Annotated in this window: 100 protein-coding genes, 2 pseudogenes and 1 riboswitch (2 of these 103 running past the window's edge); of the genes and pseudogenes, 72 read left to right on the top strand and 30 right to left on the bottom strand. The window is 71.2% G+C overall.

Annotated features, from left to right (window positions below):
• From ACIQAC_RS29100 to mutM, 5 genes are all read left to right on the top strand, one after another.
• Positions 1-248, top strand: partial view of a cell division initiation protein gene (locus tag ACIQAC_RS29100; RefSeq protein WP_402195917.1) — the final stretch only. The gene continues 853 nt to the left of window position 1, outside the view; 248 of the gene's 1,101 nt are visible here — the last part of the coding sequence; its start codon lies off the left edge, out of view; its stop codon occupies positions 246-248.
• A 128-nt stretch (positions 249-376) separates the two neighbouring features.
• Positions 377-1,030, top strand: coding sequence for a YceD family protein (locus ACIQAC_RS29105; protein WP_402195920.1), 654 nt, complete (start codon positions 377-379; stop codon positions 1,028-1,030).
• A gap of 2 nt (positions 1,031-1,032) precedes the next feature.
• A complete protein-coding gene (rpmF, locus tag ACIQAC_RS29110; RefSeq protein WP_103781676.1) occupies positions 1,033-1,206 on the top strand; it encodes a 50S ribosomal protein L32 in 174 nt (57 codons plus the stop codon).
• A 7-nt stretch (positions 1,207-1,213) separates the two neighbouring features.
• The gene (gene rnc / locus ACIQAC_RS29115) at positions 1,214-2,062 is read left to right on the top strand and encodes a ribonuclease III (RefSeq protein WP_402195923.1); all 849 of its coding nucleotides are present in this window, start codon (positions 1,214-1,216) and stop codon (positions 2,060-2,062) included.
• Between the two features lie 102 nt (positions 2,063-2,164).
• Complete coding sequence (gene mutM / locus ACIQAC_RS29120; RefSeq protein ID WP_402195926.1) at positions 2,165-3,025, top strand: bifunctional DNA-formamidopyrimidine glycosylase/DNA-(apurinic or apyrimidinic site) lyase; 861 nt, start codon at positions 2,165-2,167, stop codon at positions 3,023-3,025.
• Here the strand turns inward: mutM and ACIQAC_RS29125 are convergent.
• Both ACIQAC_RS29125 and ACIQAC_RS29130 read right to left on the bottom strand, forming a co-directional pair.
• Entirely contained in the window at positions 3,015-3,422 is a 408-nt protein-coding gene (locus ACIQAC_RS29125; RefSeq protein WP_402195929.1) for a winged helix-turn-helix transcriptional regulator, read from the bottom strand. The genes mutM and ACIQAC_RS29125 overlap by 11 nt on opposite strands.
• Before the next feature lie 87 nt (positions 3,423-3,509).
• Positions 3,510-4,664 (bottom strand): CAP domain-containing protein, encoded by a 1,155-nt coding sequence (locus ACIQAC_RS29130; protein ID WP_402195931.1) that lies wholly within the window; start codon positions 4,662-4,664, stop codon positions 3,510-3,512.
• A 160-nt stretch (positions 4,665-4,824) separates the two neighbouring features.
• On the opposite strand from ACIQAC_RS29130, the gene ACIQAC_RS29135 reads away from it, so the two are divergent.
• From ACIQAC_RS29135 to ACIQAC_RS29150, 4 genes are all read left to right on the top strand, one after another.
• A complete protein-coding gene (locus tag ACIQAC_RS29135; protein WP_402195934.1) occupies positions 4,825-5,106 on the top strand; it encodes an acylphosphatase in 282 nt (93 codons plus the stop codon).
• Positions 5,107-5,483: 377 nt separating this feature from the next.
• Positions 5,484-5,690 (top strand): hypothetical protein, encoded by a 207-nt coding sequence (locus ACIQAC_RS29140; RefSeq protein WP_402195936.1) that lies wholly within the window; start codon positions 5,484-5,486, stop codon positions 5,688-5,690.
• A gap of 250 nt (positions 5,691-5,940) precedes the next feature.
• Positions 5,941-9,654, top strand: a complete 3,714-nt coding sequence (locus ACIQAC_RS29145) for an AAA family ATPase (protein WP_402195938.1) — start codon at positions 5,941-5,943, stop codon at positions 9,652-9,654.
• A 257-nt stretch (positions 9,655-9,911) separates the two neighbouring features.
• Positions 9,912-11,324 carry a sugar porter family MFS transporter gene (locus tag ACIQAC_RS29150; protein WP_402195940.1) on the top strand — a complete coding sequence of 471 codons (1,413 nt, stop codon included), beginning with the start codon at positions 9,912-9,914 and terminating at the stop codon, positions 11,322-11,324.
• Between the two features lie 38 nt (positions 11,325-11,362).
• Here the strand turns inward: ACIQAC_RS29150 and ACIQAC_RS29155 are convergent, their stop codons facing one another.
• Together ACIQAC_RS29155 and ACIQAC_RS29160 are read right to left on the bottom strand one after the other, a co-directional pair.
• Positions 11,363-12,334: an LLM class flavin-dependent oxidoreductase gene (locus tag ACIQAC_RS29155; RefSeq protein ID WP_402195943.1), complete on the bottom strand. Its 972-nt coding sequence runs from the start codon at positions 12,332-12,334 to the stop codon at positions 11,363-11,365.
• 61 nt (positions 12,335-12,395) lie between these two features.
• Positions 12,396-13,895: a cytosine permease gene (locus tag ACIQAC_RS29160; protein WP_402195945.1), complete on the bottom strand. Its 1,500-nt coding sequence runs from the start codon at positions 13,893-13,895 to the stop codon at positions 12,396-12,398.
• Between the two features lie 109 nt (positions 13,896-14,004).
• On the opposite strand from ACIQAC_RS29160, the gene ftsY reads away from it, so the two are divergent.
• Positions 14,005-15,213 carry a signal recognition particle-docking protein FtsY gene (gene ftsY, locus ACIQAC_RS29165; RefSeq protein WP_402195948.1) on the top strand — a complete coding sequence of 403 codons (1,209 nt, stop codon included), beginning with the start codon at positions 14,005-14,007 and terminating at the stop codon, positions 15,211-15,213.
• A gap of 110 nt (positions 15,214-15,323) precedes the next feature.
• On the opposite strand, the gene ACIQAC_RS29170 is transcribed toward ftsY, so the two are convergent.
• Entirely contained in the window at positions 15,324-15,986 is a 663-nt protein-coding gene (locus ACIQAC_RS29170) for a bifunctional DNA primase/polymerase (protein ID WP_402195950.1), read from the bottom strand.
• 448 nt (positions 15,987-16,434) lie between these two features.
• Between ACIQAC_RS29170 and ACIQAC_RS29175 the strand changes: the two genes are divergently transcribed.
• The 6 genes from ACIQAC_RS29175 (at position 16,435) to ftsH (ending at position 26,250) form a co-directional block, all read left to right on the top strand.
• On the top strand, positions 16,435-17,910 hold the full coding sequence (locus ACIQAC_RS29175) for a hypothetical protein (RefSeq protein ID WP_402195953.1): 1,476 nt from the start codon (positions 16,435-16,437) through the stop codon (positions 17,908-17,910).
• 346 nt (positions 17,911-18,256) lie between these two features.
• Positions 18,257-19,594 carry an ammonium transporter gene (locus ACIQAC_RS29180; RefSeq protein WP_402195956.1) on the top strand — a complete coding sequence of 446 codons (1,338 nt, stop codon included), beginning with the start codon at positions 18,257-18,259 and terminating at the stop codon, positions 19,592-19,594.
• Positions 19,591-19,929: a P-II family nitrogen regulator gene (locus tag ACIQAC_RS29185; RefSeq protein ID WP_003997576.1), complete on the top strand. Its 339-nt coding sequence runs from the start codon at positions 19,591-19,593 to the stop codon at positions 19,927-19,929. Before ACIQAC_RS29180 ends, ACIQAC_RS29185 begins: the two co-directional genes overlap by 4 nt.
• Before the next feature lie 22 nt (positions 19,930-19,951).
• Positions 19,952-22,408: a [protein-PII] uridylyltransferase gene (locus ACIQAC_RS29190; protein WP_402195958.1), complete on the top strand. Its 2,457-nt coding sequence runs from the start codon at positions 19,952-19,954 to the stop codon at positions 22,406-22,408.
• Positions 22,409-22,688: 280 nt separating this feature from the next.
• A complete protein-coding gene (ffh, locus tag ACIQAC_RS29195; RefSeq protein ID WP_402195960.1) occupies positions 22,689-24,242 on the top strand; it encodes a signal recognition particle protein in 1,554 nt (517 codons plus the stop codon).
• Between the two features lie 64 nt (positions 24,243-24,306).
• On the top strand, positions 24,307-26,250 hold the full coding sequence (gene ftsH / locus ACIQAC_RS29200) for an ATP-dependent zinc metalloprotease FtsH (RefSeq protein WP_402195963.1): 1,944 nt from the start codon (positions 24,307-24,309) through the stop codon (positions 26,248-26,250).
• Between the two features lie 50 nt (positions 26,251-26,300).
• On the opposite strand, the gene ACIQAC_RS29205 is transcribed toward ftsH, so the two are convergent.
• Positions 26,301-27,158, bottom strand: coding sequence for an SAM-dependent methyltransferase (locus ACIQAC_RS29205; protein WP_402195965.1), 858 nt, complete (start codon positions 27,156-27,158; stop codon positions 26,301-26,303).
• Positions 27,159-27,862: 704 nt separating this feature from the next.
• On the opposite strand from ACIQAC_RS29205, the gene ACIQAC_RS29210 reads away from it, so the two are divergent.
• From ACIQAC_RS29210 to ACIQAC_RS29290, 17 genes are all read left to right on the top strand, one after another.
• Positions 27,863-28,462, top strand: coding sequence for a hypothetical protein (locus ACIQAC_RS29210; RefSeq protein WP_402195968.1), 600 nt, complete (start codon positions 27,863-27,865; stop codon positions 28,460-28,462).
• Positions 28,463-28,838: 376 nt separating this feature from the next.
• Complete coding sequence (rpsP, locus tag ACIQAC_RS29215; RefSeq protein WP_402195971.1) at positions 28,839-29,267, top strand: 30S ribosomal protein S16; 429 nt, start codon at positions 28,839-28,841, stop codon at positions 29,265-29,267.
• Positions 29,268-29,269: 2 nt separating this feature from the next.
• On the top strand, positions 29,270-29,509 hold the full coding sequence (locus tag ACIQAC_RS29220; protein WP_003973401.1) for an RNA-binding protein: 240 nt from the start codon (positions 29,270-29,272) through the stop codon (positions 29,507-29,509).
• A gap of 132 nt (positions 29,510-29,641) precedes the next feature.
• Positions 29,642-30,214 (top strand): ribosome maturation factor RimM, encoded by a 573-nt coding sequence (gene rimM / locus ACIQAC_RS29225; RefSeq protein ID WP_402195973.1) that lies wholly within the window; start codon positions 29,642-29,644, stop codon positions 30,212-30,214.
• Complete coding sequence (gene trmD, locus ACIQAC_RS29230) at positions 30,214-31,047, top strand: tRNA (guanosine(37)-N1)-methyltransferase TrmD (protein ID WP_402196230.1); 834 nt, start codon at positions 30,214-30,216, stop codon at positions 31,045-31,047. Before rimM ends, trmD begins: the two co-directional genes overlap by 1 nt.
• Before the next feature lie 135 nt (positions 31,048-31,182).
• On the top strand, positions 31,183-31,533 hold the full coding sequence (rplS, locus tag ACIQAC_RS29235; RefSeq protein WP_402195975.1) for a 50S ribosomal protein L19: 351 nt from the start codon (positions 31,183-31,185) through the stop codon (positions 31,531-31,533).
• Between the two features lie 45 nt (positions 31,534-31,578).
• Positions 31,579-32,295: a signal peptidase I gene (gene lepB, locus ACIQAC_RS29240; RefSeq protein ID WP_402195978.1), complete on the top strand. Its 717-nt coding sequence runs from the start codon at positions 31,579-31,581 to the stop codon at positions 32,293-32,295.
• Positions 32,288-33,412, top strand: coding sequence for a signal peptidase I (gene lepB / locus ACIQAC_RS29245; protein ID WP_402195980.1), 1,125 nt, complete (start codon positions 32,288-32,290; stop codon positions 33,410-33,412). The genes lepB (ACIQAC_RS29240) and lepB (ACIQAC_RS29245) overlap by 8 nt, the downstream gene beginning before the upstream one ends.
• The gene (gene lepB / locus ACIQAC_RS29250) at positions 33,294-34,325 is read left to right on the top strand and encodes a signal peptidase I (RefSeq protein ID WP_402195982.1); all 1,032 of its coding nucleotides are present in this window, start codon (positions 33,294-33,296) and stop codon (positions 34,323-34,325) included. Before lepB (ACIQAC_RS29245) ends, lepB (ACIQAC_RS29250) begins: the two co-directional genes overlap by 119 nt.
• Before the next feature lie 257 nt (positions 34,326-34,582).
• Positions 34,583-35,356, top strand: coding sequence for a signal peptidase I (gene lepB / locus ACIQAC_RS29255; RefSeq protein WP_402195983.1), 774 nt, complete (start codon positions 34,583-34,585; stop codon positions 35,354-35,356).
• Positions 35,346-35,864, top strand: coding sequence for an NUDIX hydrolase (locus ACIQAC_RS29260; protein ID WP_402195985.1), 519 nt, complete (start codon positions 35,346-35,348; stop codon positions 35,862-35,864). Before lepB (ACIQAC_RS29255) ends, ACIQAC_RS29260 begins: the two co-directional genes overlap by 11 nt.
• A 56-nt stretch (positions 35,865-35,920) precedes the next feature.
• Positions 35,921-36,229: a DUF2469 domain-containing protein gene (locus tag ACIQAC_RS29265; protein WP_003965949.1), complete on the top strand. Its 309-nt coding sequence runs from the start codon at positions 35,921-35,923 to the stop codon at positions 36,227-36,229.
• 118 nt (positions 36,230-36,347) lie between these two features.
• Complete coding sequence (locus ACIQAC_RS29270) at positions 36,348-36,710, top strand: YraN family protein (protein WP_402195987.1); 363 nt, start codon at positions 36,348-36,350, stop codon at positions 36,708-36,710.
• Between the two features lies 1 nt (position 36,711).
• Complete coding sequence (locus tag ACIQAC_RS29275; protein ID WP_402195990.1) at positions 36,712-38,337, top strand: YifB family Mg chelatase-like AAA ATPase; 1,626 nt, start codon at positions 36,712-36,714, stop codon at positions 38,335-38,337.
• A 338-nt stretch (positions 38,338-38,675) separates the two neighbouring features.
• Positions 38,676-39,854: a DNA-processing protein DprA gene (gene dprA / locus ACIQAC_RS29280; protein ID WP_402196231.1), complete on the top strand. Its 1,179-nt coding sequence runs from the start codon at positions 38,676-38,678 to the stop codon at positions 39,852-39,854.
• Between the two features lie 314 nt (positions 39,855-40,168).
• A complete protein-coding gene (gene whiG, locus ACIQAC_RS29285) occupies positions 40,169-41,014 on the top strand; it encodes an RNA polymerase sigma factor WhiG (protein ID WP_402195993.1) in 846 nt (281 codons plus the stop codon).
• A gap of 121 nt (positions 41,015-41,135) precedes the next feature.
• Positions 41,136-41,693: a TetR/AcrR family transcriptional regulator gene (locus ACIQAC_RS29290; RefSeq protein ID WP_402196233.1), complete on the top strand. Its 558-nt coding sequence runs from the start codon at positions 41,136-41,138 to the stop codon at positions 41,691-41,693.
• Here ACIQAC_RS29290 and ACIQAC_RS29295 read toward each other — a convergent pair.
• Complete coding sequence (locus tag ACIQAC_RS29295; RefSeq protein WP_402195996.1) at positions 41,647-42,396, bottom strand: murein hydrolase activator EnvC family protein; 750 nt, start codon at positions 42,394-42,396, stop codon at positions 41,647-41,649. The genes ACIQAC_RS29290 and ACIQAC_RS29295 overlap by 47 nt on opposite strands.
• 269 nt (positions 42,397-42,665) lie before the next feature.
• On the opposite strand from ACIQAC_RS29295, the gene rpsB reads away from it, so the two are divergent.
• From rpsB to ACIQAC_RS29320, 5 genes are all read left to right on the top strand, one after another.
• A complete protein-coding gene (rpsB, locus tag ACIQAC_RS29300) occupies positions 42,666-43,613 on the top strand; it encodes a 30S ribosomal protein S2 (RefSeq protein WP_402195999.1) in 948 nt (315 codons plus the stop codon).
• Between the two features lie 291 nt (positions 43,614-43,904).
• Entirely contained in the window at positions 43,905-44,741 is an 837-nt protein-coding gene (tsf, locus tag ACIQAC_RS29305) for a translation elongation factor Ts (protein WP_402196002.1), read from the top strand.
• Between the two features lie 209 nt (positions 44,742-44,950).
• A complete protein-coding gene (gene pyrH, locus ACIQAC_RS29310; RefSeq protein WP_402196005.1) occupies positions 44,951-45,709 on the top strand; it encodes a UMP kinase in 759 nt (252 codons plus the stop codon).
• A 121-nt stretch (positions 45,710-45,830) separates the two neighbouring features.
• Entirely contained in the window at positions 45,831-46,388 is a 558-nt protein-coding gene (frr, locus tag ACIQAC_RS29315) for a ribosome recycling factor (protein WP_402196007.1), read from the top strand.
• Positions 46,388-47,548: a phosphatidate cytidylyltransferase gene (locus tag ACIQAC_RS29320; RefSeq protein WP_402196009.1), complete on the top strand. Its 1,161-nt coding sequence runs from the start codon at positions 46,388-46,390 to the stop codon at positions 47,546-47,548. Before frr ends, ACIQAC_RS29320 begins: the two co-directional genes overlap by 1 nt.
• Before the next feature lie 66 nt (positions 47,549-47,614).
• On the opposite strand, the gene ACIQAC_RS29325 is transcribed toward ACIQAC_RS29320, so the two are convergent.
• Together ACIQAC_RS29325 and ACIQAC_RS29330 are read right to left on the bottom strand one after the other, a co-directional pair.
• The gene (locus ACIQAC_RS29325) at positions 47,615-48,382 is read right to left on the bottom strand and encodes a hypothetical protein (RefSeq protein WP_402196011.1); all 768 of its coding nucleotides are present in this window, start codon (positions 48,380-48,382) and stop codon (positions 47,615-47,617) included.
• 121 nt (positions 48,383-48,503) lie between these two features.
• Positions 48,504-49,322 carry a hypothetical protein gene (locus ACIQAC_RS29330; RefSeq protein ID WP_402196013.1) on the bottom strand — a complete coding sequence of 273 codons (819 nt, stop codon included), beginning with the start codon at positions 49,320-49,322 and terminating at the stop codon, positions 48,504-48,506.
• 227 nt (positions 49,323-49,549) lie between these two features.
• On the opposite strand from ACIQAC_RS29330, the gene rlmN reads away from it, so the two are divergent.
• From rlmN to ACIQAC_RS29355, 5 genes are all read left to right on the top strand, one after another.
• Positions 49,550-50,656 (top strand): 23S rRNA (adenine(2503)-C(2))-methyltransferase RlmN, encoded by a 1,107-nt coding sequence (gene rlmN / locus ACIQAC_RS29335; protein WP_402196015.1) that lies wholly within the window; start codon positions 49,550-49,552, stop codon positions 50,654-50,656.
• 45 nt (positions 50,657-50,701) lie between these two features.
• Positions 50,702-50,820: riboswitch (TPP riboswitch) on the top strand.
• On the top strand, positions 50,817-51,896 hold the full coding sequence (locus ACIQAC_RS29340) for a thiamine ABC transporter substrate binding subunit (protein ID WP_402196018.1): 1,080 nt from the start codon (positions 50,817-50,819) through the stop codon (positions 51,894-51,896). Its footprint overlaps the riboswitch before it by 4 nt.
• Before the next feature lie 35 nt (positions 51,897-51,931).
• Entirely contained in the window at positions 51,932-53,533 is a 1,602-nt protein-coding gene (locus ACIQAC_RS29345; RefSeq protein WP_402196020.1) for an ABC transporter permease, read from the top strand.
• 2 nt (positions 53,534-53,535) lie between these two features.
• The gene (locus ACIQAC_RS29350; protein ID WP_402196023.1) at positions 53,536-54,555 is read left to right on the top strand and encodes an ABC transporter ATP-binding protein; all 1,020 of its coding nucleotides are present in this window, start codon (positions 53,536-53,538) and stop codon (positions 54,553-54,555) included.
• A 24-nt stretch (positions 54,556-54,579) separates the two neighbouring features.
• A complete protein-coding gene (locus tag ACIQAC_RS29355; RefSeq protein WP_402196025.1) occupies positions 54,580-55,365 on the top strand; it encodes a maleylpyruvate isomerase family mycothiol-dependent enzyme in 786 nt (261 codons plus the stop codon).
• Between the two features lie 315 nt (positions 55,366-55,680).
• Here the strand turns inward: ACIQAC_RS29355 and ACIQAC_RS29360 are convergent, their stop codons facing one another.
• The 7 genes from ACIQAC_RS29360 to ACIQAC_RS29390 all read right to left on the bottom strand — a co-directional run bounded on the left by ACIQAC_RS29360 (position 55,681) and on the right by ACIQAC_RS29390 (position 62,887).
• On the bottom strand, positions 55,681-56,379 hold the full coding sequence (locus ACIQAC_RS29360) for an LAETG motif-containing sortase-dependent surface protein (RefSeq protein WP_402196028.1): 699 nt from the start codon (positions 56,377-56,379) through the stop codon (positions 55,681-55,683).
• A 226-nt stretch (positions 56,380-56,605) separates the two neighbouring features.
• Positions 56,606-57,760 carry an LOG family protein gene (locus tag ACIQAC_RS29365; protein ID WP_402196235.1) on the bottom strand — a complete coding sequence of 385 codons (1,155 nt, stop codon included), beginning with the start codon at positions 57,758-57,760 and terminating at the stop codon, positions 56,606-56,608.
• 68 nt (positions 57,761-57,828) lie between these two features.
• On the bottom strand, positions 57,829-58,236 hold the full coding sequence (locus ACIQAC_RS29370; RefSeq protein ID WP_402196030.1) for a VOC family protein: 408 nt from the start codon (positions 58,234-58,236) through the stop codon (positions 57,829-57,831).
• A gap of 193 nt (positions 58,237-58,429) precedes the next feature.
• Positions 58,430-60,028, bottom strand: coding sequence for a hypothetical protein (locus tag ACIQAC_RS29375; RefSeq protein ID WP_402196032.1), 1,599 nt, complete (start codon positions 60,026-60,028; stop codon positions 58,430-58,432).
• Complete coding sequence (locus tag ACIQAC_RS29380; protein WP_402196034.1) at positions 60,010-60,750, bottom strand: ABC transporter ATP-binding protein; 741 nt, start codon at positions 60,748-60,750, stop codon at positions 60,010-60,012. Before ACIQAC_RS29380 ends, ACIQAC_RS29375 begins: the two co-directional genes overlap by 19 nt.
• A 230-nt stretch (positions 60,751-60,980) precedes the next feature.
• Positions 60,981-62,345 carry an aspartate aminotransferase family protein gene (locus ACIQAC_RS29385; RefSeq protein ID WP_402196036.1) on the bottom strand — a complete coding sequence of 455 codons (1,365 nt, stop codon included), beginning with the start codon at positions 62,343-62,345 and terminating at the stop codon, positions 60,981-60,983.
• A gap of 20 nt (positions 62,346-62,365) precedes the next feature.
• Positions 62,366-62,887 (bottom strand): Lrp/AsnC family transcriptional regulator, encoded by a 522-nt coding sequence (locus tag ACIQAC_RS29390; RefSeq protein WP_402196037.1) that lies wholly within the window; start codon positions 62,885-62,887, stop codon positions 62,366-62,368.
• A 165-nt stretch (positions 62,888-63,052) separates the two neighbouring features.
• Here ACIQAC_RS29390 and ACIQAC_RS29395 point away from each other — a divergent pair, with 165 nt between their 5' ends.
• A complete protein-coding gene (locus ACIQAC_RS29395; RefSeq protein ID WP_402196039.1) occupies positions 63,053-64,489 on the top strand; it encodes a gamma-aminobutyraldehyde dehydrogenase in 1,437 nt (478 codons plus the stop codon).
• A 124-nt stretch (positions 64,490-64,613) separates the two neighbouring features.
• Positions 64,614-65,774 (top strand): spermidine/putrescine ABC transporter substrate-binding protein, encoded by a 1,161-nt coding sequence (locus ACIQAC_RS29400; RefSeq protein WP_402196042.1) that lies wholly within the window; start codon positions 64,614-64,616, stop codon positions 65,772-65,774.
• A gap of 8 nt (positions 65,775-65,782) precedes the next feature.
• Here ACIQAC_RS29400 and ACIQAC_RS29405 read toward each other — a convergent pair whose 3' ends face one another.
• Both ACIQAC_RS29405 and ACIQAC_RS29410 read right to left on the bottom strand, forming a co-directional pair.
• Positions 65,783-66,634 (bottom strand): class I SAM-dependent methyltransferase, encoded by an 852-nt coding sequence (locus ACIQAC_RS29405; RefSeq protein WP_402196044.1) that lies wholly within the window; start codon positions 66,632-66,634, stop codon positions 65,783-65,785.
• A gap of 74 nt (positions 66,635-66,708) precedes the next feature.
• A pseudogene (locus ACIQAC_RS29410) lies at positions 66,709-68,166 on the bottom strand (dihydrolipoyl dehydrogenase family protein).
• A gap of 159 nt (positions 68,167-68,325) precedes the next feature.
• On the opposite strand from ACIQAC_RS29410, the gene ACIQAC_RS29415 reads away from it, so the two are divergent.
• Positions 68,326-68,943, top strand: coding sequence for a CGNR zinc finger domain-containing protein (locus ACIQAC_RS29415; protein ID WP_402196047.1), 618 nt, complete (start codon positions 68,326-68,328; stop codon positions 68,941-68,943).
• Positions 68,944-68,962: 19 nt separating this feature from the next.
• On the opposite strand, the gene ACIQAC_RS29420 is transcribed toward ACIQAC_RS29415, so the two are convergent.
• Positions 68,963-69,931 (bottom strand): hypothetical protein, encoded by a 969-nt coding sequence (locus ACIQAC_RS29420; protein ID WP_402196049.1) that lies wholly within the window; start codon positions 69,929-69,931, stop codon positions 68,963-68,965.
• Positions 69,932-70,101: 170 nt separating this feature from the next.
• On the opposite strand from ACIQAC_RS29420, the gene ACIQAC_RS29425 reads away from it, so the two are divergent.
• From ACIQAC_RS29425 to ACIQAC_RS29435, 3 genes are all read left to right on the top strand, one after another.
• Positions 70,102-72,522 carry a heavy metal translocating P-type ATPase gene (locus ACIQAC_RS29425; RefSeq protein ID WP_402196052.1) on the top strand — a complete coding sequence of 807 codons (2,421 nt, stop codon included), beginning with the start codon at positions 70,102-70,104 and terminating at the stop codon, positions 72,520-72,522.
• 60 nt (positions 72,523-72,582) lie between these two features.
• Positions 72,583-73,119: an HXXEE domain-containing protein gene (locus ACIQAC_RS29430; RefSeq protein WP_402196054.1), complete on the top strand. Its 537-nt coding sequence runs from the start codon at positions 72,583-72,585 to the stop codon at positions 73,117-73,119.
• Positions 73,120-73,217: 98 nt separating this feature from the next.
• Entirely contained in the window at positions 73,218-73,751 is a 534-nt protein-coding gene (locus ACIQAC_RS29435) for a hypothetical protein (protein ID WP_402196056.1), read from the top strand.
• Here ACIQAC_RS29435 and ACIQAC_RS29440 read toward each other — a convergent pair.
• The 3 genes and pseudogenes from ACIQAC_RS29440 to ACIQAC_RS29450 all read right to left on the bottom strand — a co-directional run.
• Complete coding sequence (locus ACIQAC_RS29440; protein WP_402196058.1) at positions 73,741-74,883, bottom strand: serine hydrolase domain-containing protein; 1,143 nt, start codon at positions 74,881-74,883, stop codon at positions 73,741-73,743. The genes ACIQAC_RS29435 and ACIQAC_RS29440 overlap by 11 nt on opposite strands.
• A 145-nt stretch (positions 74,884-75,028) precedes the next feature.
• A complete protein-coding gene (locus ACIQAC_RS29445; protein ID WP_402196061.1) occupies positions 75,029-75,748 on the bottom strand; it encodes a glycerophosphodiester phosphodiesterase in 720 nt (239 codons plus the stop codon).
• Positions 75,749-75,771: 23 nt separating this feature from the next.
• Positions 75,772-76,918, bottom strand: a pseudogene (locus tag ACIQAC_RS29450) (adenosine deaminase); the annotation flags it as partial.
• Between the two features lie 143 nt (positions 76,919-77,061).
• On the opposite strand from ACIQAC_RS29450, the gene ACIQAC_RS29455 reads away from it, so the two are divergent.
• On the top strand, positions 77,062-77,808 hold the full coding sequence (locus tag ACIQAC_RS29455; protein WP_402196063.1) for a DUF4190 domain-containing protein: 747 nt from the start codon (positions 77,062-77,064) through the stop codon (positions 77,806-77,808).
• A gap of 287 nt (positions 77,809-78,095) precedes the next feature.
• Positions 78,096-78,536: a DUF4190 domain-containing protein gene (locus tag ACIQAC_RS29460; RefSeq protein WP_402196065.1), complete on the top strand. Its 441-nt coding sequence runs from the start codon at positions 78,096-78,098 to the stop codon at positions 78,534-78,536.
• Between the two features lie 111 nt (positions 78,537-78,647).
• Here ACIQAC_RS29460 and ACIQAC_RS29465 read toward each other — a convergent pair whose 3' ends face one another.
• Positions 78,648-79,226: an NADAR family protein gene (locus ACIQAC_RS29465; RefSeq protein ID WP_402196068.1), complete on the bottom strand. Its 579-nt coding sequence runs from the start codon at positions 79,224-79,226 to the stop codon at positions 78,648-78,650.
• Between the two features lie 212 nt (positions 79,227-79,438).
• Between ACIQAC_RS29465 and ACIQAC_RS29470 the strand changes: the two genes are divergently transcribed.
• From ACIQAC_RS29470 to ACIQAC_RS29505, 8 genes are all read left to right on the top strand, one after another.
• Entirely contained in the window at positions 79,439-80,974 is a 1,536-nt protein-coding gene (locus ACIQAC_RS29470; RefSeq protein ID WP_402196070.1) for a gamma-aminobutyraldehyde dehydrogenase, read from the top strand.
• A gap of 51 nt (positions 80,975-81,025) precedes the next feature.
• Positions 81,026-82,270: a PotD/PotF family extracellular solute-binding protein gene (locus ACIQAC_RS29475; RefSeq protein WP_402196072.1), complete on the top strand. Its 1,245-nt coding sequence runs from the start codon at positions 81,026-81,028 to the stop codon at positions 82,268-82,270.
• A 5-nt stretch (positions 82,271-82,275) separates the two neighbouring features.
• Positions 82,276-83,442, top strand: a complete 1,167-nt coding sequence (locus ACIQAC_RS29480; protein ID WP_402196075.1) for an ABC transporter ATP-binding protein — start codon at positions 82,276-82,278, stop codon at positions 83,440-83,442.
• The gene (locus ACIQAC_RS29485; RefSeq protein WP_402196077.1) at positions 83,442-84,371 is read left to right on the top strand and encodes an ABC transporter permease; all 930 of its coding nucleotides are present in this window, start codon (positions 83,442-83,444) and stop codon (positions 84,369-84,371) included. The genes ACIQAC_RS29480 and ACIQAC_RS29485 overlap by 1 nt, the downstream gene beginning before the upstream one ends.
• Positions 84,372-85,169, top strand: a complete 798-nt coding sequence (locus ACIQAC_RS29490; protein WP_402196080.1) for an ABC transporter permease — start codon at positions 84,372-84,374, stop codon at positions 85,167-85,169.
• Positions 85,170-85,198: 29 nt separating this feature from the next.
• On the top strand, positions 85,199-86,626 hold the full coding sequence (locus ACIQAC_RS29495; RefSeq protein ID WP_402196083.1) for an NAD(P)/FAD-dependent oxidoreductase: 1,428 nt from the start codon (positions 85,199-85,201) through the stop codon (positions 86,624-86,626).
• A 143-nt stretch (positions 86,627-86,769) separates the two neighbouring features.
• Complete coding sequence (locus ACIQAC_RS29500) at positions 86,770-87,222, top strand: hypothetical protein (RefSeq protein WP_402196085.1); 453 nt, start codon at positions 86,770-86,772, stop codon at positions 87,220-87,222.
• Between the two features lie 102 nt (positions 87,223-87,324).
• The gene (locus tag ACIQAC_RS29505) at positions 87,325-89,136 is read left to right on the top strand and encodes a chitinase (RefSeq protein ID WP_402196088.1); all 1,812 of its coding nucleotides are present in this window, start codon (positions 87,325-87,327) and stop codon (positions 89,134-89,136) included.
• Here the strand turns inward: ACIQAC_RS29505 and ACIQAC_RS29510 are convergent.
• From ACIQAC_RS29510 to gabT, 3 genes are all read right to left on the bottom strand, one after another.
• Positions 89,075-89,728, bottom strand: a complete 654-nt coding sequence (locus ACIQAC_RS29510; protein WP_402196236.1) for a phosphatase PAP2 family protein — start codon at positions 89,726-89,728, stop codon at positions 89,075-89,077. The two genes, ACIQAC_RS29505 and ACIQAC_RS29510, sit on opposite strands and share 62 nt — an antisense overlap.
• Before the next feature lie 54 nt (positions 89,729-89,782).
• Positions 89,783-90,694 (bottom strand): hypothetical protein, encoded by a 912-nt coding sequence (locus ACIQAC_RS29515; protein WP_402196091.1) that lies wholly within the window; start codon positions 90,692-90,694, stop codon positions 89,783-89,785.
• 553 nt (positions 90,695-91,247) lie between these two features.
• Positions 91,248-92,582 (bottom strand): 4-aminobutyrate--2-oxoglutarate transaminase, encoded by a 1,335-nt coding sequence (gabT, locus tag ACIQAC_RS29520; protein ID WP_402196093.1) that lies wholly within the window; start codon positions 92,580-92,582, stop codon positions 91,248-91,250.
• A 268-nt stretch (positions 92,583-92,850) separates the two neighbouring features.
• Here gabT and ACIQAC_RS29525 point away from each other — a divergent pair, with 268 nt between their 5' ends.
• From ACIQAC_RS29525 to ACIQAC_RS29540, 4 genes are all read left to right on the top strand, one after another.
• Positions 92,851-95,361 carry an ATP/GTP-binding protein gene (locus tag ACIQAC_RS29525; protein WP_402196094.1) on the top strand — a complete coding sequence of 837 codons (2,511 nt, stop codon included), beginning with the start codon at positions 92,851-92,853 and terminating at the stop codon, positions 95,359-95,361.
• 201 nt (positions 95,362-95,562) lie between these two features.
• Positions 95,563-97,089: a PucR family transcriptional regulator gene (locus ACIQAC_RS29530; protein ID WP_402196097.1), complete on the top strand. Its 1,527-nt coding sequence runs from the start codon at positions 95,563-95,565 to the stop codon at positions 97,087-97,089.
• A 348-nt stretch (positions 97,090-97,437) separates the two neighbouring features.
• Positions 97,438-98,886 carry an aldehyde dehydrogenase family protein gene (locus ACIQAC_RS29535; RefSeq protein WP_402196098.1) on the top strand — a complete coding sequence of 483 codons (1,449 nt, stop codon included), beginning with the start codon at positions 97,438-97,440 and terminating at the stop codon, positions 98,884-98,886.
• Between the two features lie 235 nt (positions 98,887-99,121).
• Complete coding sequence (locus ACIQAC_RS29540) at positions 99,122-101,053, top strand: acyl-CoA dehydrogenase family protein (protein ID WP_402196101.1); 1,932 nt, start codon at positions 99,122-99,124, stop codon at positions 101,051-101,053.
• Between the two features lie 63 nt (positions 101,054-101,116).
• On the opposite strand, the gene ACIQAC_RS29545 is transcribed toward ACIQAC_RS29540, so the two are convergent.
• Positions 101,117-101,584 carry a lamin tail domain-containing protein gene (locus ACIQAC_RS29545; RefSeq protein ID WP_402196104.1) on the bottom strand — a complete coding sequence of 156 codons (468 nt, stop codon included), beginning with the start codon at positions 101,582-101,584 and terminating at the stop codon, positions 101,117-101,119.
• A 200-nt stretch (positions 101,585-101,784) separates the two neighbouring features.
• Here ACIQAC_RS29545 and dxr point away from each other — a divergent pair, with 200 nt between their 5' ends.
• From dxr to ACIQAC_RS29575, 6 genes are all read left to right on the top strand, one after another.
• Complete coding sequence (gene dxr, locus ACIQAC_RS29550) at positions 101,785-103,101, top strand: 1-deoxy-D-xylulose-5-phosphate reductoisomerase (protein WP_402196106.1); 1,317 nt, start codon at positions 101,785-101,787, stop codon at positions 103,099-103,101.
• Positions 103,102-103,109: 8 nt separating this feature from the next.
• The gene (locus tag ACIQAC_RS29555) at positions 103,110-104,402 is read left to right on the top strand and encodes a M50 family metallopeptidase (protein WP_402196238.1); all 1,293 of its coding nucleotides are present in this window, start codon (positions 103,110-103,112) and stop codon (positions 104,400-104,402) included.
• Between the two features lie 170 nt (positions 104,403-104,572).
• A complete protein-coding gene (ispG, locus tag ACIQAC_RS29560) occupies positions 104,573-105,730 on the top strand; it encodes a flavodoxin-dependent (E)-4-hydroxy-3-methylbut-2-enyl-diphosphate synthase (RefSeq protein WP_402196108.1) in 1,158 nt (385 codons plus the stop codon).
• Between the two features lie 532 nt (positions 105,731-106,262).
• Positions 106,263-107,111, top strand: a complete 849-nt coding sequence (locus ACIQAC_RS29565) for a GNAT family N-acetyltransferase (protein ID WP_402196110.1) — start codon at positions 106,263-106,265, stop codon at positions 107,109-107,111.
• Positions 107,112-107,150: 39 nt separating this feature from the next.
• Entirely contained in the window at positions 107,151-107,684 is a 534-nt protein-coding gene (locus ACIQAC_RS29570; RefSeq protein WP_402196112.1) for a GNAT family N-acetyltransferase, read from the top strand.
• A gap of 73 nt (positions 107,685-107,757) precedes the next feature.
• Positions 107,758-109,458 carry a proline--tRNA ligase gene (locus ACIQAC_RS29575; RefSeq protein ID WP_402196115.1) on the top strand — a complete coding sequence of 567 codons (1,701 nt, stop codon included), beginning with the start codon at positions 107,758-107,760 and terminating at the stop codon, positions 109,456-109,458.
• A gap of 145 nt (positions 109,459-109,603) precedes the next feature.
• Here ACIQAC_RS29575 and ACIQAC_RS29580 read toward each other — a convergent pair whose 3' ends face one another.
• From ACIQAC_RS29580 to ACIQAC_RS29590, 3 genes are read right to left on the bottom strand one after another with little or no spacing between them, the layout of a single operon-like run.
• Complete coding sequence (locus tag ACIQAC_RS29580) at positions 109,604-110,503, bottom strand: aminoglycoside phosphotransferase family protein (RefSeq protein WP_402196117.1); 900 nt, start codon at positions 110,501-110,503, stop codon at positions 109,604-109,606.
• A 43-nt stretch (positions 110,504-110,546) separates the two neighbouring features.
• Positions 110,547-111,023, bottom strand: coding sequence for a ferritin-like domain-containing protein (locus tag ACIQAC_RS29585; protein WP_402196120.1), 477 nt, complete (start codon positions 111,021-111,023; stop codon positions 110,547-110,549).
• Entirely contained in the window at positions 111,020-111,550 is a 531-nt protein-coding gene (locus tag ACIQAC_RS29590; protein ID WP_402196123.1) for a hypothetical protein, read from the bottom strand. Before ACIQAC_RS29590 ends, ACIQAC_RS29585 begins: the two co-directional genes overlap by 4 nt.
• Before the next feature lie 224 nt (positions 111,551-111,774).
• Here ACIQAC_RS29590 and rimP point away from each other — a divergent pair, with 224 nt between their 5' ends.
• The 3 genes from rimP to ACIQAC_RS29605 form a co-directional block, all read left to right on the top strand.
• Positions 111,775-112,293, top strand: a complete 519-nt coding sequence (gene rimP / locus ACIQAC_RS29595; RefSeq protein WP_402196125.1) for a ribosome maturation factor RimP — start codon at positions 111,775-111,777, stop codon at positions 112,291-112,293.
• 2 nt (positions 112,294-112,295) lie between these two features.
• Entirely contained in the window at positions 112,296-113,306 is a 1,011-nt protein-coding gene (gene nusA, locus ACIQAC_RS29600) for a transcription termination factor NusA (RefSeq protein WP_402196127.1), read from the top strand.
• Between the two features lie 90 nt (positions 113,307-113,396).
• A protein-coding gene (locus ACIQAC_RS29605; protein ID WP_402196129.1) for a YlxR family protein crosses the window boundary here: on the top strand, positions 113,397-113,574 show its 5' portion. 104 nt of this gene lie beyond the right edge of the window; only the first 178 of its 282 coding nucleotides appear in the window; it begins with the start codon at positions 113,397-113,399; the stop codon falls past the right edge of the window.

Genomic DNA, 113,574 nt, shown 5'->3' on the forward strand with positions numbered 1-113,574 from the left:
ACCCGCAGCAGCAGGACCCGTACGGCTACCAGCAGCAGGCCGATCCGTACGCGACCTATCAGGGCTACGACCCGCAGCAGCCCGCCTACGACCCGAACCAGGCGGCCTACGACCCCCAGCAGGCACAGCAGCAGCCCCAGCGGCCTCAACAGCACGCGCAGCAGGGGTACGCCCTGGACGAGACCAGCCTGTTCGACACGGGCATGATCAGCGCGGAGCAGCTGAGGGCCTACGAACAGGGCCGCTGACTGCGGATTGGGCCGACAGCGAAAGGTCCAGTACCCTGGTTCTTCGGTCGTGTGTATGCCCGCGACCTGCGCTGCCCGCAGACACCGACGGGCAGCGTCCCTCTGAGCTCGGAAGATCGAAAGCAGGAATGGCTCCTAACGCCCGCCTCGACCACCGCAACCCCCTCGTGTTCGACACGCACGAGCTGGGTCGGCGTCCTGGTGCGCTCCAGCGCCTGACCCGCACGGTCGACGCCCCGAAGGACCTCGGTCTCAAGGACGTCATCGGAGTGCCGGAAGGCGCCCCGGTGGAGCTCGAACTCCGTCTGGAGTCGGTCATGGAAGGGGTGCTTGTCACAGGCACCGCCCGTGCACTGGCCAAGGGGGAGTGCGTAAGGTGTCTGGAGCCGGTCGAGCAGGAGCTCGAAGCGGACTTCCAGGAGATGTTCTCGTACCCTGACGCCGATGACCGGGGCCGTGTGATCACGGAACCGGGCGACGACGCCGAGGACGACGAGGGCACGCTCTCCCTCGAGGACGGCATGTTCGACCTCGAACCCGTGCTGCGGGACGCGGTGGTGCTCGCACTGCCGATGCAGCCGGTGTGCCGGGAAGACTGCCCGGGTCTGTGCTCCGAGTGCGGAGCGCGGCTCGCGGACGACCCGGACCACCACCACGACGCCCTCGACATCCGTTGGGCGGCGTTGCAGGGACTCGCCGGTTCACTCGAAGACGGCGAGAAGGACGAGATGAGTGGCGAGGCGCCCGGTTCGGCGCACGCCAACGAGAAGCAGGAGAAGTAGCCGTGGCTGTTCCGAAGCGGAAGATGTCGCGCAGCAACACGCGCCACCGCCGGTCGCAGTGGAAGGCTGCGGTCCCCACCCTGGTTGCGTGTGAGCGCTGCCACGAGCCCAAGCAGCAGCACATCGCGTGCCCGTCTTGCGGCACTTACAACAAGCGCCAGGTCATCGAGGTCTGAGCGGCTGGTGAGAGGCACTGTGTCCACGCCAAAGAAGGCGGTTGACGCCAAGGCGGATCCAACCGCCGGGAACCCGGCGGACCACGAAGCCTCGTCCCACGCACTTCTGGAAGGGCGGCTCGGCTACCAGGTCGAGTCCGCCCTTCTGGTGCGTGCACTGACCCACCGTTCCTACGCGTACGAGAACGGCGGTCTGCCGACGAACGAGCGGCTGGAGTTCCTCGGGGACTCCGTCCTGGGTCTCGTCGTGACGGACACGCTGTACACCACCCACCCCGACCTGCCCGAAGGCCAGCTGGCCAAGTTGCGGGCCGCGGTGGTCAACTCGCGTGCGCTGGCGGGGGTCGGCCGCGGCCTCGACCTGGGTTCCTTCATCCGGCTCGGCCGTGGTGAAGAGGGCACGGGCGGCCGGGACAAGGCGTCCATCCTCGCCGACACCCTCGAAGCGGTGATCGGCGCGGTCTATCTCGACCAGGGCCTCGGCGCGGCGTCCGAACTGGTGCACCGCCTGTTCGACCCGCTGATCGAGAAGTCCTCCAACCTCGGAGCCGGCCTGGACTGGAAGACCAGCCTCCAGGAGCTCACCGCGACCGAGGGGCTCGGTGTTCCCGAGTACCTGGTCACGGAGACCGGCCCCGATCACGAGAAGACCTTCACCGCTGCCGCCCGCGTCGGAGGCGTCTCGTACGGCACCGGCACCGGCCGCAGCAAGAAGGAGGCGGAGCAGCAGGCCGCGGAGTCCGCATGGCGGGCGATCCAGGCCGCTGCGGACGAGCGCGCCAAGGCCGCGGCGGAAGCCGCGCGGGCCGAGGCCGCCCCGTCCGACGGCGCCGACGAGACGCCGGCCTCCGCCTGACGAACAGGCACGATCCGAGCGTCCGCCCACTTGGGGCGGGCGCTCGGCTCGTGGCGACCCGTGGCCCCGTGCGGTCCGGGCAGGCCCATGACGGGGGTTGCGATGCCAGAGTTGCCCGAGGTCGAGGTCGTACGACGTGGTCTGGAGCGGTGGGTCGCCGAGCGGACCGTCGCCGAGGCCGAGGTGCTGCACCCACGTGCCGTGCGCCGGCATCCGGCGGGCGCCGACGACTTCACCCACCGGCTCAAGGACCACCGGATCGGGATTCCCAGCCGGCGCGGCAAGTATCTGTGGCTGCCGCTGGAGGACACCGGTCAGGCGGTCCTCGCGCATCTCGGGATGAGCGGACAGCTGCTGGTCCAGCCGCACACCGCGCCCGACGAGAAGCACCTCAGGATCCGGGTGCGGTTCGCCGACGCCCTCGACACCGAACTGCGCTTCGTCGACCAGCGCACCTTCGGCGGGCTCTCACTGCACGACACCACCGCCGACGGGCTGCCCGACGTCATCGCGCACATCGCCCGCGATCCCCTCGACCCGCTCTTCGACGACGAGGCCTTCCACCAGAAGCTGCGCCGCAAGCGCACCACCATCAAACGGGCCCTGCTCGACCAGTCGTTGATCAGCGGCGTCGGCAACATCTATGCGGACGAGGCCCTTTGGCGCGCCCGGCTGCACTACGAGCGTCCGACGGCGACCTTCACCCGCCCGCGCACCGCCGAACTCCTGGGCCACACAAGGGATGTGATGAACGCGGCCCTCTCGGTCGGCGGCACCAGCTTCGACAGTCTGTACGTCAACGTGAACGGGGAGTCGGGCTACTTCGACCGGTCCCTCGACGCGTACGGACGGGAGGGGGAGCCGTGCCGGAGGTGCGGTACGCCGATGCGCCGCCGCCCGTGGATGAACCGGTCGAGCTACTTCTGCCCCACGTGCCAGCGGGCGCCGCGCGTCACGCCGTAACGCCGGGCTGCCGCTCGTCGTAGCGGCGGCGGGCGGCGAGGACGTCGTCCATGCTGCTCTCCACACAGTGGATGAGCGTCAGCAGACGCTCCGTCACCTCGCGGCCGAGCGCGGTCAGTTCGTAGTCCACGCGGGGCGGGTTGGTCGGCCGGGCCTCGCGGTGGACCAGGCCGTCGCGCTCCAGGGCCTGGAGTGTCTGGGACAGCATCTTCTCGCTGACGCCGTCGACGCGGCGGCGCAGCTCGTTGAAGCGCAGCGATCCCTCGTACAGCGCGCCCAGGGTGAGTCCGCCCCAGCGGCCCGTCACATGCTCCAGCGTGCGACGCGAGGGACACGCCTTGGCGAACACGTCGTACGGGAGATCCCGCTCCGGCGCGCGCTCCTCGGTGTTGTCCATTCTTCAATCATACCGGCGGAAAGCGCCCACCGACAGATTGCGCTAACCGGTGGTTAGTGGGTCGGGTCCGGGGGCCGGGGGGGGGGCCTAGTAGCCGAAGTCCTGGGTCCACCACGGGCCGCCCGCGCCCATGTGGACACCGACGCCCAGGGTCTTGAAGTCGCAGTTCAGTATGTTGGCGCGGTGCCCGGGGCTGTTCATCCAGGCGTTCATCACGGCTGCCGCGTCGGCCTGGCCGCGGGCTATGTTCTCGCCGCCCAGACCGGTGACGCCGGCCTTCGCGGCCCGGTCCCACGGCGAGGCGCCGTCCGGGTCGGTGTGGTCGAAGAAACCGCGTGCGGCCATGTCCTCGCTGAAGTCCTGGGCCAGGTCGGACAGCGCGCTGTTCGCGGCGAGGGCGCTGCAACCGACCTTCGCCCGCTCCTCGTTGACCAGCCGCAGCACCTCGGCGGCGGCCGCGGTCTCCTCGGACACCGTCGCCGGGGCCGAGGTGCGCTCCGCCGGCGACTCGGGGGCGGGGGCCTTCGTGGCCGTACGCGACGGCGTCGGCTCGGTGCTCGGCTTCTTCGACGGAGGAGTGGCCGGCTTCCTGCTCTCGGGCTTCTCGGACTCCGGCTTCTTCTCCGGGGTCTTGCCGGGCGCCGTCGAGGGCGTGGATGCGGAGGCGGTCGGCGAGGTCGAGCGCTCGGTGTCGCGGCTGGTGGACTCCGGGTCGCGGGTCTCCGCGCTGCCGGAGGTGCCGCCCTGCGCGGTCGGTGAGCCGGTCGGGGTGTCGACGGCCTGGATGTCGCCGGCGCCGCTGCCACCGCCGAGCCGGTAGTTCTGGGTGCCGGGGACCACGCCCGCGGCGACCGCGACCGTGCCGATGGCGACCGCGGCGGAGACCCCGAGCAGTCCGGTACGCACCGGACGGGCCACCCGCTTCTTGCGGCGGCGGTGCGTGGACGTGCCGGACGCGCCCCGGTCGCCGCCACCCGTCAGATAACCGTCGCCCGGCAGGACGGCGGTCCCCGCGGCGGGGGTGTAGGCGTCGTCGGTGGCGTAGAGGAAGGCCTCGCTGCGTGCCGTGGTCTCGGCGTAGGCCTCGGGGTTCAGATACGGCGCGATACCGGGCGCCGCGCGGCCGCCCCCGTACGAGTCCCGCGGGCCGTGGCTCCCCGTGGCGGAACCGTGCTGCTGTGTGACCCCCGTGGCGCGGCCCCTGGCGGCGCGTCCGGCGGCGGAGCGTCGGTGGCGTCCCATGTCCTGGCCTTCCTCGTCCGTGCGGTCGACTCGTCCAACGCGGTCAACGCAACTCACTCGATCGAGTGGGTTTCAAATGAGATTCACTGCGTCGGGACGGTACCCCATGGCGCTGGAGGAGGAAGTGTCCTGAGCGACATATGCCGGTTAGGTTGCACTCATGAGCGAGGATGTGCGGCTGGTGGCCTGGGTACGGGGACGCGTCCAAGGTGTGGGTTTCCGCTGGTTCACGCGGGCCAAGGCGCTGGAGATCGGGAGCCTGAGTGGCTTTGCTCTCAATTTGGAGGACGGCCGGGTCCAGGTGGTCGCCGAAGGGCCGCGGACGGGCTGCGAAGGGCTGCTCGACTGGCTCCGCCAGGGCGACACGCCCGGCCGCGTGGAGGGTGTCACCGAGATCTGGGACACACCCCGCGGGGGCTACGACGGCTTCGCGATCCGCTGACCCGGAGACCGCCCGGCCCCGGAAACACGGGGCCGCGGGGGACTTCGGCGGTCGCCGTCGGGGGAAAGTGCCTGGTGATTGACGACAAGCCCTTGCCCTGGCCCGCTCCGCAGGGAAAGATGATCGACACGCCCTCAGCGCCCGCAGCAGCTCTCGCGCCGCCGTTCCAGGCCGCGCACGCCGGGTCGCCCGCCAATACGGGGCGTGATCGTGTTGACCGTCAAACTTTTTGGTGAGACGCTGAAAGCCCCGCGCACCTTAGCTGTTTGGCATGGCAGAACGGCAGAGCAACACTCGGTGTGCCAAGCACCGCGGGTGCGATTCCCTCACGACCCACACCGATTCGGTCGGTCACTCAGTGTGGAGGACCATCCATCATGGCAAAGGCGCTTCTCGGTTACGTCGGCGGCTCCGACCCTCGACTCCTCGCCGAGATGCGACGGCTCCAGCAGCGCGTCCAGGACCTGGAATCCGAGCTCGTACGGATCCAGGAAGAGAACGACGCGCTGACGGCTGCCGCTTCTCACCACGACAGGTTCATGGAGAGCATCGACGCACACCAGGCGGAGCCCGCGCTCACCTGATCACTGCATCGCGGCACGACAGGCAGTGGTTGGGCTGCTCGTACCACCGCTAAGTTGTCAAGAAGTTGCAAGGGACGCTTCGGCGTCCCTTCTTTCTTTCCCCCGGTCCTGCTCCGGTCCCGCTCCGCCCCGTCTTTCTTTCCCCCGTGCATCCTTTCAGGCTCTTTAACGTCTGGTGTGCCCTGCACGTTCAACGGCGAAACCGCGGGTTCATGGAGTGAGACAACCCCGGAAGGTAGAGTCCAGCGGCGTGCACCTCAAGGCCCTGACCCTCCGCGGGTTCAAGTCGTTCGCCTCGGCGACCACGCTCCGGTTCGAGCCGGGCATCACGTGTGTCGTGGGACCGAACGGCTCGGGCAAGTCCAATGTCGTGGACGCGCTCAGCTGGGTCATGGGCGAACAGGGCGCCAAGTCGCTGCGTGGCGGCAAGATGGAGGACGTCATCTTCGCCGGCACCACCGGCCGCCCGCCGCTCGGCCGCGCCGAGGTGTCGCTGACCATCGACAACTCCGACGGCGCGCTCCCCATCGAGTACGCCGAAGTCACCATCACGCGGATCATGTTCCGCAACGGCGGCAGCGAGTACCAGATCAATGGCGACACGTGTCGCCTGCTCGACATCCAGGAGCTGCTCTCCGACTCCGGCATCGGCCGCGAGATGCATGTCATCGTCGGCCAGGGCCAGCTCGACTCCGTACTGCACGCCGATCCGATGGGCCGCCGCGCCTTCATCGAGGAGGCGGCCGGCGTCCTCAAGCACCGCAAGCGCAAGGAGAAGGCGCTCCGCAAGCTGGACGCGATGCAGGCCAACCTCGCGCGGGTGCAGGACCTGACGGACGAACTGCGCCGCCAGTTGAAGCCCCTCGGCCGGCAGGCCGCCGTCGCCCGCCGGGCCGCCGTCATCCAGGCCGACCTCCGCGACGCCCGGCTGCGCCTGCTCGCCGACGACCTGGTGGGCCTGCGTGACGCGCTCACCGCCGAGGTCGCCGACGAGGCCGCGCTCAAGGAGCGCAAGGAGTCCGCCGAGCAGGACCTGAAGAAGGCGCTCCAGCGCGAGGCGCTCCTGGAGGACGAGGTCCGCCGGCTCACCCCGCGGCTCCAGCGCGCCCAGCAGACCTGGTACGAACTGTCCCAGCTGGCCGAGCGGGTACGCGGCACGATCTCACTGGCCGAGGCGCGCGTGAAGAGCGCCACCTCCGCCCCGCCCGAGGAGCGGCGCGGCCGCGACCCCGAGGACATGGAGCGCGAGGCCCACCGGATCCGTGAGCAGGAGGCCGAGTTGGAGGCCGCCCTCGAAGCGGCCCAGCACGCCCTGGACGACACCATCGGCCACCGCGCCGACCTCGAACGCGAACTCGCCCTGGAGGAACGCCGCCTCAAGGACGCCGCCCGCGCGATCGCCGACCGCCGCGAGGGGCTCGCCCGGCTGGGCGGCCAGGTGAACGCGGCCCGTTCGCGCGCCGCCTCCGCCCAGGCTGAGATCGACCGCCTCGCCGCCGCCCGTGACGAGGCGCAGGAACGTGCCGTCGCCGCGCAGGAGGAGTACGAGGCACTCAAGGCCGAGGTCGACGGCCTAGACGCCGGCGACGCCGAACTCGCCGAGCAGCACGACGCCGCCAGGGAGCGGCTCAAGGAGGCGGAGGCCGCCCACGGCGCGGCCCGCGAGGCGGTCACCGCGGTCGAACGCGCCCGCGCCGCGACCCAGGCCCGCCACGAGGCACTCGCCCTCGGCCTGCGCCGCAAGGACGGCACGGGGATACTGCTCGGTGCGAAGGACCGCCTCACCGGACTTCTCGGCCCCGCCGCCGAGTTGCTGACGGTGACCCCGGGCCACGAGGTCGCCCTGGCAGCGGCCTTCGGAGCGGCGGCGGACGCGATCGCGGTGACGTCACCCACAGCGGCGGCGGACGCGATCCGCCTGCTTCGAAAGCAGGACGGCGGCCGAGCGGCCCTACTCCTGGCAGGAACCCCGGAGAACCCCCCGCCACCGGGACCGGCAACGCCGGAGCGCTTGTCACCCACGGGACCGGCGACGCCGGGCGGCTCGTCACCCACGGGACCGGCGACGCCGGAAAGGGGCGCGGGGAACTGCGCGACCAGCCACAACGGCCCCGCAGACGCCACTCCACCCCAACCAGCCCCTACGACCGGCGCCCACCCCGCATCCCACCCCGCATCCCACTACGTCCACGCCCCCACCGACCTCACCCCCGCCATCCACCGCCTCCTCCAGGGCATCGTCGTCGTCGACACCCTCGAAGACGCCGAGGCCCTCGTCTACCGTCGCCCCGACCTCACCGCGGTCACCGCCGAAGGCGACCTCCTCGGCGCCCACTTCGCCCACGGCGGCTCCGCGGGCGCACCGAGCCTCCTGGAGGTACAGGCCTCCGTCGACGAGGCTGCGGCCGAGCTGGAAGAGCTGGCCGTCCGCTGCGACCGACTCACCGAGGCACAGACCACCGCCGCCGAGCACCGCAGGGAATCCGCACGGCTCGTCGAGGAACTCGGCGACCGCCGCCGCGCCGCCGAGCGCGAGAAGTCCTCCGTCGCCCAGCAACTCGGCCGGCTCGCGGGCCAGGCCAGGGGCGCCGCGGGCGAGGCCGAGCGCAGTACGGCCGCCGCCGCCCGCGCCCAGGACGCGCTGGACAAGGCCCTCCAGGACGTCGAGGAACTCGCCGAACGCCTCGCCGTCGCCGAGGAGATGCCGGTCGAGGAGGAACCCGACACCTCCGTACGCGACCGGCTCGCCGCCGACGGTGCCAACGCGCGGCAGACCGAGATGGAGGCCCGCCTCCAGGTCCGTACACACGAGGAACGCGTCAAGGGGCTGGCCGGACGGGCCGACGGACTCGACCGTGCCGCCCGCGCGGAACGCGAGGCACGCGCGCGTGCCGAGCAGCGCCGGGCCCGGCTGCGTCACGAGGCCGCCGTCGCGGAGGCCGTCACCACCGGCGCCCGCCAGCTGCTCGCGCACGTCGAGGTCTCCCTCGGCCGCGCGGACCAGGAACGGGCCGCGGCCGAGGCCGCGAAGGCGCGCCGCGAGCAGGAGCTGACGGCCGCCCGGACCGAGGGCCGCGACCTCAAGGCCGAGCTGGACAAGCTGACGGACTCGGTGCACCGGGGCGAGGTGCTCGGCGCCGAGAAGCGGATGCGGATCGAGCAGCTGGAGACGAAGGCGCTGGAGGAGCTGGGTGTCGAGCCGGAGGGCCTCGTCACCGAGTACGGCCCCCACCAGCTCGTACCGCCGTCCCCGCCCGCCGAGGGCGAGGAGCTGCCGGAGGACCCCGAGCATCCGCGCAACCAGCCGAAGTCGTTTGTCCGCGCCGAGCAGGAGAAGCGGCTCAGGGCCGCCGAGCGGGCGTACCAGCAGCTCGGCAAGGTGAACCCGCTCGCCCTGGAGGAGTTCGCCGCGCTGGAGGAACGTCACAAGTTCCTGAGCGAGCAGCTGGAGGACCTGAAGAAGACCCGGGCCGACCTCCTCCAGGTCGTCAAGGAGGTCGACGAGCGGGTCGAGCAGGTCTTCACGGAGGCGTTCTGGGACACGGCCCGGGAGTTCGAGGGTGTGTTCAGCCGGCTCTTCCCGGGCGGTGAGGGGCGGCTGGTGCTGACCGATCCCGACAACATGCTCACCACCGGTGTGGATGTCGAGGCCCGGCCGCCCGGCAAGAAGGTCAAGCGGTTGTCGCTGCTCTCGGGCGGTGAGCGGTCGCTGACGGCCGTCGCGATGCTGGTGTCGATCTTCAAGGCGCGGCCCAGCCCGTTCTACGTGATGGACGAGGTCGAGGCGGCGCTCGACGACACCAACCTTCAGCGGCTGATCCGGATCATGCAGGAGTTGCAGGAGGCCTCGCAGCTCATCGTGATCACGCATCAGAAGCGGACGATGGAGGTCGCGGACGCGTTGTACGGCGTGTCGATGCAGGGCGATGGTGTGTCGAAGGTGATCAGTCAGCGGTTGCGCTGACGCCGGGTCTGTATCGGATTCGGGTGCGGCGCCGTCGTGGCTGGGCGCAGTTCCCTGCGCCCCCGGGCGACGCCTCCACCGGTTCTTCAAGAAGTGAACGCAAGCCTTACTCGCGTAAAAAAATCTCTTACCAAACCCCCCGTTTGACTTCGGAACCTGAAGGCATAGGGTCTGTAACGTCGTTTTTACCTTCAGGTGTGAGTGGCGCTTCCCTGTGCGCAACTAGTAGCACTTGCCGGTGGCCCGAGGAGTTGAACGTGACCAGCACAGCGCAGGCCCCAGGAGCCGGGACGGCTCATCCCGATCATCTCGGGCACGTCATCTTCATCGCCGCCGCCGCGGCGATGGGCGGATTCCTCTTCGGCTACGACAGTTCCGTGATCAACGGTGCCGTCGAAGCCATCCGGGACCGCTACGACATCGGCTCCGCCGCGCTGGCCCAGGTCATCGCTATCGCGCTGATCGGCTGTGCGATCGGCGCGGCGACCGCCGGCCGGATCGCCGACCGGATCGGCCGTATCCGGTGCATGCAGATCTCCGCCGTGCTGTTCACCATCAGCGCGGTCGGTTCCGCGCTGCCCTTCTCGCTGTACGACCTCGCGTTCTGGCGGGTCATCGGCGGTTTCGCCATCGGTATGGCGTCCGTCATCGGCCCGGCCTACATCGCCGAGGTCGCCCCGCCCGCCTACCGCGGTCGGCTCGGCTCCTTCCAGCAGGCCGCGATCGTCATCGGCATCGCCGTGTCGCAGCTGGTCAACTGGGGTCTGCTGAACGCCGCCGACGGCGACCAGCGCGGCAAGCTGATGGGCCTGGAGGCCTGGCAGGTCATGCTCGGCGTGATGGTGATCCCGGCCGTCCTGTACGGCCTGCTGTCCTTCGCCATCCCCGAGTCCCCGCGCTTCCTGCTCTCCGTCGGCAAGCGTGAGCGCGCCCGCGCGATCCTCGCCGAGGTCGAGGGCGAGCACGCCGGTCTCGACGCCCGGGTGGCCGAGATCGAGCACGCCATGAAGAGCGAGCACAAGTCGGTCTTCAAGGACCTGCTCGGCGGCTCCTTCTTCTTCAAGCCGATCGTCTGGGTCGGTATCGGCCTCTCGGTCTTCCAGCAGTTCGTCGGCATCAACGTCGCGTTCTACTACTCCTCGACGCTGTGGCAGTCGGTCGGCGTCGACCCGTCGGAGTCGTTCTTCTACTCCTTCACGACGTCGATCGTGAACATCATCGGCACCGTGATCGCGATCATCTTTGTGGACCGGATCGGCCGAAAGCCGCTCGCGCTCATCGGCTCGGTCGGCATGGTGGTCGGTCTGGCGCTGGAGGCCTGGGCGTTCTCGTACCACCTGGTCGACGGCAAACTGCCCTCCACACAGGGCTGGGTCGCCCTGGTCGCCGCCCATGTGTTCGTGCTGTTCTTCGCCCTGTCGTGGGGTGTGGTCGTCTGGGTCTTCCTGGGCGAGATGTTCCCGAACCGGATCCGCGCCGCCGCACTGGGCGTCGCCGCCTCCGCGCAGTGGATCGCCAACTGGGCGATCACCGCGAGCTTCCCGTCGCTGGCCGACTGGAACCTCTCCGCGACCTACGTGATCTACACGGTCTTCGCCGCGCTCTCCATCCCGTTCGTCCTCAAGTACGTCAAGGAGACGAAGGGCAAGTCACTGGAGGAGATGGGCTGAGGCCCGCCCTCGGAAGGCGCGACGTGTACTGCCCCGGCTCACGCCCCCAGCCGGGGCAGTACACGTTCGCAGAACAGCTCCAGACTCCGCCGCCCCTCCTCGACCGGCATCCCGCCCACCAGCGGATGCAGTACGAGGCTGTCGAGGCCCAGCGCCACACACTCGTCCGGCGTCACGATCCGGTAGACGCCCTCCGCGCGGAGCTCCGCCACCGTCCCGGCCGCCGAGCGCACCGCGGAACGCACACCGCCCGACTGCCAGGAGGCGTACGTGTGCGCCTCGTGCAGGAAGTGCTCGCCGTGGCGGGACCACGCCTCGTCGGGGTCCTCGGCCAGGTGCAGCAGCGGGATCTCGGCGCCCGGCATCATCGTCCAGCCGTCGGTGCCGTACTCGACGAGCCGCTCCTTGTAGTACGCCTCCAGCTCCGGCAGGTGCGCGCTCGGGAAGAACGGCAGGCCGAACCGTGCCGCCCGGCGCGCGGCCGCCTTGGAGGAGCCGCCGACCAGCAGCAGGGGATGCGGTTCGGTGAACGGGCGCGGGGTGACCCGGACCGTGCGGCCGCGGTATACGAACTCCTCGCCGGTCCACGCCTTCAGCAGCGTCTCCAGCAACTCGTCCTGGAGCCGTCCCCGCCGCTCCCAGTCCACGCCGAACTGCGCGTACTCCTGCGGCCGGTACCCGATCCCGGCGACCGTCACCAGCCGTCCGCCGCTGAGCAGATCCAGTACGGCGATGTCCTCGGCCAGCCGCAGCGGATCGTGCAGGGGGCCGATGATCGCGGAGACGGTGACCGAGATGCGCCGGGTGGCGCCGAGCACCGCGCCGGCGAAGGTGAACGGCGAGGACATCCAGTTGTTCTCGGCGCCGTGGTGCTCCTCGGTCTGCACCATCGTGACGCCGCGCTCGTCGGCGTAGGCCGCCATCTCCAGGGCCGCCCGGTAGCGGGCGCCGAGCGCGGCCGGGGTGGCGCCGGGTGCGACGAGGTTGAACCGTACGACCGAGACGGACATGGGGCGTCCCCCTTCACCTGGGACGGGGCTCCGGCGAAGGGGGACGGTAGCTGACGGGGCGTCAGATGGCCAGAGACGCGGACCGCTCCCGTACGGCCGGCTTCGGCAGTACGGCGTAGAGCAGGCCCGAGACGACGATCGTGGCCGTCCAGCCGAGGCCGTACTCGCCGACGGGGTTGTTCGAGGCGAGCGGGCCGGTGAACCAGTCGGACGTGGTGAACAGCAGGCCCGTCACCAGGCCCAGCGCCCAGGCGGTGACCGCGGCCGGGCCGAAGCCGCCCCGGTACCAGTAGGCGCTGGTGCGGCCCGTGTCGAGCAGGGCGTCGGCGTCGTAGTGCGTGCGGCGCAGCATGTCCACGCCGAACACGCCGACCCACGCCGAGAACGCCACCGCCAGCAGCGACAGGAAGGCGATGAAGGACCCCATGAAGCTCGTCGCGACCAGCATGAGGACGCCGCCGAAGACCAGTGAGATCACCGCGTTGACCGAGACCGCCCAGTGCCGGGGCACCCGGATACCCAGGGTCTGGGCGGTGAAGCCGGCCGAGTACATCGACATGGAGTTGATCAGCAACATGCCGACCAGCGCGATCAGCAGATAGGGCACCGCCAGCCACAGCGGCAGGATCTCCCCGAGGAACGACACCGGGTCCGCCGCCGACGCCAGATCCGGCGTCCCCGACGCCATCACCGCACCCATCAGCACCATCGGGAGCACAACGACCCCCGCGCCGCCGACCGAGTTGCGCACGATCGCCGCCGAGGACGCCGTACGCGGCAGATAGCGCGTGAAGTCGGGGGAGGACGGCACCCAGCTGATACCGCCCGCGGCGATCAGCCCCACCCCCGTGATCATCGCGGCCGTGGAGCCCGCGCCCTGCCCGAAGACCCTGCCCCAGTCCGTCTCGGCGACCAGATAACCGAGCACCAGGAGGGAGAAGCCGCCGAAGAGGTAGGTCGCCCACCTGTTGCACTTCTGCACGGCGTTGATGCCCAGGCCGGAGATCGCGAAGGTCGCGAGTACGAAGAACAGCAGGGTGACCACGACCAGCACGTCGTTGCGGCCCACCCCGAACAGGATGTCCAGCACGGTGAGCACGGCGTACGCGCCGGTCACCGCGTTGATCGTCTCCCAGCCCCAGCGCGCCACCCAGATCAGCGAGCCCGGCAGCAGGTTCCCGCGCTGACCGAACACCGCGCGGGACAGCGTCATCCCGGGCGCGCCCCCGCGCTTCCCGGCGATCCCGATCAGCCCGACCAGTCCGTACGACACGACCGGCGCGGCGACGCCGACGACCAGGGACTGCCAGAAGTTCAGGCCGTACGTCACGGCCAGGCTCGCGCCCATGGTCAGCAGCAGGACGCTGATGTTGGCGGCGACCCAGGTCGGGAACAGCTCACGGGTGCGGGCGGTGCGCTCGGTGTCCGGGACCGGTTCGATACCCCGGGTTTCGAGGCCGCCGTGGGGGTGCGGATCCTCGGGGCCGCCGTGGGGGTGCGGATCTTCGGCGGATATCGCGGGGGAGCCGGGGGCGCCATCGTGTGGGGCGGTGGTGCTCATGGCGAGCCATCGTACGTTAGTCCGACTATGGCCCGAAATCGACCGGGTGCGGGTCGGTGGAACATCCAAGGGGGGCGCGTTCGGACCCATGGCCGATACTGGACGCGTTATGGAAACCGTCATCCTTGTTGTAGTCATCGCCGTGGTCGTGCTCGGCGCGCTGGGCGGACTGATCGTCGGCAGCCGGCGCAAGAAGCCGCTGCCCCCGCCGCCGCCCACGACACCCGACATCACCGCCCCGCCGGCCGAGCCGCACGTCGGCGACGAGGCCGAGACGCCGCGGGACGAACCCCGCCGCACGATCGAGGAGGTGGACCTTCCCGACGGCTCGGCCCCGGCCGGCGTCGCGGAACCGCCCGTAGAAGAGCTCCCGGCGCCCGAGATCGAGGTGCCGGAACCCGCCGCGGGCCGCCTGGTGCGGCTGCGCGCCCGGCTCTCCCGCTCCCAGAACGCGCTCGGCAAGGGCCTGCTCACCCTGCTGTCCCGCGAGCACCTCGACGAGGACACCTGGCAGGAGATCGAGGACACGCTGCTCACCGCGGACGTCGGTGTCCAGCCCACCCAGGAACTCGTCGACCGGCTCCGCGAGCGGGTCCGGGTGCTCGGCACCCGCACCCCCGAGGAGCTGCGCGCCCTGCTGCGCGAGGAGCTGATCACGCTCGTCGACCCCGGGATGGACCGGGTCGTGAAGACCGAGCCCGAGGCGAGCAAGCCCGGCATCGTGATGGTCGTCGGGGTGAACGGCACCGGCAAGACCACCACCACCGGCAAGCTCGCCCGCGTCCTGGTGGCCGACGGCCGCAGTGTGGTGCTCGGCGCCGCCGACACCTTTCGCGCCGCCGCCGCCGACCAGTTGCAGACCTGGGGCGAGCGGGTCGGTGCCTACACCGTGCGCGGTCCCGAGGGCGGTGACCCCGCCTCCGTCGCGTTCGACGCGGTGAAGGAGGGCAAGGAGATGGGGTGCGACGTCGTCCTCATCGACACCGCGGGGCGGCTGCACACCAAGACCGGCCTCATGGACGAGCTGGGCAAGGTCAAGCGGGTCGTGGAGAAGCACGCGCCGCTGGACGAGGTGCTGCTGGTGCTCGACGCCACCACCGGGCAGAACGGCCTGGTGCAGGCCCGTGTCTTCGCCGAGGTCGTCGACATCACCGGCATTGTGCTCACCAAGCTGGACGGCACCGCCAAGGGCGGCATCGTCGTCGCCGTGCAGCGCGAACTCGGAGTGCCGGTCAAGCTCATCGGGCTCGGCGAGGGCGCGGACGACCTGGCGCCGTTCGAACCGGAAGCGTTCGTGGATGCGCTCATCGGAGACTGACCAACCGGAATCGGTACGCGGTGTCGAACGGACACGCGGTAGTGCGGTACGCGGAGCGCCCGCCCCCACGATGTGCTGGGGCGGGCGCTCTGACGTGCGGGTCGGTGCCGTTACGCGCGGGAGCGGTGGGCCACGTAGGCCAGCGTGCCGAGGAGCAGGCGGGCCGCCGGCGGCTTCGTCGCCGAGTCCAGGTCGGGTGAGCGCAGCCAGCGGACCGGGCCGAGGCCGGCCCGGTCGGAGGGCGGCGCCGTGACGGACGTGCCCGGGCCGAGGGCGCGCAGGTCGAGACGGGGGTCGTCCCAGCCCATCCGGTAGAGCAGCGCGGGCAGTTCGGCCGCCGCGCCGGGCGCGACGAAGAAGTGGGCGCGGCCGTCGGGGGTCACGGCGACCGGGCCGAGCGGCAGGCCCATGCGCTCCAGGCGGACCAGCGCGCGGCGCCCGGCGGGCTCCGCCACCTCCAGCACGTCGAACGCCCGGCCGACCGGCAGCATCACCGCGGCGCCCGGGAACTCGCCCCAGGCCTCGGTCACCTGGTCGAGCGTCGCGCCCGCCGGTACCTCCGGCGCGAAGTCCAGCGGATGCGCGCCGGGCGCGGGACAGTCGGCGCGGCCGCAGGAGCACGCGCCCCCGGCGGTCCGGGCGCCCGGGACGACGTCCCAGCCCCAGAGCCCGGTGTACTCGGCCACGGCGGTGCATTCCGACGCCCGGCCGCGGCGGCGCGAGCCGGACCTGATGTCGCGGATCCCCCTGCTGCTGCCGATCGTGAAGCCCATGCCCCCTCCAACGCTGCCCACACACCGGTGGTTACGAGACGAACGCGGAACGTGACCGCTCACCGTTTCCGCTTCCCGATGGCGCCCGTTTCAGGCGGCGGCTTGGTGTGCGGCGGGTGGTGCGCTCGGCTGTACGCGCCCCGGCGCACACCGTTTCGCTCACCCGCGTCCGTCCTATGTCAAGTGAATCGTGAGGAGCCAACCGCGAGTTCATTCGAAGGGGTGGCGAATGGTGGCGTTTCCGGGATCGCCATGGCTGGACGGGTGATCGTAGGATTACTTTGAGTGCACGGAGCCCGGAGGCACATGCGCTTCCGGGTATGCCGGAGGCAAGTCGCTTCCCCGTTCGAAGAGTGACAACTGCCGGACGGGCGGCCGTGTTGACGGGCATTCTGATAGGGCTTGGCGCAGAGAGCGGCAGGCGGTCGGAGGGAATGGGGGCGTTCCAGTGGGCGGCAACGGCGCAGGCGGGGCGAACGCCGACAAGCGTCCCAACGAGCTGCTGGGCTCGTGGTTCGTGCGCAGCGGCTGGTCCAAGGGCGAGCTGGCACGTCAGGTGAACCGCAGGGCGCGCCAGTTGGGCGCCAACCACATCTCCACGGACACCTCCCGGGTGCGCCGCTGGCTGGACGGCGAGAACCCGCGCGAGCCGATCCCCAGGATCCTCTCCGAGCTGTTCTCCGAGCGCTTCGGCTGTGTCGTCTCGGTCGACGACCTCGGGCTGCGCACCGCCCGCCAGACGCCCTCCTCCTCCGGCGTCGACCTGCCCTGGACCGCCCCGCAGACGGTCGCCCTGCTCGGTGAGTTCTCCCGCAGCGACCTGATGCTCGCCCGCCGCGGCTTCCTCGGCACCTCGCTCGCGCTGTCCGCCGGGCCCTCCCTGATCGAGCCCATGCAGCGCTGGCTCGTCCCCGGCCCCACGGCCGCCCGGCAGGACGCCGAACCGATCGCCACCGGCCGGGCCCGCGGCCGGCTCTCCCAGCCCGAGCTGGAGCTGCTGGAGTCCACCGCGGTGATGTTCCGCCGCTGGGACGCCCAGTGCGGCGGCGGACTGCGCCGCAAGGCCGTCGTCGGCCAGCTGCACGAGGTGACGGACCTGCTCCAGGAACCCCAGCCGGAGGCCACCACCCGAAGGCTCTTCCGGGTCGCCGCCGAACTCGCCGAACTGGCGGGCTGGATGAGCTACGACGTGGGGCTCCAGCCCACCGCCCAGAAGTACTTCGTGCTGGCCCTGCACGCCGCGAAGGAGGCCGGCGACCGCCCCCTCGGCTCGTACGTGCTCTCCAGCATGAGCCGCCAGATGATCCACCTCGGCCGCCCCGAGGACGCGCTGGAGCTGATCCACCTCGCGCAGTACGGCAGCCGGGACTGCGCGAGCCCGCGCACCCAGTCGATGCTGTATGCGATGGAGGCCCGTGCCTACGCCAACATGGGCCAGCCCGGCAAGTGCAAGCGTGCGGTGCGGATGGCCGAGGACACCTTCGGCGACGCCGACGAGTGGGACGACCCGGACCCCGACTGGATCCGCTTCTTCTCCGAGGCCGAGCTGTACGGCGAGAACTCCCACTCGTTCCGCGACCTCGCCTACGTCGCCGGCCGCAGCCCCACCTACGCCTCGCTCGCCGAGCCCCTGATGCAGCGCGCGGTCGAGCTGTTCTCCAAGGACGACGAGCACCAGCGGTCGTACGCACTCAATCTGATCGGCATGGCCACCGTGCATCTGCTGCGCCGCGAGCCCGAGCAGAGCACCGCCTTCGCGGAGGAGGCCATGCAGGTGGCCAAGAAGGTGCGTTCCGAGCGCGTCAACACTCGTATCCGAAAGACCGTCGACACCGCCGCCCGGGACTTCGGGGACCTCGCCGAGATCGTCGACCTCACCGGCAAGCTCGCGGTGGAACTGCCGGAGGCCGCCGAGGCGGTCTGACCCACGCGGCGACGAGCCGCACCCCTGAGACCCCGGCCGCGGCCGGCCCTCCCGAACCGCCCGACTCGGCTCCCCCATGCCAGGTCATTCGGAGGACCGACCGCGGCCGGCCTCTTGCCACACCCCGGACATCGCCGAAGGTTGCGCCACGATAACGATCGTCGGGGCCGCGCCGCGGGCAGTTCATCCACCCGTAACACGCACGGTGCCTTCGTCACCGCGGCGAAACAACGAGGGGCTTCGACGGAAACCGCGCTGCGCCAATCTCATGGCGCATAACCGGCCCACCCCTCCAGCCGCAAGGCTTCGCCCGCACGGGGCCGTATCCAACGACGAGGAGACGCCGATGGCACCAGCCATCACGCTTGCGGCGGACGCACCCACACTGTCGTCCGCGAACACAGGCTTCATGCTCATCTGTTCGGCCCTGGTGATGCTGATGACCCCGGGCCTGGCCTTCTTCTACGGAGGCATGGTCCGCGTCAAGAGCACCCTGAACATGCTGATGATGAGCTTCATCAGCCTCGGGATCGTCACCATCCTGTGGGTGCTGTACGGCTTCTCCATGGCCTTCGGTACGGACTCGGGCAGCATCATCGGCTGGTCCTCCGACTACGTCGGCCTCACCGGCGTCGGCATCGGCGACCTCTGGGACGGCTACACCATCCCGGTCTACGTCTTCGCCGTCTTCCAGCTGATGTTCGCGATCATCACGCCCGCCCTGATCAGCGGCGCGCTCGCGGACCGTGTGAAGTTCAGTGCCTGGGCACTGTTCATCGCGCTGTGGGCGACGATCGTGTACTTCCCGGTCGCGCACTGGGTGTGGGGCACCGGCGGCTGGGCCTTCGAGCTCGGCGTGATCGACTTCGCGGGTGGTACGGCGGTGCACATCAACGCCGGTGCCGCGGCGCTCGGCGTGATCCTCGTCATCGGCAAGCGGGTCGGCTTCAAGAAGGACCCGATGCGCCCGCACAGCCTCCCGCTGGTCATGCTGGGCGCCGGTCTCCTCTGGTTCGGCTGGTTCGGCTTCAACGCGGGCTCCTGGCTGGGCAACGACGACGGCGTCGGCGCGCTGATGTTCATCAACACCCAGATCGCCACCGCCGCCGCCATGCTGGCCTGGCTGATCTACGAGAAGATCCGGCACGGCGCGTTCACCACGCTGGGCGCCGCCTCCGGCGCGGTCGCCGGTCTGGTCGCCATCACCCCGGCGGGCGGCGCGGTCGACCCGCTCGGCGCGATCGCCGTCGGCGCGGTCGCCGGTCTGCTGTGCGCGATGGCCGTGGGCCTGAAGTACCGCTTCGGCTATGACGACTCGCTCGACGTCGTCGGTGTCCACCTCGTCGGCGGTGTCGTCGGCTCCCTGCTGATCGGCTTCTTCGCCAGCGGCAAGGGCCAGTCCGACGTCGAGGGCCTGTTCTACGGCGGCGGCCTCGACCAGTTCTGGAAGCAGTGCGCCGGTGTCTTCGCGGTCCTCGGCTACTCGCTGGTGGTCTCCGCGATCCTCGCCTTCGTCCTGGACAAGACGATCGGCATGCGGGTAAGTGAGGACGACGAGATCGCGGGCATCGACCAGGCCGAGCACGCCGAGACCGCGTACGACTTCAGCGGTGCCGGCGGCGGGTCCGCCCGTACCACCTCCGTCCCCGCCCCGGTGGCCGCATCCAAGAAGGTTGACGCATGAAGCTCATCACCGCGGTCGTCAAGCCGCATCGGCTCGACGAGATCAAGGAGGCCCTCCAGGCCTTCGGAGTGCACGGACTGACGGTCACCGAGGCCAGCGGTTACGGTCGGCAGCGGGGCCACACCGAGGTGTACCGCGGTGCCGAGTACACGGTGGACCTGGTCCCGAAGATCCGTATCGAGGTACTGGCCGAGGACGACGACGCCGAGCAGCTGATCGACGTCATCGTCAAGGCCGCCCGCACCGGCAAGATCGGTGACGGCAAGGTCTGGTCGCTCCCGGTCGAGACGGCCGTCCGGGTCCGCACCGGTGAGCGCGGGCCGGACGCGCTCTGACACGTAGAACAGGAGTCGCTGGGTGACGAGTACGGACGTACAGCACGAAGCAGAGGACTCGGGACCCAGCGGCTACGCGGCGGCCCGGCTGCGCCTCCTCGGTGAGGGGGCGCGGTCCGGGCCGCCGCGCCGTTCCGCCCTCGCCGAACTGACGGACGACTGGCTGGCCGGCCTGTTCGACGCGGGCGCCGGCACCCTGCGCGGGGTCTCCCTGGTCGCCGTCGGGGGATACGGCCGGGGGGAGCTCTCCCCGCGCAGCGACCTCGATCTGCTGCTGTTGCACGACGGCGCCGACCCGTCCGCCGTCGCCGCGCTCGCCGACCGGCTCTGGTACCCCGTCTGGGACCTCGGCATCGCCCTCGACCACTCCGTGCGGACACCGGCCGAGGCCCGCAAGACCGCGGGCGAGGATCTGAAGGTCCAACTCGGCCTCCTCGACGCACGTCACCTCGCCGGCGACCTGGGGCTGACCGCGGCCCTGCGGACCACCGTGCTCGCCGACTGGCGCAACCAGGCCCCCAAGCGGCTGCCCGAACTCCAGGAGCTGTGCGCCGAACGCGCGGAGCGCCAGGGCGAGTTGCAGTACCTCCTGGAACCGGACCTCAAGGAGGCGCGCGGCGGACTCCGGGACGCCACCGCGCTGCGGGCCGTCGCCGCGTCCTGGCTGGCCGACGCCCCGCGCGAAGGGCTCGACGACGCCCGGCGCCGGCTGCTCGACGTACGCGACGCACTGCACCTGGCCACCGGACGCGCCACCGACCGGCTCGCCCTCCAGGAGCAGGACCAGGTCGCCGCCGAACTCGGCCTGCTCGACGCCGACACCCTGCTGCGCCAGGTCTACGAGGCCGCGCGGGTCATCTCCTACGCCAGTGACGTGACCTGGCGCGAAGTGGGGCGCGTCCTGCGCTCGCGCGCGGTACGGCCCAGACTGCGCGCCCTGCTGGGCGGCGGTGGCGCGAAACCGCCCGTCGAACGCTCCCCGCTGGCCGAGGGCGTGGTGGAGCAGGACGGCGAGGTGGTGCTCGCCCGCGCCGCCCGACCCGAACGCGACCCCGTCCTCCCGCTGCGCGCCGCGGCCGCCGCCGCACAGGCCGGACTGCCGCTCTCCCTGCACGCCGTACGGCGCATGGCGAGCACCGCACGCCCCCTGCCCACCCCGTGGCCCGCCGAGGCGCGCGAACAACTCGTCACGCTGCTCGGCTCCGGCCATCCGACCGTCGACGTCTGGGAGGCGCTGGAGGCCGAGGGGCTGATCACCCGGCTGCTCCCGGACTGGGAGCGGGTGCGCTGCCGGCCGCAGCGCAACGCCGTACACATCTGGACCGTCGACCGGCACCTCATCGAGACCGCCGTGCGCGCCTCCGAGTTCACCCGCCGCGTCAGCCGCCCCGACCTGCTGCTGGTCTCCGCCCTGCTGCACGACATCGGCAAGGGCTGGCCCGGCGACCACTCGGTGGCCGGCGAGATCATCGCCCGCGACGTGGCCGCCCGGATCGGCTTCGACCGCGCGGACGTCGCCGTCGTCGCCACCCTCGTCCGGCATCACCTGCTGCTCGTCGAGACCGCGACCCGACGCGACCTGGAGGACCCGGCCACCGTGCGCGCGGTCGCCGAGGCCGTCGGCTCGCAGAGCACGCTGGAGCTGCTGCACGCGCTCACCGAGGCCGACGCGCTGGCCACCGGCCCGGCCGCCTGGTCGTCGTGGCGCGCCTCGCTGGTCACCGAACTGGTCGGCAGGGTCTCGGCCGTGCTCGCGGGGGACGCGCCCGACGCCCCGGTGGACGCGGCGCCCACCGCCGAGCAGGAACGGCTCGCCCTGGAGGCCTTCCGCACCTCCGGACCCGTCCTGGCGCTGCGCGCGCAGACCGCGCCGCCCGCCGAGGAACCGGAACCGGACGCCGAGCCCGAGCCGCTCGGCGTCGAGCTGCTGATCGCCGTACCCGACCAGCCGGGTGTGCTGCCCGCCGTGGCCGGGGTGCTCGCGATGCACCGGCTCACCGTGCGCACCGCCGAACTGCGCGCCCTGGAACTGCCCGACGGTGTCGAGGGGGCGGTGCTGCTGCTCGACTGGCGGGTCGCCGCCGAGTACGGCTCCCTGCCGCAGGCCGCCCGGCTCCGCGCCGATCTGGTACGCGCGCTGGACGGCACCCTCGACATCGCGGGCCGGCTCGCCGAGCGGGACGCCGCTTATCCGCGCCGCAGAGGCGTGGTGGCGCCGCCGCCGCGCGTGACCGTGCCCCCGACGGCGTCCCGGCACGCCACCGTCATCGAGGTCCGCGCGCAGGACGCCCCCGGGCTGCTGTTCCGCATCGGACGGGCCCTGGAGGACGCGGGGGTGCGGATGCGCAGCGCACACGTCAGCACGCTCGGCGCGAACGCCGTGGACGCCTTCTACGTCACCGACCGCGACGACGCCCCGCTGCCGGCCGGGGAGGCGACGGCGGTGGCCCGCAAACTGGAGGAGACGCTGCGGGTGTGACGGTGGAGGCGTGACGCGCGTGAGGCATCGCGCGCGTGCGTGCGCGTTCGCCGTGTATGCGCCGTGCGGGTGGGCGGGCCGGGTGTACGCGACGAGCGTGTGCCTGCGTGCCGCGCGGCGGGTGACGTGTGCCCGCCTCCGCGGTGTGCGCGCGTGCGTGCCGTAAGGCGCGTGCGCGGAGTCCCCGTCGCCGGAGGTGCCGGGCGGGGACGAAGGCTTGCGCGGCCGGATACCCTGGAAGACGCTCAGACTGCCCCCGACCCCGAGGACCGACGCCGCCGTGTTCGATACTCTCTCCGATCGCCTCTCAGCGACTTTCAAGAACCTGCGCGGCAAGGGACGGCTCTCCGAAGCGGACATCGACGCCACCGCGCGCGAGATCCGCATCGCCCTCCTCGAAGCGGACGTGGCGCTGCCCGTCGTGCGCAGCTTCATCAAGAACGTCAAGGAGCGCGCGCTCGGGGCGGACGTCTCCAAGGCGCTGAACCCCGCCCAGCAGGTTCTGAAGATCGTCAACGACGAACTGGTCCAGATCCTCGGTGGCGAGACCCGGCGGCTGCGGTTCGCCAAGCAGCCGCCGACCGTGATCATGCTGGCCGGTCTCCAGGGTGCCGGTAAGACCACGCTCGCCGGCAAGCTCGGCCGGTGGCTGAAGGAGCAGGGCCACTCGCCGCTGCTGGTCGCCGCCGACCTCCAGCGCCCCAACGCCGTGAACCAGCTGAGCGTGGTCGCGGAGCGCGCCGGTGTCGCGGTCTTCGCCCCCGAGCCGGGCAACGGCGTCGGTGACCCGGTCAAGGTCGCCAAGGACTCCATCGACTTCGCGAAGTCCCGGGTCCACGACATCGTGATCGTCGACACCGCCGGCCGGCTCGGCATCGACCAGGAGATGATGCAGCAGGCCGCGGACATCCGCGACGCCGTCTCCCCGGACGAGATCCTCTTCGTCGTCGACGCGATGATCGGCCAGGACGCGGTCAACACCGCCGAGTCCTTCCGCGACGGCGTCGGCTTCGACGGTGTGGTGCTCTCCAAGCTCGACGGCGACGCCCGCGGTGGCGCGGCCCTGTCGATCCGGCAGATCACCGGCAAGCCGATCATGTTCGCCTCGAACGGCGAGAAGCTCGAGGACTTCGACGCCTTCCACCCCGACCGGATGGCCTCCCGCATCCTCGACATGGGTGACCTGCTCACCCTGATCGAGCAGGCGGAGAAGACGTTCAGTCAGGAAGAGGCCGAGAAGATGGCCTCCAAGCTGGCGTCCAAGAAGGGCCAGGACTTCACCCTGGACGACTTCCTGGCCCAGATGGAGCAGGTCCGGAAGATGGGCAGCATCTCCAAGCTGCTCGGCATGCTGCCCGGCATGGGCCAGATCAAGGACCAGATCCAGAACCTCGACGAGCGGGACGTCGACCGCACCGCCGCCATCATCAAGTCGATGACACCGGGCGAGCGCCAGGAACCGACGATCATCAACGGCTCGCGCCGCGCCCGTATCGCCAAGGGTTCCGGCGTCGAGGTCAGCGCGGTGAAGAACCTGGTGGAGCGGTTCTTCGAGGCCCGCAAGATGATGAGCCGCATGGCCCAGGGCGGAGGTATGCCCGGCATGCCGGGGATGCCCGGCATGGGTGGCGGCCCCGGCCGGCAGAAGAAGAAGCAGAAGCAGGCCAAGGGCAAGCAGCGCTCGGGCAACCCGATGAAGCGCAAGCAGCAGGAGCTGGACGAGGCGGCCCGCCGCGAGGCCGCCGCCCAGGGGGGCAACGCCTTCGGGGTGCCGGGGCAGCAGGCTCCCCAGGACTTCGAGCTGCCGGACGAGTTCAAGAAGTTCATGGACTGACGGGTCCGGCGCCCGCGGGTGCCGTACGCATGCCCGTGCGGCTTTCCTGTCGTAACGTCCCGATATGAGCAATGCCGCGCCGCCGCGCAAGTCGCCCGACCAGCCCTGGCGAACCGAGGGCGCTCCCGAGAAGGAGCCGTCCTCGCCGTCACCCGGTGGGCGACGGATGCGCGGCGGCTGGTGGGGTCTGATCCTCACCGCGCTGGTCGTGTATCTGATCGCCAACCTGGTGCTGTCGTTCTTCAACGACGGTGACGAGCCGACGATCTCCTACACCGCGTTCAGCAAGCAGGTCGGCGACGGCAACGTCAGCAAGATCTACTCGACGGGTGACGCGATCCAGGGCCAGCTGAAGAAGGCCCAGGACAACCCGGACGGCGACGGCAAGTACACGAAGTTCAAGACCCAGCGCCCGGAGTTCGCCGACGACCGGCTCTGGGAGCAGCTCACCAAGAACAACGTCACCGTCACGGCGGAACCCGTCGTCCAGCAGCGCAGCTTCCTGTCCAACCTGCTGATCTCGCTGGCCCCGATGCTGCTGCTCGTGGTCCTGTGGATCTTCATTGCGCGGCGGATGTCACAGGGGCTCGGCGGAGCGGGTGGCGTGTTCGGCCGCAAGGAGCCGCCCAAGCCGTTCGCGCTGGAGCCGGGGGAGAAGCGCACCACGTTCGAGGACGTGGCCGGAATCGACGAGGTCGAAGGTGAGCTCAACGACGTCGTCGACTTCCTGAAGAACCCGGACGCCTATCGCCGGATGGGCGCCAAGATGCCGCGCGGTGTGCTGCTCTCCGGCCCGCCCGGCACCGGCAAGACCCTCCTCGCGCGGGCGGTCGCCGGCGAGGCGGGGGTGCCCTTCTTCTCCGCGTCCGCCTCGGAGTTCATCGAGATGATCGTGGGTGTCGGCGCCTCCCGCGTGCGGGAGCTCTTCGCCGAGGCCCGCAAGGTCGCCCCTTCGATCATCTTCATCGACGAGATCGACACCATCGGGCGGGCCCGCGGCGCCGGGGCCGGCATGGGCGGCCACGACGAGCGCGAGCAGACCCTGAACCAGATCCTCACCGAGATGGACGGCTTCTCCGGCTCCGAGGGGGTGGTCGTGATCGCCGCGACCAACCGCGCGGACGTCCTGGACTCCGCCCTCACCCGCCCCGGCCGCTTCGACCGCGTCGTCACGGTCTCCCCGCCCGACCGCGGCGGCCGCAGGGCCATCCTGGAGATCCACACCAGGCAGATCCCGCTCGACCCGGACGTGAACCTCGCCCAGCTCGCCCGGACGACCCCCGGCATGACCGGCGCCGAACTGGCCAACCTCGCCAACGAGGCCGCCCTGCTCGCCGTCAAACGCGGCCAGGACAAGGTGACCCAGGCCAACCTCTCCGAAGCCCTGGAGAAGGTCCAGCTCGGCGCGGAACGCCCCCTGGTGATGCCCGAGGAGGAACGCCGGCGCACCGCCTACCACGAGAGCGGACACGCGCTCCTCGGCATGCTCCAGCCCGGCGCCGACCCCGTCCGCAAGATCACCATCGTCCCGCGCGGACGCGCACTCGGCGTCACCCTCTCGACGCCGGAATCGGACAAGTACGCGTACACCGAGGAGTATCTGCGCGGCCGGATCATCGGCGCACTCGGCGGCATGGCCGCCGAACACGTCGTCTACGGAGTCGTCACCACCGGCTCGGAGAACGACCTGGAACAGGTCACCGGCATCGCGCGCGGCATGGTCGCCCGCTGGGGCATGAGCCCCGAGGTCGGCCGTCTCTCCGCCCTCCCGAACGACGCCCAGCAGGCCTACGGACTCGCCGCCGCGCCCCAGACCCTCGACGCGATCGACAGCGAGATGCGCCGCATCGTCGACGAGTGCTACGAGGAGGCGTGCCGCAAACTGCGCGACCACCGCGGCCAGCTGGACGAACTCGCCGCAGCGCTCCTGGAACACGAGACGCTGGAGGAGCCGGACGCGTACCGGATCGCCGGCGTCACCCGGCTGACGAAGGAGACGGACGACTAGCGCCTGTCCGGCGGCTCAGGCCGGAGGGCGCCCGTCGCCTCCGGCGCGAACTAGCGCACGCGCGCGACGAGATACCGGAACACGTTCGGCATCCACACCGTCCCGTCGTGCCGCCGGTACGGGTGCAGCGCCTCCGTCAGCTCCTTGTCGACCTGAGCCTGGTCCGTCGCCGTGATCGCCGCGTCGAACAGGCCGGTGGACAGCAGACCGCGCAGGGCGCTGTCCAGGCCGGCGTACCCGAAGGGACACGCGACCCGGCCGGAGCCGTCCGGTTCGAGTCCCGCCCGCGCGGCGACCTCCTCCAGGTCGTCACGCCGCGCGGCGCGCCAACTCGCCGGGCCCCGCAGCGGATCGGCCAGTTTCTCGGCCACCCGCAGCACCGACGAGGTGGCACACCGCTCCGGCGGTCCCCAGCCGGCCAGCACGACCGGCGTCCCGCGCGCGGCCAGTGGCGCCGCCGCGCGGAGGGACGCGCCGAGCCGCTCGCCGTCACCCGCGAGGGCGCCGACCGGCTCGAAGGCGGTCACCAGGTTGTACGGAGATGTCCCGGAGTCGTGGGCGTCCTCGGGCCCGCCCGCCACGAGCCGGGCGTGCGCACGCGCGCGTGCGCCCCACGGCTGCGGCACGAGCCGCTCCCGCGCGAGAGCCAGGCGCTCGGCGGAGGACGGTTCGACACCGGTGACCGAGGCGCCTCTGGCGGCCGCCATCACCAGGGCCAGCCCGCTGCCGCAGCCGAGGCCGAGCAGCCGCGTGGCCGAACCCACTTCCAGTCGCTCGTAGACGGCCTCGTAGAGCGGCACCAGCATCCGCTCCTGGATCTCCGACCAGTCACGCGCGCGTGCACCGAGGTCCGCGCGGAACGCAGGTCCCGCGTGAGCCGGGTGCTGCCGCACGAGCGTAGGTGTCATGTAATGCGCCCCATTTCGCAGAGAGTTTCCGCTGTGCCGGATTGCGTGGCCCCCGTGCCGTGCGCTCGCACTCCCCCCGTATGCCAGGAAACTCCGGGCTCGCGACCGCGTCCAGGGGTCTGGGGGGCCCGCTTGCCCCCAGCCCGGCCACTTGGCGAGATTTCACATCCCGGCAACCTGGGACCCCGTACGACGTCGCCCGCGCGGCGATTGGCCGGAACGCGGCGCCGACGGCGACAGCCTGTCGCGGAGCCCCCCAAGCGGAGGCGGAACCGGTCGGCGCTCTTCGGCGTCGAAGCCCGGGAAGCCGTTCCGGCCAAGGTCGGCGACGCCGTGACCGGCCGCGCGGGCGGGCCGCCGGGTGTCCGGCGGACGGGGGGCGGGGCGGTGTCTTGCACCGATGGCGAGGGCGGTAACGTCTGCGTCGTCGCGCGCCCCGACGCCGTAGTGCCGGGCGGAGCGAACAGGCGGCCGAAACGCCCCTTGCGCATCCGCCGACCGCAGCCCCCCGGCGGGCTTACCCCGCCTACGCGCGGGATCGTAGTGCGGACTACGCACCAGCTTGGTATGGACTGCGAGGCTTCTCCGCAGATCAGCGCACCCGCCCTCGTCGCGACGCATCAGCGGCAACTGACGGGTACGTGCAAATTATTTGGGATGCCCCGGAATAGGAACACAGCGGGACCCCGGCTCGTTGTCATTACGTGAGCACGACACCACCTGTTCTCGCCGCAGAGCTGGCACAGGCGTGGGCCGACATTCAGCGGTACCACCCCGAGCTGCCAGATCTAGCCGCGCCCGAGTCCCTGATCGGAGAGTCGTCGTCCGCCTGCGGGCACACACTCTCCTTCGAGCGACTGCTTCACGAGGCAGTCCACGGCATCGCAGCCGCCCGCGGAATCCGCGACACCTCCCGCGCCGGCCGGTACCACAACCGCAGATTCCTCGCGATCGCCGAGGAGCTGGGCCTGGACCACCCCGAGGAGCCGCACCCCAGCAGCGGCTTCTCGCTGGTCACGCTCAACCCCGAGGCCAAGCGTCGGTACCGCTCGACCATCGAGCGGCTCCAGCGCGCCCTCAAGGCACACACCGTCGCGACCGCCTCCGACACCACCCGGTCCTTCAGAGGCCCGGCGGCCCGGCACGGGTCCTCCGGGGGTGGCGTACGGGTCAAGGCGGTCTGCGACTGCGGACGCAACGTCCGTGTCGTTCCGTCTGTCCTGGCGCAGGCGCCGATCGTCTGCGGCGGCTGCGGGAAGCCGTTCCGGATTCCTGAGGTGGTGGGCGCGGGCGTAGCGGGCTGAGCGTCCGGCATCTCGTGGATGCCGGATGCCTCCGGCGGTTCTTCGGTGGGGGCCGGGGGACGTCCGGGGTGTTTTCGGGTGCGGGTGGGCTGTGGCTTGTCGCGCAGTTCCCCGCGCCCCTTATCGGGGTTGCCTGTGCCCGGCACTGAGTTGTTCCCCGGGGTTGCCCGTGTCCGGCGCAGGGGGTAGCGGTGCCTCCCGGTGGACCTCGGGGAGGGGGGTGCGTTGGGTGTGGCACAATGGGTGGCTGTACTCGACAGCCGCACAGGAACCCTCTCGCCTCCGGCTGACGCGTCCATCGGGCACTCGGGTACCGCAACCCCACGCGGCAGTCTCGCCGTGCCCAACCACGTCAAAACCAGGAGAACCCACTCCCGTGGCAGTCAAGATCAAGCTGAAGCGTCTGGGCAAGATCCGTTCGCCTCACTACCGCATCGTCGTCGCCGACTCCCGTACCCGCCGTGACGGCCGGGCCATCGAGGAGATCGGCAAGTACCACCCGACGTACAACCCGTCGGTGATGGAGGTCGACGCCGATCGCGTGGCCTACTGGCTGGGTGTCGGCGCGCAGCCGACCGAGCCCGTGCTCGCCATCCTCAAGAAGACCGGCGACTGGCAGAAGTTCAAGGGCGAGCCCGCCCCGGCTCCGCTGCTCGTCGCGGAGCCCAAGTCCACCCGTCCGTCGTTCGAGGCTCTCGGCGGCGACGAAGACGGCAAGGGCGAGGCGATCACCCAGAAGAAGAAGTCGGAGAAGAAGGACGAGGCCGCCGCTGCGTCTTCTTCGTCTGAGCCGACCGAGGCCTGAGCATGCTTGAGGAGGCTCTCGAGCACCTCGTGAAGGGCATCGTCGACAACCCCGACGACGTGCAGGTCGCCTCGCGCAACCTGCGCCGCGGACGTGTGCTCGAGGTCCGGGTCCACCCGGACGACCTCGGCAAGGTGATCGGCCGCAACGGCCGCACCGCACGCGCTCTGCGCACCGTCGTCGGCGCCATCGGCGGCCGTGGTGTCCGTGTCGACCTCGTCGACGTGGACCACGTCCGCTGACGTCGGACCGCCGCGTTCCGCGCGGCTGACGTCTTACGCAGCACCGGCTCGGGCCGGGGAGGGCCATCGGGCCGTCCCCGGCCCGTCGTCGTACGACAGCGGGTCAAGGAACGTGACAGGAGATCCAGGAAAGTGCAGCTCGTAGTCGCACGGATCGGCCGCGCCCACGGCATCAAGGGCGAGGTCACCGTGGAGGTACGTACCGACGAACCGGAGCTCCGGCTCGCCCCCGGTGCTGTCCTGGCCACCGACCCGGCCGCCACCGGCCCGCTCACCATCGAGACCGGCCGGGTGCACAGCGGCCGTCTCCTGCTGCGCTTCGCGGGCGTACGGGACCGCAGCGGCGCCGAGGCGCTGCGCAACACCCTGCTGATCGCCGAGATCGACCCGGAAGAGCTGCCCGACGGCGAGGACGAGTACTACGACCACCAGCTGATGGACCTGGACGTCGTCACCAGGGACGGCGTCGAGGTCGGCCGGATCACCGAGATCTCGCACCTGCCCTCGCAGGACCTGTTCATCGTGGAGCGGCCCGACGGCAGCGAGGTCCTGATCCCGTTCGTCGAGGAGATCGTCGCGGAGATCGACCTGGAGGAGCAGAAGGCGGTCATCACGCCTCCGCCCGGCCTGATCGACGACCGCGCGGAGATCGCCTCCAGCCGGGACGAGTCCGACGGGGACGGTTCCGGCGGGGGCGAGTCGTGATGCGCCTCGACGTCGTCACGATCTTCCCCGAGTACCTCGACCCGCTGAACGTCTCCCTGGTCGGCAAGGCACGCGCGCGGGGCCGGCTCAACGTCCAGGTGCACGACCTGCGCGGCTGGACCTACGACCGCCACAACACCGTCGACGACACGCCCTACGGCGGCGGCCCCGGCATGGTGATGAAGACCGACCCCTGGGGCGAGGCCCTCGACACCGTCCTCGCCGACGGCTACGAGAGCGGCTCGCGCGCGCCGGCCCTCGTCGTGCCGACGCCCAGCGGCCGCCCCTTCACCCAGGAACTGGCCGTCGAACTCTCCGAGCAGCCCTGGCTGATCTTCACACCGGCCCGCTACGAGGGCATCGACCGGCGGGTCGTCGACGAGTACGCGACCCGGATGCCGGTCCACGAGGTGTCCATCGGCGACTACGTGCTCGCCGGCGGCGAGGCGGCCGTACTCGTCATCACCGAGGCCGTCGCCCGGCTGCTGCCCGGCGTCCTCGGCAACGCCGAGTCCCACCGCGACGACTCCTTCGCGCCCGGCGCCATGGCCAACCTCCTGGAGGGGCCCGTCTACACCAAGCCGCCGGAGTGGCGCGGACGTGACATTCCCGACGTGCTGCTCAGCGGGCACCACGGGAAGATCGCCCGCTGGCGCCGCGACGAGGCGCTGCGGCGTACGACACTCCACCGGCCCGACCTGATCGAGCGCTGCGAGCCCAAGGCCTTCGACAAGAAGGACCGCGAGATGCTCTCCATCCTCGGCTGGTCACCGGACCCGGAGGGCGAGCGGTACGGCCGATTTTGGCGCAGGACCGACGACGTGGAAGAATAGGCGGCTGTTGTGCGCCCGTCCGGCGTGCGCCCCTGCCACAGGGGGACACGACGCCCGCCTCGACCGGCACAGCACTCATACCGAACACCTAGATGCCGTTGATGACCTGTGGCATCAGCGAGGAAAGCAGACGAAATGTCTCACCTGCTCGACACCGTCGACTCCGCGTCGCTGCGGACCGACGTTCCCGCCTTCCGTCCGGGCGACACGGTCAACGTGCACGTCCGCGTCATCGAGGGCAACCGCTCCCGTGTGCAGCAGTTCAAGGGCGTCGTGATCCGCCGCCAGGGTTCCGGTGTGCGCGAGACCTTCACGGTCCGCAAGGTCTCCTTCTCCGTCGGCGTCGAGCGCACCTTCCCGGTGCACACCCCGATCGTGGAGAAGATCGAGCTCGTCACCCGTGGTGACGTCCGCCGCGCGAAGCTGTACTACCTGCGCGACCTGCGCGGCAAGGCCGCGAAGATCAAGGAGAAGCGCGAGAACTGATCTCGCGCGGGCGTTCATGGCGGGGCCGGATAGCATCTGGCCCCGATGGACACCGAAGCACGGCAGACGGAGCGCGACCGCTCCTCCAGCCCCTCCGAAGCCGGGAACACCCCGGAGACCGAGGGACCGGAGGACCGGTCGCGTTTCTCGTTGGTGTCGTGGATCTCCGAGTGGCTGCCCGGCGGCCGGATCACCCTGACCGCGCTGGTCTGCCTGGTGTTCCTGCTGCTCCTGAACGCCTTCGTGGTACGGCCGTTCGAGATTCCCAGCGGATCCATGGAACCCGGATTGAGGATCGGGGACCGCGTTCTCGTAAATAAGTTGGCGTACCGTTTTGGTTCCGGGCCGGAGCGGGGCGACGTCGTGGTGTTCGACGGCACCGGCTACTTCGGGGACGCCGACTACATCAAGCGCGTCGTGGGCGTAGGGGGAGACCGCGTGGTCTGCTGCGACAAGGACGGGAGGGTCCAGGTGAACGGCCGGTCGGTCGACGAGTCGGAGTTCCTGCACCCCGGCGACGGCCCGTCCACGGTGCCGTTCGACGTCGTCGTGCCCGACGGCACCCTGTTCGTCCTCGGCGACCACCGCGCCGACTCCAGCGACTCCCGCGACCATCTGGGCTCACCCGGCGGCGGCATGATCCCCGTAGACGCCGTCGTCGGCCGCGCCGACTGGATCGTCTGGCCCGCCGGCCACTGGAGCCATCTGCAACGCCCCGACGCCTACGCGCGCGTGCCCGCCCCGGACGGTGCCCATGGGTAACCGCGGACGGCCGCGCGGAGTCTCCAGCAGCGCCGCCGAGAACCTGCTGCCCACCGGCAGCCGGCGCGCGTTCGTCGCGGCCGACGGCCGCTCCCGCGCGGAGCGACGCAAACTGCAACGCAAGGTCAAGCGGCGCAGACGGCGTTCGGCCATCAAGGAGATACCGCTCCTCGCCGGTGTGGCCGTCCTCATAGCCCTGGTCCTGAAGACGTTCCTGGTCCAGGCCTTCGTGATTCCGTCGGGCTCCATGGAGCAGACGATCCAGATCGGCGACCGGGTCCTGGTCGACAAGTTCACCCCCTGGTTCGGCTCCAAGCCGCAGCGCGGCGACGTTGTCGTCTTCAAGGACCCCGGCGGCTGGCTCCAGGACGAACAGCCCACGCAGCAGAAGGACGACCCCGTCGTCGTCAAGCAGGTCAAGGAGGTGCTGACCTTCATCGGCCTGCTGCCCTCGGAGAACGAGAAGGACCTCATCAAGCGGGTCGTCGGTGTCGGCGGCGACCGCGTCAAGTGCTGCGACTCCCAGGGCCGGGTGACCGTCAACGGCGTACCGCTGACCGAGAGCGACTACCTCTATCCCGGGAACCCACCCTCCGAAACCCCATTCGACATCACCGTCCCCCAGGGCCGGTTGTGGGTGATGGGCGACCACCGCTCCAACTCCGCCGACTCGCGCGCCCACCAGGACCAGGACGGTGGCACGGTCTCCGAGGAGGAGGTCGTCGGGCGGGCCATGGTCATCGCGTGGCCCTTCAACCACTGGACGTCGCTGGACGAACCGAAAACATACGCTTCCTTGACCGACTCAACGCCCGGGGCGACCGCGGCTCCCCCGCTGTCGCATAGGGTTGCCCCCGGCGATCCGTACCCACTGGATCGCGCTATCGGTCCGAACGCAATGATCCAGCTCCCGACCCCTGCGGAACTCCCGCTCGTTATGGGAGTGGTGGGCCTGCGCCGCGCATGGGGCAGGCGGCGGCACAGAGTGAGGAGTTGGCGTGGGGGATGTGGCGGTTGGCGCACGATCCGGACACGACGGCGAGGAGCACCACGAGCGCCCCGTGGAAGCGGACGCCCAGGCCGACGACGCCGTGACCTCCGGGAGTTCCCGGAGTGAGGACGGCGTGACCCCGGAATCGCCCGGTCCCACGGGCCCGTCGGGCCCCTCCGGTCCGACGGCCGGTGACGGGGAGCCGGGCGACAGCGCGCCGGCGCCGAAGAAGCCCCGCTCCTTCTGGAAGGAGCTGCCGATCCTGATCGGTATCGCGCTGGTCCTGGCGCTGCTGATCAAGACGTTCCTCGTGCAGGCCTTCTCGATCCCGTCCGACTCGATGCAGAACACCCTTCAGCAGGGTGACCGGGTGCTGGTCGACAAGCTCACCCCGTGGTTCGGTTCCGAGCCGGAGCGCGGCGAGGTCGTCGTCTTCCACGACCCGGACAACTGGCTGGCGGGCGAGCCGGCCGCCGACCCCAACGCCCTTCAGACCTTCCTCAGCTGGATCGGCCTGATGCCGTCCGCGGAGGAGAAGGACCTCATCAAGCGGGTCGTCGGCGTCGGCGGCGACACCGTCTCGTGCGAGGGCACCGGCCCGCTGATGGTCAACGGCCAGGCGCTCAACGAGCCGTACGTCTACCCGGGCAACACCCCGTGCAGCCAGGACGACCAGGGCGGCCAGTTCACGGTCAAGGTCCCCAAGGGCTTCATCTGGGTCATGGGCGACCACCGGCAGAACTCGCGGGACTCCCGCTACAACACCGCCGACAAGAACCACGGCATGGTCCCGGTGGACGAGGTCGTCGGGCGGGCCGTCGTCAAGGCGTGGCCGATCAACCGCTGGGGCACGCTGCCCGTGCCGGACACCTTCGACCAGCCCGGTCTCGGCGACCAGTCGAACGCGGCCGCGGGCCTGGTCAACGCGCCGAACGCGCTGGCCCTCGCCGGAGCCGCCCCGATCGTGCTGTGGCGCCGCCGCCGGCTCACCACCGCCGGTACGCGGGGCGCGGGCGTGACGCCCACTGACCGCCCCTGACAAACCCGGCCCCCCGCGCGCGGGGCCGCACACCCACCCGGCCCGGGTCCCCGTCGTCCTACGGGGGTCCGGGCCGCGTCGTGTGCCGGTGTACGGGCGTGATGCGCGGGCCGGGTCTCGTACGGGGCCGGGCGGCCGTGCCGTCGGACGGGGGCCCGGGGCGTCGTACGCGCTCGTGAAGTCCTTGTGGAGCCTTGACTCCCGGCGGCCCCGGAAGGGCTGACCGGGTCTGGTACCGCCGGGTAGGGTGCGGATCCATGGGTGGCGAGAGCACAACACGTACGGCCCCGGCCGGCGCCGCGGGCACCGGAGCGGCGGGTGGCCGGACCGGGCAGATACTCTCCGGGCTGGCCGTGGGGCTCGGCCTGGTGCTGTTCCTCGGCGGATTCGCCTGGGGAGCGGTGGTCTACCGGCCGTACACCGTGCCCACCTCCTCGATGTCGCCGACCATCGGCGTGGGCGACCGGGTGCTGGCGGAGCGGGTCGACGGCGCGGACGTACGCCGCGGTGACGTCGTCGTCTTCAAGGACACCACCTGGGCCGACTCGCCCGTCGTCAAGCGTGTCGTGGCCGTCGGCGGAGACACCGTCGCCTGCTGCACGGACGGCAGGCTCACGGTCAACGGCAAGGAGATCGACGAGCCGTATCTGCCCGAGGGCGAGTCCGCGGAGGCGTCGGACTTCCCGACCGTCACCGTGCCCGACGGACGGATCTTCCTGCTCGGCGACGAGCGGCAGGGCTCCCTGGACTCCACGGCCCACCTCGCCGACGCCGCGAGCGGCACGGTCGCGCTCGGCGCCGTCGACGCGCGCGTGGACGCCGTGGTGTGGCCCATGGACGGCATGCTGGAACGCCCCACCGGTTTCGAGGCGCTCGGCACCCTGTCCGACCCGGGCCCGTTGCGTACGGTCGTGGCACTGATCGTCGCCGGGGTCGTGCTGATCCTCGGTGGCGCCGCCTACGGGCCGCTGGCCAAGCGGGCGGGCGCGCGGGCCGCGCGGCGCGGGACGGAGCCGGCCGGTGTCGGCTGAACCGGCCGCCGAGGACACCTACCGGGGAGGGCTGCGCAAGGTCGCCCGCGTGGTGCTGCTCGACCCGCAGGACCGGATTCTGCTGCTGCACGGCCATGAGCCGGACGATCCCGCCGACGACTGGTGGTTCACACCGGGCGGGGGCGTCGAGGGTGACGAGAGCCGCGAGCAGGCCGCGCTGCGGGAGCTCGCCGAGGAGACCGGGATCACACGGGTCGAGCTGGGGCCGGCGCTGTGGCGCCGCAGATGCTCCTTCCCGTTCGCCGGACGGAGGTGGGACCAGGACGAGTGGTACTACCTGGCACGCACGGCACAGACCACGACCGGGGCCCTCGCGCTCACCGAGCTGGAGCGGCGCAGCGTCGTCGGAGCCAGGTGGTGGACGTGTCGGGAACTGACCCGGACACATGAGACGGTGTATCCGACCAGACTCGCCGAGCTGCTGCGCAGACTGCTCGACGAAGGTCCCCCGCCCAGGCCCGAGATCCTTGACACGGAAATCGTCTAGAGGCTCGTGGGACTGGCGCACAATGGTGGGATCGCACGGCTGAAGGGGAACATGCCATGAGCGCCGAGGACCTCGAGAAGTACGAGACCGAGATGGAGCTGAAGCTCTACCGGGAGTACCGCGATGTCGTCGGTCTGTTCAAATACGTGATCGAGACCGAGCGGCGTTTCTACCTGACCAATGACTACGAGATGCAGGTGCACTCGGTCCAGGGTGAGGTGTTCTTCGAGGTGTCCATGGCGGATGCCTGGGTGTGGGACATGTACCGGCCGGCTCGCTTTGTGAAGCAGGTCCGGGTGCTCACGTTCAAGGACGTGAACATCGAGGAGCTGAACAAGAGCGATCTGGAGCTGCCGGGCGGCTGAAGCGAGCCCGGGTCTCACCTGGACGGGTGACGGGGTTTTCCACAACCGGTGAGTAACCAACCAAGATCCACTTCTTGGTGGTGGATGCGTGACGGTTGGCGCCTGAGGAGGTGCCGACATGAACGCACGAGACGCACTCGGCAGGTACGGCGAGGAGCTGGCCGCCCGACGGCTGGCCGAGACCGGTATGACGGTCCTGGAGCGCAACTGGCGCTGTGGCAGGACCGGAGAGATCGACATCGTGGCACGGGACGGAGACGTCCTGGTCGTCTGCGAGGTCAAGACCCGCAGGGCGGGATCCTTCGAGCATCCGATGGCCGCGGTGACGCCGGTCAAGGCGGAGCGGCTGCGGAGCCTCGCCGAGCGCTGGACCCAGGAGCACGGGGGAGCGCCGCCCGGCGGGGTCCGGATCGACCTGATCGGTGTGGTGCTGCCCGACCGGGGCGCGGCCGTGGTCGAGCACGCGCGGGGGGTGGCCTGAGATGGGCTTCGCGCGTACGTGCTCCGTGGCCCTCGTCGGTGTCGAGGGTGTGGTCGTCGAGGTCCAGGCCGACCTCGAACCGGGCGTCGCCGCGTTCACCCTGGTGGGGCTGCCCGACAAGAGCCTGACCGAGAGCCGGGACCGGGTCCGGGCGGCGGTGGTGAACTCCGGGGCCGCCTGGCCGCAGAAGAAACTCACCGTCGGGCTCAGCCCGGCGTCCGTACCCAAGGGCGGTTCCGGCTTCGACCTGGCCGTCGCCTGCGCGGTGCTGGGCGCCGCCGAGGTGATCGACCCCCGGGTGCTGGCCGACATCGTGATGATCGGCGAGGTCGGCCTCGACGGCCGTGTCCGGCCGGTACGGGGCATCCTGCCGGCCGTCCTGGCCGCCGCCGACGCGGGCTACGAACAGGTCGTGGTCCCCGAGTGCGCCGCCGCGGAGGCCTCCCTCGTGCCCGGCGTCTCCGTCCTCGGGGTGCGCAGCCTGCGGCAGCTGATCGCCGTGCTCACGGACGGTCCCGTGCCCGACGAGCAGCCCGACGAGGTGGGCCGTCCCGACCCGATGCTCGCCGGACTGCGCGTGCCGGGCACCGGCTCCGCCACCGGCATGCACAGCCTCGGCGCCGCACTCCACGACGTGGGGCACGACCTGTCCGACGTGGTGGGCCAGATGGCGGCGCGTACGGCGGTGGAGGTCTCCGCGGCCGGCCGCCACCACCTGTTCCTCGAAGGTCCGCCGGGCGCCGGCAAGACGATGCTCGCGGAGCGGCTGCCGGCGATCCTGCCGCCGCTCCAGCGGGAGGAGTCGCTGGAGGTCACGGCCGTGCACTCGGTGGCGGGACTGCTGCCCGCGGGCAAGCCGCTGATCGACGCTGCTCCCTACTGCGCCCCGCACCACTCGGCCACCATGCAGGCGCTCGTCGGCGGTGGCCCCGGGGTCGCCCGGCCCGGTGCCGTGTCGCTCTCGCACCGGGGTGTGCTCTTTCTGGACGAGGCGCCGGAGTTCAGCGGGCGGGCGCTCGACGCGCTGCGGCAGCCGCTGGAGGCCGGACACGTGGTGATCGCGCGCAGCGCGGGTGTGGTGCGGTTCCCCGCCCGGTTCCTGATGGTGCTGGCCGCCAACCCGTGCCCGTGCGGGCGGTTCTCGCGGACGGACGAGTTGTGCGACTGCACGCCGTCCGCGATCCGCCGCTACCAGGCACGGCTCTCCGGGCCCCTGCTCGACCGGGTCGACCTGCGCGTCGAGGTCGACCGCGTCACCCGCGCGGAGCTGTCCGACTTCGCCGCACGCGGCGAGTCCTCGGCCACAGTCGCCGACCGGGTCCGCGCGGCACGCGAACGGGCCGCGGCCCGGCTGGCCGGCACACCCTGGCTCACCAACAGCGAGGTGCCGGGACGGGAGCTGCGCACCCGCTGGCACCCCGAGAGCGGCGCGATGAACGAGGCGGAGCGCCATCTGGAGCGGGGTGCGCTGACCGCGCGGGGCATCGACCGGGTGCTGCGGGTCGCCTGGACCGTCGCGGACCTGGTCGGCCACGCCCGCCCCACCACAACGGACGTCGCCGTCGCCCTACAGCTCCGCACCGGCGTCCCGCGCGGCGCGCCCATGGCACTGGGGGCACTGACGTGAGGGGCGGGGGAGGGGTGGACGACGGTCCCGGTGAGGGGTCGGACGAGGGTCCGGGGGGCGCGGTTGGCGGTGGCTCGGGCGGAGCCCCACCCTCTGATGCCGGCGAGGGTCGGGCCGATGACGGCCCGGTTGTTGGTGGCGCCCCGCGGGCTGATGGGGGTGGCGGTTCGTCGGCTGATGGTGCCGCGTCCACTGATGGGGGTGGCGGTTCGTCGGCCGGTGGCGTCACGCGGACTGACGTGGGCGGTGGCCCGCCTGCTGGTGGCGTCCCGCGGGCTGTCGGCGGTGGGGATTCGTCGGGCCGTGGCACCTGGGCCCTTGGCGATCTCCGGGCCGGTATAGGCGATCCCTACCCCGGTACGGGGGCCGAGTCGTCGGACCGTGACCTTCTCGATCGGGTTCTTCTTACTCGGGTCATTGAGCCCGGGGACGAGGTCGGGGGGCGGTGGGTGCGGGAGTTCGGGGTGCGGGAGGTCGCCCGGCGGCTGCGGGGCGAGGGGGCCGTGCTGCCGGGTGTGAGCGGCAAGCGCTGGGGTGGGCTGCGGGCCCGCGCCGCGCAGGCCGAGCCGGCCCGGGACCTCGCGGTGGCCCGGGACGCCGGGGTGCGGTTCGTGTGCCCGGGGACGGGCGAGTGGCCGGGGCAGCTGGACGACCTCGGCGACGCCAGGCCACTGGGACTGTGGGTGCGCGGGCGCCCCAGCCTGCGGATGTGGGCGCTCAGATCCGTCGCGGTCGTGGGCGCGCGGGCCTGCACCGCCTACGGCGCCCACATGGCCGCGACCCTCGCCGCCGGCCTCGCCGAACGCGGCTGGGTCGTCGTCTCCGGCGGCGCCTACGGGGTCGACGGCGCCGCCCACCGGGGCGCCCTCGGCGCGGGCGGGGCCACGGTCGCCGTACTGGCCTGCGGTGTCGACCGCCCCTATCCGCGCGGGCACACCGAGTTGATCTCCAGGATCGCCCAACAGGGGCTGGTGGTCGGGGAGTTGCCGCCGGGTGATCATCCGACACCGAGCAGGTTCATCCTGCGGAACCGGGTGATCGCCGCGCTCACCCGGGGCACGGTGGTCGTCGAGGCCGCGTACCGCAGCGGTTCGCTGGTGACGGCCCGCGCCGCGCAGCGGTTGGGCCGTCACACGATAGGGGTGCCCGGCCCGGCGACCAGCGCGCTCTCGGCTGGGGTGCACGAACTGCTCCGCGCGGACGCCGTCCTGGTCACCGATGCCGCCGAGGTCGTCGAACTGGTCGGCGGTATGGGCGAGCTGGCCCCGGACCGGCGGGGACCGGTGCTGCCGCGCGACCTGCTGGAGCCGGCCGCCCGGCGGGTCCTCGCGGCGCTGCCCGCGCGCCGGTCCGCCCCGGCCGCCGAGATCGCGCGCGGCGCCCAGACCACCGAGGACGACACGATCGCGAGACTGTACGAACTCAGAGCACTTGGTTACGTCGAACGACACGGCGACGGCTGGAAGTTGACACGCCAGGCGATGATCTCGGTCCGCGGCGGTCCGAGCGGGTGCTGACCGAGTGTGTTCGGCCGTCCGGGGGAATGTGTAAATCCTGCGGGAAACAGCGCAGTTGACCCGAAGATGCGATCACGCAGAGCCATCGAGGTGACCCTCGGGGATGCCCGCCGGACCGGCCCCCGGCCCGGTCCGGCGGCCCACCTTCGCGCACTGCGACTGTCCGATCACGCTACGCTCACGAGGATCCGGTCCAGGCCGGTGCCCCGCCAGACGCACGACACCCCCAGGAATCCCGCAGGAACCCCGCACCACACTCCGCACCGCACCCGCACCCACCGCACACTTCACGGCAGAACGGCACAAGGCGACGAATGCCCCAGCACACCTCCGGGTCCGACCGGGCGGCGATCCCCCCAGCCGCCCGTGACGGTGGCAGCATGCGGCCGCCCGCTCCCTCGACGCTCGACGAACTCTGGCGCTCGTACAAGGCGACGGGGGACGAGCGGCTGCGGGAGCAGCTGATCCTGCACTACTCGCCGCTGGTGAAGTACGTGGCGGGCCGGGTGAGCGTCGGTCTGCCGCCCAATGTCGAGCAGGCGGACTTCGTGTCGTCGGGGGTGTTCGGGCTGATCGACGCGATCGAGAAGTTCGACATCGACCGGGAGATCAAGTTCGAGACGTACGCGATCACCCGCATCCGGGGCGCGATGATCGACGAGCTGCGGGCCCTGGACTGGATCCCGCGCTCGGTGCGGCAGAAGGCGCGGAACGTGGAGCGGGCGTACGCGACGCTGGAGGCGCGGCTGCGGCGCACGCCGAGCGAGTCGGAGGTGGCCGGCGAGCTGGGTATCGCGGTGGACGAACTGCATGCGGTGTTCAGCCAGTTGTCGCTGGCCAACGTGGTGGCGCTGGAGGAGTTGCTGCACGTCGGGGGCGAGAGCGGCGGCGACCGGCTGAGCCTGATGGACACCCTGGAGGACACCGCCGCGGACAACCCCGTGGAGGTGGCCGAGGACCGGGAGCTGCGGCGGTTCCTGGCGCGGGCGATCAACACCCTGCCCGAGCGGGAGAAGACCGTGGTGATGCTCTACTACTACGAGGGTCTGACGCTGGCCGAGATCGGCAACGTCCTCGGGGTCACGGAGAGCCGGGTCAGCCAGATCCACACCAAGTCGGTCCTCCAGTTGCGGGCGAAACTGGCCGGATTCGGCCGCTGAGCCGCACGGGGCCCGAGGTCCCGGCGGATGCCCCCGCCGCATTCCGGGCGAGCTGTGTCACTGCCCAACCGCGGGGTCCGTCCGTAAAGTGGTTGACGTGCCAAGGATTCGAGCGGCCTCCGTGGCCGAGCACCGGTCGATGCAGCGAGCCGCCCTGCTGGACGCGGCCCGCTCCCTGCTGTCCGAGGGCGGTACGGAGGCGCTGACCTTCCCGGCCCTCGCCGAGCGCACGGGCCTCGCGCGCTCCTCGGTGTACGAGTACTTCCGGTCGCGGGCGGCCGTGGTCGAGGAGCTGTGCGAGGTCGACTTCCCCGTCTGGGCGGCGGAGGTCGAGTCGGCGATGGCCGCGGCGGACGGGGCCGAGGCGAAGGTCGAGGCGTACGTCCGCAAGCAGCTGGAGCTGGTGGGCGACCGGCGCCACCGGGCCGTGGTCGCCATCTCCGCGAGCGAGTTGGACGCCGGCGCCCGGGAGAAGATCCGGGCCGCGCACGGCGGACTGGTGGCGATGATCGGCGAGGCCCTGACCGCGATGGGCCACGCGGAGCCCCGGCTCGCGGCGATGCTGCTCCAGGGTGTGGTGGACGCGGCGGTCCGCAGGATCGAACTGGGAGCGGCGGAGGAACCGGGCGCGATCACCGAGGCGGCCGTGGGGATGGCGTTGCGGGGGGTCGCGGGCTGAGGCCCCGGGCCGTGTCCGCGAAGGCCCGTCCGCCCACGGCGTGCACGACCCGGGCGGCACGGGCGACCCGGGCGGCGCGGGCGGCGCGGGGGAGCGGTACGCCGTACACCGGCAGGAGGCGCGACGGCGCTCGCCTCAGCAGGTGCGCGGGAAGCAGCGACAAGGGGTTGAGGTAAGCGCCGGCCCGGCGCAGACCCCAGTGCACGCATGTTCCCGTCCCTCCCGTCCCGACCGCGCAGTGTGAGGGGCCGCCGGACTCGACGACGCCCAGGACCGCGCCCGCGCCGACCTCGTCGCCCTTGCGCACCGACGCCCGCACCGGCTCGTAGGTGGTGCGCAGGGGCGGTTCGCCGGTGCCGGTCAGTGCCACGGAGACGACGCCCTTGCCGGCGACCCGGCCCGCGTAGAGGACCCGTCCCGCGGCCACCGACCGGACCGGTTCACCGGGGGCCGCCGCCAGGTCGACGCCGCGGTGTCCCCTGCCGTACGGCGTCAGGGGCGGGTCCCAGCCCCGGAGCACGCGAGGCCGCTCCCCGACGGGCCAGACGCTGCCGAGCACCGGGACCGCAGGGACCGCCGGGTCGCCCGGACCGCGGGCCGGTGCCATGGCGCGGGCCGCCCAGGAGGGCAGGGCCGACATCAGCGCCAACGCCAGGACCAGGCACAACAGGGGTGCGGGCAGCCGTCGTAGAGATCGTTTCATGGCCTCACCGTGCCGCAGCCGGGGCGATCTTGGCGTGGAACTGTGGGCTACTCACGGGTTGTGGACAACGGCGTCATCCGGTGCCTCGTGGGTCCCGTACACTTCTGATGGCGATCCGGGTCACCGGGTCGACTTCGCACGCCCCGACACGGCGGCCGGAAACGGTCCCTGTCAGCGCCCCTCGGTCCTTAGTGGCACGGCGCATGCGGGCGTCAGGCGCGGAAGCCGTCCGGCATCCGCGGCAACCGAGAACCAAGGAGAACACGGCCATGGCCGTCGTCACGATGCGGGAGCTGCTGGAAAGCGGCGTCCACTTCGGTCACCAGACCCGTCGTTGGAACCCGAAGATGAAGCGGTTCATCTTCACGGAGCGCAACGGCATCTACATCATCGACCTGCTCCAGTCGCTGTCGTACATCGACCGCGCCTACGAGTTCGTCAAGGAGACCGTCGCCCACGGCGGCACGGTCATGTTCGTCGGCACGAAGAAGCAGGCGCAGGAGGCCATCGCCGAGCAGGCGACCCGCGTCGGCATGCCCTTCGTCAACCAGCGCTGGCTGGGCGGCATGCTCACCAACTTCTCGACCGTCTACAAGCGCCTCCAGCGCCTCAAGGAGCTCGAGCAGATCGACTTCGAGGATGTGGCCGCGTCCGGCCTCACCAAGAAGGAGCTGCTCGTCCTCTCCCGCGAGAAGGCCAAGCTGGAGAAGACCCTCGGCGGTATCCGCGAGATGCAGAAGGTGCCCAGCGCCGTCTGGATCGTGGACACCAAGAAGGAGCACATCGCGGTTGGTGAGGCCCGGAAGCTGAACATCCCGGTCGTCGCGATCCTCGACACCAACTGCGACCCCGACGAGGTCGACTACAAGATCCCGGGCAACGACGACGCGATCCGCTCCGTCACCCTGCTCACCCGCGTGATCGCGGACGCGGTCGCCGAGGGCCTCATCTCCCGTTCCCGTGTCGCCACCGGCGACAAGGGCGAGAAGGCCGCCGGCGAGCCGCTGGCCGAGTGGGAGCGCGACCTGCTCGAGGGCGAGAAGAAGGCCGACGAGGCCGCTCCGGCCGCCGACGCCGCCGCTGCCGAGGAGGCCCCCGCCGCGGAGGCGCCCGCCGCCGACGCTCCGGCCACCGAGGAGGCTCCGGCCCCCGAGGCCGCCGTCACCGAGGAGACCCCGGCCGCCGAGGCGCCCGCCGCCGAGGGCGAGCAGGCCTGACCCTCCGGGTCGCAGGGCCGCAGGCCCGGCCCTCCGGGGACGGACCGCAGAGCTGGAAGTGACGGCGGGTGGCGCCGAACGCGCCACCCGCCGTTCACCCACAGCCAGTAGATCTGCGGGCACCGCAGATCTCCGCAGCCCGCGGATCTTCGAGCCCGCCGGTCTTCGCAGCGAGAGGATCCGCGCCCACGGGGATCCTCGTAGCCCGTAGATCTTCGGCGGTCTCTCGCACAAGCCGCGAGCGCGCCGCCGACTTCGAGACTTCGAACTCCGAGAAGAGATTTACAGATCATGGCGAACTACACCGCCGCCGACGTCAAGAAGCTCCGTGAGCTCACGGGCGCCGGCATGATGGACTGCAAGAAGGCGCTGGACGAGGCCGACGGCAACGTCGAGCAGGCCGTCGAGGCGCTCCGTATCAAGGGCCAGAAGGGCGTCGCCAAGCGCGAGGGCCGCTCCGCCGAGAACGGCGCCGTGGTCTCGATCATCGCCGACGACAACTCCTCCGGTGTCCTTGTCGAGCTGAAGTGCGAGACGGACTTCGTCGCCAAGGGCGAGAAGTTCCAGGCCGTCGCCCAGACGATCGCCGAGCACGTCGCCAAGACCTCCTTCGCCGACCTGGCGGCCCTGCTCGCCTCCGAGATCGAGGCCGGCAAGACCGTCCAGGCGTACGTCGACGAGGCCAACGCCAACCTCGGCGAGAAGATCGTCCTGGAGCGCTTCGCGCAGTACGCCGACGGCTACGTCGCCGCGTACATGCACCGCACGATGCCCGACCTGCCGCCGCAGATCGGTGTCCTCGTCGAGCTGGACAAGCCGAACGCCGAGATCGCCAAGGGCGTCGCCCAGCACATCGCCGCCTTCGCGCCGAAGTACCTGGCCAAGGATGAGATCCCGGCCGACATCGTCGAGGCCGAGCGCCGCATCGCCGAGGAGACCACCCGCGCCGAGGGCAAGCCCGAGGCCGCGATCGCCAAGATCGTCGAGGGTCGCCTCAACGGCTTCTTCAAGGACGCGACGCTGCTGGGCCAGCCGTACGCGCTCGACAACAAGAAGTCCGTCCAGAAGGTTCTGGACGAGGCCGGTGTCACCCTGAAGCGCTTCACGCGTATCAAGGTCGGCATCTGAGTCCGTACCGCGATCGACGCGCGAGCCCCGGCGGAACCCCGCTAGGGTCGAACGCAGTCGTCCGCGCCCCGCGCGCACTGCGTCCCGCACGCGCGCGTGGCGGACGGCAGCAGATCTGACGAGGAGGCCATTGCCGCGCATGGGATACACACCCCCCACCGGCAATGGCCTTCTTCGTATGTGCAACACGTGAAAGAGGCGGGATCTCCATGACCACCAAGGCCCAGAAGAGCGACGACGGCAAAGTACGCGGCCGGTTTCTGCTGAAGCTGTCCGGAGAGGCCTTCTCCGGCGGCGGGGGCCTGGGCGTGGACCCGGACGTGGTGCACGCCATCGCCCGTGAGATCGCGGCCGTCGTCCGCGGCGGCGCGCAGATCGCGGTCGTCATCGGCGGCGGCAACTTCTTCCGCGGCGCCGAACTCCAGCAGCGCGGCATGGACCGCGCCCGCTCCGACTACATGGGCATGCTCGGCACCGTGATGAACTGCCTCGCCCTCCAGGACTTCCTGGAGAAGGAGGGCATCCAGTCCCGGGTGCAGACCGCCATCACCATGGGGCAGGTCGCCGAGCCGTACATCCCGCTGCGGGCCGTGCGCCACCTGGAGAAGGGCCGCGTCGTCATCTTCGGCGCCGGTATGGGCATGCCGTACTTCTCCACCGACACCACCGCCGCGCAGCGCGCCCTGGAGATCGACGCCGAGGCGCTGCTGATGGGCAAGAACGGTGTGGACGGGGTCTACGACTCCGACCCGAAGACGAACCCGGACGCCGTCAAGTTCGACTCCCTCGGCTACGGCGAGGTCATCACCCGCGATCTCAAGGTCGCCGACGCCACGGCCGTCACGCTGTGCCGCGACAACAAGCTTCCGATCCTCGTCTTCGAGCTTGTGACGGAGGGCAATATCGCGCGTGCCGTCAAGGGTGAGAAGATCGGCACGCTGGTGGGTGACCAGGACAGCCGGGTCTAGGCCGGGGGATGGACAATGTCCTGCCGGTCGGGAACCGTGCAGGAAGAAGACGCGACGCAGCCGGCCGTTCATATGCATCGCATATGCAGCCGGGCCACTCAAAGACACGCAGGAGCAAGTGGTGATCGAAGAGACCCTCCTCGAAGCCGAGGAGAAGATGGAGAAGGCCGTCGTGGTCGCCAAGGAGGACTTCGCCGCGATCCGCACCGGCCGTGCGCACCCGGCGATGTTCAACAAGATCGTGGCCGACTACTACGGCGCGCCGACGCCGATCAACCAGCTGGCTTCGTTCTCCGTGCCGGAGCCGCGGATGGCGGTCGTCACCCCGTTCGACAAGACCGCCATGCGCAACATCGAGCAGGCGATCCGCGACTCCGACCTGGGGGTCAACCCCAGCAACGACGGCAATATCATCCGGGTGGTGTTCCCCGAGCTGACCGAGGAGCGCCGGCGCGACTACATCAAGGTCGCCAAGGCCAAGGGCGAGGACGCCAAGGTGTCCATCCGCTCGGTCCGGCGCAAGGCCAAGGACGCCATCGACAAGCTGATCAAGGACGGCGAGGTCGGCGAGGACGAGGGCCGTCGTGCGGAGAAGGAACTCGACGACACCACCGCGAAGTACGTCGCCCAGGTGGACGAGCTCCTCAAGCACAAGGAAGCGGAGCTGCTAGAGGTCTGATGAACGACTCTTCCTGGGGGGCGCCGCCACAAGCCGGGCATACCGGGTACTGGGGGCCCACCGAGCATGGACCTGTCCAGGGGGCTGCCCCGGCGGGTCCCGCGTACGATGCGCACCAAGCGCAGCAGACTCGCCCCATGCCCATCGTGCCCGACCTGCCCGCATTCGGCGGAGACCAGGATGAGGACCGGAGGACCGCTCGGCCGGGCGGCCCTCTGTTCCGCGACGAGACGTTCCGTGACGATACGTTCCGCGACGAGACCCCGTCGGCGCCCCGTGCGGCGGTGCCGCAGAATCCGGAGCCCATGCACCACGCCCCGCAACCGGCGCCCGCACCGCAGAAGAAGAGCGCGGGCCGGGACCTGGGTGCGGCCATAGGGGTCGGCGTCGGGCTCGGCGCGGTGATCGTCGCCTCGCTGTTCGTCGTCAAGGCCGTCTTCGTCGGTGTGGTCGCGGTCGCCGTGGTCGTCGGACTGTGGGAACTGACCCGGCGGCTCGACGAACGCAAGGGCATCAAGGCGCCGCTGGTACCGCTCGCGGTCGGTGGCGCTGGGATGGTCGTCGCCGGGTACGTGCGGGGTGCCGAGGGTGCCTGGGTCGCCATGGCGCTGACCGCGCTCGCGGTCCTGGTCTGGCGGATGACCGAACCGCCGGAGGGCTATCTCAAGGACGTCACCGCCGGGGTCTTCGCGGCCTTCTACGTGCCGTTCCTGGCCACGTTCGTCGCGATGATGCTCACCGCCGACGACGGTCCGCAGCGCGTGATCACCTTCCTGATGCTGACGGTGGTCAGCGACACCGGCGCGTACGCCATCGGCTGGCGTTTCGGCCGGCACAAGCTGGCGCCCCGGATCAGCCCCGGCAAGACCCGCGAGGGACTGCTCGGCGCGGTCACCTTCGCGATGGCGGCCGGCGCGCTGTGCATGGAGTTCCTGATCGACGACGGCACCTGGTGGCAGGGCCTGCTCCTGGGCCTCGCGGTCGCCGCCAGTGCCACGCTGGGCGACCTGGGCGAGTCGATGATCAAGCGGGACCTCGGCATCAAGGACATGGGCACGCTGCTGCCGGGTCACGGCGGCATCATGGACCGCCTGGACTCCCTGCTGCCGACGGCACCCGTGGTCTGGCTGCTGATGGTGGTCTTCGTCGGCTCGGGCTGAACCTCCGCGTATCCGGTGCGGATCCACCCCTTCCGACCCGTGCACGGCCGCGTCACAACGCGGCGGTCACGGGAGCGGGAGGGGTGGCTGCGTCCGGGGCCCCGCGCCGGCCCGTCCGTCCCGCAGGTCGCGGTACAGGAACCACGCCGTGCCCACGACGACCACCCCGCACACCGACGGTACGACCGGCCAGGGGACCCCCGTCCACACGGAACCGAGGCCCACCACACCGCAGCTGACGCCCGCGACGATGAGCAGCACCTTGCCGTACGGCCGCCAGGTGAAGTGCCCGGGGTGCGTGGGCCGTGCCACCCGCACGCCGCCGAAGAGCAGCCCGAGGGCCGCCAGCAGCCACAGGAACGTGCCGATCGCGGCCACCATCTGGAGTTCGTCGCGGGGTTCCTCGGCTGTGCTCTGCCGCAGGTTCCCCTGCGCGATCACCATCACGTCCCCGTCCCAGACGGTCCCGGTGACCCGCTCGCCCTTCTCCAGCCCGCTCAGCACCGGCCCCGGGTCACCGAAGGACGACTCCATCCGCGTGTAGGGCCCGGGTCCGGTCAGGACCGCCGCCCGGTTCTTCCGCTTGTTCGTCACGCTCTCCACGGTGAGGGTGACGTCCCGCAGACAGTCCTCCACCGCCGACGCCTCACTGCCGGCGGGACACTTCCCGGCCGCCGAGTAGTCCCGGTACCGGGCGGCGTCGCCGGGCAGCCAGGTCGTGAAGACGGAGAACCCGGCGAAGGCGGCGACCACGGCCAGCCCGACCAGCACCGCCCCACCCACCCGGTTCCACCCGCCCCACCCGGCCCTGCCGTCCCCCGTCCCCACCCTCACACGCACTCCCCACCGAAGCCGAGTGGCCAGTCTCACCCGCCGACGATCACGCGAGCAAGGAGACCGAACGGGAGCCGGAGGCTCTGCGAGGACGGCGGCCGTCTTCTCGTTGAAGGGGGCATCAGGCCCTTGGTACTGCCCACATGGCGCTCACCAGGATGAGAGCAGGCAGAACAAGGGCTGCCTCGCTCATCGTGTAGACCAGCCCGAGAGGCAGCTCCAGCTGGTCGTGGGGGATGCCCACGAAGGTCGCGCTGAGCGCCGCGAGGATCGCGCTGATCATCAACGTGAACCACGCACAGACCGTGACGTGTCGATTCGGCCAGCTCGGCACGGAACCCGAGGGCGTCGGAGAAACCCGCTTGCGCCAGAAATACCACAAGGCGACAACGAGACCTGCGAGTGTTCCCCAGATCATCCAATCCGCCCACCAGGCTGCGGAACGCTCGGTCCATGTGTTGTGAAATCCGACGGATGACACAGCGAGCATCGCCGTGGCGAAAATCGCTGCCACGAGAATAAGTCCGCGAAAGAAGCGCACCTCTCCGTCGCTATTTCGGTCGTACGCCAGGAGCAGCCATGCCAGTGCGGTGATGACCACCGGTGCGGCAGCACCCAGAATCGCGCCGGCGAACAGTTGCTCGATAGATGCTCTTTTGCAGACCAGCTCGCCCGCCGTCAGCGCGTACAGGTAGGCGGCGAGGGCCAGCGCGAAGAAGCTGGGCAGCAGCAGACGGAGACCGCGCGAAGCGTCGGCGTCTTTGCCTGCCGCGTTCTTCTGGCCAATGACCATGACAACGCCGGAGAAAACGAAGCCGGCGAAGATACCGCAGAAGGCGCTGAGTGCTTCCGCGGACCCGATGGGATTCCAGTCCCCCGGCCCGTTCGCACATATGTCCGGTGTGAATTTCGCGGATAAGTTCACGGCGAGTGACATCATGGGCTGAGACGGTGTCAGCGGATCTTGAATGGTGTCACCGTTTTGGTCCTTTCTTGGCTCGACGGAATGCGGTGCCTTTGGGTGCGAGTGTGTGATCGAGGCCGGCGGCACGTCCGTGCGGGTCCGTCTGCGGGCCGTCGGAAGAGAGCCGGCGACGACCGGAGACGGCCACTGCGCACAGCTCGGGGCTCAGATCACCTGATCCGATCTGCGACACTGGTACGGCTATGCCTAAGCCCGGAGAACTCACATTCGTCGCCCCCCGCGGAGTCAAGAAGCCGCCGCGGCATCTTGCTGATCTCACGCCAGCCGAGCGCAAGGACGCCGTGGCCGAGGTCGGGGAGAAGCCGTTCCGTGCCAAGCAGCTCTCGCAGCACTACTTCGCGCGGTACGCGCACGACCCGGAGCAGTGGACCGACATCCCGGCCGGCTCGCGTGAGCGGCTGCGGGAGGCGCTGCTGCCGGACCTGATGACCGTCGTACGGCATCTGTCGACGGACGAGGGTGCCACGCGCAAGACGCTGTGGCGGCTGTTCGACGGGACGCTCGTCGAGTCGGTGCTGATGCGGTACCCGGACCGGGTCACCATGTGCATCAGCTCGCAGGCCGGGTGCGGGATGAACTGCCCGTTCTGCGCCACCGGACAGGCCGGGCTCGACCGGAACCTGTCGACCGCCGAGATCGTCCACCAGATCGTCGACGGGATGCGGGCGCTCAGGGACGGCGAGGTGCCCGGCGGGCCCGCGCGGCTGTCGAACATCGTGTTCATGGGCATGGGCGAGCCCCTCGCCAACTACAAGCGGGTCGTTGGCGCCATCCGCGCCCTGACCGACCCCGCACCCGACGGCGGCGGGCTCTCGCAGCGCGGGATCACCGTCTCGACCGTGGGTCTCGTCCCGGCGATCAACCGGTTCTCCGACGAGGGCTTCAAGTGCCGCCTCGCGATCTCGCTGCACGCCCCCGACGACGAGCTGCGCGACACCCTCGTACCGGTCAACACCCGGTGGAAGGTGCGCGAGGTGCTGGACGCCGGGTTCGCGTACGCCGACCGGTCCGGGCGGCGGCTGTCCATCGAGTACGCGCTGATCCGGGACATCAACGACCAGGCATGGCGCGCCGACCGGCTCGGGCGGATGCTCAAGGGCCGGCCCGTGCACGTCAACCTCATCCCGCTGAACCCGACGCCGGGCTCCAAGTGGACCGCGTCCCGGCCCGAGGACGAGAAGGCGTTCGTCGAGGCCATCGCCGCCCACGGCGTGCCGGTCACCGTCCGGGACACCCGAGGTCAGGAGATCGACGGGGCGTGCGGTCAGCTCGCGGCCACCGAGCGGTAGTCTGACCGACGTCGGTACAGCGTCATCAGGACAACTTCATATCCCATTTTCCGACAGGGGAGCGCCACAGCGCTGAGAGTGCGGCCGCCGCAGGACAGGCGGGCCGCAGACCCTCTGAACCTCGCCCAGGTCATTCTGGGTAGGAAGTTCGGTTTCCTTCATGAGAAGCACCAAGCACTGCCTTGCCCTGGCCGCCGGCCTGGGCCTCCTCACGCTGTCCGCGTGCGGATCCGGCTCCGACTCCGGCAGCGGCGGGGATTCCAAAACCGTCACGCTCGTCAGCCACAACTCCTGGGCCGTCTCCAAGAGCGTCCTCGCCGACTTCGAGAAGAAGTCCGGCTACCGGGTCAAGGTCCTGGAGGACGGCGACGCCGGCCAGGCCGTCAACAAGGCGATCCTCACCAAGGACAACCCGCAGGGCGACGTCTTCTTCGGCGTCGACAACACCCTCCTCTCCCGCGCCCTCGACAACGGGCTCTTCCAGCCGTACGAGGCCAAGGGCTCCGACCTGGTGCTGCCCGAGTACCGGGCCGACGAGAGCAAGCACCGGGTCACGCCCGTCGACACCGGCGACATCTGCGTCAACTACGACAAGGCCTACTTCAGCGAGCACAGGCTGGAGCCGCCGAAGACGTTCGACGACCTCACCAAGCCCGCGTACAAGAACCTGCTCGTCACCGAGAACGCCTCCACCTCCTCGCCCGGCCTGGGCTTTCTGCTCGGAACCGCCGCCAGGTACGGCGACGACGGCTGGCAGGACTACTGGAAGAAGCTCACGGCCAACGGCGTGAAGGTCGTCGACAGCTGGGAGCAGGCCTACAACGAGGAGTTCTCCGGGTCCGCCGGCGGCAAGAAGGCCAAGGGCGACCGGCCGCTGGTGGTGTCGTACGCCTCCTCGCCGCCCGTCGAGGTCGTCTACGCCGATCCGCAGCCCACGACCGCCCCCACCGGCGTCGCCGACGGCACCTGCTTCCGCCAGGTCGAGTACGCGGGACTGCTGAGCAACGCGAGGAACACCGAGGGCGGCAAGGCGCTCCTTGACTTCCTGCTCACCAAGGAGTTCCAGGACGACATGCCGCTGAACATGTTCGTCTACCCGGTGCGCGAGGCCGCCCAGGTCCCGGAGGTCTTCGCCAAGTACGGCCCCCAGGCGAAGGATCCCGAGACCATGGACCCGGCGAAGATCGCCGACCACCGTGACGACTGGGTCAAGTCGTGGACGTCGCTCGTACTGAAGTAGGCAGGCGCCGCGGGGGCGCGGCGCGGCTCGGGCTGATGGCCCTGCCCGTCGCGTTCTTCGGCGTCTTCTTCGCCTACCCGGTCGCCGCGATCCTCGGCCGGGGCCTGCACGTCGACGGCGGCTGGCGGTTCGGACGGCTGTGGGACGTGCTCGGGCAGTCGGACATCCGGCACGTGCTGTGGTTCACCACCTGGCAGGCGCTGGCCTCGACCGCGCTGACCCTGCTGATCGCCCTGCCCGGCGCCTACGTCTTCGCCCGCCTCGACTTCCCCGGCAAGCAGGTGCTGCGCGCGGTCGTGACCGTGCCGTTCGTGCTGCCGACGGTCGTCGTCGGTACGGCGTTCCTGGCACTGGTCGGCCGCGGCGGACTCCTCGACGAGCTGTGGGGCGTACGCCTCGACACCACCGTGTGGGCGATCCTGCTCGCGCACGTCTTCTTCAACTACGCGGTCGTCGTACGGACCGTGGGCGGCCTCTGGTCCCAGCTCGACCCGCGGCAGGAGGAGGCGGCACGCATGCTGGGCGCGTCCTCGCTGCGGGCCTGGCGGAAGGTCACACTCCCGGCGCTCGGACCGGCCGTGGCCGCCGCCGCGCTGATGGTCTTCCTGTTCACCTTCACCTCGTTCGGTGTGGTGCAGATCCTCGGCGGGCCCACCTTCTCCACCCTGGAGGTGGAGATCTACCGGCAGACGTCCGAGATCTTCGACCTGTCCACGGCGGCCGTCCTCACCCTGGTGCAGTTCGCGGCCGTGGGCGCGATCCTCGCCGTGCACGCCTGGACGGTACGGCGGCGGGAGAGCGCGCTGCGGCTGGTCGACCCGGCGACCACGGCCCGGCGCCCGCGCGGGGCCGGACAGTGGGGACTGCTGGCCGGCGTCCTGGCCGTCATCGCCGTACTCCTGCTGCTGCCCCTCGCCGTGCTGGTACGGCGGTCCCTCGACGCCCCCGACTTCGGCTACTACCGGGCGCTGGCCTCGGACGACTCCGGGGTGTTCCTCGTCCCGCCGATCGACGCGGTCGGCAACTCGCTCGCCTACGCCGTTGTCGCCACCGCCATCGCCGTACTGGTCGGCGGGCTCGCCGCGGCGGCGCTCACCCGGCGGGACGCGGGACCCTTCGTGCGCGGGTTCGACGCGCTGCTGATGCTGCCGCTCGGGGTCTCCGCGGTGACCGTCGGCTTCGGCTTCCTGATCGCGCTGGACGAGCCGCCGCTGGATCTGCGCTCCACCTGGATCCTGGTGCCGCTCGCGCAGGCGCTGGTGGGGGTCCCGTTCGTCGTACGGACCATGCTGCCGGTGCTGCGGGCGGTGGACGCGCGGCTGCGGGAGGCCGCGGCCGTGCTCGGCGCGTCGCCGTGGCGGGTGTGGCGGGAGGTCGATCTGCCGCTGGTACGGCGGGCGTTGCTGGTGGCGGCCGGGTTCGCGTTCGCGGTGTCGCTGGGCGAGTTCGGCGCGACCGTGTTCATCGCGCGGCCCGACAACCCGACGCTGCCGGTCGCCGTGGCCAAGCTGATCGGGCGGCCCGGCGAGCTCAACTACGGCCAGGCGATGGCCCTTTCGACGATTCTGATGGTGGTGTGCGCGGTGGCGCTGCTGGTCCTCGAACGGCTGCGGACCGACCGGACCGGGGAGTTCTAGCGATGCTGCTGACCCTTGAGGGCGCGACGGTCCGCCTCGGCGGGCGGAACGTGCTGGACGCCGTCGACCTCGATGTCGCCGAGCACGAGATCGTGTGTGTGCTCGGGCCGAGCGGCAGCGGCAAGTCGACGCTGCTGCGGTCGGTCGCGGGACTCCAGGCACTGGACGCCGGGCGGGTGCGGCTCGACGGCCGGGACCAGTCGGGGGTGCCCGCGCACCGGCGGGAGATCGGGCTGATGTTCCAGGACCACCAGCTCTTCCCGCAGCGGGACGTGGGCGGCAACGTCGCCTTCGGGCCGCGGATGCGCGGCGCCTCGCGCGACGAACAGCAGGCGCGGGTACGGGAGTTGCTGGAGCTGGTCGGTCTGCCGGGCGCCGCGCGCCGGGCGGTCGGCTCGCTCTCCGGGGGCGAGCAGCAGCGGGTCGCGCTGGCCCGCGCGCTCGCGCCGAGCCCCCGGCTGCTGATGCTGGACGAGCCGCTCGGGCAGCTCGACCGGTCCCTGCGGGAACGGCTGGTGGTCGAACTGCGGGAGCTGTTCGGGCGGTTGGGGACGACCGTGCTGGCGGTGACACACGACCAGGGCGAGGCGTTCGCGCTGGCCGACCGGGTCGTGGTGATGCGGGACGGCCGGATCGCGCAGTCCGGCACCCCGCTCGACGTGTGGCAGCGGCCCGTCGACGCGTTCGTGGCGCGCTTCCTCGGCTTCGACAACGTCGTGCGGGCCACGGTGAGCGGACAGGCCGCCGACACCGCGTGGGGCAAGCTGCCGGTGCCCGTGGGCGCACCCCAGGGCACCTGGGACGTCCTCGTACGGCCCGCCGGGGTACGGCTCGTCGCCGCCGACGAGGGGCTGCGCTGCATGGTGACCGCGCGCACCTTCAAGGGCACCCATGTCGCCGTGCACCTCCAGCCCGAGGACGCGCCCCGGCTGGAGGCGGCGTGCGCGCTGCGGGACGCGCCCGAGGTGGGGGACGTGGTCGGGGTCGCCTTCGACACGGCGGAAATCGTGGTGCTCGGCTGAACCGGCCGCCGTAGCCTGCGGGGCATGACTCTCCTCGCACATGAGCGCTACTGCGATGAAATCGCCCACCAGGTGGGGCAGTTGCGGGCCGTGGTGACGTCCGGCGCCGATCTGTCCGGCAGGGTGCCGACGTGTCCCGACTGGTCCCTGGAGTACCTCGTGCGGCACACCGGCGGGGCGCTGCGCTGGGTCGACGAGATGGTGCGCACACGGGCGCAGGAGGAGCTTCCGCTCGACCGGGTGCCCGAGGTGACGGGGCCCGTCGCCCAGGGGGACGCGGCGGCGCTGGACGGGTGGCTCGCGGAGACCGGGGAGCGGGTGGTCGCGAGTCTGCGGGAGGCGGGGGCCGAGACCGCTGTGTGGAGCTGGGCCGGGATCCCCACGTCCGGGTTCTGGGCGCGGCGGATGACACACGAGCTGACCGTGCACCGGGCGGACGCGACGCTGGCGGCCGGGTTGCCGTACTCCGTGGCGCCGGAGGTGGCCGCCGACGCGATCGACGAGTGGCTCCAGATCGTGCAGTACGTGCAGCGGGTGATGCCGCACGATGCGGCGAACGAGTTGCGGGGGGACGGGCGGACCATCCATCTGCATGCCACGGATGTGGAGGCGGAGTGGGTGATCGAGCTTGGTGCGGGTGGGGTGGTGTGGCGGCGGGGGCATGAGAAGGCGACGGTGGCTTTGCGCGGGGCGCTTACGGATGTGCTGCTGGCGTTCTATCGGCGGTTGCCGCTGGACGGGGCCGGGGTGGAGGTGCTCGGGGAGCGGGAGCTGCTGGAGTTCTGGCTGGAACGGGCCACTTTCGGCTGACGCCGGAGGGTGCGGCGACCGGGGTGGCAGCTGGAGGCGGGGCGTTGCGCAGCCCGGCCCCTGCGCGGTGCCGCCGCGCCCACCCGTGCCGCCCTGCGGCACGTTTGCCCGCGGCTACGCGGGTGCGGCGGCGGGGGGGGGGGGCTTTCTGGGGGCGCGGGGAACTGCGCGAGCGGCCACGACGGGCCCGCGGCCGAACGATGTCTTTCAGGGGCGCGGGGAACTGCGCGAGCGGCCACGACGGGCCCGCGGCCGACAGCGGACGGCCCGCCCCCGGAAACCCGGGGACGGGCCGCGCTGTGGAACCGTCAGACGTCAGCTGCCGCTGTTGGCGCCCCGGCGGCGGAAGCCGAAGAAGACCGCGCCGCCACCGACGACGACCAGCGCCGCGGCGATACCGGCGATCATCCCGGTGTTGGAGTTGGCGCCGGTCTCGGCGAGGTTGGACTCACCCACGGCCGGCGACGGCGCGTTGCTCACCGTCTCCGCGGGCGCACTGCTGCTCTCGTCCGGCGTCGACGGCGTCGGCTCCGGCGACTCCGACTCGGCCGGCGGGGTGGACTCCTCCGGCGTCGACTCCGACGGGGTCGGCGTCGGGCTCGGGGTGTCCTCCGTCGCGCAGGCGGTGGACGGGGTGGTCAGGTTGGGCTTGATGTCCTCGTCGACCTGGTTGCCGGCCTTGACGTGGATGCGGTACTCCGCGTTGGGCTTCCAGTCCTCGGTGAAGGTGATGGTCACACCTTCACGGGTGCCCTTCACGTCCTGGCTGCCGACGAGCTTCTCGTCGGCGCCGTTGTTCTCGAGGTACACGGTGACCGTCGCGGGAACGCCCGAGGGGTCCTTGTCCGTGACGGTGATGACACCCTTGGTGCCGTCGCAGATGGCTGCGGCGGAGAACTCGCTGATGTTGCACGCGAGCGCGTTGCCGGCGACGCCGAGCGCGAGCGCGGAGGCAGCGGCGGCGACACCGAGGGCACGCACGGAACGACGTGCGTTGCGGCGGGATATGGACACTTTTGTCCTTTACGGGGTGCGTAAATGCGGGGGGTTGAAGGAGCCGGTGTGAAGACGGCACCCTCATGAGGCTCATAGCTTTATAAGCGTCCCGTAAGCATCGTCAATGACTCTGTCCGCTTGGTCCGTCCACTTTCCGATGTCTTTACTCAGTCAAGCGTTTGGTAAGAGTCCGGCCACGACATCTCTCAACTCCCGCCGGACGCGGGCGGAATTCGCGGTGACGTCAGGGCGCCGGACGCAAGTCGCCCAAAGCGCCCGCCGCTTCGGCCACCGAGTCCACCAGCGCGATCCGCGCCGCCATCGACCGCTCGCCGGCGAGCGCCTGGAGCAGCGGCCACGTGGGCAGCTTCTCCGTCCAGTGCGCACGGTTCACGAGCACCATGGGCGTGGGCTCACCCCGCGACTCGTAGTAGTTCGGCGTCGCGTTGTCGAAGATCTCCTGTACGGTCCCGGCGGCGCCCGGCAGGAAGATCACACCGGCCGTGCAGCGGGCCAGCAGGCCGTCCTCGCGGGTGGCGTTGGCGAAGTACTTGGCGATGTGCGCGGCGAAGGCGTTGGGCGGCTCGTGGCCGTAGAACCAGGTCGGGATGCCGACCGAGGGGCCGCCGTCCGGCCAGCGCTCCCGCACCTCGAACGCGGCCCGTGCCCAGTCGGCGATCGACGGCACGAACTTCGGCGTCTTCGCGAGGAGTTGGAGTGCCTCGTCGAGCATCCCGTCCTCGTGCGGGGCGGCGTACGCGCCGAGGTTGGCGGCCTCCATGGCGCCGGGGCCGCCGCCGGTCGCGACGGTCAGGCCGGCGCGGGCCAGCTCACGGCCCAGGTGCGCGGCACCGGCGTACGCCTCCGTGCCGCGGGCCATCGCGTGACCGCCCATGACGCCCACCACCCGCGCGCCGACGAGCAGTTCGTCGAGGGCGTCCGAGATGGCGTCGTCGTGCACGGAGCGCAGCATCGAGGCGAAGACGTCGCCGTCGGACCTGGTCTCCTGGAACCACGCGTAGGACCGCGCGTCCGGCGTCGACTCGTACCCCTCGCCCAGGCCCTCGAACAGCTCGTCCGGGGTGTAGACGAAACCGCGGTACGGGTCGAAGGGGAGGTGGGGTATGGGCGGGAAGACCAGGGCACCGGTGGCCGCGATGCAGGAGGCGGCGCCGGGGTCCATACGGCAGCCCAGGAAGACGGCGCCGGTGGAGTCCAGGGACATCAGCGCCTCCGTACGGTCCGTCAGGTCGACGGCCTGGACACGGAAGTGGGCGAGGCTCCCGTGCGCCGCGACGATCTCGTCGAACTCGGCGAGGGACTCGATCTCGCGGTCGTGCGAAGCGGTGTGGGACGCCCCGTGAAGGGCGGCGGCGTCGGCCGCGGCGGGGGCTGCCAGGTGGGCGGGTGTCTGCTCTGGAGTCGGCTGCACCCGCCCATGCTAGGCATCCCCGGCGCCCGTCACGGTCAGCCTTCCACGGCCGCCGGGTCCATCCAGATGACCTCCCAGGTGTGGCCGTCGAGGTCGTCGAAGTTCCGTCCGTACATGAAGCCGTGGTCCTGGGGCTCGCCGGACGGCGTACCACCCGCGGCGATCGCCTTGTCGACCAGCTCGTCGACCTTCTCGCGGCTCTCGGCGCTCAGCGCGATCAGCACCTCGCTGCTCGTCGTCGCGTCCACGATCTCCTTCTTGGTGAAGGTCGAGTAGAACGGCTTGACGAGCAGCATCGCCACGATGGTGTCGCTGATCACCACGGAGGCGGCGTTCTCGTCGCTGAACTGCGGGTTGAGGCTGTAGCCGAGCTCGGTGAAGAACTTCTTCGAGGCGTCGAGGTCGGACACGGGCAGGTTCACGAAGATCATCTGCTGGTACATGTGCGGTCTCTCCCATTCGGTGATGTGCCGTTCGGTGGGGTAGACCGGGCCCCCGATCGGAACTCATCGCCGACGGCCGATCTTTTTTCGAAGATCTTCGACGGCCGTCGAGCCCGCCACCAAGCCCGGCGTCGAGCCCGCCACCAAGCCCGGCGTCGAGCCCGCCACCGAGCCTGCCGCCGTGCCCGCCCGCTCAGCCCGTCAGTGGCTGGGCCGCCAGCTCGGCCACCACCAGGGTGAGCGGTACGAACAGGGCGAGCAGCGCGCCCGCGCGGAGCGCCGCGGCACTGCGCAGCAGGGTGGCCGGGGCGCCGAGCCGCAGCAGGGCGGCCGTGGTGTCGGCGCGGGCGTGCCGTGCCTCGACGGCGGCCGTGAGCAGCGTGGCGAGGGTGCACCCGGCCACCAGGGCCGAGCCCAGGGTGGTGAGCGGCCCGAAGAGCTGCTGGGCGGAACCGTTCGCGGTGTGCAGCGCGGTCGTCGCGTACGCGGCCGACGCCACCGCGCAGACCACGCCGAGCGGCCGTCCGATCCGGCCGGCTTCCGCCATCAGGACCCGGCCCGCGAGCATCCGCAGAGCGCCGGGCCGCACGGCCTGGAGCAGACGCCCGCACAGGTGGGTGAGGCCGGGCCCGGCGAGCGCGAGCCCCAGCGCGGTCAGCGTCCAGCCGACGAGCACACTGACCGGACCGGCCGCGAGACCGCCGGGCAGCATGGCCGACGGGGAGTCCTTCGAGGCCCGGGTCGCGTACACCTCGACGGCGAGCCCGACGGCGAGCACGGAGATGCCCCACGGCAGCCCTGTGGGGGCCGTGCGCGACGCCGGGAGCAGGGCTCCGTGCTCCGCCGCCACCATGTCGCCCTCCGGCGGTGTGGGCGCCACGCCGTCCGGTTCCCGGTGCGTGCCCGCGGTCACCTCGGCGGTGACCCGGCTGCCCGGCGCCTTGCGCGAGGCGTGCACGGTCCGGGCGCGCCGCCGTTCACGCGGACCGTCACCGGTGGCGGCGTCGGGCCCCTGCGGGGCGGTGGCGTCCGTACGTCCGTGGCGACCGTCGGTGTCCCGTCCGCGGCGCCCGCCCCGGTCACCGGCTCCGGTCCCGTCCGTGACGGCACGACCGTGCCGGTCCGTGTCGCGGGCGTGCCCGGCGCGGGGACCGTCGTTCTCCGGACCCGGGTGCCCGCCGCGGCCCACCGTGGCCGTCCGCTGACGTGGCGCACCCGCCGCGGGGCCCCGCCACCAGCCGGGCCCGGCGCGGAACCCCTGCCGGGTCCGGCCACCGCCCGGTTCCCGCGGCCGCAGGACCAGGGCCGTGGCGAGCGAAGCCGCCGCCGGGACCAGGGCGAGGAGCGTCAGGGCCGCCGGGAGGGGGAGGGGCAGACCGGCGGCGAGCACGTCCTCGGCGGCCCCGTCGAACGGCATCCCCGTCAGATCGCCGCGCAGATGCAGGAAGAACAGCAGCGCCAGCATCGAACCGAGCACGGTCGACAGGGCCGTGGTGGTCGCCGAGATCGCCATCAGCCGGGCCGGCCCGAGGCCGATCGCGGAGAGGCCGGGCCGCGGCCGGGTACCGGGGTCGGTCCGTGCGACGGCGACCGCGAACTGCACGGTCGCGGCCGCCGGCACCAGACACCAGGCCAGCCGCAGCGCGGAACCGCCCGGCGCGTGCGGATGGCTCATCGCGTGGCCCAGCGTGCACAGCAGCAGGAAGCCCGTCCCGCCGGCCGCCGCGGCCACCAGCAGTCGGCGCAGTTGTACGGCGGGCCGGCCGCCGCGGGTCAGACGGAGAGCGAGCACTCGGCCCGGCCCTCCGACTCGGCCACGGGCGGCAGGTGGACCGTGGTCACCCGGCGTCCGTCGAGCAGCGACACCGTGCGGTCGGCGAGCGCCGCGGTCTCGGCGTCGTGCGTGGCCAGCAGCACGGTGATGCCGTGGGAGCGGGCGGCGGTGGTGAGCGTACGCAGCACATGGGCGCGGTCGGCGCGGTGCAGCGGGGCCGTCGGCTCGTCGGCGAAGAGCACCGACGGCGCGGGGGCGAGCGCACGGGCGATGCAGACCCGCTGCCGCTCCGCCTGCTTCAGCTCGTACGGGTGCCGGCGCGCGCACTCGCCGATGTCGAGCCGCTCCAGCCACTCCAGGGCCGCGGTCCTGGCCCGGCGCCGGCTGGTGCCGCGCAGCATCAGCGGCAGGGCGGCGTTCTCCCAGACGTTCAGTTCCGGTACGAGGACGGGGGCGGTGTCGATCCAGCCGAACCGGTCGCGGCGCAGCCGTTCACGGGCGATCGGGCCCATGGTGTGCACGGGGACGCTGTTGAACCAGACCTCGCCCTGCCGGGGCCGGGCCAGTCCGGACAGACAGCGCAGCAAGGACGTCTTGCCGCTGCCGCGCGGGCCGCCGACGGCGAGGATCTCGCCCTCCCGGACGCCGAGCGAGACACCGCACAGCGCGGGGGAGCCGTCGTCGTGGGTGAAGTGCAGGGAGCGTGCCCAGAGCACTTCGTTGTCCGGCGGGGCCTCCATGCGCGTACACCTCAGTTCGGATCGGTGGTTCCTGTGTTTCCCGTGCCTTGTCCCTCGTGCGGGGGAACGAAGGCTGGGCCGATCGGTCACTGGGCACGCTAGGTACTCCCCGGAGCCGGGCCGGACAGCACGCGGCCCCGGGCCGCCGTTTCTCACTCGAACGGACGGCACCGGGGCCGGAGTTGATCATCCAGAAGGAAGATCGGAAACAGCCAGGGGTACGGGGTGGATCAGAGCTTGGTCCACGCCTCCGTGAGGGTGGCGCGCAGGATCTGCTCGATCTCGTCGAAGGTCCCCTGGTCGGAGATGAGCGGCGGGGCGAGCTGGACGACCGGGTCGCCGCGGTCGTCGGCCCGGCAGTACAGGCCGTTGTCGTAGAGCGCCTTGGAGAGGAAGCCGTACAGGACGCGCTCGGTCTCCTCGTCGTTGAAGGACTCCTTGGTGTTCTTGTCCTTCACCAGCTCGATGCCGTAGAAGAAGCCGTTGCCGCGGACGTCGCCGACGATCGGCAGGTCGTGCAGCTTCTCCAGCGTGGAGCGGAACGCCGACTCGTTGTCCAGCACGTGCTGGTTGAGGCTCTCGCGCTCGAACAGGTCGAGGTTGGCGAGGGCGACCGCCGCGGAGACCGGGTGGCCGCCGAAGGTGTAGCCGTGCAGGAAGGTGTTGTCGCCCTTGTAGAACGGCTCGGCGAGCTTGTCGGAGATGATGCAGGCGCCGATCGGGGAGTAGCCCGAGGTCATGCCCTTGGCACAGGTGATCATGTCCGGTACGTAGTCGAACTTGTCGCAGGCGAACATCGTGCCCAGGCGGCCGAAGGCGCAGATGACCTCGTCCGAGACGAGCAGCACGTCGTACTGGTCGCAGATCTCGCGCACCCGCTGGAAGTAGCCGGGGGGCGGCGGGAAGCAGCCGCCCGCGTTCTGCACCGGCTCCAGGAAGACGGCCGCGACCGTCTCCGGGCCCTCGAACAGGATCTGCTGCTCGATCTGGTCGGCGGCCCAGCGGCCGAAGGCCTCCGGGTCGTCGCCGAAGAGCGGGGCGCGGTAGATGTTGGTGTTCGGCACCTTGTGCGCGCCCGGCACGAGCGGCTCGAAGGGGGCCTTGAGGGCCGGCAGGCCGGTGATGGACAGGGCGCCCTGCGGGGTGCCGTGGTAGGCGACCGCGCGGGAGATGACCTTGTACTTGGTCGGCTGGCCCTTGAGCTTGAAGTACTGCTTGGCGAGCTTCCAGGCGGTCTCGACCGCCTCGCCGCCGCCGGTGGTGAAGAAGACCTTGTTCAGGTCGCCCGGCGCGTGCTGCGCGAGCCGCTCGGCCAGCTCCACGGCCTTCGGGTGGGCGTACGACCACACCGGGAAGAACGCCAGCTCCTGCGCCTGCTTGAAGGCGGCCTCGGCGAGTTCGACGCGGCCGTGCCCGGCCTGGACCACGAAGAGACCGGCCAGACCGTCGAGGTAGCGCTTGCCCTTGTCGTCGAAGATGTAGGTGCCCTCGCCCCGCACGATCGTGGGGACGGGCGCGTTCTCGTACGACGACATGCGGGTGAAGTGCATCCACAGGTGGTCGTACGCGCTCTGGCTGAGGTCCTTGGTGCTCACGGTTATCGGGTCCTCACGGGTTATCGGGTTCCCCACATGTAGGTCTGCTTCTTGAGCTTCAGATAGACGAAGCTCTCGGTGGAGCGCACTCCGGGGATGGCCCGGATGCGTTGGTTGATGACGTTCAGCAGGTGGTCGTCGTCCTCGCAGACGATTTCCACCATGAGGTCGAACGAGCCTGCGGTCATCACCACGTACTCGCATTCGGGCATGGCCGTCAGCGCGTCGGCGACGGACTCCACGTCGCCCTCCACGTGGATACCGACCATCGCCTGCCTGCGGAAGCCCACGGTGAGCGGGTCGGTGACGGCGACGATCTGCATCACGCCCTGGTCGAGCAGTTTCTGCACGCGCTGGCGCACGGCCGCCTCGGACAGGCCCACGGCCTTGCCGATCGCGGCGTACGGCCGCCTGCCGTCCTCCTGCAACTGCTCGATGATGGCGAGGGAGACATCGTCCAGAGTGGGACTGCCGTTCCCCGTCCTGGACTGACTGGAGCCCCTGGGCTCTGCGCTGCGACTGGCCACGGACTCACCATGCACGAGGTCTCGACGGTTTCGCAAGGCTTGATCGATGAAATTCGTTGTCTACGAGTTCAAACCTTGCGGATTTCGCAGGTTCGGCGGTGCAGGGGGTGTTGAAATCGTCGGCCTACGGATTAGGGTGGGTGTCTCAGTGATTGGACACCCGAACTTGGAGGGCCGGCAGTGAGCACCGAGCTGCGTCGTCTGCGCAATTTCATCGACGGAGAGTTCCGGGACGCCGCCGACGGACGGACCACCGAGGTGGTGAACCCGGCGACCGGCGAGGCCTACGCGACGGCGCCGCTGTCCGGACAGGCCGACGTCGACGCGGCCATGGCGGCCGCCGCCGCCGCGTTCCCGGCCTGGCGGGACAGTACGCCGGCCGAGCGGCAGCGGGCCCTGCTGAAGATCGCCGACGCGTTCGAGGAGCGCGCCGAGGAACTGATCGCGGCCGAGGTGGAGAACACGGGCAAGCCCATCGGGCTCACCCGCACCGAGGAGATCCCGCCGATGGTGGACCAGATCCGCTTCTTCGCGGGCGCCGCGCGGATGCTGGAGGGCCGCTCGGCCGGTGAGTACATGGAGGGACTGACCTCCATCGTCCGCCGTGAGCCGGTCGGTGTCTGCGCCCAGGTCGCGCCCTGGAACTACCCGATGATGATGGCCGTGTGGAAGTTCGCGCCGGCCCTCGCCGCGGGCAACACGGTCGTACTGAAGCCCTCGGACACGACTCCCGCGTCCACGGTCCTGATCGCCGAGATCATCGGCTCGATCGTGCCCAAGGGCGTTTTCAACGTCATCACCGGCGACCGTGACACCGGCCGTCTGATGGTCGAGCACCCGACGCCGGCGATGGCCTCCATCACCGGTTCCGTGCGGGCCGGCATCTCCGTGGCCGAGTCCGCCGCGAAGGACGTCAAGCGGGTCCACCTGGAGCTGGGCGGCAAGGCGCCGGTCGTCGTCTTCGAGGACACCGACCTCGCCAAGGCCGTCGAGGACATCTCGGTCGCGGGCTTCTTCAACGCCGGACAGGACTGTACGGCCGCCACACGTGTCCTCGTCCACGAGTCGATCCACGACGAGTTCGTGCAGGCGCTCGCGAAGGCCGCCGCGGAGACGAAGACCGGGCAGCCGGACGACGAGGACGTGCTCTACGGTCCGCTGAACAACCCGAACCAGCTCAAGCAGGTCTCCGGCTTCATCGAGCGGCTGCCCGCCCACGCCAAGGTCGAGGCCGGTGGCCACCGGGTCGGTGAGAAGGGGTACTTCTACGCCCCGACCGTCGTGTCCGGGCTGAAGCAGGACGACGAGATCATCCAGAACGAGGTCTTCGGGCCCGTCATCACGGTCCAGTCCTTCACCGACGAGGCGCAGGCCGTCGAGTGGGCGAACGGTGTGGAGTACGCGCTGGCTTCCTCCGTGTGGACGAAGGACCACGGGCGGGCGATGCGGATGTCCAAGGTGCTGGACTTCGGGTGCGTGTGGATCAACACGCATATTCCGCTGGTTGCGGAGATGCCGCATGGCGGGTTCAAGAAGTCGGGGTACGGCAAGGACCTTTCCGCGTACGGGTTTGACGACTACACGCGGGTCAAGCATGTGATGACGTCCCTGGACTGAGGGGCCTCGGGGGCTGGGTGGTGCGGCGTTGTCGACAGGGTGTCCTGAGAGGGGCCCCTTGCTTGACGTTGCGTCGATTGTTCGGCGACCTGGAGCGGCGCATGCTGCGGGGATGTCCTGGTCCATGAACACGTCTGTCCTGTCCCGTCGTTCGGTGTTGCTCGGCCTTGCCGGGGTTGCCGGGTGTGGTGTGCCGGCTGCCTACGTCGCCCCCGGTGACCGGGGCGGTGCCGATCGGTCTTCCCGGGACAAGCGGCTGGTGTTTGCCAACTGGCCCCTGTACATCGACACCGACGACGAGGACTCGAACCGGCGGCCCACGCTGGACGCGTTCGAGAAGCGGAGCGGGATCTCCGTCGACTATGTCGAGGAGATCAACGACAACGACGAGTTCTTCGGGAAGATCAGTCCGTCGCTGATGAACCACCAGCCGACGGACCGCGATCTCATCGTCATCAGTGACTGGATGTGCGCGCGGTTCGTACGGCTGGGCTGGGTGCAGGAGATGGACCGCGCCCGGCAGCCGAACGTGACGCGGTACCTGGACCCGTTGCTGCGGTCGCCCGCCTTCGACCCGGGGCGGAAGTTCACGGTGCCGTGGCAGTCCGGGATCACCGGGATCGCGTACAACCGGCGGCGGCTCGGCCGCGAGATCCGGCACGTGTCCGATCTGTGGGCGAGCGATCTGAAGGGCCGGGTGACGCTGCTGTCCGGGCTGGACGAGGCGTTCGCGCTGCTGATGCAGGGCAACGGCGTCGACGTCACCCGGTGGACGGCGGACGACTTCCACACGGTGTGCGACCAGGTGGACCGGCAGGTCAGGTCGGGCCAGATCCGCCGCTTCACCGGCAACGACTACATCAAGGACCTCTCCAGCGGTGACGTCCTGGCCTGCCAGGCGTACTCCGGTGACGTCATCCAGCTCCAGGCGGACGACCCCGACATCCGGTTCGTCGTTCCCGAGGAGGGTGCCGAACTCTGGTCGGAGTCGCTGATGATCCCCAACCTCGCCGCGCACAAGGCGAACGCCGAGCGGCTCGTCGACCACTACTACGAGCCCGAGGTCGCCGCCGAGTTGGCGGCCTGGGTCAACTACGTCTGTCCCGTGCCGGCCGCCCGCGACGTCCTCGCCTCCTCCGGGGACGAGGAACTCGCCGCGCTCGCCGAGGACCCGCTGATCTTCCCGGACGACAGCATGCGCGAGCGGCTCGCGATCGCCCGCGACATCACGTCGGAGGAGCGGGTCGACTTCGGCAAGCGGTGGAACGCGATCGCGGGGTTGTGAGGCGGGGTCTACGCGTCCGACTCCCGTACCGCGCGCAGGTGGGCGATCGCGTACGGGCGGGAGCCCAGGGTGACGGCGCGGAAGAGGGCGCCGGCCGCGCGGTGGGCGGGGCTGATGCGTTCCATCACCTGGTGTTCGGCGACCAGGCGCCAGCCGGGGGTGAGGGCCGCGAGGCGGCGGCCGTTGGCCGCTCCGGAGCGGAACCTGGCGCCGGTCGCCCTGACGATGGGATGGCGGTCGCTGAGGGCGAGTCGGGGGTGGAAGTAGTCGCCGACGAGTTCCGTGCCGGGGCCGAACGCGGTGCGGCACGAGGACAGGAACGTACGCAGCTCGTCCATGTCGAAGTACATGAGGACGCCTTCGGCGAGTACGAGGACCGGGCGGCCGGCGGTCTCGTCGGTCAGCAGTGCGGTCCAGCCCGGTTCGGTGACCGACACGTCGTAGAGGCGGACCGGGTCTTCGGGCAGCAGTTCGCGGCGGAGCCGGATCACCTCCGGCAGGTCGGCGCCCAGCCACGTGAGGGTTCCGGGGGTGCGGTCGTCGAGCCGCTGGGTGCGGGTGTCGAGTCCGATACCCGCCGAGAGGATCACCCCGTCCGGGTGGCGGGCGGCGAAGTCGACGACCAGGGCGTCGATGGTGGTCGCGCGGTGGATCGAACCCGCCGCGTTGCCCCGGTCGGTGAGGATCTGCCCGGCCCGGTGGCTGGTGCGGGCCAGCAGGTCGGCGGCGAGCGGATCGCGGAACGTGGTTCCGGGGACCAGTTCGGCGGCGTGGGCACGGGCGTGCAGCGGCGTCAGAAGTGTGGCCGGAACTCCGGTGAGGCCGCCTTGGGGCGGTGTGGCGCCCGGGGCGTCATCCATGAACTTAGGTAACCCTAAGTTCATGGGCGGGTCAAGCGTTCCGGGCGCCTTCGCAGGCAGGGCTCCCGACGGTCTCAGGCCCTCTCGCGCTCGTACGCCGCCAGCAGGAACAGCCAGATCTCGCTGACCGTCGGGAACGGGGCGACGGCGTGGCGCAGGCGCTTGAGGGGGACCTGGCCGGCCACGGCGATCGTCGCCGAGTGCAGCAGCTCGCTCACTCCCGGGCCGACGAAGGTCATGCCGAGGAGGGTGTCGTCATCGAGGTCGACGACCATACGCGCGTGCCCGCGGTAGCCGTCGGCGTGCAGGTTGGCGCCCTGCGCCGCGTTGAGGTCGAGGTCCACGACCTGGATACGGTGGCCCGCCTCCGTCGCCTCCTCGGCGGTGATGCCGACCGCGCCGGCCTCCGGGTCGGTGAAGAAGACCTGGGCCACGGCGTGCTGGTCGGCGGTCGTGGCGTGGTCGCCCCAGGGGCCGACGTCCAGCGGGCGCCCGGCGGCCCGTGCGCCGATGGCGTCGCCCGCCGTACGCGCCTGGTACTTGCCCTGATGGGTGAGCAGGGCACGGTGGTTGACGTCACCGAGGGCGTACAGCCAGTCGCCCTCGACGTCCTCGACCAGGCAGGTGGTGTCGACGTCCAGCCAGGTGCCGGGCGCGACGCCGACCGTCTCCAGGCCGATGTCGTCCGTGTTGGGGGTGCGGCCGGTCGCGAACATGACCTCGTCCACCTCCAGCCGGCTCCCGTCGTCCAGCGTCAGCGTCACCGGCCCCTTGGCGTCGGGACGGCTCAGCGCGGTGATCCGTGCGCCGATCAGTACGTCCACGCCGTCCTCGGTGAGGCCTTCGCGGACCAGCTCTCCCGCGAACGGCTCCATGTGCGCGATCAGTCGACGGCGCGCCAGCAGTGTGACCCGGGAGCCCAGTCCCTGTCAGAGCGTGGCCATCTCGACGCCGACGCCTCCACCGCCGACGACGGCGAGCCGGCCGGGCACGGAACGGGAGTCGGTGCCCTGCCTGTTGGTCCAGGGCCGGGCCTCCTCGATACCGGGCAGGTCCGGCAGCGCGGGGCGGCTGCCGGTCGCGACGGCCACCGCGTGCCGGGCGGTGAGCCGCTCCACGGTTCCGTCGCCGCGGGTGACCGTCACCCGCTTCGGGCCGTCGAGGCGACCGTGGCCGCGGTGGAGGACGGCGCCGATGGAGCCGATCCAGTCGGCCTGTCCGCTGTCGTCCCAGCCGGACACGTACCGGTCGCGGCGGGCGAAGACCCGGTCGGTGTCGATCCGTCCGGTGACGGCCTGCCGGGCGCCGTCCACACGGCGGGCGTCGGCCACCGCGATCACCGGTCGCAGCAGCGCCTTGCTGGGGACGCAGGCCCAGTACGAACACTCGCCGCCGACGAGTTCGCGCTCCACCACGGCCACGGTGAGTCCGGCGGCGCGGGCGCGGTCGGCGACGTTCTGACCGACCGGGCCCGCACCCAGCACGATCACGTCGTAGGTGGCGCTGTCCTGGCCGTCTTGGGGTTCCGTCATCGCGCTCTCATTTCCGGACATGGAGATTGGTTGGGTGAACTAATGGTTGCTGAACTAATGGTTGCTCTGTGCTTCTTCCATTAGAACCATCTCGTGGTCCGCCTCGGCTGTCAAATGGATGCGGCGGTCGTAAACCATTAGCTCGGGTACTCTGGGCGTATGACGACCGAGGGTGTGGCCACGACCGCGGTGCTGTTGGGGGAGCCGCTGCCGGTCGAGTTGATGAACACCGTGACCATGGACCGCGCGGGGCGTGCGCAGGACGCGCTCGACAGCGACTCCGGTGCGGCGGTGTGGCTGCGGGCGGTCGCCGGGCGGTTCGCCGAGGCCGGTATGGAGTCCGGTCCGTCGGTCGAGGGAGAGCAGGGGGTCGCGGAGTTGCGCGCCCTGCGTGACGCGCTGCGCATGCTGGCCTCGGCGGCGACCGGCGACCCCCGCCCCCCTGCCCTCCCCGGCGAGCCCGCACGCCCGGCGGCGATCGGCACCCTCAACGCGCTCGCCCGGGCCTGGCCCGAACTCGTCTGGGACGAGGGCGAGTCGCCGTCCCGCGTCTACCGCGGCTCGGGAACCGAGGGGGCCGTACGGCTCATCGCCCACCAGGGCGTCCAGCTCTTCACCGGCCCCGACCGCGAGCGTCTGCGCCCGTGTCTGGCGCCGAACTGCGCGCTGTTCTTCGTCAGGAACCATGCCCGCCGGGAGTGGTGCTCGCCGGTCTGCGGCAACCGGGTCCGCGTGGCCCGGCACTATCGCCGCCACCACGCGTCCCCGGAGAGCTGAGCCGGCGCACGCCGGTGGATCAGTGGCCGTGCGGTGCCTGCTCCTCGCCGTCGTGCGGCGCCTGCTCCTCGCCGCCCTGGGTGGGCTCGGCGGTGGCCGCCCGCTCCCCGGCGCGGACCGTGAATGCCGCCGTGTGGACCTTGCCGTCCGCCTTGAAGTCGAGGAAGAGGCGGTAGTCGCCGGTGCTGGGGGCGACGGCCGTGAACGCCACCTCGGGGCTGCCGGAGACCGTGTCGCCGTGGGCCTCCTCGTGCGGGTGGACGTGCAGATACGCCAGGTCCCCGGCGCGCAGGGCGACCAGATGGCCGTAGGCCCCGAGGTAGGGCTGGAGGTCGGTGACGGGGCGGCCCGCGCGGGTGACGGTGAAGGTCAGTTCGCTCTCCGCGCCCGCCTTCAGGGTGCCGCCCAGCTGCACCTCGTAGCCGTCGACCTTCGCGGTCGCCGACGCCGGGGGCAGGCCCGTCGGTGTGTACGACCCCGAGACCGCCAGGTCCGCGCCCAGGGTGAGGCCCTCCTGCTCGGCGGCCGGCCTGAAGTCGGCGAAGACGCGGTAACCGCCGGGTTCGGGGAGCGTGGCGGTGGTCGACCAGGTGCCGTCGGCCGCGCGGACGGGGTGGAGATGGCGGTACGTCGTCAGGTCGCGCGAGGCGACGATCAGATGCAGCTCCTTCTCGTGCTCGCGGCGGAACTCCGTCACCGCCCGGCCCTGTTCGTCGCGGATCGTGAAACGCAGCTCGGTCGGGTCGCCGGCCCGCACACGCTGGGTGCGCAGGTCGAGGGTGTAGCCGTCCTGGGAGATCTGGAGGCCGCCCGGGGTGAGCGCCGCCTCGGTGGCCCGTCCGCCCGTACCGCCGTGGCCGGAGTCCGTGTGCGCGGCCGGTTCGCGCTCGTCGGCCACCGGGGCGATCGCGTTGCCGACCCCGTACGCGGCGGCGAAGCACGCGGCGAGGGCCGCTCCGAAAGTGCCGATCTTCTGGAGGGGGTTCATCTCTGACTCCTGGGGCCGTGGTCGGTTCCTGGTCTCGGTGGGGTCCGTGGCTCGGTGTGTCCCGGTGGGGTCCGTGACGCCTTGCCTTGGATACCCGTGGGGGGTATATATGAGAGCACCATATACCCCCTCGGGGTATCAAGTGAAGAGCAAGTGGTCGAGGAGGAGCGATGAGCGGTGGAGTCGCCGGAAGTACCGGCACCGCACCTGACGTCGGCGAGGTCGAACTCGCCATAGGCGGGATGACCTGCGCCTCCTGCGCGGCGCGCGTCGAGAAGAAGCTCAACCGGATGGACGGGGTGAGGGCGACCGTCAACTACGCCACCGAGAAGGCGAAGGTGACCTACGGCGAAGGCGTCGCCGTCCCCGACCTGATCGCGACCGTCGAGGCCACCGGCTACACCGCGCGGGAGCCGGAGCCCCCGCGCCCGCGGTCCGCCGCCGGGTCGCACGACGCGGAGCCCACCACCGCCGAGCCCACCGCCGCCGAGCCCGACGGACTGCTCCCGCTGCGGCAGCGGCTCGTCACCGCCGTGGTCCTCGCCGTCCCCGTGATCGCCATGGCGATGATCCCGGCGCTCCAGTTCGAGTACTGGCAGTGGCTGTCCCTGACCCTGGCCGCGCCCGTCGTCACCTACGCCGCCTGGCCCTTCCACCGGGCCGCCTGGACCAACGCCCGGCACGGCGCGGCCACCATGGACACACTGATCTCCGTCGGCACGTCCGCCGCGTTCGTCTGGTCCCTGTGGGCGCTGTTCCTCGGCACCGCCGGCACACCCGGCATGACCCACCCCTTCGAGCTGACCATCGCCCGCGGTGACGGCTCGGGCAACATCTATCTGGAGGCCGCGGCCGGCGTCACCGCGTTCATCCTGGCCGGTCGCTACTTCGAGGCCCGCTCCAAGCGCAAGGCCGGCGCCGCGCTCCGGGCCCTGCTCGAACTCGGCGCCAAGGACGTCACCGTCCTGCGCGACGGACACGAAGTACGGCTCCCCGTGGGCGAGTTGGCCGTCGGTGACCGGTTCCTGGTGCGGCCCGGCGAGAAGATCGCCACCGACGGAACCGTTGTCGAGGGCACCTCGGCCGTGGACGCCTCGATGCTCACCGGCGAGTCCGTGCCCGTGGAGGTGGGCCCCGGCGACGGTGTCACCGGCGCGACCGTCAACGCGGGCGGCCGGCTCGTCGTCGAGGCCGGCCGGGTCGGCGCCGACACCCAACTCGCCCGGATGGCGCGGCTGGTGGAGGACGCGCAGAACGGCAAGGCCGCCGCCCAGCGCCTCGCGGACCGTATCTCCGCCGTGTTCGTCCCCGTCGTCATCGCGCTCGCGCTCGGCACGCTCGGGTTCTGGCTGGGCAACGGCGCCGGGGCCTCCGCCGCGTTCACCGCCGCCGTCGCCGTACTGATCATCGCCTGCCCCTGTGCGCTGGGCCTGGCCACACCCACCGCGCTGATGGTCGGCACCGGTCGCGGCGCCCAGCTCGGCATCCTCATCAAGGGTCCCGAGATACTGGAGTCCACCCGCAGGGTCGACACCGTCGTCCTGGACAAGACCGGCACCGTCACCACCGGCCGGATGACCCTGCTCGCCGTACACACCGCCGCCGGTACCGAGGGCACTGACGGCACCAAGAACACCGACGGCACCAAGAACACCGGCGGCACCAAGAGCACTGACGGCATCGACGGCATCGACGGCACTCACGGCACCGCCGTGCAGGACGTGCTGCGGCTCGCCGGCGCGCTGGAGAACGCCTCCGAACACCCCGTCGCCCAGGCCGTCGCGACCGGCGCGGCCGAGCGGCTCGGCACCCTGCCCGCCCCGGAGGACTTCGCCAACGTGCCCGGACTCGGCGTCCAGGGAGTGGTCGACGGCCACGCGGTCGTCGTGGGCCGTGAACGGCTGCTCGCCGACTGGGCGTTGGAACTCCCGCCCGAGCTGAAGGCGGCGAAGGAACGCGCCGAGGCCGCCGGACGTACGGCCGTCGCCGTGGCCTGGGACGGCGAGGCACGGGCCGTTCTCGAAGTCGCCGACGCCGTCAAGGACACCAGCGCCGAGGCCGTCGCCCGGCTCAGGGCGCTCGGACTGCGCCCGGTACTGCTCACCGGCGACAACCGCGCGGTCGCCGAGTCGGTCGCGGCGGAGGTCGGTATCGACGAGGTGATCGCCGAGGTGCTGCCCGAGGACAAGGTGGCCGTCGTCAAGCGCCTTCAGGGCGAGGGGCGTTCGGTCGCGATGGTCGGCGACGGTGTCAACGACGCGGCCGCCCTCGCCCAGGCCGACCTGGGACTCGCCATGGGCACCGGCACGGACGCCGCGATCGAGGCGGGCGACCTGACCCTGGTCCGCGGTGACCTGCGCGCCGCCGCCGACGCGATCCGGCTGGCCCGCCGGACCCTCGGCACCATCAGGACCAACCTCTTCTGGGCCTTCGCCTACAACGTCGCGGCCCTGCCGCTCGCCGCGGCCGGCCTCCTCAACCCGATGATCGCGGGCGCGGCCATGGCCTTCTCGTCGGTGTTCGTGGTGGCCAACTCCCTGCGGCTGAGGGGCTTCAGGCCCGTCGCCGGCACATCACAGCGCGCCGCGTGACAATGGCGCCCGCACCGGATCAACGGATCACCGGTGCCGGATCGCAGGGGAGGAACCGGGATGAGTGACGAGGTAAGACCGGTGGACCGTATGGTCACGTTCGGGCTGCTGGCGGCGTGGGCGCTGCACGACGTGGAGGAGCTGGCGACCGGCCCGGCCTGGCTCCGCCGGCACGTGCCCGAGCTGCGCGAGCGGTTCCCCGGCGTGCCGGAGCGGGTGTGGCGGCAGGCCGAGGCGGTCGACGGGCGCGAGTTCGCGCTCGCCGTCGGGCTGGTGGGCGCGACCGTCGCCGCCGCGTCGGTGGCCGGCCGGCGCAGCGACGGCCACTCGGCCTTCTACCAGGCGGCGTTGAACGGGTTCGGCCTGCACGGCCTGGTCCACCTGGCGCAGGCCGCCGCGGTCCGCGGCTACACGCCGGGCTCGGTGACCTCACCCCTCCTGGTCGTCCCGTTCACACTCTGGGCCCGCGGCCGCCTGCGCCGCGCCGGAGCACTGCGCCCGACGCGCGCCCGGGACGTGGCCACCGGCCTGCTCACGGCAGCGGTGGTCACAGTGGCGGCCCACACCACGGCACGAAAAATCCTGCACCGGCCCTGAACTGGCCCTGAACCGGCCCCGAACTGCACCCGCGCCGGCCCCGAACCAAGTCGGACCCCACTTTTGAACACGTTCAATTCCAGGCGTACGCTGCCCTCATGAGCGACAGAGCCGCCCTGCTGAAGGGCATCCGCGCCTGGTTGGTGTTCTTCGTCGTCTGCCTGGTGCTCAGCGGCGCCACGGCCTTCCCCCTGGTCCACGAACTCCGCTGGACGGAGGACCTGCTGACCGCGCTGTCCGTGCCGGACCACCTGCCCGCGCTCGCGGACTGGATCACCCACGTCCGGCAGGGCCTCGACACCGTCGACGCCGAGTATCCGTTTGTGCTCTACGGCACCGACTGGCTGGCCTTCGCGCATCTGGTCATCGCGGTCGCGTTCTACGGGCCGTACCGGGATCCGGTCCGCAACATCTGGGTCGTCGAGTTCGGGATGATCGCCTGTGCGGGGATCATCCCGCTCGCCCTGATCTGCGGACCGGTCCGCGGTATCCCTTTCTGGTGGACGGTCGTCGACATGTCGTTCGGTGTCTTCGGAGTGGTCCCGCTCTACGTGCTGCGCCGGAAGATCAAGCGCCTTGAGGCACTCACCGCGCCACCGAGCATCCCGGCGGCAGCCGCGGTCACGGCCTGAACACCGGGACGGCGAAGCGCTCGGCCGCGGGTCCGCCGTCGCCCTTGGCGTCGGTCGAGTTGACCGAGTAGACGACGGTCCGGGACAGGTCCCGGGTCGCGGCGACGGCCGTCGCGTACCCGGGGCGCGAGCCCGACTTGGCCCACACCTCCTGGCCGTACAGCTCCAACCGCTGGAGCGCGATGCCGTAGTGCGCTCCCTCGAAGGGCAGGGTGAACACCTCCCGCAGCAGCGGCCCGGACACGACCCGGCCGCCGATCAGCCCCTTGAGCAGCCGCTCCAGATCCGCGGTCGTCGAGATCAGGTCGCCCGCCGCCCAGCGGTCCGACATGTTCCACTCGGTGACATCGGTCAACTCCCCGTCGATCCAGTCGTATCCGCGGTTGTGCGCTCCGTGGATCCGGGGGTCGGTGCCGGCCGGGAAGGAACTGTCGCGCATCCCCAGCGGGCGGAAGACCTGGACCTTCGCCTGGTGGGCGAAGGTGTCGTCGGTGACCTTCTCGACGAGCAGGCCGAGCACGGTGTAGTGGATGTTGCCGTACGTCTGTGTGTCGCCGGGATCGGCGGCGGGGCCGGCGGCCACCGACGCGGCCACGACCTCGCGCGGGGTCACGGTCTCGAACCGGTGCGGGAAGGTCTCGTCGACGCTCCCGCCGGGCTGCGCGGACCCCGGCTTCAGACCACTGGTGTAGTTCAGCAACTGCCGTACGGTGATGGGCTTGAAGTCCTTGGTGAGGACACCCGGCAGATAGTGCTGGACCGTGCCGTCGAGGCTGATCCGGCCCTCGGCGGCGAGCCGCAGCACGATCGACGCCGTCACCAGCTTCGTCACCGACCCGGCCCGGAACCTGCCCTCCTCCAGCGCCGGCGCCTGCGTCCGTGTGTCCCGCACCCCGCCCGACCCGCTCCAGGCGCACTTCCCCCCGACCCGGACGGTGCCCGCGGTCGCGGTGAGGTCCGGCAGTTCGGCCAGTTCGGCGGTGAGGGTGGCGATGTCCGGCCCGTTCGGCGCGACGGCACAGGGCGTGGGGCGGTCGGTCGTGGCCAGGGCGGGCGCCGCGAGCGGCCCCGCGGCGAGAGCGAGACTCAGGGCGGTGGCGGACAGGACGAAGGCACGGCGTTTTATCGGCATGGGCTGCTCCCGGGGGTCGGCGAACGGTGCGTGATCAGCCTGCGTCCGTGTGCCGTCCCCCGGATCCTCACCGGGGAGGGTGCCGAACCCTGGCGGGACCCTGAGCAACTGGCTTGTAAAATACGGGAGTTGTGAGGGAGTGCCCCTAGGGGCGGGCGTGCGCCCTCAGGGTTCGGGGGCGGCGGCCGTCGCGCAGCGCGCTCAGCACGTCCACCCGGTTCGTCGTGATCGAGTCCACGCCCAGGGCCACCAGGCGGCGCATGGAGCGGCGGGTGTCCGGGGTCCACACGGACAGCAGCATGCCGTCGCGGTGGACGCGGGTCACCAGGTCCCGGTCGACCAGCGTGAAGCGGTAGTTGAGCCAGCGCGGCCGTACCGCCTCCAGGAGCGTCGCCCGCGGCGGCGCGAGCGTCGCCCGGGTCAGCGCGATCTCGGCGCCCGGGTCGGCGCCGCGCACCGCGAGCATCGCCTGCGCGTCCGCCGTGTAGTACACCCGCTCCTGCGCCCCGCACTCACGGACGACGTCCACGATCCGGCGGGCCGCCCGCACCTCGGACAGGCCGGGAAGGTCGAGCATCACCCGGCTGCCCTCCGTCGCCGCGAGTCCCTCGGCGAGCGTCGGCACCCCGCCCTCCGTCAGCTCGCGCACCTCGTCCGCGGAGAGTGCGCGCAGCGGACGGTCGTGCTCCCACAGCCGCTTGAGCGTCTCGTCGTGCAGCAGCACCGGGACGCCGTCCCGGGTGAGCCGTACGTCGGTCTCCACCGCGTCCGCGCCCATTTCGAGCGCGGAACGCAGGGAGACGAGGGTGTTCTCGCGGAACCGGTAGGGGTCGCCGCGATGGGCCACGGCGGTCACGTTCTGCATGGGCCCATTGTGCTGGGCGTGGCTCAGGGCGCGAGCCAGGTGGTGGTGTAGGTGTCGATCTCGTCCTTGATCCTGGCCTTGCCCGCCGCGTCCAGGAAGGACGCCTCGACGGCGTTCTTCGCGAGGTCGGCGATCCCGCGCTCGTCGAGCCGGAGCAGCCGCGCGGCGATCGCGAACTCGCTGTTCAGGTCGGTGCTGAACATCGGCGGATCGTCCGAGTTGACGGTGACCAGGACGCCGGCGCGGGTGAACTCCTTGATGGGGTGCTCGTCGAGCGTGGTCACCGCGCGGGTGGCGATGTTGGACGTCGGGCACACCTCCAGCGCGATCCGGTGCTCGGCGAGATGCGCCAGCAGCTTCTCGTCCTGCGCGGAACTCGTTCCGTGCCCGATCCGCTCGGCCCGCAGATGCGTCAGCGCGTCCCACACGGTCTCGGGGCCCGTGGTCTCACCGGCGTGCGGCACCGAGTGCAGCCCCGCGGCGATCGCCCGGTCGAAGTACGGCTTGAACTGCGGCCGGGGCACCCCGACCTCCGGCCCGCCGAGCCCGAACGAGACCAGGCCCTCCGGGCGCAGCCGGTCGTCCGTCGCCAGCCGTGCCGTCTCCTCGGCGGCCTCCAGACCGGCCTCGCCGGGAATGTCGAAGCACCAGCGCAGTACGGTCCCGAACTCGGCCTCCGCCGCCTTGCGGGCGTCCTCGATGGCGTCCATGAACGCCCGCTCGTCGATCCCGCGCCGGGTCGAGGAGAACGGCGTGACGGTCAGCTCCGCGTAGCGCACCTGCTGGCGGGCGAGCTCCCGGGCCACCTCGAAGGTGAGCAGCCGGACGTCCTCCGGTGTGCGGATCAGGTCGACGACGGACAGGTACACCTCGATGAAGTGCGCGAAGTCCGTGAACGTGAAGTAGTCCGCCAGCGCCTCGGGGTCGGTGGGGACCCTGGAGTCGGGGTGCCGCGCGGCCAGTTCGGACACGATCCGCGGGGAGGCGGAGCCCACGTGGTGCACGTGCAGTTCGGCCTTGGGCAGTCCGGCGATGAAGGCGTGCGGGTCGCGGGCGCCGGGTGCGTTGGTGTGCTCGGTCAAGGGTGCCTCCCCAGGCAGGGCGCCGGGCACTCCCGTGGGGTGCGGCGCGGTGATCGGCTGATCATGTGGCAGGGACATCGTAGGCCGGGAGTGGGGAGAGGCGCGGGGAGGGAACCGGCGGGGCCTTCGGGGCCGTCGTTGCCGACGGAGCGAGTGCGTTCCGGTACCGGCCATCGACCTTTCGGAGCCAGGCCTTAGCATGGCGGGACGAACGACCCAGGGGGACGAGACATGACGGACGCAGCGCAGCCGGACGGGGCGAACGGGGGCGGCTACGATCCCTGGGCGCCGCCCGAGAGCAGGCCGTCCCTGGACAAGGACCAGTCGTCCAACGCCGGGCAGCCGCCGGCGGACACGCCCGTGCCGCCCGCGAGCGCCCCGCGTCCGCCGGGTGTGCACGACCAGGCGACCGTCACCTCGATGCCGGCGGCCAGTTATCCGCCGCCCGACTCGACCCCGTCGGCGGGCTATCCGCAGCCCGGCTCGACAACGCCGGTCAGCGCCTCGCCCTTCGACACGCCCGCCTCCGTACCGCCGCCGCCCGTCGCGCCCGCCGGCCCCGCCCCGGGCGGTATGCCCGGCGGCTATGGCTACCCCGGCTACCCGCAGAGCTACGGCGGCTGGCCCGGCGCCCCGATGCAGCCGCAGAACGGCATGGGCATCGCCGCGATGGTGCTCGGCATCCTGGCCTGCGCCCTGTTCTGCTTCTACGGCGTGGTCTCCGTGATCCTCGGCATCCTGGCCGTCGTCTTCGGCATCAAGGGCCGCAAGCGCGTCGAGCAGGGCATCGCCAACAACCACGGCCAGGCCCAGGCCGGTCTGATCACCGGCATCATCGGCATCGTGCTCGGCCTGGTCGTGCTCGTGCTGCTCGCGGTCGGTATCACCGCCGCCATCAACTCGGACGACGACCCGTACGACGACGACTACTACGGCGCCGCGCAGGGTGCCGCCGTGGTGGTCGCACAGGCCCGCTGACCCTTCTCGACGCCGGGCCGGAAACCTGCGACATTCGTAGCGTCGGCGCCCGCGACCAGCTGGTCCGCGACGCCGGCCGAGCACCGCCGCACCCCGTCCCCGGGCCCCCGTCACGCCGACGTACCCCGCACGCCGCGACACCCCCACGGCCCCCGCCCGACCGCCACCCCGTCACACGGCTCACCGCCCCGACGGGCACGGTCCCGCATCGGTCGCGAAATCCACGCCCATGCCCGTGAACGGGCCCATTACGATGCCTTGTTCCGTCAACGAGGGGAGACCACTCCATGTCCGGTACCAACCCCGGTGGGTTCGGACCGCCGCAGCCGCCGCAGCAGCCGCCCGGTGGGTACGGCACACCGCCGGCCACCCCCGGCTACGGCTACCCGAACCCGGGTCAGCCCTATCCGTCGGCCCCGCCGGTCGGCTACCCCCAGACGCCCGGCTACGGCATGCCGGCCCAGCCGAGCAACGGCATGGGCACCACCGGACTGGTGCTGGGCATCATCGGCGTGGTGTGCAGCGTGACGTTCTTCCTGTGGTTCTTCGGGGTCATCCTCGGCATCCTCGCGATCATCTTCGGCGCCATCGGGCGCGGCCGGGCGAACCGGGGCGAGGCCACCAACAAGGGTGCGGCGACCGCCGGTCTCGTCTGCGGCATCATCGCGACCGTGGTGCTGCCACTGCTGGGTCTCCTGGTGTTCGCCAGCTTCATGAGCGTCGCCTGAGACCGGGGCACACCCCCCGCACGCCGACCGGGGCCGGCCCCACCGCCGGCCCCACCCGGGCCCTGCCCCGCACGCGGGCCCTGCGCCCAGGCCCAACCCCGCGTCCGGGCCTCACCTCGCGCGCAACCGCTCCCGCGCCGCCATCAGCGCGAATCCCAGCAGATTGAGGCCCCGCCACCGCTCGGGATCCTGGGCCGCCGGAGCGTCCGCGGCGAGTCCGATGCCCCAGATCCGGTCGACCGGACTGGCCTCCACCAGCACCCGCGCCCCCGTACCGAGCAGAAACCCACGCAGCTCCGGGTCCGCGCCGAACTTGTGCACACCGCCCTCGACGACGATCGGGAAGCGCTCCCGCTCCCACACGGCGTCGTCGAACCCGCGCACGAGCCGCCCCGCCTTCTTGGCCTCCGCCGGATGCCCCGCGGCCAGCACCCGCTCCGCCGCCGCCGCGTCACCGAACAGCCTGGCCTTCTCGGCCATCATCCAGTGCTCCGCCGTCGCGTACTCCACCCCCGCCACGGTGAACGCCGACGGCCACCACTGACTCAGACAGCTCGCGCCGACCCGTCCGTCCGGCAGTGGCCGGTGGCCCCAGAAGTGCAAGTATTTGACTCGGGAGCCCGCACGGACCTCCCTGACCAGCGCGTCCAAGGTGTGGATCCGCCCTGTGTTCCCCGTGGTCCGCTCCATGCACGCGAGTCTGGCACGCACCACGGACACTCCGTCCTCCGTTTTCCGGACGGACTCGACACCTGGTCGACAGATTCCGTCGCGTAACCAAAAGGCAACAACGGAATCACTTGTTGGCGTCCCGTAGCTCTGTCAGGATCGGCACTCAAATCGAGCTGGAGCTACGCCACCCGGCCCCTCCCAGAAGCGGGGCGAAGGCGGAGGAGAGCGACATGCACAACCCGGGCAAGAGCACCCCGGACCGATTCCCCGCCCAGGAGCGCTTCGCGGACGGCGCGCAGTTCATCGCGGGCCGTCCGGCCAAGGGCACCTCGGGCCGCGACTTCGCGGTCGTCGACCCCGCCACCGGCGAGGAGGTCCTGCGCTACGACCTGGCCGGCCCCGACGACGTGGACGCGGCGGTCGCCGCGGCGAAGGCCGCCTTCCCCGGCTGGTCCGGCGCCACCCCGGGCGAGCGCTCGGACGCCCTGCACCGCTTCGCCGCCGTCCTCGCCGAGCGCGCCGACGACTTCGCGCGCGCCGAATCCCTCCAGTGCGGCAAGCCGCTGAAGCTGACCCGCGAGTTCGACGTCCCGGGCACCATCGACAACACCGCCTTCTTCGCGGGCGCCGCCCGGCACCTCCAGGGCCAGTCCGCCGGCGAGTACTCCGGCGACCACACCTCGTACGTCCGCCGCGAGGCGATCGGTGTGGTCGGCTCCATCGCGCCCTGGAACTATCCGCTCCAGATGGCCGCCTGGAAGATCCTCCCGGCGATCGCCGCGGGCAACACCATCGTGCTGAAGCCCGCCGAGCTGACCCCGCTGACCTCGCTGCTCTTCGCGCAGGCCGCCACCGACGCGGGCATCCCGGACGGTGTGATCAACATCGTCAGCGGAACCGGCAAGGAGGCCGGCGAACACCTCGTGGGCCACCCGGACGTCGTCATGACGTCCTTCACCGGCTCCACCGCCGTCGGCAAGCGGGTCGCCGAGATCGCCACCGCCACCGTCAAGCGGATCCACCTGGAACTCGGCGGCAAGGCACCCTTCGTGGTGTTCGACGACGCCGACCTGGAGGCCGCCGCCAACGGCGCCGTCGCCGGCTCGCTGATCAACACCGGCCAGGACTGCACCGCCGCCACCCGCGCCTACGTACAGCGGCCCCTCTACGACGCGTTCGTCGAGCGCACGGCCGCCCTCATGGCGAGCGTCCGGCTCGGCGACCCGTTCACCGGCGGCACCGACCTCGGGCCGCTGATCTCGCACGCCCAGCGCGACCGGGTCGCCGGATTCGTCGACCGCGCACGGGCCTACGCCCGGGTGGTCACCGGCGGTGAAGTTCCCCTGGGCGATCTGGAGCGCGGCGCGTACTATCGGCCCACTCTCGTCGCGGACGCACCCCAGGACAGCGAGATCGTCCAGTCCGAGATCTTCGGACCGGTCCTCGTGGTCCTGCCGTTCGACAGCGACGACGAGGGGATCCGGCTCGCCAACGACACCCCGTACGGTCTCGCCGCCTCCGCCTGGAGCCGCGACGTCTACCGCGCGAACCGCGCCACCCGCGAGATCAGGGCGGGCTGCGTCTGGGTCAACGACCACATCCCGATCATCAGCGAGATGCCGCACGGCGGCTACAAGGCCTCCGGGTTCGGCAAGGACATGTCCGCGTACTCCTTCGAGGAGTACACCCAGCTCAAGCACGTCATGTTCGACAACACCGCGGTGGCGAGGAAGGACTGGCACCGCACCGTCTTCGGGGACCGCTAGCAGCCCGGCCGCCGACCACGGCCCACCGACCTCCCGAAAGGGCAACACGCGATGGAGCAGTACGAGCCCGACCGCCTGTCTCCGGCCCAGGTGGCCGCCGCGCGGCGCAGCCTCCGCAGCGGGCGGGGCTCCCTCACCCGCCGCTCCCTGCTGCGCGCCTCCGCCGGCGGCGCGCTCACGGTCGGCGGCGTCGCGGCGCTGAGCGCCTGCGGCATCCCCCCGGCGGCGAAGACCGCCGGGGTGTCGTCGGAGGACCACTCGGCCAAGGAGAAGACCGTGAACTTCTCCAACTGGACCGAGTACATGGACGTCGACGAGAGCGGCAAGAAGCGGCCGACCCTCGACACGTTCCGCGAGCGGACCGGCATCTCGGTCAAGTACACCGAGGACATCAACGACAACGTCGAGTTCTTCGGCAAGATCAAGCCGCAGCTCGCGGCGGGCCAGGACACCGGCCGCGACCTGATCTGCGTCACCGACTGGCTCGCCGCCCGGCTGATCCGGTTCGGCTGGGTCCAGAAGCTGGACCCGTCCAACCTGCCGCACGCCTACGCCAACCTGTCCCAGCAGTTCCGCACCCCGGACTGGGACCCGGGCCGGGCGTACTCCTATCCGTGGACCGGCATCTCCACCGTCATCGCCTTCAACCGGAAGGCCCTCGACGGCACCGAGGTGAAGAGCATCTCCGACCTGCTCGACAAGCCCGCACTCAAGGGCCGGGTCGGCTTCCTCTCCGAGATGCGCGACAGCGTCGGGATGACCCTGCTCGACCAGGGCAAGAACCCCGGCAAGTTCACCGACGACGACTTCGACGCGGCCATCGCCCGGATGCAGAAGGCCGTCGACAGGGGGCAGATCCGCCGCTTCACCGGCAACGACTACACCTCCGACCTCGCCAAGGGCGACCTCGCGGCCTGTGTCGCCTGGGCCGGTGACGTCGTACAGCTGAAGGCCGACAACCCGGACGTGGACTTCGTGATCCCCGAAGCGGGCTACATGACGTCGACCGACAACCTGCTCGTGCCCAACAAGGCCCGCCACAAGAGCAACGCCGAGCGGCTCATCGACTACTACTTCGAGCCACAGCCGGCCGCACAGCTCGCCGCGTACATCAACTACGTGTGCCCCGTCGACGGGGTGAAGGCGGCACTCGCCGAGATCGACCCGGACGCGGCGAACAACCCGCTGATCATTCCCGACAAGGAAATGGCCGCCAAGTCTCGCTCCTTCCGCTCCCTGAGCTCGAAGGAAGAGACGGCCTACGAAGAGAAGTTCGCGAAGCTCACAGGGGCGTGACGACGATGACGACAGACAGCGGCGGCGACGTCCGCCTCGCCGGAATCAGCAAGACCTACGGCTCCTTCACCGCCGTACACCCACTCGACCTCACCGTCCCGCAGGGCTCCTTCTTCGCCCTGCTCGGCGCGTCCGGCTGCGGCAAGACCACCACCCTGCGGATGATCGCGGGCCTGGAGGAGCCGACCACCGGCACGGTCCGCCTCGGCGACCAGGACGTGACCCGGCTGCCGCCCTACAAGCGGCCGGTGAACACCGTCTTCCAGTCGTACGCCCTCTTCCCGCACCTCGACATCTTCGAGAACGTCGCCTTCGGCCTGCGCCGGCGCGGCATCAAGTCGGTGAAGAAGCAGGTCGGCGACATGCTCGACCTGGTGCAGCTCGGCGAGCAGGCGCGCAAGAAACCGCACCAGCTCTCCGGCGGCCAGCAGCAGCGCGTCGCGGTCGCCCGCGCCCTCATCAACACCCCCAAGGTGCTGCTCCTCGACGAGCCGCTCGGCGCCCTCGACCTGAAGCTGCGCCGCCAGATGCAGCTGGAGCTCAAGCGCATCCAGACCGAGGTCGGCATCACCTTCGTCCATGTCACGCACGACCAGGAGGAGGCCATGACCATGGCCGACACGGTCGCCGTGATGAACGGCGGACGCGTCGAGCAACTCGGCGCCCCCGCCGACCTGTACGAGAACCCGGGCACCACGTTCGTCGCCAACTTCCTCGGCACGTCCAACCTGATCGAGGCCGAGGTCGACACCAGGTCCGGCGACGACATCGTCCTCAGGGCGGGCGGCGGCAAGCTCACCCTGCCCGCCGACCGCTGCTCGGCCCCCACCACCACGGGCGGCAAGGTCCTGGTCGGTGTCCGCCCCGAGAAGATCTCCCTCACCCACGCGGACGACGCCGGCGAGATCCCCGACGGCCGCAACCGGCTCACCGGGACCATCGCCGACGCCAGCTTCATCGGCGTCTCCACGCAGTACGTCATCGACAGCCCCGCCTGCGCCGAACTCTCCGTCTACGCGCAGAACGTGGACCGCGACACCCGCCTCGTGCCCGGCACCGAGGTCGTCCTGCACTGGAGCCCGGCCCACACCTTCGGCCTCGATGCCGCGCAGTCCATTTTCGATGGACTAGAGGACTCTGCCGGTGTGGAGAAGGTCGAGGAAGAGGTCTGATGGCGGCGACCCTCGCCGAGGCGCCCCCGCCCCTGGCACCCGAGACCCCCGAGAAGCCTCCGCGCAAACGGGGCCGCTGGACGCCGTACTGGCTGCTGCTGCCCGGACTGCTGTGGCTGGTCGTCTTCTTCGCGCTGCCGATGGTCTACCAGGCCTCGACGTCCGTGCAGACCGGCTCGCTGGAGGACGGCTACAAGGTCACCTGGCACTTCGCGACCTACTGGGACGCAGTCGCCGACTACTGGCCGCAGTTCCTGCGCTCGGTGCTCTACGCCGGTTCCGCCACCGTCCTGTGTCTGCTGCTCGGCTATCCGCTGGCCTATCTGATCGCCTTCCGCGCGGGCCGCTGGCGGAACCTGATCATGATCCTGGTGATCGCGCCGTTCTTCACCAGCTTCCTGATCCGCACCCTCGCCTGGAAGACGATCCTCGCGGACGGCGGCCCGGTCGTCGGCGCCCTGAACTCGCTGCACGTCCTGGACGTCACCAGCTGGCTCGGTATCACCGCCGGTGACCGGGTGCTCGCCACCCCGCTCGCGGTGATCTGCGGTCTGACGTACAACTTCCTGCCGTTCATGGTGCTGCCGCTCTACACCTCGCTGGAGCGGATCGACGGGCGACTGCACGAGGCGGCCGGTGATCTGTACGCCCGGCCCTTCACCACCTTCCGCCGGGTCACCTTCCCGCTGTCGATGCCCGGTGTGGTCTCCGGAACACTCCTGACCTTCATCCCGGCGACCGGCGACTACGTCAACGCCGACCTGCTCGGCTCGACCGACACCCGCATGGTCGGAAACGTCATCCAGACGCAGTTCCTGAGAATCCTGGACTATCCGACGGCCGCCGCGCTCTCGTTCGTCCTGATGTTCGCGATTCTCATCATGGTGACGTTCTACATCCGCAAGTCCGGGACGGAGGACCTGGTTTAAATGGCCTTCCTCAACTGGCTGAAACGCCATTTCGTCGTCATCGCCGGGCTCGTCACCCTCGGCTTTCTGCTGCTGCCGAACGTCGTGGTGACGGTCTTCTCGTTCAACAACCCGAAGGGCCGCTTCAACTACGAGTGGCAGGAGTTCTCCACCGAGGCCTGGACCGACCCCTGCGGTGTGGCCGACATGTGCGGATCGCTCTCGCTCAGCCTCCAGATCGCCCTGTGGTCCACCCTCGGCGCCACCCTGCTCGGCACGATGATCGCCTTCGCGCTGGTCCGCTACCGCTTCCGCGCGCGGGGCGCGGTCAACTCGCTGATCTTCCTGCCGATGGCGATGCCCGAGGTGGTCATGGCCGCCTCGCTGCTGACGCTCTTCCTCAACATGGGCATCCAGCTGGGCTTCTGGACCATCCTCATCGCCCACATCATGTTCTGCCTCAGCTTTGTGGTGACCGCGGTCAAGGCCCGCGTCATGTCCATGGACCCGAGGCTCGAACAGGCCGCGCAGGACCTGTACGCCGGACCGTTCCAGACGTTCCTGCGGGTCACCCTGCCGATCGCCGCCCCCGGAATCGCGGCGGGCGCGCTGCTCGCCTTCGCGCTGTCCTTCGACGATTTCATCATCACCAATTTCAACGCGGGTTCGACCGTCACCTTCCCCATGTTCGTCTGGGGCTCGGCACAGCGCGGAACACCCGTTCAGATCAATGTCATCGGTACGGCCATGTTCCTGATCGCCGTACTGTTCGTGCTGGCCGCGATGGTCCTCGGCAACCGCCGGAAGCAAAAGGCATGACCACCGCAATTCTGTAGGGAGTTGAAATCATGGCCCCGAGCGCCATGAGCCGTGGCACCGAATGGACGAAGTCCCTCTCCGAGGCCCAGCCGGTCCCGTATTGGCTGGACGACCCCGGCAGGCCGCACCCCGAGCCCGCGCTGACCGGCGCCGAGACCTGCGACCTGCTGGTGGTCGGCGGCGGCTACAGCGGACTGTGGACGGCACTGATCGCCAAGGAACGCGACCCCGGACGCGATGTCGTCCTGGTCGAGGGCCGCGAGGTGGGCTGGGCCGCCTCGGGCCGCAACGGCGGCTTCTGCGCCGCTTCCCTCACGCACGGCGTCTCCAACGGGCTGACCCGCTGGCCGGACGAGATCCACACCCTGGAGCGGCTGGGCGCCCGGAACCTCGACGAGATCGAGGCCGCGGTCGCCCGGTACGGCATCGACTGCGACTTCGAGCGCACCGGCGAGATCGACGTCGCCACCGAGCCCTACCAGGTGCGTGAACTGCACGACTGGCACAAGGAGCTGGAGCGCGCGGGCCTCGCCGAGGGCCTGGAGCTCCTGGACGCGGCGGCCGTACGGGAACAAGTCGACTCACCGACGTTCCAGGCCGGGCTCTGGGACCGCCGGGGCGTCGCGATGCTGCACCCCGCCAAGCTCGCCTGGGGCCTCAAGCGCGCCTGCCTCGACCTCGGCGTCCGCGTCTACGAGAACACCCCCGCCCTGGACCTGAGGTCCTACGGCGCCGGTATGGCCGTCCGCACCCCGTACGGCCGGATCCGGGCCCGCCGGGTCGCCCTCGGCACCAACATCTTCCCCAACCTGGTCAAGCGTGTGAGGGCCTACACCGTGCCGGTGTACGACTACGCCCTGATGACCGAACCGCTGACCGCCGGCCAACTCGACGCCGTCGGCTGGAAGAAGCGCCAGGGACTCGGCGACTCGGCCAACCAGTTCCACTACTTCCGGCTCTCCGCCGACAACCGGATCCTGTGGGGCGGCTACGACGCGATCTATCCGTACGGCGGCCGGGTGCGCGCCGAGTACGACGACCGCCCCGAGACCTACGCCAAGCTCGCCGGGCACTTCTTCACCTGCTTCCCGCAGCTGGAGGGCGTCCGCTTCAGCCACGCCTGGGGCGGCGCGATCGACACCTGCTCGCGCTTCTCGGCGTTCTTCGGCACCGCCCACCAGGGCAAGGTGGCGTACGCGGCGGGCTACACGGGCCTCGGCGTGGGCGCCACCCGTTTCGGCGCGGACGTGATGCTGGACCTGCTGGCGGGGGAGCGCACCGAGCGCACGGAGCTGGAGATGGTGCGCAGGAAGCCGCTGCCGTTCCCGCCCGAGCCCTTCGCGTGGACCGGCATCGCGCTCACCAAGTGGTCGCTGGCCAGGGCGGACGAGCAGGGCGGCCGGCGCAATCTCTGGCTGCGGACGATGGACCGGCTCGGACTGGGCTTCGACAGCTGAGCCCCGCCCCGCGCGGGCGCCGGGCCGGCCCCGTGTGAGCCGGCTCACTCCAAAGAGGCGGCGGAAGCCGCGTAATGCCTGGCAGGAGACCTCCCTCTCCCTCGTGACGCGAAGGCGTCGGACAACGAGAGGGAGGTCTTCTCATGACAGGGGCGAAGACGGCGGTCGAGTGGCTGGCATCCGTCGCACCGGATCCCGAGGCCTGCCGCTGGGAATGGGAGCGCAACCCCCTGGGGGTCGCGCTGCTGCCGGCGGGCAAGGTCTGGGACGTACTGATCCTGCCGGGCGAACTCGGCTATCCGACCCTCGATGTGCTCACCCGCATCCTCGACCGACCCGGCCCGGTCCTGGTCGACTTCGGCGACGCCCGGATGGGGTTCCTGGTGCCGCCGGGCACCGCGGCCCGCTGGCTGGGCACAGGCATCCGCACGGCCGGAGCCGGCACCTGGATCGTGGTGCCGTATCCGGGCCGGGCGACCGGCGGAGTGCGCTGGCTGGTGCCGCCGGACGGCTCGGGCACCCTCACCGATCCGGCGCTGCTCGAACTCGCGATGCACGAGGCGGCGGCGGGTCTGGCACAGGAGGGGGACGACTAGCGCGGTGACCCCGGATGCGAGAGACCTTGACAAGCGAATTGGTCTGGACCAAATTGTGGACGCTCGCTCCACCCCTCCTCTTCCCCCTGCCCGGAGGCATCCGTGGAACGCTCCCGACGCCCCAGACCGTTCGCACGCCGTGGTCTGCTCGTCCTGATCACCACCGCGGCACTCGCCGCGTCCGGTCTCTCGTCGGCCGCCCGTGCGGCCGACGCCGACCTCGCCCGCAACGGCGGCTTCGAGTCCGGCCTCGACGGCTGGACCTGTACCGCCGGCACCACAGTCAACTCACCCGTACACAGCGGCACTTCGGCACTGAGGGCCACCCCCGCCGGCAGTGACAACGCCCGCTGCTCCCAGACCGTGACGGTACGACCCGACTCGCAGTACACCCTGTCCGGCCAGGTCCAGGGCTCGTACGTCTACCTCGGCGCGAGCGGCACCGGCACCACCGACGTCTCCACCTGGACCCAGTCCGCGCCGAGCTGGCAGCAGCTCAGCACCACCTTCCGCACCGGCCCGAGCACCACCCGGGTCACCATCTACACCCACGGCTGGTACGGCACCCCCGCCTACCACGCCGACGACATCAGACTGGTCGGGCCCGCCGTGGATCCCGGTCAGCCCCCGGCCGTGCCGACCGGGCTCAGGGCCGGCACGGTCACCTCCTCCAGCGTCGCCCTGTCCTGGTCCGCGGTGACCGGCGCCACCGGCTACGCCGTCTACCGGGGCGGAGTCAAGGTCCAGACGGTGAGCGGCACTTCGACCACCGTCACCGGACTCTCCCCCTCGACGGCGTACGGCTTCCAGGTCGCCGCGGTCAACGACGCGGGGGAGTCGGCGCGTTCGGCGACCGTCACCGCCACCACCACGGCCGGCGGCGGCAACGACCCGGTCGAGCTCCCGCCGCACGCCCTGGTCGGCTACCTCCACGCCAGCTTCGCCAACGGCTCCGGCTACACCCGCATGGCCGACGTGCCCGCGAGCTGGGACGTCATCGACCTGGCCTTCGGTGAACCCACCTCGGTCACCTCCGGCGACATCCGCTTCAACCGCTGCCCGGTCACCGAGTGCCCGAACGTCGAGAGCGACGCCGAGTTCAAGGCCGCGATCCAGGCCAAGCAGGCCGCCGGAAAGAAGGTGGTGATCTCCATCGGCGGCCAGAACGGCCAGGTGCAGCTCACCACCACGGCCGCCCGCGACAAGTTCGTCTCCTCGGTCTCGGCCATCATCGACACCTACGGACTCGACGGCCTGGACATCGACTTCGAGGGCCACTCGCTCTCCCTCAACGCCAACGACACCGACTTCAAGAACCCCACCACCCCGGTGATCGTCAACCTCATCTCGGCGCTGAAGACCCTCAAGGCCAAGTACGGCGACGACTTCGTGCTGACCATGGCCCCCGAGACCTTCTTCGTCCAGCTCGGCTACCAGTACTACGGCACCGGCCAGTGGGGCGGCCAGGACCCCCGGGCGGGCGCCTACCTCCCGGTCATCCACGCCATGCGCGACGACCTCACCCTGCTGCACGTCCAGGACTACAACTCCGGCCCGATCATGGGCCTCGACAACCAGTACCACTCCATGGGCGGCGCCGACTTCCACATCGCCATGACCGACATGCTGCTCACCGGCTTCCCGGTCGCCGGCAACCAGAACAACGTCTTCCCGCCGCTGCGCCCCGACCAGATCGCCATCGGCATGCCCGCCTCGGTCAACGCGGGCAACGGTTACGTCGCCCCCGCCGAGGTCACCAAGGCCCTCGACTGCCTCACCAGGAAGACCAACTGCGGTTCCTACACCACCCACGGCACCTGGCCGTCGCTGCGCGGCCTGATGACCTGGTCGATCAACTGGGACCGCTTCTCGAACTGGGAGTTCCAGCGGACGTTCGACGGCTACTTCGGCTGAGCACCCCGACGTAGCCCATGAGCAGGGCGGCGCACAGGCACCAGCTGGCCACGACGTCCAGCGGCCAGTGGTAGCCGCGCCTGACCAGACCGTACGAGACACCGAGCACCGCGGCCGCGCAGCCGAGGACCAGTCCCCGGCGCGCGGCCGTGGTGCGCAGCCACGGCAGAAGCAGCAGGGCGGTACAGCCGTAGGCGATCGCGGCCGTCGCGGTGTGGCCGGACGGGTAGTAGCCGGTGGCCGGCGGCACCACCGGTGTCCCCGGCCGGTCGGTCAGCTCCTTGACCGGCACCACGAGCAGCGGGACCAGCGCCATCAGTACGGCCGCCCCGGCCGCCGGCAGCCACCAGCGGGCCCGCCCCGCCGACCGGGCCCGCCACGCCGCGAAGCCCGCGGCGAGCGCCAGCACGGGCACGGCCACCTGGACGTTGCCCAGGTCCGAGAGGAGTTCGGAGAAGCGGTCCGGCCGGACGAGGGCCCGGCTGAGCCGCTCGTCCAGCCCGATCAGCGGCCCGTCGGCCACCACCTGCCAGGTGATCAGCGCGAACAGCACAACGGGCACCACGGGGAGGACAAGAGGCACGCCGTACAGCTTCGCAGCCGTACGGCGTGCCTCACGCACCGGCCACGCGGGACCGGTCGCCGGTCAGAAGCCGCCCACGCAGGAGAAGCCGCCGCCCGCGCCGTAGCTGCTGTGGGACGTGCCGTGGCCCGAGCCGCGCGACGGACGGGTCGGCTCGTCGCCCGGGATCCTGTTCGGTGCCGTCCAGTGGGACGTCGTGGCCAGCGCCCACCAGTCGTCGAACGAGCCGCGCCGGTCCTCCACCGTGCACTCCCGCATCACCTTCGTGCGCGCCCGCTGGTCCCAGTGGCACCGCAGCCGCGCGGGCCTGACCTCCTTCGACAGATCCAGCAGCTGTTTCTCCAGCGCGGCGGCGGTCAGCGGCTCCTCCGAGCCGCGCACCCGGTCGCCGGACACGGTGAAGGCGGGCTGGACGTCGTGACGGTGTATCCACACCGCACGGGTGCCGCCGCGCGAGGTGAGCACCCAGCACCACAACGGCTTCGCCGCCACCGTCCGGTAGCGGCTGCCCTGCTCCTTGCGCAGGCGCTCGGCCCGCTCGGCCCGCTCCCGCGCCTCACGGGCCAACTCCTCCTGTCTGCGCCGCCGTTCGAGCCGCTCGGCGGTCCGCCGCCGCTCGATCTCCTCGATCACCGGCCGGTAGTCGCGGACCGCGGCCTCCAGCACCTCCCGGCAGTGCGCCGTGGCCCGCTCCCGGCGCTCACGGCCACCCGGCAGAAACCTGTTCCGCCAGTTCGCCCGGACCGCCTCACGCTCCCGCTCCGCCGCGACGACGATCTCCCGGAACCGCCGCGTGGCCACCAGCCACGCCATGTGCTCGTCCGGCGTCGCCCGTACCGACTCCGAGTGGTCCCACCTGACCGGCTGCCGGTCCCCACCGGTCAGCCGGGAGAACATCGCGTCGGCCGGTTCCCCGAAACTTCCGTCGAGCTGACGCACCAAACCCCGCAGAACTACGCGACCGGTCGTGGACATCACTGACTCCCTCCCGACAAGGGCATGGCCACCAGAATCGGGTCCTGGCGGCCCGCCGGGAAGAGGGCGTACCGGGGACGGAGCAGGCAGGCCCCACATGTCTGGACCAGTGGCGGCCGAAAAGCGACGGGACGCCGGCGGACGCGTTCGCGGACACGCGGAAGGGCCGGCACAAGGGGGGGTGTGTGCCGGCCCTTCATGGGCGTGCCGTCCGGGAAGACCGCCGTGAGCCGCTCGCGCGGGCTGACGGTGGCGGTCCGAGTCGGCCGTCCGGATCGGAACGTCGCGCGCCCCGGGGGGTTTGGGGCGGGCGACCGTCCGATCGTGAGGAGATCCCGGGGCCGAGGCTCCGGTTGTGTGCGCGAGGCACGACCAGGTCGAAGCTGGGGAGGCCCCGGCCTGGAACCGCTCACAGTCCCCTGCGAGCGGGTGTATCTCTCATCTGCGTAGAACCTACGGCAGGGGGTGCGGCGAGGACACCCCGATCGGCGTCCCGCCATCCACCTCGCACACGTTCTTCACACGCTCTGACCCCGGCCGCCCCGGCACGGCCTCAGATACGGGTGAAGGCCTGCTCCAGGATGTCGAGGCCCTCGTTCAGCAGATCCTCGCCGATCACCAGCGGCGGCAGGAAGCGCAGCACGTTGCCGTAGGTGCCACAGGTCAGGACCAGCAGGCCCTCGGCGTGGCAGGCCTTGGCCAGCGCGCCCGTGGCCTCGGGGTTCGGCTCCTTGGTGGTGCGGTCCTTGACCAGCTCGATCGCGATCATCGCGCCGCGGCCGCGGATCTCGCCGACGATGTCGTACTTCTCGGCCATGGCGGTGAGCCGGGCCTTCATCACGGCCTCGATGTTCTTCGCCCGGGCGTTGAGGTCCAGCTCCTTCATGGTCTCGATGGCACCGAGAGCACCGGCGCAGGCCACCGGGTTGCCGCCGTAGGTGCCGCCGAGGCCGCCGGAGTGCGGGGCGTCCATGATCTCGGCGCGACCGGTGACCGCGGCCAGCGGCAGACCGCCGGCGATGCCCTTGGCGGTGGTGATGAGGTCCGGGACGATGCCCTCGTCCTCACACGCGAACCACTGGCCGGTACGGCAGAAGCCGGACTGGATCTCGTCGGCGACGAAGACGATGCCGTTGTCGTTCGCGTACTGCACGATCTCCGGCAGGAAGCCCTTGGCCGGCTCGATGAAACCGCCCTCGCCGAGCACCGGCTCGATGATGATCGCGGCCACGTTGTCGGCGCCGACCTGCTTGTTGATCATGTCGATGGCCTGCTTGGCGGCCTCCGGCCCGGCGTTCTCGGCGCCGGTCGGCCAGCGGTAGCCGTAGGCCACCGGGACCCGGTACACCTCGGGCGCGAACGGGCCGAAGCCGTGCTTGTACGGCATGTTCTTCGCGGTCAGCGCCATCGTGAGGTTCGTCCGGCCGTGGTAGCCGTGGTCGAAGACGACGACGGCCTGCCGCTTGGTGTACGCACGGGCGATCTTGACGGCGTTCTCGACGGCCTCGGCGCCGGAGTTGAACAGCGCGGTCTTCTTGGCGTGGTCGCCCGGCGTCAGCTCCGCGAGCGCCTCGGCGACCGCCACATAGCCCTCGTACGGCGTGACCATAAAACAGGTGTGGGTGAAGTCGGCGAGCTGCGCGGCCGCCCGGCGTACGACGGCCTCGGCGGAGGCGCCCACGGAGGTCACGGCGATACCGGAACCGAAGTCGATCAGCCGGTTGCCGTCGACGTCCTCGATGATGCCGCCGCCCGCACGCGCGGCGAACACCGGCAGCACGGAGCCCACACCCTGGGCGACCGCGGCGGTACGGCGGGCCTGAAGCTCCTGCGACTTCGGGCCGGGGATGGCGGTGACGACGCGGCGCTCCTGCGGAAGTGCGGTCATGGGGGCTCCCTGATGATCTTGCGAACCGGAGATGTCCGGGTGGGCGTCTTTCGGACGCTTGTGGTCTTTTCTCGCAGGCTAGGGGCGGCGACGATACGTGGGCATGCTCCATGTGGGCGTTTTCCGTCCGGCGGGTTGTCCGCCGTGGAGTGTCGCAGGCCGCAACGCATCCGTGCGGGCCCGGCCGCGTAAGCGGTGAACTCCCTTGTCGGGGGCGTTAGATTGACCGCTGACGGTGGTCGGGACGGCTGGTCGAGGGGCGAGGTCGATGGACAGCGACGGGACGCAGGACGCGCGGGGTACGCATGCGAATCCCGTACCGCGCCCGGCGGTACCGCCCAGTGCGCCCAGTGCGCCCGGTGCGCCCGGTGCGCCCGGTGCGCCCGGTGCTTCCGGTGTGCAAGGGCCGCCGGGGGTGCCGCCCTTCCCGGCCCAGGCACCGGGCCCGTACGGCACACCGCCGCCCATGCCCCCCACCGCTCCCGCCGGCCCGCCCGGCTCGTCGGCCGTCGCCGACTGGCTCGACACGCCCCGGCCCGAGGTCCGGCCCGGGATCTGGCGGTTCGGGCACCGGCCGGCCGACCCGGACCACACACCCGAGCGGCTCGCGCCCATCACGGTCGTCGGGCTGCTGATCCCGCTCGCGGTCGCGCTGGTCCTGTGGTCGCTGTGGCGGCAGGGCGGCCTGCCCTACCAGTTCGCGCCGCTGCGGCTGTTCACACCGGACGACTGGTGGTGGGGCGGCACGATCGCCTCACCCCGCGGCATGGAGGGCAGCGAGGCCCGCGTCGTCTACGACGGTGTCTTCTTCGCCGTACTCCTCTACTCCATGGGCAGGCTCGGCAGCTGGCCCGAGGTGATCCGCCACTACATCGCGCGCCGCCCGCAGCCCGCGCGCGCCCTCCTCGCCCTGCTCGCCGCGCTCGTGGTCCTGAGCTTCGTCTTCCCGGACGCCTTCCCGCTCGTCGGCTGGGACGCGGTGCCGGTCGTCGCCCCGCTGTTCTCCCTGATCGTGCTGGTCTCCGGCGGCTACGACCTGTTCACGTCCGAGCTCTTCGTCGACAGCATGTACGGGCTCATCACCCTGCTCGTCGTCTGGCCGTTCGCCCTGATCGGCGACTGGCCCGGCCACGCCCGCACTCTGCTCGCCGCCCGCCGCGCACAGCGGGACCGGCCGGACCCCGGGCCCGTCGACCGGCCGCGCTCCCAGTGGCCCGAGCTCCGCCACGCCGGACAGCACCAGGCGGCCGACCTGCTCACCACCGAGGTCCTCACCGGCCGGATGAACGACGTGGACTGCGCCCGCGTCGACCGCGCCTGGGCCCACGCCCGGCACGACGGCACCGGCCCGGCCGCCTTCACCGACACCGTCCTCCAGCGGGCCGCGGCCGCCTGGGCCCACCCGTCCGGCGCCCGCGACCTGCCCTCCCGCACCGCCCGCCACGACCTGCTGGCCGGCCAGGTGCGCATCGGGCAGTGGGTCACCGCCGACCACACCCCGGACGCCTACCACAACGCGGGAGCCGCGCTCGGCCCCGACGTCCTCGCCACCTCGCTGCTCGTCGTCGGCCCGTCCGGCGCCGGAAAGACCCGCAGGCTGATCGAGCCGCTCGTCGAGTCGCTCGCCCTGACCGCCCTGACCGGCGCCGCGTCGGTCGTCGCGGTCTCCGCCGCCGGCACCCGGATCGGTCCGGACTCCTCCTACGACGTCGTCGTCCGCGTCGGCGACCCCGCCTCCGTGCACGACCTGGACCCCTACGCCGAGACCGACGACCCCGACGAGGCCGCCGGGATCCTCGCCGAGGCGCTCGTCGGGGACGTCGAGTCCGTCGGCAACCAGAGCGCCGCCACCGCCCTCGCCCAGCTCCTCGGCCCCTACCGGGCCGTTCACGGCCGCTTCCCCTCGCTGCCCGTGCTGCGCGAGCTCCTGGAGGGCGAGCCCGCGGCCCTCACCGCGCTGCGGGACGCGCTCGGCGGCGACGGGCACCACGTGATGCGGCGCGAACTGGAGGCGCGGATCCGGCAGAGCGGCACCGCCGCCGACGTCGGCCCCGCGCTCGCCGACCGGCTGGCGCTGCTCGACCGGCCGGTGTTCGCCGACTTCTTCGGCGGAGGCTCGGCCGCCGGCGGTGCCGGCACGGCCCGCCCGTTCTCCCTGCGGGCCGTCGCCCATCACCCGCTCCGGGTCCGCATCGACCTGCCCGAACGCGGCCACGAGGAGGCGTCCCGGCTGATCGCGCGGCTGGTCCTCGCCCAGTTCGGCGCGGTCGTCCGCGACACCCGCCGCCCGCACTTCGCCTGCCTCGTCCTCGACGACGCCACCGGCACGGTCACCGCCGAGTCCGTACGCCGTGTCCAGCGGCTGCGCTCGCAGAACGCCGGGGTGGTGCTCGCCCTGCGCACCATCGGCGACGTGCCCGAGGCCCTGCACGGGCCGCTCCTCGGGGCCGTCGGCTGCCGGATGGCGTTCTCCGGCGTGACCACCTGGGACGGCGGCCGGTTCGCGCAGGCCTGGGGCACCGAATGGGTCGAGACCCGCGAGGTCGCCAAGCACACCGTCTTCGCCGACCAGCCCATGACCCGGGCCATCCACGCCCTGCGCAAGCTCGTCACCGGCAAGGCCGTCACCACCGACGCCGTCACCGTCCGCCAGGTCGAACGCGAACGCTGGTCCGCCTCCGAACTGGCCCACGACCTGCCGCCCGGCCACGCCGTGCTCTCCCTGACGGACGTCCACGGCGAGCACGCCCCGCCGTCCCTGGTGGAGCTGCGCGGCTGACGGACCGCGCAGGCGTGCCCCGCGGTGACTTCCGGACATCCGGGAACGAATGCGCCCCGCGATCGTACGGTGAGGCAGAATCGACACAGGCCGTTCATACGCGACGGCCAAAGGATCACCGGGATCTCCGATCCCGTCCGACGATTCCCGCCGACTCGTCCCGTCGCCCCCGTCCTGCCGACCTGCCGACCTGAAGGTCCCATGCCCCCCACGCTCGCCTCGCTCGTCCACCACTCCGCGCTCAACCTGACCGTGCGGGCCGGCGGGGACCGGCTGGACGTGCCCGTCCGCTGGGCGCACACGAGCGAACTCGCCGACCCCGTCCCGTACATGGAGGGCGGCGAGCTGCTCCTGGTCACCGCGCTCAAGCTGAACGCCGAGGACCCGGACGCCATGGACCGCTATGTCCGGCGGCTGGCCGGCGCCGGGGTCGTCGGGCTCGGCTTCGCGGTCGGCGTCAACTACGAGGACATCCCCAAGGCGCTGGTCGACGCCGCCGAGCGGGAGGACCTGCCGCTCCTCGAGGTGCCGCGCCGCACGCCGTTCCTCGCGATCGTCAAGGCGGTGTCGGCGGCCATCGCCGCGGACCAGTACCGGGCGGTCACCGACGGCTTCGCCGCCCAGCGCGAACTGACCAGACAGACCCTGTCCGACGGCCCCGAGGGGCTGCTCGCCGCACTCGCCGCGCAGGTCGACGGCTGGGCCGCGCTCTACGACGCCTCCGGCGCCGTCGTCGCCCTGGCACCGGAGTGGGCGAACCGCAGGGCCGCCCGGCTGATCCCCGACGTGGAACGGCTGCGCGACCGCCCGGCCCCGGCCAGCGCCGTCGTCGGCGGCCCCGACCACGAGGACCGCGTCGAACTGCACTCCATCGGCACCGGGCGCCGGCCGCGCGCCGCCCTCGCCGTCGGCACGGCCGCCGCCCTCGGCACCGCCGAGCGCTACGCCGTGCACTCGGCGATCGCCCTGCTCACCCTCACCGCGGAACGCTCCCGCTCGCTGCACGCCGCCGAACAGCGCATCGGTACGGCCGTGCTGCGGATGCTGCTCGCGGGCGAGCCGGACCACGCGCGGGCCGTCGCCGGGGACCTCTACGGCGAGCTGCTCGACGCGCCCTTCCGGGTCCTGGTCGCCGAGGGCACGACCGCGCTCGACTCCCACACCGAGCTCCTGGAGTCCGCCGCCGCCCGCTCCGGCGAGGCGGTCCTCGTGGTCCGGGAGGGGGACCGGCTCGTGGCGCTGGCGGCGGACGGGGGAGCGGCGGTGGGGGCGTGCGCGGAGTACGCGTCCGCGGGGGAGGAGGGCGACCTGGTCGTCGGTCTGTCGGCGCCGGCCGGTCCGATGGGCGCGGGGGCCGCCTACAAGCAGGCGGAGCAGGCCCTGTCGGTGGCGCGGCGCCGGGGGCGCCTGCTGGTGGAGCACGAACAACTGGCGGCGGGTTCGGTGGTGCCGCTGCTGGCGGACGACGCGGTGCGGGCGTTCGCGGACGGGTTGCTGCGGGCGCTGCGCGAGCATGACGCGACGGGGCGGGGTGACCTGGTCGAGTCGCTCCGGGCGTGGCTCTCCCGCCACGGTCAGTGGGACGCGGCGGCGGCCGACCTCGGCGTCCACCGCCACACCCTCCGCTACCGCATGCGCCGCGTGGAGGAAATCCTGGGCCGCTCCCTCGACGACCCAGACGCCCGAATGGAACTCTGGCTGGCCCTGAAGGCAACGCCCCCGGAGTAGGGGTGCGGGTCGGGGGGCGTTGCGCACCCCGGCGCCGCCGTGGTGCCGCCGCGCCCACCCGTGCCACCCAGCGGCACGACTGCCCGCGGCTGGGTGGGGAGGGGGAGGGCGTTTACTTTAGGGGCGCGGGGAACGGCGCGAACACCCCCCACCGGTCCGCGCCCGAACGACGACCTTTTCAGGGGCGCGGGGAACTGCGCGAACACCCCCCACGCACCCGCGCCCTACGACAAACCGTCGCGCCCCCACCCCCCACCCCACCCAAACGGACAACCACCAACACCCCCGCCCACCCCTACCGTGGGAAATCCACACGCACACCCCAACCGCGGAAGGGGCCGGGGCCACATGACCTCCACCCACGCCTTCTGGCTCGCCGGCCGACAGGCCACCGGCGAGGACACCCTCGACGTCACCTCCCCGTGGGACGGCCGCACCGTAGGCACGGTCAGCCTCCCCACCGAGGCCCAGGTCGAGGAGGCCGTAGCCACCGCCCACGCCGTCCGCGAGGACTTCGCCGCCACCCCCGCCCACGTCCGCGCCGCCGCCCTCGACCACGTGAGCCGCCGCCTGGCAGCCCGTACGGACGAGATCGCGCACCTCATCTCCGCCGAGAACGGCAAGCCCCTCAAGTGGGCCAAGGGCGAGGTCGGCCGCGCCGTCTCGGTGTTCCGCTTCGCCGCCGAGGAGGCCCGCCGCTTCAACGGCGGCGACGCCCAGCGCCTCGACACGGACGCCGGCGGCCAGGGCCGCCTCGCCCTGACCCGCCGCTTCCCGAAGGGCGTCGTCCTCGGCATCGCGCCCTTCAACTTCCCGCTCAACCTGTGCGCCCACAAGATCGCCCCGGCGATCGCCGCCGGCGCCCCGATCATCCTCAAGCCGGCCCCGGCGACCCCGCTCTCCGGCCTGATCCTGGGTGAGCTGCTCGCCGAGACCGAGGGCCTCCCGGCCGGCTCCTGGTCGATCCTCCCGGTCCCGAACGACCGGATGCCGGCCCTGGTCCAGGACGAGCGCCTCCCGGTCATCTCCTTCACGGGTTCCGAGAAGGTCGGCTACGCGATCATGGACTCGGTGCCCCGCAAGCACTGCACCCTGGAGCTGGGCGGCAACGGCGCGGCCGTCGTGCTCGCCGACTACGCCTCCGAGGAGGACCTCGACTGGGCCGCGACCCGCATCGCGACTTTCTCGAACTACCAGGGCGGCCAGTCCTGCATCTCGGTCCAGCGTGTGATCGCCGACGCGTCCGTCTACGACCGGCTGCTGCCGAAGATCGTCGCCGCCGTCGAGGCCCAGGTCACCGGCGACCCCTCCGACGCCACCACCGACGTCGGCCCGCTGGTCAGCGAGGACGCCGCGAAGCGTGTGGAGTCCTGGGTCGACGAGGCGGTCCGCGCCGGCGCCCAGCTCCTCACGGGCGGCAAGCGCGACGGCGCGACCTACGCGCCGACGGTCCTCACCGACGTACCGGCGGACACCACCCTCGCCTGCGAGGAGGTCTTCGGACCGGTCATGTCGGTGCAGCGGGTGGACGGCGAGACGGCCGCGTTCGCGGCGGCCAACAACTCCAAGTACGGCCTCCAGGCAGGGGTGTTCACCCACGACGTCCAGACCGCGTTCCGCGCCCACCGCGCCCTGGAGGTCGGCGGCGTGATCATCGGCGACGTCCCGTCCTACCGCGCCGACCAGATGCCGTACGGCGGCGCCAAGCTCTCCGGCGTCGGCCGCGAGGGCGTGCGGTTCGCGATGGACGACTACACCTACGAGCGTGTCCTGGTCCTCACGGGCCTGGCCCTCTGAGGCCTGCCTCGCCAGGACCGTGGCGGACCAACGGCCGGAGCCCACTGTGCGGGGGCTCCGGCCGTCGCCGTACCACCGCCGGGCGCCGGCTGGACACGGGCACGCATTCCGTCCACATCGGCCGAACGGCCGCGCGCGGGGTGGTGGCCTCGCCCGGGATCGGGTACATACGATCGGGTAGCACCCGTCGGTAACCAAATGGACCAAGATCCCGATTCGCGGCGAGGTGAGCGTCATGTCCGCAGCCCCCACCCAGCCCACCGTCTCCGAGCGTGAGGCCCGTCAGGTGGCCGAGGCGGCTCGCGAGCAGGACTGGCGCAAGCCCAGCTTCGCCAAGGAACTCTTCCTCGGCCGGTTCCGGCTCGACCTCATCCACCCGCACCCGCTCCCGGCCGACGAGGACGCCCGGCGCGGCGAGCAGTTCCTCGCCCAGCTCCGCGAGTTCTGCGAGACCCGGATCGACTCGGCGCGGATCGAGCGCGACGCCCGTATCCCGGACGACGTCATCAGCGGGCTCAAGGAGCTCGGCGCGCTCGGCATGAAGATCGACACCAAGTACGGCGGCCTCGGCCTGACCCAGGTCTACTACAACAAGGCCCTCGCCCTGATCGGCTCGGCCAGCCCGGCACTCGGCGCACTGCTCTCCGCCCACCAGTCGATCGGCGTACCGCAGCCGCTGAAGCAGTTCGGCACGCAGGAGCAGAAGGACACCTTCCTGCCGCGCTGCGCCCGTACCGACATCTCGGCCTTCCTGCTCACCGAGCCCGACGTCGGATCCGACCCGGCCCGCCTCGCCACCACCGCCGTACGCGACGGCGACGACTACGTCCTCGACGGGGTCAAGCTCTGGACCACCAACGGTGTGGTCGCCGACCTCCTCGTCGTCATGGCCCGGGTGCCGAAGTCCGAGGGCCACAAGGGCGGCATCACCGCGTTCGTCGTCGAAGCCGGCTCCGAGGGCATCACCGTGGAGAACCGCAACGCGTTCATGGGCCTGCGCGGCCTGGAGAACGGCGTGACACGCTTCCACCAGGTGCGGGTCCCGGCCGCGAACCGGATCGGCCCCGAGGGCTCCGGCCTGAAGATCGCCCTCACCACCCTCAACACCGGCCGCCTCTCGCTGCCCGCGATGTGCGTCGGCGCCGGCAAGTGGTGTCTGAAGATCGCCCGTGAGTGGTCCGCGGCGCGTGAGCAGTGGGGCAAGCCGGTCGCGCTGCACGAGGCCGTCGGCTCGAAGATCAGCTTCATCGCGGCCACCACCTTCGCCCTGGAGGCCGTACTCGACCTGTCCTCCCAGATGGCCGACGAGGACCGCAACGACATCCGTATCGAGGCCGCCCTCGCCAAGCTCTACGGCTCCGAGATGGCCTGCCTCATGGCCGACGAACTCGTCCAGATCCGCGGCGGCCGAGGCTTCGAGACCGCCGACTCCCTCGCGGCCCGCGGCGAACGCGCGGTCCCGGCCGAACAGATCCTGCGCGACCTGCGGATCAACCGCATCTTCGAGGGCTCCACCGAGATCATGCACCTGCTGATCGCCCGCGAGGCCGTCGACGCCCACCTCTCGGTCGCCGGCGACCTCATCGACCCCGACAAGTCCCTCCAGGACAAGGCGAAGGCGGGTGCGCAGGCCGGCGTCTTCTACGCCAAGTGGCTGCCGAAACTGGTCGCGGGACCGGGCCAGATCCCGTCGTCCTACGGCGAGTTCAAGCAGGGCATCGACCTGTCGGCGCATCTGCGGTTCGTCGAACGCACCTCACGCAAGCTGGCCCGCTCCACGTTCTACGCGATGTCCCGCTGGCAGGGCCGGATGGAGACCAAGCAGGGCTTCCTGGGCCGGATCGTCGACATCGGCGCCGAACTCTTCGCGATGAGCGCGGCCTGCGTACGCGCCGAACTCCTGCGCAGCCAGGGCCACAACGGCCGCGAGGCCTACCAACTCGCCGACGTCTTCTGCCACCAGTCCCGCATCCGCGTGGAAGAGCTCTTCGGCCGCCTCTGGACCAACACCGACGCCCTCGACCACAGGGTGGTCAAGGGCGTCCTGTCCGGCGACTACACGTGGCTGGAGGAGGGCATCGTGGATCCCTCGGGAGAGGGCCCGTGGATCGCAGACGCGACCCCGGGCCCTTCCAAGGCGGAGAACGTCCACAGGCGACTTACCTAGACGACTTACCTAGCGGAAACGCCGCCTACAGCCACAACGAACCCGCGCCCAACATCGAACCGGTCAGCACCACTTGTCGCTGGGGTCCCTGGTCGTCCAGGAACACGTATCCACCTTGGACCCGTTGGCCTTGGTCAGATACGCCGTGTCACTGGTGTTGTTCCACACGTACCACCCACGATCCTGGTACTTGTTCGTGGACGTGTCGCTCCCGGACCCGGTCCGCACCCGCATCGTCTTCCCCGCCCCGATCTTCACGTTGGAGAACACGTACCGGTGGTTCGCCTTGTCCTTCAGGACCCACCCCTTCAGTGAGATCGCGGAGCGGCTGGTGTTCTTGATCTCCACCCACTCACCGTTGAGGCTGGTGTTGGACCCCCTGTCCGAGCCGGGGCTGTCGAACCAGACGTGGCGCAGGATCACACCACCGGCCGCCTCGGCCGGAGAGGCCAGCACGGTGCCGGTCAGCGCGACCGCACCCGCCAGCGCGAGCGAGGTCGTGGGCAGCGTCAGAGCAGCGCGTATGCGCATGGAGAAATCCCCCCAAGGATGTCGTCCGAAGACCTGCGACGGCCGGTGCTCCACCGGCCGCGCTTGAAGTGTTATCACACGATCTTCACCGGTACTTCACAAAGGGGGATTTCACCTCAACCGGTGACGGGAGCCGACAAGCCGGCCCCGGAGGGGAACTCCCTGTCCTGCCCGGCACCGGATGCGGCAACAATGGGGGGATGAGCGACAGTCCAGCCCTCCGAGGGCGCGGGCCGGAAACCCCGTCCGCCCCGCGACACCAAGCCGGCGGCGCCCTCGCCGACCCGCACCGCGTCTACGACCCCGTCGTCGGAGACGGTCCGAAGGACGTGGTGATCCTCGGCTCCACCGGCTCGATCGGCACCCAGGCCATCGACCTCGTGCTGCGCCACCCCGACCGCTTCCGGGTCACCGCGCTCTCCGCCAACGGCACCCGCGCGGCCCTCCTCGCCGACCAGGCCCACCTGCTGCGGGCCGGGACCGTCGCGGTCGCCCGCGAGGACGCCGTACCGGCGCTGCGCGAGGCCCTGACCGCCCGCTACGGCGCCGGCGAGCCGCTGCCCCGGATCCTCGCCGGTCCCGACGCGGCCACCGAGGTCGCCGCCTCCGCCTGCCACACCGTGCTCAACGGCATCACCGGCTCCATCGGACTCGCCCCGACCCTCGCTGCCCTGGAGGCGGGCCGCACGCTCGCGCTCGCCAACAAGGAGTCGCTCATCGTGGGCGGCCCGCTGGTCAAGGCGCTCGCCAAGCCGGGCCAGATCATCCCGGTCGACTCCGAGCACGCGGCGCTCTTCCAGGCCCTCGCCGCCGGCACCCGAGCCGACGTGCGCAAGCTGGTGGTCACCGCGTCCGGCGGCCCCTTCCGCGGCCGGAGCCGCGCCGAGCTGTCCGACGTCACCGTCGAGGACGCGCTCGCCCACCCCACCTGGGCCATGGGCCCGGTGATCACGATCAACTCCGCGACCCTCGTCAACAAGGGCCTGGAAGTCATCGAGGCACACCTGCTCTACGACATTCCCTTCGACCGCATTGAGGTCGTCGTGCACCCGCAGTCGTATGTCCACTCGATGGTTGAGTTCACCGACGGATCCACACTCGCCCAGGCGACGCCCCCCGACATGCGCGGGCCCATCGCCATCGGTCTCGGCTGGCCGGAACGCATCCCCGACGCGGCCCCCGCGTTCGACTGGAGCAAGGCCTCGACCTGGGAGTTCTTCCCCCTCGACAACGAGGCCTTCCCCTCGGTGAACCTCGCCCGGCACGTCGGCGAGCTCGCGGGCACCGCTCCGGCGGTGTTCAATGCCGCCAACGAGGAGTGTGTGGAGGCCTTCCGCAAGGGGGCCCTGCCCTTCAACGGCATCATGGAGACCGTCACGCGGGTCGTGGAGGAACACGGCGCCCCGCGTACGGGAACTTCGCTGACCGTGTCGGACGTCCTCGAAGCGGAGACCTGGGCACGCGCCCGGGCCCGGGAACTTACGGCACAGACGGCCACCGCGGAGGCGCGTGCATGACGACCCTGATGATGATCCTCGGCATAGTCGTGTTCGCGGTCGGACTCCTGATCTCGATCGCCTGGCACGAGCTCGGGCACCTCTCCACGGCCAAACTCTTCGGCATCCGCGTGCCCCAGTACATGGTGGGCTTCGGACCGACCCTCTTCTCCCGCCAGAAGGGCGACACCGAGTACGGCGTCAAGGCCATCCCCTTCGGCGGCTACATCCGCATGATCGGCATGTTCCCGCCCGGCCCCGACGGCAAGGTGGAGGCCCGCTCCACCTCCCCGTGGCGCGGCATGATCGAGGACGCCCGCTCGGCCGCCTTCGAGGAGCTCAAGCCCGGCGACGAGAACCGCCTCTTCTACACGCGCAAGCCGTGGAAGCGCGTCATCGTGATGTTCGCCGGCCCGTTCATGAACCTGATCCTGGCGGTCGCGCTCTTCCTCACCGTCCTGATGGGCTTCGGCATCTCGCAGCAGACCACCACGGTCAGCTCGGTCTCCCAGTGCGTCATCGCGCAGAGCGAGAACCGTGACACCTGCAAGGACACCGACGCGGCCTCACCCGCCGCGGCGGCCGGACTGAAGGCCGGCGACAAGATCGTCGCCTTCGGCGGGGTCCGCACGGACGACTGGAACAAGCTGTCGGACCTGATCCGCGCCAACCCCGGCGAGAAGGTCCCGGTCGTCGTCGACCGCGACGGCAAGGAGGTCACCCTCCAGGCGACCATCGCCACCAACCAGGTCGCCAAGAAGGACTCCAGCGGCCAGATCGTCGAGGGCGAGTACGTCAGCGCCGGCTTCCTCGGCTTCAGCGCGGCCACCGGCATCGTCCGGCAGGACTTCGGCGACTCGGTGGTCTGGATGGGCGACCGCGTCGGCGACGCCGTCGACTCGCTCGCCGCACTGCCCTCCAAGATCCCCGCCCTGTGGGACGCGGCCTTCGGCGACGGACCGCGCGAGGCGGACTCCCCGATGGGCGTGGTCGGCGCGGCCCGCGTCGGCGGTGAGATCTTCACCCTGGACATCCCGCCCACCCAGCAGCTGGCCATGGCCCTGATGCTGGTCGCGGGCTTCAACCTCTCCCTGTTCCTGTTCAACATGCTTCCGCTGCTGCCGCTCGACGGCGGCCACATCGCGGGCGCGCTGTGGGAGTCGCTGCGCCGGAACCTGGCCCGGGTGCTGCGCCGCCCTGACCCCGGCCCGTTCGACGTGGCGAAGCTGATGCCGGTTGCCTATGTGGTCGCCGGGATCTTCGTCTGCTTCACCGTGCTCGTCCTGATCGCGGACGTCGTCAACCCGGTCAGAATCTCCTAGTCATACGGCGTTCACGGCGGCCGGGCAGCAGGTGCTGTCCGGCCGCCATCCATTGGGTGGGTTTACCTCGGCGATGTGCTTGCCGCGCGGCGCGTGGCGTAATCTCGAGGCCTGGAGCCCGCTGCTTCACGGGACCGGATCTTGATCCACGACTTGGGGTTGCACAGCAGATGACTGCGATTTCTCTCGGCATGCCGTCCGTTCCGCTCAAGCTCGCCGAGCGCCGCGTGAGCCGGCAGATCCAGGTCGGAACGGTGGCGGTCGGCGGCGACGCCCCGGTGTCCGTGCAGTCGATGACCACGACCCGTACGTCCGACATCGGCTCCACGCTCCAGCAGATCGCCGAGCTCACCGCGTCCGGCTGCCAGATCGTGCGGGTGGCCTGTCCGACGCAGGACGACGCGGACGCCCTGTCGACCATCGCCCGTAAGTCGCAGATCCCGGTGATCGCGGACATCCACTTCCAGCCGAAGTACGTGTTCGCGGCGATCGAGGCGGGCTGTGCGGCGGTCCGGGTGAACCCGGGCAACATCAAGCAGTTCGACGACAAGGTCAAGGAGATTGCGGCGGCCGCGAAGGACCACGGCACGCCGATCCGGATCGGGGTCAACGCCGGGTCGCTGGACCGTCGGCTGCTCCAGAAGTACGGCAAGGCGACCCCCGAGGCCCTCGTCGAGTCGGCCCTGTGGGAGGCCTCGCTCTTCGAGGAGCACGGGTTCCGCGACATCAAGATCTCGGTGAAGCACAACGACCCGGTCGTGATGATCGAGGCGTACCGGCAGCTCGCCGCGCAGTCCGACTACCCCCTGCACCTCGGCGTCACCGAGGCCGGACCGGCCTTCCAGGGCACGATCAAGTCGGCCGTCGCCTTCGGTGCGCTCCTCTCCCAGGGCATCGGCGACACCATCCGCGTCTCCCTGTCGGCCCCGCCGGCCGAGGAGGTCAAGGTCGGCCTTCAGATCCTGGAGTCCCTCGGTCTCAAGGAGCGCGGCCTGGAGATCGTCTCCTGCCCGTCCTGCGGGCGCGCCCAGGTCGACGTCTACAAGCTGGCCGAGGAGGTCACCGCGGGCCTTGAGGGCATGGAGGTCCCGCTGCGCGTGGCCGTCATGGGCTGTGTGGTGAACGGTCCGGGCGAGGCCCGCGAGGCCGACCTCGGTGTCGCCTCCGGCAACGGCAAGGGGCAGATCTTCGTCAAGGGCGAGGTCATCAAGACCGTCCCCGAGTCGAAGATCGTGGAGACCCTCATCGAGGAGGCCCTGAAGCTGGCCGAGCAGATGGCGGACGCCGGCGCGGAATCCGGCGAGCCCACGGTCTCGGTGGCCGGCTGACCCAGTCCGCCCTCCAGGCCCGCGGGGCGCGACGCGAACACCCTCCCGTCCCGAGCGACGCTCACGCCACCCACCCACCCAGGGGCGCGGGGAACTGCGCGCCCAGCCCCCACGGTCCCGCACCCGACAACGATGCCCGGCAGGGGGGTGCGGGTGGGGGGCGTTGCGCAGCCCGGCGAGACGGGGTGCCGCCGCGCCCACCCTCCCCCACTCTCGGCTTCGCTCGAGCGGGGGGACCCCCATCGCCCTGCGGCACGCCTGCCCGCGGCTACGGCAACTTTTCGGCGGACGCGAGCCGCAAGGCTTTTAGGGGCGCGGGGAACTGCGCGACCAGCCCCCACCGGCCCGCGGCCGAGCGACGCCACCAGCCCCACCGGCCCGCACCCGCAAACGGAACCGCGTACCCCACCCCCGTGGGCGACATGACCGACCGGCACCGGAAAGCACGCATCACGAAAAGCGGGGCGGCAAGCCAAAGCTTCCGCAGGTACAGTGCGGAGATCGGCAGATCCCACTGTGAGGCACCCGCCACGTGTTGACCCAGACCACCTCCCGGGTCCTCGAACCGAGCGACCTGGACGCCGCGCTCGCCGTCCTGCACCGCGAGCCCGTAGCCAACGCCTTCGTGACCTCCCGGGTACAGATCGCCGGCCTCGACCCGTGGCGCCTCGGCGGCGAGATGTGGGGCTGGTACGAGGACGGCATGCTGACGTCCCTCTGCTACGCGGGCGCCAACCTCGTCCCCATCTGCGCCACCCCCCGCGCCGTACGCGCCTTCGCCGACCGCGCCCGCCGGGCCGGCCGCCGCTGCTCCTCGATCGTCGGCCCCTCCGACGCGACCGCCGCCCTGTGGCGGCTGCTGGAGCCGAGCTGGGGCCCGGCCCGCGAGGTCCGCTCCCACCAGCCGCTCATGGTCACCGACCGGATGTCCGACACCGTCGCCCCGGACCCGTACGTCCGCCGCGTCCGCAAGGACGAGATGGAGGCGATCATGCCGGCCTGCGTGGCGATGTTCACCGAGGAGGTCGGCGTCTCCCCGCTGGCCGGCGACGGCGGCCTGCTGTACCAGGCCCGGGTCGCCGAACTCGTCGGATCCGGCCGCTCCTTCGCCCGCCTCGACGAGGACGGCAGGGTCGTCTTCAAGGCCGAGATCGGCGCCGCGACGGACCGCGCGTGCCAGATCCAGGGCGTCTGGGTGGCCCCCGAGTACCGCGGCATGGGCATGGCCGCACCCGGCATGGCCGCGGTCCTGCGCTACGCGCTGGCGGACGTCGCCCCGGTGGTCAGCCTCTACGTGAACGACTACAACACCGCTGCGCGCAGGACCTACTTGAGGGTCGGCTTCCAGGAAGTGGGCGCCTTCATGAGCGTCCTGTTCTGAGTCGACCATCCACCGTTACCCCCCTGTAGGCTCCCCGTCATGCTTCGCGACACCGTGATCAGTCCCCTCGACCTGTCCGCACACGTCGACGAAGCACTGGCTGTCCAAGCCGTGGCCTTTGGCCTCGGCCCGGAGGAGGTCGCGGTCCGCCGCCAGATCGTCCTGCGGCACATGACGTACCCCGGAGCCCGCTCCCTCGGCGCCACCGTCGACGGACATCTCGTCGGGTTCGTCTACGGCATGCCCAACGACCGTATGCACTGGTGGTCGACCGTCGTGGAGCCCTACCTCCGCGCCCAGCAGCAGGACCAGTGGCTCGACGACGCGTTCGTCATCACCGAGCTCCACGTCCACCCGGGCTACCAGAACCGCGGCATCGGCCGCTCCCTGATCACCGGCATCACCGACACCGCCGCCGAACCCCGCTCGATCCTCTCCGCGATCGACGCCGACAGCCCGGCCCGCGGCCTGTACCACTCACTCGGCTACCAGGACCTGGCCCGCCAGGTCCACTTCCCCAGCGCCCCCAAGCCGTACGCGGTGATGGGCGCCCCGCTCCCGCTGCGCCGTTAACCGATTTCCACCGGCCCGTCCCACCCGGCTAACCTCCTTGCCATCATCCTTACCCGGCAGGAGTACGAGAACCATGGCGAACGCACCGGTCCAGCGCATGTCCCAGTTGATGGCGAAGACCCTGCGCGACGACCCGGCGGACGCCGAGGTCCTCAGCCACAAACTGCTCGTGCGCGCCGGGTACGTCCGCCGCACCGCCGCCGGCGTGTGGAGCTGGCTGCCCCTCGGCAAGAAGGTCCTCGCCAACGTGGAGCGGATCGTCCGCGAGGAGATGGACGCCATCGGCGCCCAGGAGGTACTCCTCCCCGCCCTGCTGCCCCGTGAGCCCTACGAGGCCACCGGCCGCTGGGACGAGTACGGCGCCGAGCTGTTCCGCCTCAAGGACCGCCGCGGCGGCGACTATCTGCTCGGCCCCACCCACGAGGAGATCTTCACCCTCCTCGTGAAGGACCAGGCGTCCTCCTACAAGGACCTGCCGGTCATCCTGTACCAGATCCAGACCAAGTTCCGTGACGAGGCCCGCCCCCGCGCCGGCATCCTGCGCGGCCGCGAGTTCCTGATGAAGGACTCGTACTCCTTCGACGTCTCCGACGAGGGCCTCGCCGAGTCGTACGCGCTGCACCGCCAGGCGTACCAGAAGGTGTACGACCGCCTCGGCCTCGACTACCGCATCTGCGCCGCGACCGCGGGCGCGATGGGCGGCTCGAAGTCCGAGGAGTTCCTCGCGCCCGCCGAGGCCGGCGAGGACCTCTTCGCGGACTGCCCGAACTGCGACTTCGCCGCCAACACCGAGGCCATCGGCTACGCCCTCACGCCGGTCGACGGCTCGGCCGTCCCCGCCGCCGAGGACATCGACACCCCCGACACCCCGACCATCGAGACCCTCGCCGCCTCGCTCGGCGTCCCGGCCTCCGCCACCCTGAAGAACCTGCTGGTCAAGGTGGACGGCGAGATCATCGCCGTGGGTGTGCCCGGCGACCGCGAGGTCGACCTCGGCAAGGTCGAGGCGCACTTCGCGCCGGCCGCCGTCGAACTGGTCACCGCCGAGGACTTCACCGGCCGCCCCGACCTCGTCCGCGGCTATGTCGGACCGCAGGGCCTGGGCAAGGTGAAGTACGTCGCCGACCCGCGTGTGGCGCCGGGCACCGCGTGGATCACGGGCGCCAACAAGGCGGACACCCACGCCAGGAACGTGGTCGCGGGCCGCGACTTCGAGGTCGACGAGTACGTCGACGTCGTGGTCGTCGTCGACGGCGACCCCTGCCCCAACTGCGGCACCGGCCTCAAGCTGGACCGCGCCATCGAGATCGGCCACATCTTCCAGCTGGGCCGCAAGTACGCCGACGCCCTCAAGCTCGACGTCCTCGGCCAGAACGGCAAGCCGGTCCGCGTGACCATGGGCTCCTACGGCATCGGCGTCTCCCGCGCGGTCGCCGCCCTCGCCGAGCAGACCGCCGACGACAAGGGCCTGTGCTGGCCCGCCGAGGTCGCCCCCGCCGACGTCCACGTGGTCGCCGCCGGCAAGGCCCTCCAGACCGAGCTGGCCCTCGACGTCTCCGAGAAGCTGGCGGCGGCCGGCGTCCGCGTCCTGGTCGACGACCGCGCGGGCGTCTCGCCGGGCGTCAAGTTCACCGACTCCGAACTGATCGGCGTACCCCAGATCCTCGTCGCCGGCCGCCGCGCGGCCGAAGGCGTCCTCGAACTCAAGGACCGCCGCACGGGCGAACGCGAGGAACTCCCGGCAGCAGAAGCAATCGCCCGCCTGACGCCCTGACAGCAACTCTCGAACGCCGGGCGGGCACTTCCGGCCCGTCCGGCTTGGCGGGGGCGGAACCTGTCGACGCCGGGCGGGCATTCTCAGCCCGTCCGGCGTTTGAGGACGAGGCCCTTTCGGGGCCGATACCGGTGGCCGCAACGCCTCACAGCCAGGAGGCGAACTCCAGCAACAGTTCCGAGTCGGACGCGCGCCCCACACGAAGGGCCCGCACCCCCGACTCCACCGCCCGGAACAACACCCACCCCCGCAACCGCTCCTGATCCACCTCCAGCGACTCGGCAAGCCGCTTCACCCGCCGCCGGGCGATCGCCGCCCCCGACGGACTCGCGATCAGGTCCTCCACCCGGTCACGGACCAGCCGCGCCAGGTCAAAGGCACACTCACCGACCACCGGGTCGGGCCCGACCGCGAGCCACGGCACCCGCTCCGCACCCAGCACCTTGCTCTGCCGGAACGTGCCGTGCAGCAACCGCGCCTCCGGCGGCGCCGCCAGCAACTCCTCCCGGGCCCCGAGCGCCGCGTCCACCAGCGGCACCAGCGCCGCGTCGGCGTCCGCGCCCGCCCGCATCGCCACCGCCTGCCGCCCGGTCCGCTCGGCGACGGTCTCGAACGTGTACCCCGACGGCGGCTCGACCCACAGCCGCCGCAACGTTCCGGCGGCCTCCAAGAGCGCCTTCGCCTCCGGCAGCGACCGCACGGACACATCCGGATGCAGCCGCTCGAGCAGCAGCGCCCCGTCCACCGCCCCCGCGTCGAGCAGCTGTACGGCACCCAGACCGCCCCAGTGCGCCAGCGCCGCCCGCTCGCCCTCGGGACGGGCCCGCGGCGGGGCCAGCTTCAGCACGGCGGGGGTGCCGTCGGCGCGCCGCACCAGCACGACCAGGCTGCTGCGCCCACCCGGGACCTGCACCCGTTCCACGGTCAACTCGCGTAGCGCGACGGCCTGTTGCGCCGCCTCGGGCAGCTTCTCCAGCCAGTCGGCACCGTCGGGTGCCGTCTCGCCCAGCGCCCGGATCAGCCGCTGCGGCGGTGCGAAAGCCATACGCGAGTCGTTCCCTTCCCGTACACGTCACCCGTCCGGAGCGTCAGGGACTCGGGGACTCCGAGGCCGCCGAGGTCGCCGACGCGGCGCCCGCCCGCTCGGCGAGACCAGGGAAGGCTACGCTGCCGCCGCGCCAGCGCACCGCCCGCACCGCCGCCTCCCGCAACGCCTCCGCGGCCGTACCGCGCAGCCCGCCCTCGGCGGCGCGCACCAGGTCGGAGTAGACCCCCGCCACCCGGTCCTCCAGCTCGGCGGCCAGTTGCACGGCCGTGCCCGACTCGGCCACCGGGAACGGCAGCGCGTACCCGGCGGCCGCGGCCACCGGCCTGCCGCCCCGGTCCCGCACCTGCCGCTCCAGCGCGTCGCGCCGTGCCCGATGGGCGTCGTAGGCCGCGCGGGCGGCGTCGCGGTGCTCCTCAGCGATCTTCCCGCCGACGACCCCGTAGCCGTAGACGGCGGCGTGCTCGGCCGCCAGCGCCTTCTGGAGGGCGGTCAGCTCCGCCTGCTTCGCCTCGCTCATGCCTTGCCCTCCGTCAGCAGATACGCGTGCGCCGCCCCGGCCGCCGCCACGGAGGCCAGCAGCCGGGCCAGTTCGCCCGGCACGTCGAGCAGCTGCTTGGCCCGGCGGTCGGCGAGGGTGCGCTCGGCGCCGGCGAGCGCGGCGAGGGCGCTCTTCTCGTCCCCGGGTGCCTCCCCGGTCGGGTCGGCGGAGGCACCGGGCGAGGCGCCCGACGGGGACGGCGACGGTGACGTGGTGTTCCGTGTCACGGCGAACGCCTTCTCGTGCCGTACGACCTCGTCGCGGAGCGGGCGCAGCCGCTCGGTCAGCGCCGGGTGGGCGGCGAGGACGGCGTCGTAGCGCTCGGCCAGCGCCCGGCTGTCGCGTGCCGCCCGTTCGCGGGCCCGGTCGGCGGCGTCGGTGGTCTCCGACGTACCACCGGAGTCGTCGGAGGTGCAGCCCGCCAGCAGGAGCGTTCCCGCGGCCGTGGCGAGCAGGGTTCTTCTGCGCGGCCCGGAGCGGGTGCGCGGAGGGAGGGGGAACGGCACGGCAGGCGTCCTCGGCAGGCTCGTACGAACAAAGAGGCGGTTTTGGCGGCACGCAGGTGATCACGGTACCCGCGTGGGGGCCCGCCGCCCGTCACCGGCACCGCCCGGTCTCCCACGGGTACCGCGCGGTTGCGGGTGGACGGCAACACGTCCTGGGACCGGATACCCTTTGACCAGACACGCGACCTTCCCACAACAGCACACGCGGCCGAGGAGTCACCCGGATGAGCACCACCCAGAGCGAGAGGCTGCGAGAACTGCTGGAACCGCTCGTCACCTCCCAGGATCTGGATCTCGAAGAGATCGCCGTGGACTCCGTCGGACGCAAGCGGGTGCTGCGTGTCGTCGTCGATTCCGACACCGGGGCGGACCTGGACCAGATCGCCGATGTGAGCCGCGCGCTCTCGGCGAAGCTGGACGAGACGGACGCGATGGGCGAGGGCGAGTACACCCTCGAGGTCGGCACCCCGGGCGCGGAGCGCCCCCTCACCGAGCAGCGGCACTACGTGCGCGCCACCGGCCGGCTGGCCAGGTTCCAGCTCGCCGACGGCGACGAACTGGTGGCCAGGATCCTGACCGTCGACGACGAGGGTGTCGACACCGAGGTACCGGGGGTCAAGGGCCGCAAGGCCACGGCGCGCAGGCTCTCCTTCGCGGAGATCGCCAAGGCGCGCGTCCAGGTCGAGTTCGGCCGCAAGGACAAGAAGGACGAGAAGGACATGACGGAAGAGGAGGAGGCGTAGCCGTGGACATCGACATGAGTGCCCTGCGGGGCTTGGTGCGGGAGAAAGAGATCTCCTTCGACCTGCTGGTCCAGGCGATCGAGGCGGCCCTCCTCATCGCCTACCACCGGACCGAGGGAAGCCGCCGGCACGCGCGCGTGGAGCTCGACCGGGAGACCGGCCACGTGACGGTGTGGGCGAAGGAGGACCCCGAGGATCTGGAGGAGGGCCAGGAGGCCCGCGAGTTCGACGACACCCCGTCCGGGTTCGGCCGGATCGCCGCGACCACCGCCAAGCAGGTCATCCTCCAGCGGCTGCGCGACGCCGAGGACGACGCGACGCTCGGTGAGTACGCGGGGCGTGAGGGCGACATCGTGACCGGTGTGGTCCAGCAGGGCCGCGACCCGAAGAACGTGCTGGTCGACATCGGCCGGCTGGAAGCGATCCTGCCGGTGCAGGAGCAGGTCCCCGGTGAGACGTACGGACACGGCCTGCGGCTGCGCTCGTACGTGGTCCGGGTGGCCAAGGGGGTGCGCGGCCCGTCCGTGACGCTCTCGCGCACGCATCCCAATCTGGTGAAGAAACTGTTCGCGCTGGAGGTGCCGGAGATCGCCGACGGGTCCGTCGAGATCGCCGCGATCGCCCGCGAGGCCGGCCACCGCACCAAGATCGCGGTCCGCTCCACCCGGTCCGGGCTGAACGCCAAGGGCGCCTGCATCGGCCCCATGGGCGGCCGGGTGCGCAACGTGATGGGCGAGCTGAACGGCGAGAAGATCGACATCGTCGACTGGTCGGACGACCCGGCCGAGATGGTGGCGAACGCGCTGTCACCCGCCCGGGTGTCCAAGGTGGAGGTCGTGGACCTCGCCGCCCGCTCCGCACGGGTGACCGTGCCCGACTACCAGCTGTCGCTGGCGATCGGCAAGGAGGGGCAGAACGCCCGTCTCGCGGCCCGTCTCACGGGCTGGCGGATCGACATCCGTCCGGACACCGAGCAGCCGTCCGAACAGGACTCACCCGCACGTGAGGAATAGATCCAAGCCGCAGGTGGGTTGGATCACGACAACAGCCGTTCGATTCTTGCCCCGAAGGGGTGAGGTCGGTGCGGGGAGGTAGACTGAGGAGTGTCTGGCCGGACGCGAGCCCGCGCATGCCCTGAACGCACCTGTGTGGGGTGCAGGCAGCGAGCGGCCAAGATCGAACTGCTGCGCATCGTGGCGGTCGAGGGCGCATGCGTCCCCGATCATCGCGGTACGCTGCCCGGCCGGGGTGCGTATGTACACCCCGCCCTGGTCTGTCTCG

Origin of the sequence: Streptomyces sp. NPDC088387 (genome assembly GCF_044753385.1) — a bacterium.
Lineage (GTDB): Bacteria > Actinomycetota > Actinomycetes > Streptomycetales > Streptomycetaceae > Streptomyces.

What these genes read in the sequence shown, in the direction of transcription:
- ftsY (WP_402195948.1), top strand. Translation starts at nt 14,005, where the DNA reads ATGGAAACCGTCATCCTTGTTGTAGTCATCGCCGTGGTCGTGCTCGGC.
- ACIQAC_RS29340 (WP_402196018.1), top strand. Translation starts at nt 50,817, where the DNA reads ATGAGAAGCACCAAGCACTGCCTTGCCCTGGCCGCCGGCCTGGGCCTC.
- ACIQAC_RS29475 (WP_402196072.1), top strand. Translation starts at nt 81,026, where the DNA reads ATGGAGCAGTACGAGCCCGACCGCCTGTCTCCGGCCCAGGTGGCCGCC.
- ACIQAC_RS29500 (WP_402196085.1), top strand. Translation starts at nt 86,770, where the DNA reads ATGACAGGGGCGAAGACGGCGGTCGAGTGGCTGGCATCCGTCGCACCG.
- ACIQAC_RS29205 (WP_402195965.1), bottom strand. Translation starts at nt 27,158, where the DNA reads ATGACACCTACGCTCGTGCGGCAGCACCCGGCTCACGCGGGACCTGCG.
- ACIQAC_RS29435 (WP_402196056.1), top strand. Translation starts at nt 73,218, where the DNA reads ATGAGCGACAGAGCCGCCCTGCTGAAGGGCATCCGCGCCTGGTTGGTG.
- ACIQAC_RS29270 (WP_402195987.1), top strand. Translation starts at nt 36,348, where the DNA reads ATGAACGCACGAGACGCACTCGGCAGGTACGGCGAGGAGCTGGCCGCC.
- trmD (WP_402196230.1), top strand. Translation starts at nt 30,214, where the DNA reads ATGCGCCTCGACGTCGTCACGATCTTCCCCGAGTACCTCGACCCGCTG.
- ACIQAC_RS29140 (WP_402195936.1), top strand. Translation starts at nt 5,484, where the DNA reads ATGGCAAAGGCGCTTCTCGGTTACGTCGGCGGCTCCGACCCTCGACTC.
- mutM (WP_402195926.1), top strand. Translation starts at nt 2,165, where the DNA reads ATGCCAGAGTTGCCCGAGGTCGAGGTCGTACGACGTGGTCTGGAGCGG.
- ACIQAC_RS29180 (WP_402195956.1), top strand. Translation starts at nt 18,257, where the DNA reads ATGGCACCAGCCATCACGCTTGCGGCGGACGCACCCACACTGTCGTCC.
- pyrH (WP_402196005.1), top strand. Translation starts at nt 44,951, where the DNA reads ATGACCACCAAGGCCCAGAAGAGCGACGACGGCAAAGTACGCGGCCGG.
- ACIQAC_RS29265 (WP_003965949.1), top strand. Translation starts at nt 35,921, where the DNA reads ATGAGCGCCGAGGACCTCGAGAAGTACGAGACCGAGATGGAGCTGAAG.
- ACIQAC_RS29580 (WP_402196117.1), bottom strand. Translation starts at nt 110,503, where the DNA reads ATGGCTTTCGCACCGCCGCAGCGGCTGATCCGGGCGCTGGGCGAGACG.
- lepB (WP_402195978.1), top strand. Translation starts at nt 31,579, where the DNA reads ATGGACACCGAAGCACGGCAGACGGAGCGCGACCGCTCCTCCAGCCCC.
- ACIQAC_RS29370 (WP_402196030.1), bottom strand. Translation starts at nt 58,236, where the DNA reads ATGTACCAGCAGATGATCTTCGTGAACCTGCCCGTGTCCGACCTCGAC.
- ACIQAC_RS29220 (WP_003973401.1), top strand. Translation starts at nt 29,270, where the DNA reads ATGCTTGAGGAGGCTCTCGAGCACCTCGTGAAGGGCATCGTCGACAAC.
- ACIQAC_RS29355 (WP_402196025.1), top strand. Translation starts at nt 54,580, where the DNA reads ATGACTCTCCTCGCACATGAGCGCTACTGCGATGAAATCGCCCACCAG.
- ACIQAC_RS29330 (WP_402196013.1), bottom strand. Translation starts at nt 49,322, where the DNA reads ATGATGTCACTCGCCGTGAACTTATCCGCGAAATTCACACCGGACATA.
- ftsH (WP_402195963.1), top strand. Translation starts at nt 24,307, where the DNA reads ATGAGCAATGCCGCGCCGCCGCGCAAGTCGCCCGACCAGCCCTGGCGA.
- ACIQAC_RS29320 (WP_402196009.1), top strand. Translation starts at nt 46,388, where the DNA reads ATGAACGACTCTTCCTGGGGGGCGCCGCCACAAGCCGGGCATACCGGG.
- ACIQAC_RS29155 (WP_402195943.1), bottom strand. Translation starts at nt 12,334, where the DNA reads ATGTCCGTCTCGGTCGTACGGTTCAACCTCGTCGCACCCGGCGCCACC.
- ACIQAC_RS29495 (WP_402196083.1), top strand. Translation starts at nt 85,199, where the DNA reads ATGGCCCCGAGCGCCATGAGCCGTGGCACCGAATGGACGAAGTCCCTC.
- ACIQAC_RS29420 (WP_402196049.1), bottom strand. Translation starts at nt 69,931, where the DNA reads ATGAACCCCCTCCAGAAGATCGGCACTTTCGGAGCGGCCCTCGCCGCG.
- ACIQAC_RS29350 (WP_402196023.1), top strand. Translation starts at nt 53,536, where the DNA reads ATGCTGCTGACCCTTGAGGGCGCGACGGTCCGCCTCGGCGGGCGGAAC.
- ACIQAC_RS29440 (WP_402196058.1), bottom strand. Translation starts at nt 74,883, where the DNA reads ATGCCGATAAAACGCCGTGCCTTCGTCCTGTCCGCCACCGCCCTGAGT.
- ACIQAC_RS29585 (WP_402196120.1), bottom strand. Translation starts at nt 111,023, where the DNA reads ATGAGCGAGGCGAAGCAGGCGGAGCTGACCGCCCTCCAGAAGGCGCTG.
- ACIQAC_RS29570 (WP_402196112.1), top strand. Translation starts at nt 107,151, where the DNA reads ATGCTTCGCGACACCGTGATCAGTCCCCTCGACCTGTCCGCACACGTC.
- ACIQAC_RS29185 (WP_003997576.1), top strand. Translation starts at nt 19,591, where the DNA reads ATGAAGCTCATCACCGCGGTCGTCAAGCCGCATCGGCTCGACGAGATC.
- ACIQAC_RS29540 (WP_402196101.1), top strand. Translation starts at nt 99,122, where the DNA reads ATGTCCGCAGCCCCCACCCAGCCCACCGTCTCCGAGCGTGAGGCCCGT.
- ACIQAC_RS29490 (WP_402196080.1), top strand. Translation starts at nt 84,372, where the DNA reads ATGGCCTTCCTCAACTGGCTGAAACGCCATTTCGTCGTCATCGCCGGG.
- ACIQAC_RS29445 (WP_402196061.1), bottom strand. Translation starts at nt 75,748, where the DNA reads ATGCAGAACGTGACCGCCGTGGCCCATCGCGGCGACCCCTACCGGTTC.
- ACIQAC_RS29575 (WP_402196115.1), top strand. Translation starts at nt 107,758, where the DNA reads ATGGCGAACGCACCGGTCCAGCGCATGTCCCAGTTGATGGCGAAGACC.
- ACIQAC_RS29535 (WP_402196098.1), top strand. Translation starts at nt 97,438, where the DNA reads ATGACCTCCACCCACGCCTTCTGGCTCGCCGGCCGACAGGCCACCGGC.
- ACIQAC_RS29530 (WP_402196097.1), top strand. Translation starts at nt 95,563, where the DNA reads ATGCCCCCCACGCTCGCCTCGCTCGTCCACCACTCCGCGCTCAACCTG.
- ACIQAC_RS29480 (WP_402196075.1), top strand. Translation starts at nt 82,276, where the DNA reads ATGACGACAGACAGCGGCGGCGACGTCCGCCTCGCCGGAATCAGCAAG.
- ACIQAC_RS29465 (WP_402196068.1), bottom strand. Translation starts at nt 79,226, where the DNA reads ATGGAGCGGACCACGGGGAACACAGGGCGGATCCACACCTTGGACGCG.
- ACIQAC_RS29275 (WP_402195990.1), top strand. Translation starts at nt 36,712, where the DNA reads ATGGGCTTCGCGCGTACGTGCTCCGTGGCCCTCGTCGGTGTCGAGGGT.
- ACIQAC_RS29455 (WP_402196063.1), top strand. Translation starts at nt 77,062, where the DNA reads ATGACGGACGCAGCGCAGCCGGACGGGGCGAACGGGGGCGGCTACGAT.
- ACIQAC_RS29460 (WP_402196065.1), top strand. Translation starts at nt 78,096, where the DNA reads ATGTCCGGTACCAACCCCGGTGGGTTCGGACCGCCGCAGCCGCCGCAG.
- rimP (WP_402196125.1), top strand. Translation starts at nt 111,775, where the DNA reads ATGAGCACCACCCAGAGCGAGAGGCTGCGAGAACTGCTGGAACCGCTC.
- ACIQAC_RS29345 (WP_402196020.1), top strand. Translation starts at nt 51,932, where the DNA reads ATGGCCCTGCCCGTCGCGTTCTTCGGCGTCTTCTTCGCCTACCCGGTC.
- ACIQAC_RS29555 (WP_402196238.1), top strand. Translation starts at nt 103,110, where the DNA reads ATGATGATCCTCGGCATAGTCGTGTTCGCGGTCGGACTCCTGATCTCG.
- ACIQAC_RS29130 (WP_402195931.1), bottom strand. Translation starts at nt 4,664, where the DNA reads ATGGGACGCCACCGACGCTCCGCCGCCGGACGCGCCGCCAGGGGCCGC.
- ACIQAC_RS29160 (WP_402195945.1), bottom strand. Translation starts at nt 13,895, where the DNA reads ATGAGCACCACCGCCCCACACGATGGCGCCCCCGGCTCCCCCGCGATA.
- ACIQAC_RS29425 (WP_402196052.1), top strand. Translation starts at nt 70,102, where the DNA reads ATGAGCGGTGGAGTCGCCGGAAGTACCGGCACCGCACCTGACGTCGGC.
- whiG (WP_402195993.1), top strand. Translation starts at nt 40,169, where the DNA reads ATGCCCCAGCACACCTCCGGGTCCGACCGGGCGGCGATCCCCCCAGCC.
- ACIQAC_RS29515 (WP_402196091.1), bottom strand. Translation starts at nt 90,694, where the DNA reads ATGTCCACGACCGGTCGCGTAGTTCTGCGGGGTTTGGTGCGTCAGCTC.
- lepB (WP_402195983.1), top strand. Translation starts at nt 34,583, where the DNA reads ATGGGTGGCGAGAGCACAACACGTACGGCCCCGGCCGGCGCCGCGGGC.
- ACIQAC_RS29405 (WP_402196044.1), bottom strand. Translation starts at nt 66,634, where the DNA reads ATGGATGACGCCCCGGGCGCCACACCGCCCCAAGGCGGCCTCACCGGA.
- rplS (WP_402195975.1), top strand. Translation starts at nt 31,183, where the DNA reads ATGTCTCACCTGCTCGACACCGTCGACTCCGCGTCGCTGCGGACCGAC.
- ACIQAC_RS29470 (WP_402196070.1), top strand. Translation starts at nt 79,439, where the DNA reads ATGCACAACCCGGGCAAGAGCACCCCGGACCGATTCCCCGCCCAGGAG.
- ACIQAC_RS29430 (WP_402196054.1), top strand. Translation starts at nt 72,583, where the DNA reads ATGAGTGACGAGGTAAGACCGGTGGACCGTATGGTCACGTTCGGGCTG.
- ACIQAC_RS29415 (WP_402196047.1), top strand. Translation starts at nt 68,326, where the DNA reads ATGACGACCGAGGGTGTGGCCACGACCGCGGTGCTGTTGGGGGAGCCG.
- lepB (WP_402195980.1), top strand. Translation starts at nt 32,288, where the DNA reads ATGGGTAACCGCGGACGGCCGCGCGGAGTCTCCAGCAGCGCCGCCGAG.
- ACIQAC_RS29135 (WP_402195934.1), top strand. Translation starts at nt 4,825, where the DNA reads ATGAGCGAGGATGTGCGGCTGGTGGCCTGGGTACGGGGACGCGTCCAA.
- ACIQAC_RS29170 (WP_402195950.1), bottom strand. Translation starts at nt 15,986, where the DNA reads ATGGGCTTCACGATCGGCAGCAGCAGGGGGATCCGCGACATCAGGTCC.
- ACIQAC_RS29295 (WP_402195996.1), bottom strand. Translation starts at nt 42,396, where the DNA reads ATGAAACGATCTCTACGACGGCTGCCCGCACCCCTGTTGTGCCTGGTC.
- rpsB (WP_402195999.1), top strand. Translation starts at nt 42,666, where the DNA reads ATGGCCGTCGTCACGATGCGGGAGCTGCTGGAAAGCGGCGTCCACTTC.
- dxr (WP_402196106.1), top strand. Translation starts at nt 101,785, where the DNA reads ATGAGCGACAGTCCAGCCCTCCGAGGGCGCGGGCCGGAAACCCCGTCC.
- ACIQAC_RS29400 (WP_402196042.1), top strand. Translation starts at nt 64,614, where the DNA reads ATGAACACGTCTGTCCTGTCCCGTCGTTCGGTGTTGCTCGGCCTTGCC.
- gabT (WP_402196093.1), bottom strand. Translation starts at nt 92,582, where the DNA reads ATGACCGCACTTCCGCAGGAGCGCCGCGTCGTCACCGCCATCCCCGGC.
- rlmN (WP_402196015.1), top strand. Translation starts at nt 49,550, where the DNA reads ATGCCTAAGCCCGGAGAACTCACATTCGTCGCCCCCCGCGGAGTCAAG.
- ACIQAC_RS29525 (WP_402196094.1), top strand. Translation starts at nt 92,851, where the DNA reads ATGGACAGCGACGGGACGCAGGACGCGCGGGGTACGCATGCGAATCCC.
- ACIQAC_RS29125 (WP_402195929.1), bottom strand. Translation starts at nt 3,422, where the DNA reads ATGGACAACACCGAGGAGCGCGCGCCGGAGCGGGATCTCCCGTACGAC.
- ispG (WP_402196108.1), top strand. Translation starts at nt 104,573, where the DNA reads ATGACTGCGATTTCTCTCGGCATGCCGTCCGTTCCGCTCAAGCTCGCC.
- tsf (WP_402196002.1), top strand. Translation starts at nt 43,905, where the DNA reads ATGGCGAACTACACCGCCGCCGACGTCAAGAAGCTCCGTGAGCTCACG.
- ACIQAC_RS29380 (WP_402196034.1), bottom strand. Translation starts at nt 60,750, where the DNA reads ATGGAGGCCCCGCCGGACAACGAAGTGCTCTGGGCACGCTCCCTGCAC.
- ACIQAC_RS29105 (WP_402195920.1), top strand. Translation starts at nt 377, where the DNA reads ATGGCTCCTAACGCCCGCCTCGACCACCGCAACCCCCTCGTGTTCGAC.
- ACIQAC_RS29545 (WP_402196104.1), bottom strand. Translation starts at nt 101,584, where the DNA reads ATGCGCATACGCGCTGCTCTGACGCTGCCCACGACCTCGCTCGCGCTG.
- ACIQAC_RS29485 (WP_402196077.1), top strand. Translation starts at nt 83,442, where the DNA reads ATGGCGGCGACCCTCGCCGAGGCGCCCCCGCCCCTGGCACCCGAGACC.